95 protein-coding genes and 1 riboswitch (1 of these 96 cut by a window edge) are annotated in these 115343 nt (G+C 61.3%); of the genes, 73 read left to right on the top strand and 22 right to left on the bottom strand.

Translation table 11 applies throughout. The annotated features are described in order from the left end of the window. Positions 1-1170, bottom strand: the 5' portion of a protein-coding gene (locus BM235_RS25130; protein ID WP_090117002.1) for a beta-N-acetylhexosaminidase. It extends 759 nt beyond the left edge of the window; the window shows 1170 of its 1929 coding nt (coding positions 1-1170); the start codon lies at positions 1168-1170; its stop codon lies off the left edge, out of view. A 286-nt stretch (positions 1171-1456) separates the two neighbouring features. On the opposite strand from BM235_RS25130, the gene BM235_RS25125 reads away from it, so the two are divergent. The 8 genes from BM235_RS25125 (at position 1457) to BM235_RS25090 (ending at position 12187) form a co-directional block, all read left to right on the top strand. Further along, positions 1457-3469 (top strand): PAS domain-containing sensor histidine kinase, encoded by a 2013-nt coding sequence (locus BM235_RS25125; protein WP_158544090.1) that lies wholly within the window; start codon positions 1457-1459, stop codon positions 3467-3469. 27 nt (positions 3470-3496) lie between these two features. After that, positions 3497-4204: a response regulator gene (locus tag BM235_RS25120; protein WP_090117000.1), complete on the top strand. Its 708-nt coding sequence runs from the start codon at positions 3497-3499 to the stop codon at positions 4202-4204. Positions 4205-4327: 123 nt separating this feature from the next. Further along, complete coding sequence (locus BM235_RS25115; RefSeq protein ID WP_090116999.1) at positions 4328-5278, top strand: ring-cleaving dioxygenase; 951 nt, start codon at positions 4328-4330, stop codon at positions 5276-5278. A gap of 56 nt (positions 5279-5334) precedes the next feature. Continuing rightward, positions 5335-5946 (top strand): flavin reductase family protein, encoded by a 612-nt coding sequence (locus tag BM235_RS25110; protein WP_090116998.1) that lies wholly within the window; start codon positions 5335-5337, stop codon positions 5944-5946. Positions 5947-6047: 101 nt separating this feature from the next. After that, positions 6048-7061, top strand: a complete 1014-nt coding sequence (locus BM235_RS25105; RefSeq protein ID WP_090116997.1) for a DUF4917 family protein — start codon at positions 6048-6050, stop codon at positions 7059-7061. Between the two features lie 290 nt (positions 7062-7351). Then, positions 7352-8452 (top strand): 3-phosphoserine/phosphohydroxythreonine transaminase, encoded by a 1101-nt coding sequence (serC, locus tag BM235_RS25100; RefSeq protein WP_090116996.1) that lies wholly within the window; start codon positions 7352-7354, stop codon positions 8450-8452. An 18-nt stretch (positions 8453-8470) separates the two neighbouring features. Continuing rightward, positions 8471-9844: a serine--tRNA ligase gene (gene serS / locus BM235_RS25095; RefSeq protein ID WP_090116995.1), complete on the top strand. Its 1374-nt coding sequence runs from the start codon at positions 8471-8473 to the stop codon at positions 9842-9844. A gap of 612 nt (positions 9845-10456) precedes the next feature. Further along, a complete protein-coding gene (locus tag BM235_RS25090; protein ID WP_090116994.1) occupies positions 10457-12187 on the top strand; it encodes a proline--tRNA ligase in 1731 nt (576 codons plus the stop codon). 320 nt (positions 12188-12507) lie between these two features. Here the strand turns inward: BM235_RS25090 and BM235_RS25085 are convergent, their stop codons facing one another. Beyond that, a complete protein-coding gene (locus BM235_RS25085; protein WP_090116993.1) occupies positions 12508-13104 on the bottom strand; it encodes a TetR/AcrR family transcriptional regulator in 597 nt (198 codons plus the stop codon). Between the two features lie 90 nt (positions 13105-13194). On the opposite strand from BM235_RS25085, the gene BM235_RS25080 reads away from it, so the two are divergent. The 3 genes from BM235_RS25080 (at position 13195) to BM235_RS25070 (ending at position 15563) form a co-directional block, all read left to right on the top strand. Then, the gene (locus tag BM235_RS25080; RefSeq protein WP_090117115.1) at positions 13195-13734 is read left to right on the top strand and encodes a hypothetical protein; all 540 of its coding nucleotides are present in this window, start codon (positions 13195-13197) and stop codon (positions 13732-13734) included. A 117-nt stretch (positions 13735-13851) separates the two neighbouring features. Further along, a complete protein-coding gene (locus tag BM235_RS25075; RefSeq protein ID WP_090116992.1) occupies positions 13852-14946 on the top strand; it encodes a glycosyltransferase family 2 protein in 1095 nt (364 codons plus the stop codon). Further along, positions 14943-15563 carry a glycerol-3-phosphate acyltransferase gene (locus BM235_RS25070; protein ID WP_090116991.1) on the top strand — a complete coding sequence of 207 codons (621 nt, stop codon included), beginning with the start codon at positions 14943-14945 and terminating at the stop codon, positions 15561-15563. The genes BM235_RS25075 and BM235_RS25070 overlap by 4 nt, the downstream gene beginning before the upstream one ends. A gap of 105 nt (positions 15564-15668) precedes the next feature. Here the strand turns inward: BM235_RS25070 and BM235_RS25065 are convergent, their stop codons facing one another. Then, positions 15669-16931 carry an MFS transporter gene (locus BM235_RS25065; protein ID WP_090116990.1) on the bottom strand — a complete coding sequence of 421 codons (1263 nt, stop codon included), beginning with the start codon at positions 16929-16931 and terminating at the stop codon, positions 15669-15671. Between the two features lie 236 nt (positions 16932-17167). Between BM235_RS25065 and BM235_RS32875 the strand changes: the two genes are divergently transcribed. Continuing rightward, on the top strand, positions 17168-17992 hold the full coding sequence (locus BM235_RS32875; protein ID WP_090116989.1) for a methyl-accepting chemotaxis protein: 825 nt from the start codon (positions 17168-17170) through the stop codon (positions 17990-17992). Here BM235_RS32875 and BM235_RS25055 read toward each other — a convergent pair. Next, positions 17980-19116, bottom strand: a complete 1137-nt coding sequence (locus BM235_RS25055) for a lipocalin family protein (protein WP_090116988.1) — start codon at positions 19114-19116, stop codon at positions 17980-17982. The two genes, BM235_RS32875 and BM235_RS25055, sit on opposite strands and share 13 nt — an antisense overlap. Before the next feature lie 207 nt (positions 19117-19323). Between BM235_RS25055 and BM235_RS25050 the strand changes: the two genes are divergently transcribed. The 8 genes from BM235_RS25050 to gcvH all read left to right on the top strand — a co-directional run bounded on the left by BM235_RS25050 (position 19324) and on the right by gcvH (position 29041). After that, positions 19324-20127 carry a hypothetical protein gene (locus BM235_RS25050; protein ID WP_090116987.1) on the top strand — a complete coding sequence of 268 codons (804 nt, stop codon included), beginning with the start codon at positions 19324-19326 and terminating at the stop codon, positions 20125-20127. A gap of 135 nt (positions 20128-20262) precedes the next feature. After that, positions 20263-21141: an AraC family transcriptional regulator gene (locus BM235_RS25045; RefSeq protein ID WP_090116986.1), complete on the top strand. Its 879-nt coding sequence runs from the start codon at positions 20263-20265 to the stop codon at positions 21139-21141. A gap of 399 nt (positions 21142-21540) precedes the next feature. After that, positions 21541-22938 (top strand): extracellular solute-binding protein, encoded by a 1398-nt coding sequence (locus BM235_RS25040; protein ID WP_090116985.1) that lies wholly within the window; start codon positions 21541-21543, stop codon positions 22936-22938. A gap of 93 nt (positions 22939-23031) precedes the next feature. Next, positions 23032-23925, top strand: a complete 894-nt coding sequence (locus BM235_RS25035; protein ID WP_090116984.1) for a carbohydrate ABC transporter permease — start codon at positions 23032-23034, stop codon at positions 23923-23925. Positions 23926-23958: 33 nt separating this feature from the next. Beyond that, a complete protein-coding gene (locus BM235_RS25030; protein WP_090116983.1) occupies positions 23959-24840 on the top strand; it encodes a carbohydrate ABC transporter permease in 882 nt (293 codons plus the stop codon). Between the two features lie 9 nt (positions 24841-24849). Continuing rightward, a complete protein-coding gene (locus BM235_RS25025) occupies positions 24850-26661 on the top strand; it encodes a cache domain-containing sensor histidine kinase (protein ID WP_090116982.1) in 1812 nt (603 codons plus the stop codon). Continuing rightward, the gene (locus tag BM235_RS25020) at positions 26658-27899 is read left to right on the top strand and encodes a response regulator (protein ID WP_090116981.1); all 1242 of its coding nucleotides are present in this window, start codon (positions 26658-26660) and stop codon (positions 27897-27899) included. Before BM235_RS25025 ends, BM235_RS25020 begins: the two co-directional genes overlap by 4 nt. Before the next feature lie 460 nt (positions 27900-28359). Beyond that, positions 28360-28471: riboswitch (glycine riboswitch) on the top strand. 177 nt (positions 28472-28648) lie between these two features. Continuing rightward, positions 28649-29041 carry a glycine cleavage system protein GcvH gene (gcvH, locus tag BM235_RS25015; RefSeq protein WP_090116980.1) on the top strand — a complete coding sequence of 131 codons (393 nt, stop codon included), beginning with the start codon at positions 28649-28651 and terminating at the stop codon, positions 29039-29041. An 83-nt stretch (positions 29042-29124) separates the two neighbouring features. Here gcvH and BM235_RS25010 read toward each other — a convergent pair whose 3' ends face one another. Then, positions 29125-29514: a VOC family protein gene (locus BM235_RS25010; protein ID WP_177244284.1), complete on the bottom strand. Its 390-nt coding sequence runs from the start codon at positions 29512-29514 to the stop codon at positions 29125-29127. A gap of 172 nt (positions 29515-29686) precedes the next feature. Further along, on the bottom strand, positions 29687-30433 hold the full coding sequence (locus BM235_RS25005) for a hypothetical protein (RefSeq protein ID WP_090116979.1): 747 nt from the start codon (positions 30431-30433) through the stop codon (positions 29687-29689). 125 nt (positions 30434-30558) lie between these two features. Here BM235_RS25005 and BM235_RS25000 point away from each other — a divergent pair, with 125 nt between their 5' ends. The 4 genes from BM235_RS25000 to BM235_RS24985 all read left to right on the top strand — a co-directional run bounded on the left by BM235_RS25000 (position 30559) and on the right by BM235_RS24985 (position 35087). Then, a complete protein-coding gene (locus BM235_RS25000) occupies positions 30559-31335 on the top strand; it encodes a gluconate 2-dehydrogenase subunit 3 family protein (RefSeq protein WP_090116978.1) in 777 nt (258 codons plus the stop codon). Positions 31336-31357: 22 nt separating this feature from the next. Further along, positions 31358-33073 (top strand): GMC family oxidoreductase, encoded by a 1716-nt coding sequence (locus BM235_RS24995; protein WP_090116977.1) that lies wholly within the window; start codon positions 31358-31360, stop codon positions 33071-33073. Positions 33074-33244: 171 nt separating this feature from the next. Further along, complete coding sequence (locus BM235_RS24990; protein WP_090116976.1) at positions 33245-34369, top strand: glycoside hydrolase family 88 protein; 1125 nt, start codon at positions 33245-33247, stop codon at positions 34367-34369. Positions 34370-34382: 13 nt separating this feature from the next. Beyond that, the gene (locus BM235_RS24985) at positions 34383-35087 is read left to right on the top strand and encodes a GDSL-type esterase/lipase family protein (protein WP_090116975.1); all 705 of its coding nucleotides are present in this window, start codon (positions 34383-34385) and stop codon (positions 35085-35087) included. An 88-nt stretch (positions 35088-35175) separates the two neighbouring features. Here the strand turns inward: BM235_RS24985 and BM235_RS24980 are convergent, their stop codons facing one another. The 3 genes from BM235_RS24980 to BM235_RS24970 all read right to left on the bottom strand — a co-directional run bounded on the left by BM235_RS24980 (position 35176) and on the right by BM235_RS24970 (position 38390). Further along, positions 35176-36000: a carbohydrate ABC transporter permease gene (locus BM235_RS24980; protein ID WP_090116974.1), complete on the bottom strand. Its 825-nt coding sequence runs from the start codon at positions 35998-36000 to the stop codon at positions 35176-35178. Between the two features lie 13 nt (positions 36001-36013). Then, complete coding sequence (locus tag BM235_RS24975) at positions 36014-36904, bottom strand: carbohydrate ABC transporter permease (RefSeq protein ID WP_090116973.1); 891 nt, start codon at positions 36902-36904, stop codon at positions 36014-36016. Positions 36905-37004: 100 nt separating this feature from the next. Beyond that, a complete protein-coding gene (locus tag BM235_RS24970) occupies positions 37005-38390 on the bottom strand; it encodes an extracellular solute-binding protein (protein ID WP_090116972.1) in 1386 nt (461 codons plus the stop codon). Positions 38391-38551: 161 nt separating this feature from the next. Here BM235_RS24970 and BM235_RS24965 point away from each other — a divergent pair, with 161 nt between their 5' ends. From BM235_RS24965 to BM235_RS24955, 3 genes are read left to right on the top strand one after another with little or no spacing between them, the layout of a single operon-like run. Continuing rightward, a complete protein-coding gene (locus BM235_RS24965; RefSeq protein WP_143106730.1) occupies positions 38552-40402 on the top strand; it encodes a sensor histidine kinase in 1851 nt (616 codons plus the stop codon). Positions 40403-40407: 5 nt separating this feature from the next. After that, the gene (locus tag BM235_RS24960; protein ID WP_255374599.1) at positions 40408-41991 is read left to right on the top strand and encodes a response regulator; all 1584 of its coding nucleotides are present in this window, start codon (positions 40408-40410) and stop codon (positions 41989-41991) included. A 20-nt stretch (positions 41992-42011) separates the two neighbouring features. Beyond that, positions 42012-44015, top strand: coding sequence for a beta-galactosidase (locus BM235_RS24955; RefSeq protein WP_090116969.1), 2004 nt, complete (start codon positions 42012-42014; stop codon positions 44013-44015). A 91-nt stretch (positions 44016-44106) separates the two neighbouring features. On the opposite strand, the gene BM235_RS24950 is transcribed toward BM235_RS24955, so the two are convergent. Further along, a complete protein-coding gene (locus tag BM235_RS24950) occupies positions 44107-44307 on the bottom strand; it encodes a twin-arginine translocase TatA/TatE family subunit (protein WP_090116968.1) in 201 nt (66 codons plus the stop codon). Positions 44308-44393: 86 nt separating this feature from the next. Continuing rightward, the gene (tatC, locus tag BM235_RS24945) at positions 44394-45131 is read right to left on the bottom strand and encodes a twin-arginine translocase subunit TatC (protein ID WP_090117113.1); all 738 of its coding nucleotides are present in this window, start codon (positions 45129-45131) and stop codon (positions 44394-44396) included. Positions 45132-45289: 158 nt separating this feature from the next. On the opposite strand from tatC, the gene BM235_RS24940 reads away from it, so the two are divergent. Continuing rightward, a complete protein-coding gene (locus BM235_RS24940; RefSeq protein ID WP_090116967.1) occupies positions 45290-45664 on the top strand; it encodes a c-type cytochrome in 375 nt (124 codons plus the stop codon). A 103-nt stretch (positions 45665-45767) separates the two neighbouring features. Here BM235_RS24940 and BM235_RS24935 read toward each other — a convergent pair whose 3' ends face one another. Further along, positions 45768-46322, bottom strand: coding sequence for an NADPH-dependent FMN reductase (locus BM235_RS24935; RefSeq protein ID WP_090116966.1), 555 nt, complete (start codon positions 46320-46322; stop codon positions 45768-45770). A 157-nt stretch (positions 46323-46479) separates the two neighbouring features. On the opposite strand from BM235_RS24935, the gene BM235_RS24930 reads away from it, so the two are divergent. Continuing rightward, positions 46480-46947, top strand: coding sequence for a MarR family winged helix-turn-helix transcriptional regulator (locus tag BM235_RS24930; protein WP_090116965.1), 468 nt, complete (start codon positions 46480-46482; stop codon positions 46945-46947). Positions 46948-47028: 81 nt separating this feature from the next. Here BM235_RS24930 and BM235_RS24925 read toward each other — a convergent pair whose 3' ends face one another. Further along, entirely contained in the window at positions 47029-48051 is a 1023-nt protein-coding gene (locus BM235_RS24925) for an N-acetylglucosamine kinase (RefSeq protein WP_090116964.1), read from the bottom strand. 297 nt (positions 48052-48348) lie between these two features. After that, positions 48349-49629 (bottom strand): 6-phospho-beta-glucosidase, encoded by a 1281-nt coding sequence (locus BM235_RS24920; protein WP_090116963.1) that lies wholly within the window; start codon positions 49627-49629, stop codon positions 48349-48351. Positions 49630-49877: 248 nt separating this feature from the next. Here BM235_RS24920 and BM235_RS24915 point away from each other — a divergent pair, with 248 nt between their 5' ends. The 12 genes from BM235_RS24915 (at position 49878) to BM235_RS24865 (ending at position 62843) form a co-directional block, all read left to right on the top strand. Continuing rightward, positions 49878-50741, top strand: a complete 864-nt coding sequence (locus tag BM235_RS24915; protein WP_090116962.1) for a MurR/RpiR family transcriptional regulator — start codon at positions 49878-49880, stop codon at positions 50739-50741. 210 nt (positions 50742-50951) lie between these two features. Next, positions 50952-51866, top strand: coding sequence for an N-acetylmuramic acid 6-phosphate etherase (murQ, locus tag BM235_RS24910; protein WP_090116961.1), 915 nt, complete (start codon positions 50952-50954; stop codon positions 51864-51866). Positions 51867-51928: 62 nt separating this feature from the next. Next, complete coding sequence (locus tag BM235_RS24905) at positions 51929-53392, top strand: ABC transporter substrate-binding protein (protein ID WP_090116960.1); 1464 nt, start codon at positions 51929-51931, stop codon at positions 53390-53392. 88 nt (positions 53393-53480) lie between these two features. Beyond that, positions 53481-54383 (top strand): carbohydrate ABC transporter permease, encoded by a 903-nt coding sequence (locus BM235_RS24900; RefSeq protein ID WP_090116959.1) that lies wholly within the window; start codon positions 53481-53483, stop codon positions 54381-54383. A 19-nt stretch (positions 54384-54402) separates the two neighbouring features. Further along, a complete protein-coding gene (locus BM235_RS24895; protein WP_090116958.1) occupies positions 54403-55263 on the top strand; it encodes a carbohydrate ABC transporter permease in 861 nt (286 codons plus the stop codon). 1 nt (position 55264) lies between these two features. Next, positions 55265-56506: an anhydro-N-acetylmuramic acid kinase gene (locus tag BM235_RS24890; RefSeq protein ID WP_255374588.1), complete on the top strand. Its 1242-nt coding sequence runs from the start codon at positions 55265-55267 to the stop codon at positions 56504-56506. A gap of 505 nt (positions 56507-57011) precedes the next feature. Beyond that, positions 57012-57158, top strand: coding sequence for a hypothetical protein (locus tag BM235_RS32170; RefSeq protein WP_158544092.1), 147 nt, complete (start codon positions 57012-57014; stop codon positions 57156-57158). Between the two features lie 30 nt (positions 57159-57188). Next, entirely contained in the window at positions 57189-58175 is a 987-nt protein-coding gene (locus BM235_RS24885) for a GNAT family N-acetyltransferase (RefSeq protein ID WP_369803549.1), read from the top strand. Continuing rightward, the gene (locus tag BM235_RS24880) at positions 58172-58876 is read left to right on the top strand and encodes a PIG-L deacetylase family protein (protein WP_090116957.1); all 705 of its coding nucleotides are present in this window, start codon (positions 58172-58174) and stop codon (positions 58874-58876) included. Before BM235_RS24885 ends, BM235_RS24880 begins: the two co-directional genes overlap by 4 nt. Positions 58877-58882: 6 nt before the next feature. Next, positions 58883-60034 (top strand): exo-beta-N-acetylmuramidase NamZ family protein, encoded by a 1152-nt coding sequence (locus BM235_RS24875; RefSeq protein ID WP_090116956.1) that lies wholly within the window; start codon positions 58883-58885, stop codon positions 60032-60034. A 77-nt stretch (positions 60035-60111) separates the two neighbouring features. Continuing rightward, positions 60112-61704, top strand: coding sequence for a glycoside hydrolase family 3 protein (locus BM235_RS24870; protein WP_255374587.1), 1593 nt, complete (start codon positions 60112-60114; stop codon positions 61702-61704). A 224-nt stretch (positions 61705-61928) separates the two neighbouring features. Then, positions 61929-62843, top strand: coding sequence for an N-acetylglucosamine kinase (locus BM235_RS24865; protein ID WP_090116954.1), 915 nt, complete (start codon positions 61929-61931; stop codon positions 62841-62843). Positions 62844-63156: 313 nt separating this feature from the next. Here BM235_RS24865 and BM235_RS24860 read toward each other — a convergent pair whose 3' ends face one another. Further along, a complete protein-coding gene (locus BM235_RS24860) occupies positions 63157-63690 on the bottom strand; it encodes a phosphatase PAP2 family protein (RefSeq protein WP_090116953.1) in 534 nt (177 codons plus the stop codon). A 202-nt stretch (positions 63691-63892) separates the two neighbouring features. Here BM235_RS24860 and BM235_RS24855 point away from each other — a divergent pair, with 202 nt between their 5' ends. From BM235_RS24855 to BM235_RS24815, 9 genes are all read left to right on the top strand, one after another. Continuing rightward, positions 63893-65050 (top strand): glycosyltransferase family 4 protein, encoded by a 1158-nt coding sequence (locus tag BM235_RS24855; protein WP_090116952.1) that lies wholly within the window; start codon positions 63893-63895, stop codon positions 65048-65050. 272 nt (positions 65051-65322) lie between these two features. Further along, entirely contained in the window at positions 65323-66636 is a 1314-nt protein-coding gene (locus BM235_RS24850; protein WP_143106729.1) for an ABC transporter substrate-binding protein, read from the top strand. A 70-nt stretch (positions 66637-66706) separates the two neighbouring features. Continuing rightward, on the top strand, positions 66707-67591 hold the full coding sequence (locus tag BM235_RS24845) for a carbohydrate ABC transporter permease (protein ID WP_255374586.1): 885 nt from the start codon (positions 66707-66709) through the stop codon (positions 67589-67591). Further along, entirely contained in the window at positions 67588-68436 is an 849-nt protein-coding gene (locus tag BM235_RS24840; protein ID WP_255374585.1) for a carbohydrate ABC transporter permease, read from the top strand. Before BM235_RS24845 ends, BM235_RS24840 begins: the two co-directional genes overlap by 4 nt. 163 nt (positions 68437-68599) lie before the next feature. Beyond that, the gene (locus tag BM235_RS24835) at positions 68600-69403 is read left to right on the top strand and encodes a response regulator transcription factor (protein ID WP_090116950.1); all 804 of its coding nucleotides are present in this window, start codon (positions 68600-68602) and stop codon (positions 69401-69403) included. Further along, the gene (locus BM235_RS24830) at positions 69400-71112 is read left to right on the top strand and encodes a sensor histidine kinase (protein ID WP_090116949.1); all 1713 of its coding nucleotides are present in this window, start codon (positions 69400-69402) and stop codon (positions 71110-71112) included. The genes BM235_RS24835 and BM235_RS24830 overlap by 4 nt, the downstream gene beginning before the upstream one ends. A 165-nt stretch (positions 71113-71277) precedes the next feature. Then, positions 71278-71937 (top strand): glycosyltransferase family protein, encoded by a 660-nt coding sequence (locus tag BM235_RS24825; protein ID WP_090116948.1) that lies wholly within the window; start codon positions 71278-71280, stop codon positions 71935-71937. A 45-nt stretch (positions 71938-71982) separates the two neighbouring features. Beyond that, entirely contained in the window at positions 71983-73260 is a 1278-nt protein-coding gene (locus BM235_RS24820; protein WP_199408965.1) for a family 16 glycosylhydrolase, read from the top strand. 91 nt (positions 73261-73351) lie between these two features. Continuing rightward, positions 73352-74122: a MerR family transcriptional regulator gene (locus tag BM235_RS24815; RefSeq protein ID WP_090116947.1), complete on the top strand. Its 771-nt coding sequence runs from the start codon at positions 73352-73354 to the stop codon at positions 74120-74122. 159 nt (positions 74123-74281) lie between these two features. On the opposite strand, the gene udk is transcribed toward BM235_RS24815, so the two are convergent. Beyond that, a complete protein-coding gene (gene udk, locus BM235_RS24810) occupies positions 74282-74896 on the bottom strand; it encodes a uridine kinase (protein ID WP_090116946.1) in 615 nt (204 codons plus the stop codon). A gap of 299 nt (positions 74897-75195) precedes the next feature. On the opposite strand from udk, the gene BM235_RS24805 reads away from it, so the two are divergent. From BM235_RS24805 to BM235_RS24735, 15 genes are all read left to right on the top strand, one after another. Then, positions 75196-77088 (top strand): sensor histidine kinase, encoded by a 1893-nt coding sequence (locus BM235_RS24805; RefSeq protein ID WP_090116945.1) that lies wholly within the window; start codon positions 75196-75198, stop codon positions 77086-77088. A 115-nt stretch (positions 77089-77203) separates the two neighbouring features. After that, positions 77204-78625: a spore germination protein gene (locus BM235_RS24800; protein WP_158544094.1), complete on the top strand. Its 1422-nt coding sequence runs from the start codon at positions 77204-77206 to the stop codon at positions 78623-78625. Next, positions 78622-79716, top strand: coding sequence for a GerAB/ArcD/ProY family transporter (locus BM235_RS24795; protein WP_090116943.1), 1095 nt, complete (start codon positions 78622-78624; stop codon positions 79714-79716). Before BM235_RS24800 ends, BM235_RS24795 begins: the two co-directional genes overlap by 4 nt. Next, complete coding sequence (locus tag BM235_RS24790) at positions 79713-80822, top strand: Ger(x)C family spore germination protein (RefSeq protein WP_158544096.1); 1110 nt, start codon at positions 79713-79715, stop codon at positions 80820-80822. The genes BM235_RS24795 and BM235_RS24790 overlap by 4 nt, the downstream gene beginning before the upstream one ends. A gap of 104 nt (positions 80823-80926) precedes the next feature. Continuing rightward, positions 80927-81436 (top strand): SRPBCC family protein, encoded by a 510-nt coding sequence (locus BM235_RS24785; protein ID WP_090116941.1) that lies wholly within the window; start codon positions 80927-80929, stop codon positions 81434-81436. Positions 81437-81838: 402 nt separating this feature from the next. Then, a complete protein-coding gene (locus tag BM235_RS24780; RefSeq protein WP_090116940.1) occupies positions 81839-82702 on the top strand; it encodes a DUF72 domain-containing protein in 864 nt (287 codons plus the stop codon). 115 nt (positions 82703-82817) lie between these two features. Further along, positions 82818-83768, top strand: coding sequence for an ArsR/SmtB family transcription factor (locus tag BM235_RS24775; protein ID WP_090116939.1), 951 nt, complete (start codon positions 82818-82820; stop codon positions 83766-83768). A 177-nt stretch (positions 83769-83945) separates the two neighbouring features. Further along, positions 83946-85319, top strand: a complete 1374-nt coding sequence (locus BM235_RS24770) for an ABC transporter substrate-binding protein (protein WP_255374584.1) — start codon at positions 83946-83948, stop codon at positions 85317-85319. An 84-nt stretch (positions 85320-85403) separates the two neighbouring features. After that, on the top strand, positions 85404-86294 hold the full coding sequence (locus tag BM235_RS24765) for a carbohydrate ABC transporter permease (RefSeq protein WP_090116938.1): 891 nt from the start codon (positions 85404-85406) through the stop codon (positions 86292-86294). Next, positions 86294-87103: a carbohydrate ABC transporter permease gene (locus tag BM235_RS24760; protein WP_090116937.1), complete on the top strand. Its 810-nt coding sequence runs from the start codon at positions 86294-86296 to the stop codon at positions 87101-87103. Before BM235_RS24765 ends, BM235_RS24760 begins: the two co-directional genes overlap by 1 nt. Then, positions 87100-88188: an acyltransferase family protein gene (locus BM235_RS24755; protein ID WP_090116936.1), complete on the top strand. Its 1089-nt coding sequence runs from the start codon at positions 87100-87102 to the stop codon at positions 88186-88188. The genes BM235_RS24760 and BM235_RS24755 overlap by 4 nt, the downstream gene beginning before the upstream one ends. 19 nt (positions 88189-88207) lie before the next feature. After that, positions 88208-89959 (top strand): glycoside hydrolase family 2 protein, encoded by a 1752-nt coding sequence (locus tag BM235_RS24750; RefSeq protein ID WP_090116935.1) that lies wholly within the window; start codon positions 88208-88210, stop codon positions 89957-89959. Between the two features lie 76 nt (positions 89960-90035). After that, positions 90036-92489: a family 43 glycosylhydrolase gene (locus tag BM235_RS24745; protein WP_090116934.1), complete on the top strand. Its 2454-nt coding sequence runs from the start codon at positions 90036-90038 to the stop codon at positions 92487-92489. 45 nt (positions 92490-92534) lie between these two features. Beyond that, on the top strand, positions 92535-94313 hold the full coding sequence (locus BM235_RS24740) for a glycoside hydrolase family 2 protein (protein WP_090116933.1): 1779 nt from the start codon (positions 92535-92537) through the stop codon (positions 94311-94313). 104 nt (positions 94314-94417) lie between these two features. Then, the gene (locus BM235_RS24735; protein WP_090116932.1) at positions 94418-94825 is read left to right on the top strand and encodes a hypothetical protein; all 408 of its coding nucleotides are present in this window, start codon (positions 94418-94420) and stop codon (positions 94823-94825) included. A gap of 317 nt (positions 94826-95142) precedes the next feature. Here BM235_RS24735 and BM235_RS24730 read toward each other — a convergent pair whose 3' ends face one another. Further along, positions 95143-96201, bottom strand: coding sequence for a cation diffusion facilitator family transporter (locus tag BM235_RS24730; RefSeq protein ID WP_090116931.1), 1059 nt, complete (start codon positions 96199-96201; stop codon positions 95143-95145). Positions 96202-96414: 213 nt separating this feature from the next. On the opposite strand from BM235_RS24730, the gene BM235_RS24725 reads away from it, so the two are divergent. Beyond that, a complete protein-coding gene (locus tag BM235_RS24725) occupies positions 96415-96849 on the top strand; it encodes a GNAT family N-acetyltransferase (RefSeq protein WP_255374583.1) in 435 nt (144 codons plus the stop codon). Positions 96850-96906: 57 nt separating this feature from the next. Here BM235_RS24725 and BM235_RS24720 read toward each other — a convergent pair whose 3' ends face one another. Beyond that, positions 96907-97677 carry an AraC family transcriptional regulator gene (locus BM235_RS24720; RefSeq protein WP_090116930.1) on the bottom strand — a complete coding sequence of 257 codons (771 nt, stop codon included), beginning with the start codon at positions 97675-97677 and terminating at the stop codon, positions 96907-96909. A gap of 154 nt (positions 97678-97831) precedes the next feature. Between BM235_RS24720 and BM235_RS24715 the strand changes: the two genes are divergently transcribed. The 4 genes from BM235_RS24715 to BM235_RS24700 all read left to right on the top strand — a co-directional run bounded on the left by BM235_RS24715 (position 97832) and on the right by BM235_RS24700 (position 103993). Continuing rightward, complete coding sequence (locus BM235_RS24715; RefSeq protein ID WP_090116929.1) at positions 97832-98770, top strand: nucleoside hydrolase; 939 nt, start codon at positions 97832-97834, stop codon at positions 98768-98770. Positions 98771-99428: 658 nt separating this feature from the next. Beyond that, on the top strand, positions 99429-100487 hold the full coding sequence (locus BM235_RS24710) for a DnaJ domain-containing protein (RefSeq protein WP_090116928.1): 1059 nt from the start codon (positions 99429-99431) through the stop codon (positions 100485-100487). Positions 100488-100565: 78 nt separating this feature from the next. Further along, positions 100566-103229 carry an ATP-dependent chaperone ClpB gene (gene clpB, locus BM235_RS24705; protein ID WP_090116927.1) on the top strand — a complete coding sequence of 888 codons (2664 nt, stop codon included), beginning with the start codon at positions 100566-100568 and terminating at the stop codon, positions 103227-103229. Between the two features lie 452 nt (positions 103230-103681). After that, positions 103682-103993, top strand: a complete 312-nt coding sequence (locus tag BM235_RS24700; protein ID WP_143106728.1) for a hypothetical protein — start codon at positions 103682-103684, stop codon at positions 103991-103993. Between the two features lie 24 nt (positions 103994-104017). On the opposite strand, the gene BM235_RS24695 is transcribed toward BM235_RS24700, so the two are convergent. Together BM235_RS24695 and BM235_RS24690 are read right to left on the bottom strand one after the other, a co-directional pair. Further along, complete coding sequence (locus tag BM235_RS24695) at positions 104018-105001, bottom strand: SDR family oxidoreductase (protein WP_090116925.1); 984 nt, start codon at positions 104999-105001, stop codon at positions 104018-104020. Positions 105002-105175: 174 nt separating this feature from the next. After that, positions 105176-105595 carry a GNAT family N-acetyltransferase gene (locus BM235_RS24690; RefSeq protein ID WP_369803547.1) on the bottom strand — a complete coding sequence of 140 codons (420 nt, stop codon included), beginning with the start codon at positions 105593-105595 and terminating at the stop codon, positions 105176-105178. Between the two features lie 96 nt (positions 105596-105691). Here BM235_RS24690 and BM235_RS32165 point away from each other — a divergent pair, with 96 nt between their 5' ends. Beyond that, a complete protein-coding gene (locus BM235_RS32165; RefSeq protein WP_158544098.1) occupies positions 105692-105865 on the top strand; it encodes a hypothetical protein in 174 nt (57 codons plus the stop codon). 63 nt (positions 105866-105928) lie between these two features. Here BM235_RS32165 and BM235_RS24685 read toward each other — a convergent pair whose 3' ends face one another. Together BM235_RS24685 and BM235_RS24680 are read right to left on the bottom strand one after the other, a co-directional pair. Beyond that, positions 105929-109021 carry a DEAD/DEAH box helicase gene (locus BM235_RS24685; RefSeq protein WP_090116924.1) on the bottom strand — a complete coding sequence of 1031 codons (3093 nt, stop codon included), beginning with the start codon at positions 109019-109021 and terminating at the stop codon, positions 105929-105931. Further along, positions 109018-110631: an SWIM zinc finger family protein gene (locus BM235_RS24680; RefSeq protein ID WP_090116923.1), complete on the bottom strand. Its 1614-nt coding sequence runs from the start codon at positions 110629-110631 to the stop codon at positions 109018-109020. Before BM235_RS24680 ends, BM235_RS24685 begins: the two co-directional genes overlap by 4 nt. 183 nt (positions 110632-110814) lie before the next feature. Here BM235_RS24680 and BM235_RS24675 point away from each other — a divergent pair, with 183 nt between their 5' ends. Next, positions 110815-113952 carry a glycoside hydrolase family 44 protein gene (locus BM235_RS24675; protein ID WP_090116922.1) on the top strand — a complete coding sequence of 1046 codons (3138 nt, stop codon included), beginning with the start codon at positions 110815-110817 and terminating at the stop codon, positions 113950-113952. 174 nt (positions 113953-114126) lie between these two features. Next, positions 114127-115215, top strand: a complete 1089-nt coding sequence (locus BM235_RS24670) for a hypothetical protein (protein ID WP_090116921.1) — start codon at positions 114127-114129, stop codon at positions 115213-115215. The last annotated feature ends 128 nt before the right edge of the window (positions 115216-115343 follow it).

Raw genomic sequence — 115343 nt, 5'->3', positions numbered from 1 at the left:
CGGATTGCTCTCGTTGCCGTCGTCTCCCCACATCGTCGCGTAGATCTCGCCGACGTCCTCTTGCTTGCATACCGTGAGCGCGCTGTCGGTCGCCCGGAGCGACAGGCCGTAGTTGACGCCGAACGTATTGAAGATCCAGACCGCGCCGGCGAACGCCAGATTGCAGCCGAGCGGGCGATGCCTGTCGATGAGCTGCCGGTAATCGTCCTGTTCAAGGTGATTGTAGTCCCAATACACCATGTCGACGTCCTTGGGAACGAGCCGCGCCATCTCCTCGGGGATGCGGGTGTTTTTGTCGTAATAATCCTCGCCGCCGGCCGACGCCAGTTTGAGGAACATATCGCTCCACATCATCGTCTTGAGCCCTCTGCGGCGGGTGGCGGCGAGAACGCGCGCCAAGTGATCCGTCATGATGTGAAGCCGGTCCTTGTAGCCGTGCCGGTCCAAATACTTGCCCCGTCCGACCTCCTCGGCTTCGTCCATGCCGATATGAAGCTTGCGGCTGCGAAACGGCGCGGTAGCCGCGTCGATCATGCGCTCGACGAGGGCATCCACCCGTTCATCGTCTACGAGCAGCGCGCCCTTGGTGTCTTTATAAGCTTTGACCGGCTCCCACTTCAGGAACTCTTCCAAATGCGCGAGCGTCTGGATGCTGGGGAACGCCTCGATGCCGAACTGGTCGGCATAGTCGTCGATCTCCTTCAGCTCCGCCGCGGAGTAGCGGCCCCGCATATAGCCGAAGTACGGTTCGCCCGCGAGCTCGTAAGTATCCTCCATGTACAGCATGACCGTGTTCAGGCCCATGAGCGCCATCTTCCCGAGCATGGCGCGCCAGCCGTCCGCCGCGAGCACGGCGTTGCGCGACAGATCGAACATCGGTCCGACCGTCCGCAGCCGCTGGCGCTCTTCGATTCGAAACGCCTTGCCGGCGCGCCCATGCTGCGCGAGCAAGCCGAGTCCCCGAAAAAACTGGTGCTTGCGTCCGTATCGGATATACCCGCGCGAACCGTCGGGCCCTTCCTCGACCGCCACGGTCAACTCGTCTTCCTCCGGGGATCGCTCCGCCCGGACGGGCATGCCGTCCTCCGTTTCCGCGATGCCTAGCCCGGGAGCCAGCTCTCGAATGCCGGCCGCCAGCGCCGCCGGGTCCCCTTCCCAACGAATGTTCATCGATTCATCCCGCCCGTCTGTCAGAGGTTCAATTCTTCCGTCCATTATAGCCGCGCGCGTCCGCGGTCCGGGAGGGACATCCTTCGGGAAAGAGGGGGAGAAATCGTCGTTTTGCGAATTTAAGCAAATGTTCAGTGGTTCGGACTAAAATAATGATCCGAGGATATCGAAATATAAGGAATAGTGTCGAAATTTGCGACAGCGCCTTTTGGCTTGTATTACCAATGAGAAATTTACCATCTTGTTTTAGAATGTAGAAATATGGCGCGCGAGGAAGGGAATGCACTTGAAAAAATCGCCTATCATCTCTCAGCGAGCGTTGACTGCCACCCGGAACCAGTCCTACAAGAAATCGTCTACGGCTTCGCTTGACCTGGAACGAATCAAAATGCGCCGCATCATGGACTCGGTAGGCGTGGCGATGTGTTCGTACGAGGCAGAGACGGGGCGTTGCGATTATTTATCCGATTCCGTGCTGTCGATTACGGGATACGAGAAGGAACAGCTGCAAGATATGCGCGCATGGAGCCGGATCGTGCATCCGGACGATTACGGCGATTTTCTGGCGCAGGACATGACGGTGCCGGACGTCAGGGAGACCGAATTGGAGTGCCGCATCATCCGCGCGGACGGCGAACTGCGGTGGCTGCGCGTCCGCGTCGCTTTTCCGGCCGACGCATCCGGACGCATCTTCATCAACGCGATCATTCGCGACGCAACCGCGGAAAAGCTGGCCGTCCAACAAGCGGCGGCGGACGCGCCGCGGGTCGACGCTGAGATGGAGGCGGCGTTCGCCCTCGAAGGAATGGACCTTCGTTTGGTCGAGCAGAGCCCGGACGCGATCGTTTTTCACCAGGATTACCGGGTCGAATACGCCAACCCGGCGGCGAAGGCGCTGTTCGGCGCGGATAAGAAACTGACGGAAGCCAGAATCTTCGGGATGATCCACCCGAACGACTTGGACCGGGCGCTGTCGCGCTTGTCCAAGGTGTATCGCGACGCCAGCACGAGCGCCCCCGTCGAGCAGCGAATCGTGCGGATGGACGGCTCGTTCGTCGACGTGGAGGTCATCACGGGCCCCGTGCCTTATAAGGGAGGCGTCGCGGCAATCTCCGTCTTGCGCGACATTACCGAACGGAAGCAGGCGGAGCGTCACCGGCTGGAGACCGAGAGCCTGGTCCGGGAGACCGGAGAGTTGTACGTTCGCTTGCAAAATAGCCTGGACGTTTTCTCGAGCGCGCTGTTCGGCATGGTCAAGGTGTCCGAGATGGAGGATCGCCTTATCCAGGTCGTGCAAGAGGTGCTCCGGACCGACAAAGTCAGTCTGCTGGAGGTTCGGCCCGACCGCCGCAGCGTTTTGCGCGGGGGAGCGCGAATTCCGCGCTGGCTGACGATGGCGCCCCGGGAGTGGAGCGCCGACCTACCGCTATGCCGCGTCGTCGATAGGACGGAGGGCTATCTCATCCGGATCGGGGATATCCGCAGATCGGCCTACGTCCTGTGCGTGGGAGAACGCCCCGAGCCGCTTCGGCTCGAGCAGGTCCGCATTTGGCTCGAGACGATCTGCCGTTATGTCAGCGTGCTGTACGACAACTTCCTCGTGATCGAGGATCTGACCCGGGAGGTGGAGTCGGCATCGACGCAGGCCGCCGTGCCGTCCAGGCTGCTCCGGCTGCTGTTCAAGCTGAACGAGCACGAGCGCAAGCGGTTCGCCCAGGATCTGCACGACTCGGTGCTGCAGGAGCAGATCGTCTGGTACCGCAAGGCGGAGCAGATGATCGCCGATCCGACGCTGGATCCGGATACGCGGGGCAAGCTGCAGGCGATCGCGGAAGGAATGCTCGACGTTATGTACCAGATCCGGATGACGTGCATCGACCTGCGTCCGCCCATGCTGAAGGAAGCCGGGCTGGCGTCTTCGCTGGCGTCGCTATTCGAGCTGACCCAGCTGCGCGCCGATTATGCGATCGACTACCAGTTGGGCGATATCGGGCATACCTTGTGCGAGGACCAGATGCTCGGCATATACCGCGTCGTGCAGGAACTCCTGGCGAACGCGTCCAAGCATTCGCGGGCGACCCGGGTGAAGGTCTCGCTCGCGGCGTCCGCAGGCTTGATTCAATTGCACTACGAAGATAACGGCGTTGGCATGGACATCGAGAAAGCGGAGAGCGCATTCGCGAGCATGGGCGTATACGGCATGAAGGAGCGCGTGCATAGCATGAGCGGCCAGATCGTGTTCCGCTCGGCCCCGAACGACGGGCTCTCCATCAGCATCCGCATACCGGCTGCCGGCTAGACCGGGCTGCGACAGGAGGGAATTGAGATGATAGAAGTATTGACGGTAGACGACCATCCCTCGGTCATGGAAGGCACGAAGCTGCTGCTCGAGCAGGAGGGCGACATCCGGGTGCGCTTCGCGAATACGGCCGCGGCGGCGATCGAGCTGACGGAGCGGCTGCGGTTCGACGTGATCCTCGTCGATCTGCAGATGCCCGATATGAACGGGCTCGAGCTGTCGAAGCGCATGCTCGGCATACGGCCGGACGCGACGATTCTCATTTATACGGGCTTTGATTTCAAAAATCACTTTAACCTGATGGTGGAGTCGGGACTCTCCGGTTTTCTGCCCAAGACGGTGAACAGGGAGCAGCTCGTGACGGCGGTCCGGTGCGCGGCGCGCGGAGAGGCCGTCCTGCCGCTCGAGCTGCTCAAGCAGCTAAGACGTCCGAGCGAGCCGCGTCCCGATCCGCGCGTCGATCAAGCTTGCACGGCCGTGTCCGAGCGAGATCGGCAGATTCTCACGGAGATCGCCCGGGGCAAGAGCAACAAAGAAATCGCCCAAGCGCTGTTGATCAGCCAGCGGTCGCTCGAATACGCGCTGACGGATCTTTTTCACAAGCTGAAGGTCAAATCGAGGGTCGAGGCCGTCATCAAGGCAGGCCAGCTTGGCATCGTGGACGAGACGGAACACGGGGCGGAGCGCCGCGCCGACCTCTCGTTCGTCGGGCATCCCAGCCTGGATGCGATTTAAATATCGGCACGCGCCGAAATCCCCGCTTGCATTAGCGGGGATCTTGCTGTATATTTATCTTAAATTAAAGATAAATAACTTAAAGATAAAACGGATCGCCGACAGGCGAAGGAGACGATATCGATGACCCAGAAGACGGCCGGCATTCACCACATTACGGCATTCGTACGCAACGCGCAGCAAAACGTGGATTTTTACGCAGGCGTACTCGGGCTGAGGCTCGTGAAGAAGACGGTCAACTTCGACGGACCGGAGGTGTATCACCTCTACTTCGGCAATGAAAGCGGAAGCCCTGGTACGGCGATTACGTTTTTCCCGTTCGAGCACGGTCGCAAGGGACTGATCGGCGGCGGTCAGGTGGGCTGGTCGACGTTCGCGGTGCCGGTCGGCGCGCTCCCCTTCTGGGAGGGACGCCTGGCGAAGCTCGGGGTCGCCTACGAGCGGACGAACCGGTTCGGAGAGACCTTCCTGCGGTTCCGCGACCGCGACGAGCTGCAGCTTGAGCTGGTCGAGCGCGAGCAGGGCGAGCCGAGCAAGTGGTCGTTCGGCGGCGTGCCGGCGGACAAGGCGATCAAGGGCCTCGGCGGCGCCGTCCTCTTCAGCTTTGCGCCGGACAAGACGATGGAGACGCTGCAGGAACTGCTCGGGCTCGAGAGAGTAGGCTCGGAAGGCGGCCTCGTCCGGTTCCGCGCGTACGGCGAACTGGGCAATATCGTCGAGGTGCGGGAGGATGCCGCCCCGGGCGGTCATGGCGGCTCCGGCACGGTGCACCATATCGCATGGCGCGCGAAGAACGACGAGGATCACCGCGTTTGGCGCGAGCGGACGCTCGTGCACGGCTTCCAGCCGACGCCGTTTACCGACCGGCAGTACTTCAATGCCATCTACTTCCGCGAGACCGGGGGCATTCTATTCGAGATCGCGACGGACCCGCCCGGCTTCGCCCGCGACGAGCCGACCGAGGCGCTCGGCGAGCGGCTGATGCTGCCCGAATGGTTCGAACCGAGACGCGCCGAGCTCGAACGGGCGCTGCCTCCGATCGAGGTTCGCGTGCTGGACGCCGACCGGGCTTAATGAATGGATGCCGCGCAGGCCGCGCATGACGGCCCCGGCGAAGGGAGAGAGCAAGCATGATCGACATCGATCCGTCCGACCAGACCGAACGGGACAACTATAAGCTCATGATCGGGAGCATCGTGCCGCGTCCGATCGCGCTAATGACGACGCTGTCGCCGGAAGGGGTCGTGAACGCGGCGCCGTTCAGTTACTTCAATATCGTGACCGCCAATCCGCCGATGGTGTCGATCTCGGTCCAGCGCAAGGGCGGGGTTCAAAAGGACAGCGCGCGCAACGCCGTGGCGACAGGCAGCTTCGTCGTCCACGTCACCGACGAGTCGAACGTGGGCGCGGCGAACCTCGCGGCGGCGAATCTGCCGCCGGAGGAGAGCGAGCTCGGCTTTGCGGGCTTCACGGCCGTGCCGAGCAGCGCCGTGCCCGTGCCGGGTCTCGCCGAGGCGAAGATCCGGATGGAATGCGTGCTCGAACACGCCTATCCGCTGGGCGGAACTGCAGACGCGCCGGCGTGCGACCTGCTGATCGGACGCGTCGTCCGCTTCCACGTCGCCGAAGAGCTGCTTAGCGGCGGCAGAATCGACGCGCAGCTGCTGCAGCCGGTGAGCCGGCTCGCCGGCAACTTTTACGCGAAGCTGGGCGAAGCGTTTTCGCTCGATCGGCCGGAGTGAGAGGGCTTTAAAAAGCATGGCGCCTCCCTGTCTGGTATACTCGAATCTAAGCCCGGCGCCGCCGGGGAACGAGATTCGGAGGATGCCGGGGGAGGCGCCATATGTCTTTTCGCTACGAAATGTACGCTTATCGGGATATCAAGGAAGCGCATACAGATGCGTTGCTGGCGGGCAACGGGCTGTCGATCTCCTATTCGCCGAGGTTCAGCTACGGCTCGCTCTATCAAGCCGCGGCGCCGTTCATGGAAGAGACGGTGTCCGCGATCTTCCAGGCGCTTGGCACGACCAACTTCGAGCTGGCGCTGCGCGAGATCAACCAGGCGATCAGCCTGAATGGGCTCGTCGGCAATGCCAGCGGCATTCTGCCGGATCTCTACGCGGACATCCGTCATGCGCTCGTCCGGGTCGTGCAGCAGGTGCATCCCGAGAAGACCGATATCGACACCCCGGCCGACGCGCAGCCCTCGGAAGGCCGCAGACACGGCAGGCTTGCCGAGCTTGGCGTGCAGCTTGCCTGCTTCGATGCGATTTTCACCACCTCGTACGACCTGATTCCCTATTGGGCCATCATGACCTCGCCATCGTCCTTCAAGGATTACTTCTTCGACTGCATCTTCTCGCCCTTGGTGCCGGAGAAGTACGCGGAGCGCATTCCGCTTCATTTCCTGCACGGCGCGCTGCATCTGTACACCGAGGACAAGCTCACGCGCAAGATCGTGGCCGAGAGCCGCCAACTGACGCTGCCGCGCACGCTGGACCAACTGTACCGGAGCGGAGACGCGGTTCCGCTGTTCGTGTCCGAGGGACTGAGCCGGCATAAGATGTCGCGCATTTTGGAAAACGAGTACCTCTCGTTCTGTTACGACAGCCTGAAGCGCTTGTCGGGCGGGCTTACGGTGTTCGGCTTGTCGTTCGACGGGGACGAGCATATCGTCCAGGCCGTACGGGAGTCGGCGCTAAGCCGCATCGCGATCGGTATCTACGCGCCGGGGCTCAGCCCCGAAGCGATCATGCTCGAGCAGGCGAGGTACGCAAGCAAGTTCGGAAGCGACCGCGAGCTGGTGTTTTTCGATTCGGCTTCATTCGGCAAGGCAGGCGATGGATCAGCCTGTTGACAATCCCGCAGGGCCTCCGTTAGAATGATCAAACAATCGCAGATCGGAATCATGCCCGTGAAGAGCATCCAACTCGGAGGCGTTCCCGTCAAGATCGGCCCGGTATCGCGAGATACCGCCGTATCCTAAGTTTACCGGCCCCGCCCGTTACCGCGGAACCAAGAGGATGAGCCGCGCCCCGCGCGCCGGTTCATCAAGTTGGGTGGCACCGCGAGCTGACGCTCCTCGTCCCAATTCGGACGAGGGGCGTCTTTGCGTTTTCTAAACCACTTGGGAAAGAGGCGAAGGGCATGAATCGGACGTACAACTTCAATCCGGGGCCGGCGGCGCTGCCGCTCGAGGTGCTGGAGCAGGGACGGGACAGCTTTGTTGAATATGCGGGGCAGGGCATGTCGCTCATGGAAATGTCGCACCGCAGCAAGCCGGTGGAGCGCATGATCGCGGAGACGGAGGAGCTGCTGCTTGAGCTGATCGGTCTGCAAGGAGCGGGCTACCGCGTGCTGTTCATGTCGGGCGGGGCGAGCGCGCAGTTCGCGCTGTTGGCGATGAATTTCCTGGCGGCGGCCAAGACCGGACGTTACGTGCTGTCGGGAAGCTTTTCGGAAAAGGCGTACGAGGAGGCGCTGACGGTCGGAGCTGCGGAGGCGATCGCGAGCGGCAAGACGACTGGGTGGGCGAGGCTGCCTGGGATCGACGAAGGGCTCGCGCGCTTTTCGGTTGCCGACACCGCCTACGTCCATCTGACGACCAACAATACGATCGAGGGCTCGCAATTTAAGGAGATCCCGGATACGGGCGGCATCCCGTTAATCGGCGACATGACGAGCGACATCCTGAGCCGGCAAATCGAATGGCGCAGGTTCGCGATGTTCTATGCGGGCGCGCAGAAGAACCTGGGACCGGCGGGCGTCACGGCCGTCGTGATCCGCGAGGACCTGCTGGCGGCGTCGGCGGAGGCGAAGATTCCCGCGATTTTCCGCTATGCCACCTACGCGAGCAACAACTCGCTGTACAATACGCCGCCGGTGCACGGCATTTACATGATGAAGTTGATGCTGGAGTGGACGGCCCGGCAGGGCGGCGTCGCGGCGATGGAGGCGCGAAGCGCGGAGAAGGCGGCGCTGCTGTATGATGCGATCGACGCAAGCGGCGGCTTCTACGCCGGCATCGTGGAGCGTCCGTACCGGTCGGCGATGAATGCGACGTGGCGGCTGCCGGATGAGACGCTGGAGAAGGCGTTCGTACAGGAGGCGCAGGATGCGGGCTTCGCGGGCCTCGCCGGTCATCGGAGCGTCGGCGGCATCCGCGCTTCGATCTACAACGGCGTGCCGGTCGAGGCATGCAGCGCGCTGGCCGGATTCATGAACGATTTTCGCAAGCGGCGCGGGTGAGGAAGGAGGCTGGCAAATATGCTGGACATAGCGTATATCCGCGATCGCGCGGAGCTGCTGCAACTGACGGCGGACCGCAAAGGAATCGCGGTATCGATTCGCGAGCTGCTGGAACTGGACGCGCAGCGGAGGACGCTGCTGCAGGAAGTCGAGCGGCTGCGGGCCGAGCGGAACAGACGCACGGAGGAGATTGCGACGCTCGTCAAGGCGGCGAAGGCGCCGAACGAGGGAAATGGCGGGTATGAAAGAGCACAAGTGGCGAAGCTCGCAGCCGGGGCGTCGTTAACGGAGCCGCCTGGCACGGCATATGAGGCACGGATCGACGAGGCAAAAGGAAAAGTGCGGGAGGCAAACGCGAAGCTCGCGGTGCTGGAAGTGCAGCTGGCGGAAGTCTCGGCCGTGTGGCGGTCGCTGCTCGAGCTCGTGCCGAATCCGGTATCGGCGGACACGCCGGACGGGAAGTCGGACGCCGACAATGTCGAGCTGCGCCGGGTCGGGGAGGTGCCCGCGTTTGCCTTCGAGCCGCTGGACCATGTCCAGCTTGGCGAGCGGCTCGGCCTGCTCGACGTGGCGCGCGGGGTGAAGCTTGCAGGCACGCGCAGCTACGTGCTGAAGGGCATCGGAAGCCGCTTGCACCGCGCGGTGCAGCAGCTGGCGATGGACGTGCTGGAGCGTCGCGGCTTCACGCCGCTCGAGCTGCCGGCGATGATGCGCGGCGAGGCGTTCGAGCACACCGGATTTTTTCCGACGGGAAAGGATCAGACCTTCGCGATGGCCGAAGGCGACAAGTACCTGATCGGCACGTCGGAGGTCGGCCTGGTGTCGTATTACGCGGGCGAGACCCTGACGTTGGGGGAGCCGATCCGTCTTGCGGCCGCGACGCCATGCTTCCGAAGCGAGGTGGGCTCGGCCGGGCGCGACGTGCATGGGCTGTACCGGGTGCATCAGTTCGCGAAGGTCGAGCAGGTAGTAGTATGCCGCGGCGAGGCGGCGGTATCGGACGCGATGCTGGAGGAGATCACGGCGAACGCCGAGGAAATCTTGCGGCTGCTCGAGCTGCCGTACCGCGTCGTGGCGGTCTGCATCGGCGACATGTCGCAGAAGACGCACAAGCAGTACGACATCGAGACCTGGATGCCGAGCCGCGGCGCTTACGGGGAGACGCACTCGTCGTCGAACGTGCTGGATTTTCAGGCGCGCCGGGCGGGGATCCGCTACCGCGACGCGGACGGAACGTTGCGCTACGCCCATACGCTTAACAATACGGCGGTCGCGACGCCGCGCATCCTGATCCCGCTGCTCGAGAACCATCAACGGGAGGACGGCTCGGTCTACGTGCCGGCCGCGCTGCGCCCCTACTTGGGCGGGGCGGAAGAAATTCGGGCGGAGTGAGTCGGAGATGCGCCAGGCGATGATGCTAAACATCCGACCACACGACGCAGCGTTTGACCATTGCGTGCTTGTCGGCCGCATCGGACACAGGATCCGCTATTTTCGCATACGGTAGGCAGAAACGAAGTATCCGGACACAGGATCCGCTATTTATGCCTCCGGTGCTCATTTGCAGACTGTGAGCGCCGAATAACGGATTCTCTGTCCGCTAACTGGCGGATTTCCAGCCTATTTGCGTAAATAACGTCTGCTGTGTCCGTGTCACGTACCGGAGTCGGTTGTTGTTGCGAAGCTTGACATCCGGCCGCACATCGCGTAAATTATTTGACAATTCACATTTTTATCGTCACATCGGCCAAGACACAAGGAAACGACCGCCCACGATCGGCTGCGCAGAGAGGAAGCCCAAGGCTGTGAGGCTTCTCCGACCGAGTGGACGATTCCCGCCTTGCGAGCCGCAGCGAGGAAGTCGAGTATTCGCTGCCGGGGCCCTGCCCCGTTATCCGCGAAGGATCGATCGGCCTGCCGATTCGGTCGAATTAGGGTGGTACCGCGAACGCTTTCGTCCCTGACGGAGGCGTTCTTTTTTTATTTTTCGGGAGGTGTCAGCGTATGTATCAGTCCAGTTTGTTCGCCCCGACGATGCGGGAGGTTCCTTCGGACGCCGAAGCGGCCAGCCATCGCTTGATGCTGCGCGCCGGATTCATTCGTCCGGTGGCGTCGGGCGTCTATACCTTTCTTCCGCTCGGCTGGCGCGTGCTCCGCAAGATCTCGGCCATCGTGCGAGAGGAGTTGGATCGCGCCGGTGCCCAGGAGATGCTGATGTCCGCCTTGCAGCCTGCCGAGCTCTGGCGAACGTCAGGCCGGTACGGGGCGTACAGCCCCGAGCTGATTCGGTTCAAGGATCGCGGCGATCGGGATTTCGTATTGGGACCGACGCATGAGGAGGTCGTCACGGCGCTGATCGCGGACGAGGTGAATTCGTACCGGCAGCTCCCGATGACGCTATACCAGATTCAGACGAAATTCAGGGACGAGCGGCGTCCCCGGTTCGGACTGCTGCGGGGCAGGGAGTTTCTGATGATGGACGCCTATTCGTTCGGAGAGAATCAAGAAAGCCTGGACGCCGCATACCGCGCCATGTACGAAGCGTACGAGCGGATTTTCTCGCGCTGCGGATTGGAGGTGCGAGGCGTCGAGGCCGATTCGGGCACGATCGGCGGGGAAGGCGGTTCGCACGAGTTCATGGCGCTGGCAGACGTCGGCGAGGATACGATCGCTTTTTGCGCGCATTGCGGGTATTCGGCGAATCTGGAGAAAGCTGAGATCGGAAAGAGGGATGGCGAGCCGCGAACGGATTTGGCGAACGAAGGTGCGGGGAATTCGGCTGAGCTCGTCCATACGCCCGGCGCGCGAACGATCGAGCAGTTGACGAGGGCGATGGGCGTCACGGCCGACGAGACGATCAAGACGCTCTTCTTGGTCGCCGACGGGCAAGCGACGGCGGTCGCGATTCGCGGGGATCACGAGGCGAACGAGATCAAGATCAAGCGAGTGCTGGGCGCCGAAACGTTGGAGATGGCGGATGCCGATACGATCGCGGCGCTCGCCGCGGCTCCCGCAGGCTTTATCGGCCCGGTCGGACTAGACTTGCCGTTGTGGGTCGACTTCGCGGTGGCGGATATGGCAACGGGCATAACGGGCGCGAACAAAGGAGAATTCCACTTGCGCGGCGTCGTGCCCGGCCGCGATTTTTCGCTGGCGCGGGTAGGCGACCTACGCAATGCGGAGGCGGGCGATCCTTGTCCGCGATGCGCGGAAGGCCATCTCGACATGCGCAAAGGGATCGAGATCGGCCACGTATTCAAGCTGGGAACGAAGTACAGCCTTCCGTTTCATGCCGACTTTGCGGATGCGAAGGGGGCCTCGTCGCAGATCATTATGGGCTGCTACGGCATCGGCATCTCCCGCATGATGTCGGCCGTCGCGGAGCAGCATCACGACGAGGGGGGCTTTCGTTGGCCGACAGCGATCGCGCCTTTTCAGGCGCATATCGTGCCCGTATCCTGGAAGGATGCGACGCAAAGCGCGCTCGCGGAAGAATTGTACCGGACGCTGCAGGCATGCGGCGTCGAAACGCTGCTCGACGATCGCGATGAGCGTCTGGGCGTCAAACTTAAAGATGCCGACCTGTTCGGAATCCCGCTTCGCATCGTGGTCGGCAAGCGCGCGGGAGAGGGAGTCGTCGAGTATTCGGAACGCTCGCGCTCGGAAGCCGAAGCGGTCTCCGCGGCTGAGGCTGTCGAGCGATGCAGGCAGCGAACCGCGATGACGTTCCGATAGGCTAGGGGAAGCTGTCGCTCGCGTGAATTCAGCCTAGTCTGACTCAGGATCCGCTATTTCTACGAATCCGACCGCGAGCCGGCTTTAAAGGACAGAGGATCCGTTATTTCATAATTAAGCGCTGATTATGGGCCCTGAAGGGCCGAATAGCGGATCTTCTGTCCGCAGCGGGGAGCATTCCGGGCGATTTGCGCAAAATAGCGGATTCTGAGTCCGCTCAGACACGGAGTCCGACCAGCAGTTCGGTTCTTGTTCGAAGCCATCGCCTCCGTACCTGCGCTGGGCGTCTGAAGCGGGCGCCGGTCGGAGACTCCAGCCAACTAATCCGCCTTAAACAGCCCGTCCAGATGCGAGGAGACGATCCGCATCAGCCCTGCTGGCTCCAGATGTTCGGCGTAGGTCGTATAGTGAACGACCAGGCCGTCGACGAGCGCGTGCAGCAGGCGGGCTTCGAGCTCGGGATCGATGCCGGGCCGGGCGAGGCCTCGCTCGCACACGGCGACGATCATGCGCTTGAAGCCGTCGTACAGCGCCTCGTGCGCCTCCTGGCTGAGCGCGCGGATCGCGGGATCGGACACGGCCTTGCCTGCGAACGCTAGCCAGACTTCGGCTTCCGCGAGGCGCTCTTCGTCCAGCGGCGCGAGCTGCGCGACGATCAGCTCGATGTCCGTTCGCGCATGCCCCGTAAGCGGAAGCGCGTCGATCCGCGCGCCGACTCGCCCGATGAGCAGGCGCATCGCATAGGCGAGCAGGTCGTGCTGGGCGTCGAAGTAGTGCCGCAGCGCACCCAACGTCAGGCCCGCTTCCTCCGCGACCCGCCGTACGGACGCGCCGTCGATGCCTTCGCGCTGGACGAGGCGCCAGACGGCTTCGGCGATATGTTCTTTTCGTTTTTCGTGGTCGACGATTTTTGGCATGTCCTTATTATAATACGATTGTATTATTAAAAGAAAGTGGTATAATCGAAATTAATCAATACGACTGTGCGGTAAAAGGGAGTGATGGAGATGATCGGCGTCATCATCGGCTGCGAGATCGCGTTCTGGGCGCTCATTTTGGCGGGGCTGGCATGCCGGTATCTTCTGAAGTGGAAAAAGACCGGCTCCGCGCTGCTCCTGCTGACCCCGGTCGTCGACATCGTTCTGCTCGCGGTGACGGTCGTCCACTTGAGGCAAGGGGCCGAGGCTACGTTCGTGCACGGGCTCTCCGCTGTTTATATCGGCGTCTCGATCGCGTTCGGCCATGCGATGATCCGGTGGGCGGACGAACGCTTCGCCCATCGGTTTGCCGGGGGCGCAGCGCCGGCGCCCAAGGCGAAATATGGGCGCGAGCATGCGCGGCAAGAGCGCCTTGGCTGGTCCAAGCACCTGCTGGCTTGGGCTATCGGCTGCCTCTGCCTGGCAGGCATGATCTACCTGGTAGACGACGGCGGCAGCACGGAGCAGCTCGTCCGGGTCATCAGGCTATGGTCCGTCGTGCTCGGCATCGACTTTTTGATCAGCTTCAGCTACACCCTTTCTCCCAAAAAAGAGAAGCGTCAATCCTGACCCTGATTTTGACCATAACCTCCTCGCTTGACGGCCCCGAACATGTTTTTCCTCGCGCGCTAATAAGATGAGATAACGGCTTATGGGCCGATTCATCGAGCGAGGGGCGGGAGCGGCATGTGGTTATGGCTGGCGTTTATGGTTCCGGCGTGCGCCGCGGGCTTTGTCCTTTTTCGAAGGAATACGATCCCGCAAGCATCCTCGCAGCCTGCCGAGGCATCCAGACTGTCGGTCGTCATCCCGGCCAGAAACGAAGAGGCGAACCTGCCGCATCTGCTCTCGTCGCTCCGCGCGCAGCGCTATCGGCCTTACGAGATCATCGTCGTGGACGACGGTTCGACGGACCGGACAGGCCCGATCGCCAAGGAATTCGGAGCGATGCTCGTCGAAGGCCTACATCTGCCGGAAGGCTGGACGGGCAAGAACTGGGCGGTGTGGAACGGTTATCTGCGGTCGACGGGCGACTTGATCGCGTTTCTGGACGCGGACGTGCGGCTGGCGCCGGACGCGCTCGGCGCGTTGGTCGAAGCGAGGTCACGGACGGACGGGGCCGTATCCGTCGTTCCTTATCATTACACCGAAAAGCTGTACGAAAGGCTGGCGCTGGTCCCGAACCTGCTCGGCCTGTTCGCGTTTACCTCGCCGTTCGAGCGGACCAATCCGCAGAAGGGGCTGTACGGCTCCTGCATTCTGACGTCGCGCGAAGACTACGAGCGGGCGAAAGGGCATGAGGGCGTAAAGGCCGAGCTGCTGGACGACTTGACGCTGGGGGCGCGATTCGCCGAAGCCGGCGTGCCGGTCACGAACTTCATCGGACGCGGCCTGGTGTCGTTTCGCATGTATCCGGGCGGCATCCGCAGCGAAGTGGAGGGCTTCGGCAAAGGCGCGGTGCAGAGCACGGGCAAGCTCGCCAAGCCGACGGTTCTGCTCGTCGCTTTGTGGCTGGTGGGACTGATCTGCGCCGAGGCCGCGCCATTCGTCCTTCATACTGCCGGGGCGCCTGTTTGGGCAGCCGGCTATTTGCTGTACACGCTGCAGATCTACTATTTTTCCCGCCATACGGGGCGATTCGGGCTTTGGCTGCCGGCGGTTCATCCGCTCAGCACCGTATTTTTCCTCTATATCATGCTTTACTCGTCGTATCGCGTCCTGTTCGTCGGACATGTGTCGTGGAAAGGGAGAAAGATCCGTGTCGGGGGCGATCCCAAGTGACGATTCTTCTCTGGTCGGCGGCGCTGTTCCTGTGCGGTTCGCTCATGTTCTCCTACTGGCTGGGCCTTGCCGCCCGCAGCAATCTCCGCGAGATCGGCGACGGCAACCCGGGCGCCTTGAATCTGTGGCGAGCGGCGGGCTTCGCTTATGGCATCGCCGGCATCGCGCTCGACTTCGCCAAAGGCTTCGGGCCCGTCGCCTTCCTGCTCGCGTCGGGACGCGTGTCGGGCTATGCCGCTGCCGCCGCATCCTTGATGCCCGTGCTCGGGCATGCCTTCTCCCCGTTTCTGAGGGGGAGGGGCGGCAAAGCGATCGCGACGACGTTCGGCGTCTGGTGCGCGCTCTCGTTCGAGGGCGCGCTCGCCTATGCGGTCATCCTTGCGATGCTGCTCTTCGGCAGCCGCTTGGTCCGCGCCAAAAAGAAGGCGTCCGCCGAAGCGGACGCCTTCCAGGTCGTGCTGGGGATGCTGCTGTTGTTCGTCTACGCGCTTGCGCGTGCGTTCCCGGCGCCGGTCGCCGTCTTCGCGCTCGCCAACCTGCTGCTGCTCGCATTCACGCATCGACGCGAGCTGCGGCGGTTGGCTGCGCGCCGAAGCGAGAACCGGAAGCAGCGCTAGCGAACGGACGGTGAGACGCAGCGGCCAGACACCCCGCAGCAGCAGCCGCGGCAGCAGGCACCGCCGGAATCGAATCGCCGGCACCCGCATTGCGCCGCAAGCGTCTTAGGCGCTCGTCTGCGCCATGCCCTCGGCGGCGTGCACCGGCGGGCGCTGTCTGACGATCGCCAGCATCGCGAACGTCCCGATCAGGAACAGCGCGCCTGCCGCCGAGAAGATGATCTCGAGCGGGAAAGACTTCTTCAGCGCGCCGGCCGCGGACATCGAGATAACCATCATGCCGGTGAACATCGGGCTTAGCACGCCGTTGACGCGGCCGATAATGGTGGGCTTGGACCATTTAAGGATCATCGTGCTGATGCCGATGTGGATGCAAGGGAACACGAGACCGTTGACGAACTGGACGACCAGCGTCAGCGGCACGCTCGTGGAGTAGCCGACGATCACGGTGCATATCGCGCCGAAGAACATGCCCGTGGCGAGCAGCGCCTGCGGCGGCACCTTCTGCGCGAACGCGGCCACGAGTCCGCCGCCGATTAGCATCGCCCCGCCGCTGACCATGAGCATATACTGGAGGAAGTCCTCCGGCTTGCCGAGCCGCTCGGTGACGACGAACAGGTTAAGCGCCTGGGCGGTGCCGACGGCGAGCCCGGCGAGAAGGAAGGCCAGTCCGAGCATGCGAAGCACGGGGCTCTGCCAGACGTAGCTGAAGCCTTCGACGAATTCCTGGAGGAAATGGCTCTGGGCGGCATTGCGGTCCTGCGGCAGGTCGGCGGGCAACCGGACGAGCACGATCGCGGACAGCAGGAACGCGACGCCCATGACCGCGATCGAAGTCTCCAGCCCGAAGCTGCTGTAGGCGAACGTGCCGAGCATCGGGCCGAGTACCATGAAGATGGCCATCAGCGACTGGAAGATCGCCATGCCCTGCTGCATCTGGGCTTCAGGCACGTGCTGCTTGAACAGGCGCATGCCGGACGGCTGGGAGAACTGGGACAGGATGGCGGATATAAAGGTCACGAGATAGACGGCATGCCACGAGCCGAAGTGGATGCTGAGCAGCACGATAAATACCGAGACCGCGGACAGCAGGTCGCACCACACCATCGTGCGCTTCGGCTTCCAGCGGTCGGCGAAGGTGCCGCCGATGAACGAAAAGACGAAGATCGGAGCGAACTCGGCCACGCTGATCAGCGAGATGGCGTAAGGGTCGTTGTCCGTCTTGGCCGCGACGTACAGCAGGATCGCGAAGTTGCGGACCCAGATGCCGACTTGCAGCAGGACGTTGGACAACAGGATGGTTTGCAGGAAGCGGCTCGACAGCAGGCTGGGCGGCTTTCCCGTTGCGGCATGGGATGCCGAATTCATAGGTTCATACACTCCTTAATCTTGGCGGCATTCTTGGCGATAAGGCCGGTTTTCATAAGAGTAAACGCTTAACCGGATCGCTTTGTTGCTCGATTCTACCATAGCATACGAACGCTGCGGGCATTTCTTTTGGATTGCTCTATTTTTCGCGTATCGGCAGGCTGCGCTCACTTCATTTCCGGCTCCGGATTGACGACATACAGGTTATATTCCCTCACATAAGGAGCCATGCCCCGATGCCGACGATGCTGGAGCACGTACTAGCCGCCATCCCCGTTTACAAGCAAACCTACACCGACGAACCCGTCGTCATCGTGATCGATCGGACCCAGGTCGTTCATTTCGAAAAAGCTTCGTTCTATCCGTCCGGCATACCGGAAGGCACGCCGGTGTCGTCGCTTCAGGGGACGGTCATCGTCAAGGCGCTCGAGCTGGGCGAACGCATCGTGGAGGAGCGGGACGCTTCGCGGTTCGGTACCGCCTACCTGTCGGTGGCCAGTCCGATCCGGGAGAATGGCGAAGTCGTCGGGGCGATCGGCTTTATCGTTCCGAATACGCGGCTCGATTCGCTGCGCGCGGGCGCGTCCGACCTGTCGGGCGTGATCGAGGAGATGTCGGCGACGGGGCAAGAGATAACGGCGGCCGGCGCGCATATCGCGGAGCGGCTGCAGGAGCAGGCGTCGGAGTCGGCGCAGCTGCTCGAGCGGCTCAAGAAGGCGGGCTCCGTGCTCGCCTCGGTGAAGGAGATCGCGGAGCAGAGCCAGCTGCTCGGCCTGAACGCGGCGATCGAGGCGGCGAGGGCGGGCGAGCAGGGGCTCGGCTTCGGCGTCGTCGCGACGGAGATCCGCAAGCTCGGCGAATACAGCAAGGCGGCGGTGTCGCAGATTACCGAGCTGTTCCGATCGATGGAGGAGAGCATCCGCGCGATGGACCGCACGGTCGGAGAGATCGCGAAGGAGTCGAAGGGCGCTTCGGCGGGCATGGAGGAGTTCAGCAGAGCCTTCGCGCATATCGTGGAAGTCGCCGGGCAGCTGTCGGACGCCGCGAATTACGGCAAGTGACGAAAAGGCGCCGGCGCGGTCCGTGCGGACTGCGGATAGCCGACCAGCTCCATGAAGCCGTAACCCGCGATTCGCGCAGGCGCGCCGTCGCCGTCCCGTTCGTCGCCTTCGAAGGAGACGACGCCTTCCCAGATCGCCCGCAGCGGCCCGAGCACGGGCATCTCCTGCCGGTCCATGAGCGGCGAGACGCGAAGCGCCATCCCGTAGTCGGGCAGCGATACCGTCCAGGCTACGGGATAGTCGGCGCCCGTCTCCTTGCTTCGCCAATATCTTAAGGGGCGAAGAGAGACACGTGCCGACGGCGTCGCCGAACCGTCCAGCCCGATGAGTCTGGCCTCGGTGCGAGCTTCGGCGCCGTTTGCCATGCCCGAGCCGGCCGGCCGCAGCCGGCTGACGAGCAGCTCGCGGCCGTCGTCCAATTGCAGGCCGAACCAGTCCCATCCCTCGTCCGTCAGCAGCCCGTAGCTGCGCCCCCATTGATGATCGAACCAGCCTTCGCCGCGCAGCATTTCCGCGCGACCTTCTTCGTACAGCTCTCCGTGCACCCGGCTGCGCGTCTGGGAGTAATAGCGCAAGCCGTTGAGTCCGCCCGTCTCGTCGATGACGGATACGGGCTTGCTCGGCGCGAAGTTTAAACGCAGGCGAGCCGTATCGGTATCCAGCCGCAGTTCAAAGCCGGGCTTGCCGTCATCCGCGAACGTCATCCGGTTCTGGCCGTAGGCGAGCCTGGTCGGACGGGCTTTGGCGGACGAAGACGACATGTACCGATGCGGCGCCGGCAGGTCGTTTGTGAGCAGTCGGCGGTAGATGTCCCACGTATGGCCGTCGGCCGGATGCGCCAGCAAGTAGGCAGGCAGGTATACCCCGGCCATCTGGACCGCGAGCGACCGGTCGAGCTCCGAATGGCTCTCGAACCGCGCCCTGTCCAGGCGGACGAGCGAGTGGATAATATAATGCCCTTTGGGAGCCGCCCATTCTCCGACGCGGAAAAAGGAAGCCATGACGGCGTAGCGCCCGCCCCTGCTTCCGGTCAGCAAGGCGTAGCAGTACCACCACTCCACGTTGGACAAAGGATGGGCGCCCGCATCCTCGGGCAAGGCGATGAGGCCGGAGCGGCTGATCATGGATCGCACCCGCTTTGCTTTTTAACCAACGTATGTGGGCGCTTGGGCCGGGGTGAATAGCGTCGCGGCGGCCGATTGCGCTTCGTGGGGGGAATACGGCGGTGGTATTCTTTCGGCGGTACGATTTATAATCAAGCTATAGCGCTATACTTGGATACAGGATACGAGTCCGATCCGGGATTATTCATGGATAAAAGGCGGGATAAGATGGTTTACGCGTTTGTCATTGAGCCGGCGAGTTATATTGCGTTCGCGGACGAAGCGGAGCAGCTCGACAAGCTGAAGGAATGGGATTTGGTCTCCGAGAAGGCGACCAAGGCCAAGACGTTCTACTACAAGGGCAACGGACTGAAGGAAGTCTGCGGCATCGTCGGTTACGTCGACCATATGACCGCCGTCATCGAGCTCCCGAACAAGCAGAAGCACTGCATTCACCCCTCTTATCTGAAAGAAATGCAAGCGGCGAACTTCGGCCAGCGCTTTGCGAGCGCGGCGGATTCGGAAGAAGCGGGAGCCGAGCGCGAGGAGACGGGGGCCGATCCGGCAGCCGTCTCGGCGAGCCCAGCAACGGAGATTCGTCCAAGCGCGCCGGCATCGGCGGAGGACGATCGTCAGGCATCCGACGCGTTCGCTTCGTTCGTCGCTTCGGGAGACGCGGCCCCCGCGGTCGCCGCGGCGCCGGCTAAGGCGAAGGCGGGAGCGGCGCGGTCGAAGAAGGTACAGCTTCCCGAGGAAAAGGTCAAGCTGACGGCGACCGTCAAGGAATTCACGACGGTGCCCAACCATTTCGCGGACAACGACGACGAAGTCATCATCTACGAGTCGGTCACGATCGCAGACACGGAGACGGAGCTGGGCGAGGCATGGTCGAGCCACAGCGCCACGCTGAAGAAGCTCGAGCTCGAGGCGGGGGACAAGCTCACGTTCGAGGCCAAGGTCGTCGCCAAGAAGCTCGCGAAGCATCCGATTCCTTACAAGATCAACAATCCGGCCAAGATTGTAAAGGTATAGCCGGCCGTATCCTGGAGGCTCCTGTAATCCGGCGCTCTTTGCGTTGCATCGTCATCCGTCCGAACCTGCACCGGAAAAGTCGGACCTCGTCGCGCCGGTCTTGTTAATCTTGAAGGCGAAGGGAGGTCGTTCCGCATGAACGGACTTGATCGGTTGAACGACGGGCTGGCTTATCTTGAAGCGCATCTCGCGGACGAGGAAGCGCCCGATATCGCGGAAGCCGCGCGGCGGGCTTGCTGCGGCGAGCATCATTTTCGCCGTATGTTCGCTTCGCTCGCAGACGTGACGCTGACGGAGTACGTGAGGCGCAGACGCCTGACTTTGGCGGCCTTCGAGCTGATCGGCAGCGAAGCGAGGATCCTCGATATCGCCGTGAAGTACGGCTACGGCACGGCGGATTCGTTCGCCCGCGCCTTTCAGGCGATGCACGGCTTGGCGCCCTCCGAGGCGCGCCGGCTCGGCCGGCCGCTCAAGGCCTATCCGCGGATGACCTTCCGATTGACGATCGAGGGAGGCGACGAGATGAAGTATCGGTTAGTGGAAAAGGAAGCGTTTCGCATCGTCGGCGTCATGAAGCGGGTGCCATTGATTTACGAAGGGGTCAACCCGCATATCGCGGAGCTTTGGAGCCGTCTGACGGGGGAATTGATCGCGGAGCTGAAGGGGCTGTCCGACGTCGAGCCGGCCGGATTGATCAGCGCTTCGGCGAACTTCTCGGAGGGAAGGAAGGACGGCGGCGAGGTCGACCAGTACATCGGCGCGGCGACGACGCGGGAATGCCCGTCGCATCTGGCCGCGCTGGAGGTCGCCGCGTCGGAATGGGCCGTATTCGAGGCGGTCGGCGCGTTTCCGTCCGCGCTGCAATCCGTCTGGGGCCGGATTTACGCCGAGTGGTTTCCGTCCTCGAGCTACGAGCTGGCGCCGGGTCCCGAGCTGCTCTGGAACGAGGGCCAGGACACGAGCAAGCCGGACTACCGGAGCGAGATCTGGATCCCGGTGCGAAGAAGACAATAAAGGCTTTGGGTCAAGGAATCTCCCGAACCGTCGAATAGGCGGGCGGGAGATTTTTTGTGCTGCGCGGCGATGGAAGTGCGCGGGTAGCGGTAAGGCGAGGAGTGGGAGCTTGCTGTAAGGGAGAAAAGCAACGGTAGAGCGGCGACTGGGCGAGGTAAGGGTCCTGCAAGCGAGGAAAGCAACGTTACTGAGATGGCGGCCGGCTGCAAGCGCAAAAATTGCGGCTACAGCGGCGGTGTGCGGGTCGGCGGAGCCGTGGGCGCGTATGGTTTGCCGGCATATATTCGATATTCTGCAAGCCATATTAAGAAAACAAACATCGACTCCTAAGTATACGCATTGTATGCGATTACACCTCCGAGCATAATGAGGCTATACCAAGTCAAGGGGGATTTGAACATGATTACGACCGGCAAAAAAGTGGCTGGCACCGCGATGGCGGGCTTCCTCGCCGTCAGCCTTGCAGCCTGCGGTTCTTCCAATAACGGCAACGACGGCAGCGACGCGGCGGCCTCCCCATCGGCTTCGGCTTCCGCGACGGCCTCGGCTTCGGCCAGCGCGCCTGCCTCCTCCAGCGCCGCCAGCGGCGAAAAAGTCACGATCACGTTCCAGAACATTTATCCGGACCCGACCGATCCGAAGTACAACATGCTGCACAAGATCGTGAAGCAGTACGAGACCGATCACCCGAACGTCCATATCGAGCTCGACTCGCTGAACACCGACCAGCAGAAGCAGAAGCTGAAGACGCAGGCCGCTTCCAACGAGGTGCCGGACATCACGATCGTCAACCCGTCCGCGCAAATGAAGCCTTACGTCGATGCCGGCCTGTTCGCGCCGCTTAACGAGATGGTCGAAAAGAACGGCCTGAAGGACTCGTTCCAATCCGGCATTCTGGACTATTACACCTTCGACGGCAACCTGTACGCGCTGCCCGACGGCAACAACATCGGCCTGCTCTACTACAACAAGGCACTGTTCAAGCAAGCGGGCATCGACGCGCCGCCTGCGACGTTCGAGGATCTGATCGCGGACGTCAAGAAGCTGAAGGATAAAGGCATCCAGCCGATGGCGATCGGCGAGAAAGACACCTGGACCGGCTCGTTCCTGTTCATGAACGTCTTGCTTCGCACGAACGGCGGTCCGGGCTTCCTGCAGGACGTTGTCGACGGCAAGAAGACTTTCGAAGATCCGGCGTTCACGAGCGCGGTCGACGCGTTCGAGCAGCTCGTGCAGGCGGGCGCGTTCCAAGAAGGCGCCACGTCCTTCGACTACAACGCGGGCGAGAACCTGTTCAAGACAGGCAAAGCCGCCATGTACTACATGGGCAGCTGGGCGACCGGCGGCATCGAAGTGTCCGATGCGAACAAAGACGGCAACGTCGGCGTGTTCAAGTTCCCGACGGTCGGCGGCAAAGGCGACCCGAACCAGTTCATGCTGGCGCCGGGCAGCGGATTCGCGGTATCCAAGAACAGCAAGCATCTGCCGGAGACGCTCGACTTCCTGAACTACTTCATGACCAACTATCCGAAGGAAGCGTTCGCGGTCAAGGGAGCGGTAGGCGTCGCTCAGAAGGTGGACGGCGACTTCAAGGCTGCCGGATACTCCGACATGGCGATGGAAGTGCTCGCGATGTTCAAGGACGTCGCCGGCGGCGACATCTCCTTCGACAACACGATGAACCCGGCAACCTCCCAGGCGCATCTGTCCAGCATCCAGAACCTGTTCGTCTCCAAGAAGGACGCCGCTGCGGTCGGCAAGGAGCACCAGCAGGCTTACGAAGACAACAAAGAATAATCGGCCATGAACGTACGGTACGGAGGGGGACGCCAGGTTGGCGAGCCGCCCTCCGTATCCTTATCGCCACAGCCGCTTAAGGAGGCGTCCGCCTTGAATGTACTGAAGGTATCCCGCTGGACGATCGCGGCGTTCGTGCTGCCTTGTCTGCTGCTGTACGTCGGCCTCGTATTCGCGCCGATCATCGTATCTTTTTACAACGCCACCCTGAATTGGAACGGCATCGGCGTCGCCAAGCACGTCGGCCTCGACAATTTCCACCGCATGTTCACGAACGACTCGGTATTCTGGCCGTCCGTCAGGCGGACGTTCATGCTGGCCGGTTTCTCTATGCTGGTGCAGCTGCCGCTCGCTTTGTTCGTCGCGATCCTGATCAGCCGTTTTGTCCGCAGACCCAATTTTCTCGTATCAAGCTACTTTATGCCCGTTATTCTGTCCGTCGCCGTGATCGGGCAGCTGTGGAAGACCATCTACAACCCTGCGTCGCAGGGGGGCATGATCAATCAGATTCTCATCAAGCTCGGACTCGGTTCCTGGACGCATGCCTGGCTGTCGGAGCCGAAGGTGGCGATCTACGCCATCATTCTCATCGGGCTATGGCAGTATCTGGGCTACCACATCCTCATTCAGTTCACCGGGATACAGAACATTCCGGCCGATATCTACGAGGCCGCCAAGATCGACGGGGCCGAGGGCTTCAAGGCCGACCGATATATTACCCTGCCGATGATCGTGCCGATCTTCAAGATCTCCGTCGTGCTCTCGTTCATCGGATCGCTGCAGTCGTTCGACCTCATCATGGTCACGACGGCCGGCGGACCGGCGCACGCGACGGACGTCTTGGCCAGCCATATGTACAACATTTCGATCCTGTCCCAGAAGTACGGCTACGGCAGCGCCATCGCCTGCTTCCTCGTCGTGGTATGCCTGGCAGCGACTGTCGTCATCAATCTCCTCTTCAACCGCATCGAGAAGCGATACAACTAGTGCCGCGAAAATAGGAAAGGGGGCGCAAACCCCATGAGCTCATCCGCCAGCATCGCCGTCCGGGAGCCGGCCGTCCAGACCCGAAGGCGCGGGTTTTCCCTCAAAAAGACGATCGTATTCGGCTTCTTCGGCGTCCTGCTCGTCACGCAGCTCTACCCGCTGCTGTGGCTGCTCATCTACTCGGTCAAGACCAACGAGGAGATTCTTTCGGGCAGCTTTTTCGCCCTGCCGGCTTCCGTGCAATGGAGCAACTATTCGAACGCGCTTGCGGGCGGCCGCTACTGGCATTATCTGCTGAACAGCGTGATCGTGACCTCCGTCACGATGGCGTGCGTCATCCTGCTTGCGTCGCTGGCGGCGTTCGCGATCACGCGTTTCCGCTGGAAGTACGGCCACATCGTCATGCTGATCTTCCTGATGGGCTTGATGATCCCGCTGCAGAGCACGCTGCTGCCGCTCATGCTGATTTTCAAAAACATCCATGTCCTGAACACGCGCTGGGCGATGATCCTGCCCTATATCGCGTTCCAGATCCCGATCGCCGTCTTCATCATGAGCGGTTTTCTGCGCACGATTCCGCACGAGATCGAGGAGTCGGCCATCATGGACGGGGCGAACGTATTCCGCATTTTCCGCAGCATCATCCTGCCGGTATCGGTGCCGCCGATCATGACGGTATGCATCCTGACGTTCATCAACGTGTGGAACGAGTACATTCTCGCCGCCACGTTCATCTCCAAGGAGGCGCTCAAGACGCTGCCGTTCGGCGTGTACAGCTTCGTGAGCCAGTATTCGGTCAACTACGGCGCGATCGGCGCGTTCCTCGTGCTCGGGGCATTGCCCGTCATCCTCGTCTACTTCCTGCTTGCCGAGAAAATAACGAAGGGCATGGTAGCTGGCGCCGTTAAGGGTTAAGATGATGGGATGAGACGATTCCAATCCATCCACGGCCGCCTTTTCCTGATTTTCCTGTTCAGCATGCTCGGGCTCCTGCTCGTCGTCAGCCTCGTCTATTACCAGCGGGCGACCGAGCAGATCAGGAACAAGGTCGGCGTGATCGCGGAAAAAAACATATCGCAAACGGTCGGCCTGTTCGAGCTCATGCTCAAGGGCTATGACAGCGTCACCAAGTCGCTCAACAGCAACAACGAGCTGATGCAGCTGCTGCAGCAGAAGACGCCTGCGGGCTCTCCGGAGGTCAGCTCGGTCAACCGGGAACGTCAGATCACGGACATCCTTGGCGCCATCTTCTATTCGCGGAGCGATATCGTCGGCATCCACGTCATCTCGAGCCAGGGGAAGGTGTACAGCTTCGACCGCTCGATCGGCTCTTCGACGCGGGACTACAAGTCGACCGATTGGTATGCCGAGCTGCAGAAGTCCAAGGGGGACATGCGTTGGCTGGGCGTCTACCCGCAGGCGCCGATGAGCGGCGGGATCGACAGCCCCGTGTTCGCGTTCGGCCGCCAGCTTTTCGAGCTCAGCACGATGAAGTCGGTCGGCTACGTGCTGATCGAGACGGAGGAGGACCCGATCCTCTCCGCGCTCTCCAACGCCAGCATCGGCCCAGGGAGCAGCGTCGTCATTCGCGATTCGGCCGGAAATGCCATCGTCCGGACCAAGCCGGAGGTGGATGGTGCCGAGACGGAGGCATTGCCCTCGGACTGGCCGGGCACGCTGAAGAAGGGCGAGGTTGCCGTCCGCGACCGACAGGACGCGCTGCTCACGGCGGCCCGGATCGGCACGGCGGACTGGACGGTCATCGGCGTGACGCCGAAGCGCGACCTGAAGCTGGAGCTGAAGCAGACGCAGCGGTTTCTGCTCACGGTCGTCATCCTGCTCGTCGTCGCCGCGACGGCGCTCGCTACGCTCGTGTCGCGGTCGTTCTCCTCGCCGTTCAAGCGGCTGATCCAGCAGATGAAGCAGGTCGAGCTAGGGAACTTTCAGGGGCGGGTCCGCGTCCATTCGTATCAGGAGCTCAACGTGCTCGTCGGCTCGTTCAACCGGATGGTCCAGCAGATGGACAACCTGATCGAGCGGGAGAAGCTGTCGTCGATCAGCGAGAAAAACGCCCAGCTGCAGGCGCTGCAGTCTCAGGTTAATCCGCACTTTTTGTTCAACACGCTCGACATGATCTACTGGATGCTCGACGAGCGGGAGAACGACCGGCTCGGCCGCCTGATCCTGGCGCTATCTCGAATTTTCCGGTACAGCAGCGATTGGGAAGAGGCCTCGCGCGCGCCGCTTCGGCTCGAGCTCGAGCAGCTGCGCCACTATCTGACCATCATCGAGACGCGGCTCGGCGGCCGCGTGAATACGGAGATCGAGGTCGAGGATCGCTGGCTCGGCGCCCAGGTGCCGAAGATGATCCTGCAGCCGATCGTGGAGAACGCCGTGAAGTACGGGCTCGAGCCGCTAAGCCGCGAGGGAGCGCTCCGGATCCGCTCGGAGGAGACGGAGGACGCGCTCGTCATCGTTGTTGAAGACAACGGCGTCGGCATGGACGAGGAAACGCTGCTTCGCATTCGGCAGTCGCTGGAGGATGCGGCGGCCGTGGCGCCGGGCCGGCAGGAGGACCCCGCAGGACGCCGGGGCATCGGGCTCGCGAACGTGCACCGCCGCATTGCATTGATGTACGGGGAAGGGTTCGGACTTCGGATCGAGAGCGAACGCGAGCGCGGCACGAAGATTACGGTTTCGTTTCCGAAACCCGCAGAAGAGGGGGATTCCCGATGAATATTCTCGTCGTCGACGATGAGGAGGTCATCCGCAGCGGCATCGAGCGGACGATCTCCCGCGGGTTCCCCGAGCATCGCGTCCTGCTCGCCGGGAATCCGGAGGAAGCCGTGGAGGCGCTGCGGACGAGGCACGTCGATCTGGTGCTGACCGACGTGCTCATGCCCGGCATGACGGGGCTCGAGCTGATGGCGTTCTCCCGTCGCAAGCAGCCGCAGGTAAAATGGGTGGTCATCTCGGCGCACTCCGAGTTCGCGTACGCGCAGGAAGCGGTGCGGCTCGGCGCCCGCGACTATATGCTAAAGCCGATCGGCAAAGAATCGCTCATCCGCCTGATCGAAGAGCTCGCGCGCGAGATCGCGGAGGAGGGCGAGCGCAACAAGGAAGCCGACCTGATGAAGCGCAATTTGCGGTTTCTTCGGGAAGGCGTCTTCGCGCGTTGGGCGTCCGGGCTCGACCTGGGCGGCATCGACATCGCGCCGTTCACAGAGAGCCACCCGTATTTCAACCTGCTCATGGTACGTCTGGACAGCGACGCGGACACGAAGCTGGAGCATTTCATCGTGGAGAACGTGCTGACCGAGCTGATGGATTCCGCCGGCAAAGGCTTCGTCGCGAGCATCGACGCGCACAGTCTCCTCGGGCTCGTGACGCTTCGGGAAGAGGCCGGACTAAGCCTGCTCGTCGACAAGCTCCGCACGCATCTGAAGCGGTACTTGAAGACGCCGTTTCAAGTGCTGTACTCGGGACGCATCGACGATCTGGCGGACGTGCCCGGCGAGGTGCGCCGCATGCGGAGCGCGTCGGCCGCGCAGGTGTACGATCACTACGCGAGCGGCGGGGAAAAGGCGATCGAGGTCGCGGTACAGTACATCCATACGCATTTCGGCGAGGAGATCAACCTGGAGAAGGTGGCGTCGATCGTCTACCTGAACCCGGTCTACTTCAGCCAGCTATTCAAGCAGAAGGCGGGGACGGGCTTCAAAGAGTACGTCACCAACCTGCGCATCTCGCGCGCGATGGAGCTGCTGGGCGGCTCGGAGCTGAAGATCGGCGACATCGCGGAGCGGGTCGGCTATCCGGACGTGCGCCACTTCTCGCAGGTATTCCGCAAGAAGGCGGGCTGCACGCCGTCGGAGTACCGGCAGGAAGTCAAAGGGGGCGCCGCTTCCGATGCTGGCGATTCGTCGGATGCAAGCGAACGGGGAGAGCGGGAAGAAGGGGAGGCGCGGGATTAAGCGGCGTGTTATCGACGCCGCTGAAACCAGGGAGCCGCCAAATCCACCGGTACGCCCATGCCGCGAAGCTATCAAGCCAAGCCATCGTCACCGAAACCGAAACCGAAACCACGCAACTCCCGTTTACCATCTTCGCAGCGGACACAGCATCCGCTATTTCGTAGCAATGGGGGCGATAATGGGGTCTTGTGGACACCAGAACCGTTAATCATACCTTCGGCGCTATTTATTGCTTCCTTTCAAGCAAATAACGGATCGTGTGTCCGCACGGCCCCTCATGCAGGCGCATGTCCGCTACTTAGCGGAACGTGTGTCCGCTCCATTCGCCGGCGCATGTTTTCTACATAACGTCAAACATTTCGTCACCCCCGGATAGTCGAATTTTGTATGATTGCGTCAAATCGATTGACATCTATTCCCTGCGTGAATTAAGCTATCCGTGTCAAAGCGAATATCGCGGATGAAGATGGCAGGGAGAGACTGCGCCGACAGGCGCGGCACCGAAGGAGCAAGTCTTGACGGTCCGCCGGCCGCGAGATCAAACTCTCAGGTAAAAGTACCGTCATCCGACGCGCCTCTGGAGAGAGCGAACAGCCACCAAAGGGGTAAGGGCGGAGCGGAAGGCCTCGTCTAATCTCTCAGGTACCCGGGACAGAGCATACGGCAGCTTGCCGTTGCTATGTCCTTTTTTGCCGTTCGGCGTTAATTGGGCGGGCAGCGGTACCACCATAAACGAGAGGATGACGAAGATGAGCGAGATCAAGGCGGGACTGGGCTACACGGAGGAGCATGAGTGGGCGGAGGCGACGGCGACCGTCGTACGGGTCGGCATTACCGACTACGCGCAGAGTTTGCTGGGGGACATCGTTTTCGTTGAACTGCCGGGCTTAGGCGATGCGCTCGCGGCAAACCAGCCGATGGGGACGATCGAATCGGTCAAGACGGTGTCGGATCTGTTCAGCCCGGTGGACGGCAAAGTCGTGCGCGTGAACGAAGAGCTGCTAACCTCGCCGGAGAAAGTCAATGCCGATCCGTACGGAGAGGGCTGGATCGTCGAGGTCGAGGTGGAAGGCGACCCCGCGGAGGCGGTCGGCGGCCTGATGGACGCCGGGCAATACGAGGCGCTGATCGCGGGCAAATAAAGTTCGCAAAGGGCTCCTGCGCTCGCAACGATGCGAGCGCAGGAGCCTTCTTTATTCTTCGGACTGGTCGCTATGACGCTTTCTCAGCTTCGCTCATTCAGTTGAATGACTCCCCACATGTTTCCGTTAAGATCCATGAATTTAAGAACCCATCCGAAGCCTTCGTCCTTAAAAAAGGTAATTTCCACCTGCAAGGACTTCAATTTATCGTGCAATTGATGAATCTGTTTCGTGTTATAAAGCAATACCGGCATTTGTTGTCCTTTAAAAACAAAGTTTGCATTGGTCTCTTCCGCAGTCTCCCATAACATAAGCATGGGGCCTTCTTGCAAGGATAAAAACGCATGATGATGTTCGTCCGATTTGCCCGTTAATTGAAATCCTAGGTTTGTTACATACCAATTAACAGAGTCATTCAAATCTTTTACCGGAATTTGCATGTGTTCTAACTTTGAAAGGATCGGGTTATCCATCCTTATTCACTCCGTTCGAGTAAAGTGTACATATCAAATTTTTCCAAGTTATTGCCTTTCTAGTTAATTCGTCAATCCCGAAGATGTTCCTGCATGAAGAAAAGCGACGCCTGTCCCACAAAAGAGGGGGATGGGCGTCGCTTTTCTTCGTTTCGTCATTCATGATGCGGCATTAGCGGCCGCTCTTTGCCGCCGCAGCCAACCGCATCAGCTGCGCGATGTCCCGGTCGTAGCTGCCGGAGGTCCCGTCCGCGCCCTGCGCCCGCAGGCGATCGATCAGCGCGACGGCTTCCGGGCTCGCGACGGTGACGATGCGCTCGCCGGCGCCTCGGTCCTTCAGCCATCGCTCGGCTTGGGCGAGCTCGTCGGCCGCGTCGGACTTGGCGCCGTTGATGCCGACGCCGCCGTGCGGGCCGGGCTCGGGGCCTTTGCCGGACAGGCCGCCGGTATTGCTGAGCAGCTTGCGCTGCAGGTGATCCGTCGAGGAGGCGGACGGTCCGCGGTCCTTGGCCGCGAGGAACACGGTATCGTTCGCGACCAGCACGCGAACGCCTGCCAGCCCGGCGCCGGCAAGCTCGGCCTCGAGGTCGGAGGAGGCGCCGCGGCCGCGCAGGCCCGAGCTGCCGATCCGGCTCATCACGCCGTTGCCCATGCCTTGTCCCGTCGCGCCGTATTGGTTGGTCGTCCGCGTCTTGTCCCGATCGACGCTCGGGATGACCGCCGGATCGTGCAGGCCGGCGATCTGGGGCGGTTGAACGGACTTGAGCTTGAGACGATCGTCGACGATGCGCTGCGCATCTGCCGCTTGCCTCGCCGACTGCTCGCGCAGGCTGTGGCTCTGGCAAGCCGTCAGCGTCAGCACGCCTGCCGCGCAGGCGATCGCGAGCATCCGGCGCTTGGTTGCGATTGCGGTTGCCATAGCGAATCTCCACCTTATATTGGATTGGTTTAAAGTTAGCATGGCCAGCCGACGGGAATGCATAAGGACTTAATTTTGGAAAAAACTAATAGGGAAAATCCGGAACGAAAAGTGGAGGTGAAAGGATGGCTGACCCGAATCAAACGGGCGGCTCCGGCCGCGACAAGGTCGAGCAGCCTTCCCGGCGGAAGTTTCTCGTCCAGGCCGGCTATGCGGTCGGCGGCGTCATCGTGGGCGGAGCGCTCGGCAGCCTGATCCGGCCGTCGAAGAAGAATGAGACCGCTCCGCAAACGGGCGAAGGCACGGCGGCCGAGGTTAAAAATTACAATCGCGCGCCCATGTTCTTTAATCAGGAGCAGCTTGGCATCGTGTCCGCGGCTACGGAGCGGATCTTTCCGGCGGACGACGCCGGTCCCGGCGCGATCGCGCTCGGCGTTCCGTTTTTTATCGACCACCAGCTGGCCGGCGAATGGGGATTCAATTCCAGGGAGTATATGTCGCCGCCCTTTTATGCGGGGGAAAAGGTTCAGGGCTATCAAGGCCGGCTGAAGCGGCGGGAAATGTTCGAGATCGGGCTGCGCGAATTGGAAAACTACAGCCAGACGAAGTTCACCAAGGGCTTCGCGGCGCTCGCGCCCGAGCAGCAGGACGAGGTATTGAGGGCGTTCGAGTCCGACGAGGTGAAGCTGACGACGATCTCGGCGAGCGGATTTTTCAAAATGCTGCGGAGCAGCACGCTCGAGGGCGCGTACAGCGATCCGCTGTACGGCGGCAACGCGGACATGAACGGCTGGAAGATGCGAAGCTATCCCGGCAACCAGATGAGCTACGCGGACGTCATCGACAAGGACTTCTCGGTCATCGCGCCGAGCAGCCTGCAAGACCATCTAAGCGCCCACTAAGGCGGAGAGGACAGAAGCGATTATGGCCAAAACGCTGCCGAAAACGGACGTCGTCATCGTGGGCGTCGGCTGGGCGGGCGGCATCATCGCCGCCGAGCTGACGAAGAGCGGACTGAACGTCGTGGGCCTGGAGCGGGGCAAGGAGCGCAAGACGGAAGACTACTTTATGGTCCACGACGAGCTGCGCTACGGGCTGCGGTACGAGCTGATGCAGGATTTGTCGAAGGACACGGTCACTTTCCGAAGCACGGAGAAAATCCGCGCGCTGCCGATGCGTTCGTACGGCTCGTTCCTGCTGGGCGAAGGGCTCGGCGGAGCGGGCGTCCACTGGAACGGTCAAACCTACCGTTTCCTTCCGTACGACTTTGAGATCCGGACCAAGACGATCGAGCGATACGGCAAAAACAAAATTCCGGACGGCATGACCATTCAGGACTGGGGCCTCACCTACGACGAGATGGAGCCTTATTACGACAAGTTCGAAAAGCTTGCCGGCATCTCGGGGGAGCCCAACCCGCTCGGCGGCAAGCGCTCGGCCGACTACCCGACGCCGCCGATGAAGAAGTCGCCCGCGCTCAGCATGTTCAGCGACGCGGCGTCCAAGCTGAAGCTCCATCCGTATATGATGCCGTCCGCCAATCTGTCGGAGGCCTACACGAACCCGGACGGCATTTCCCGTGCCGCCTGCCAGTACTGCGCGTTCTGCGAGCGCTTCGGCTGCGAGTACGGCGCGAAGGCGGATCCGGTCGTCACCGTGCTCCCCGTGGCGCTGAAGACCGGCAAGTTCGAGATTCGCACGCACTCGCACGTGCGCCGCATCCTGCACCAAGGCGGCAAGGCGACCGGCGTCATGTACACGGACGTCACGACGGGCGAGGAGCTCGTGCAGCCGGCGGACATCGTCGTCGTCACCAGCTACGTGTTCAACAACGTCAAGCTGATGCTGATGTCGGGGCTCGGCAAGCCGTACGATCCCGCGAGCGGGACGGGCGTGATCGGCCGCAACTACGCGTACCAGGTGCTGAAGGGCAACGCGGCCGGATTTTTCGACGACAAGCAGTTCAACACGTACGCGGGCGCGGGTTCTCTCGGCGTTTCGCTGGACGATTACAACGGGGACAACTTCGACCACACCGACCTGAAGTTTATCCATGGGGGCTCGATCAGCCTCAGCCAGACCGGCATGCGACCGATCGCGAACAACCCCGTGCCCGGAGGGACCGCATCCTGGGGGGCGGAGTTCAAGGCCAACTCGGTCAAGTACGCCAATCGCTTCCTGTCCGTCGGCGGACAGGGATCGTGCATGCCGTTCCGCCACCACTTCCTTGACCTTGATCCTACATACAAGGATGCGTACGGGGATCCGCTCGTGCGGCTCACCTTCGACTTCGAGGAGCAGGATCGCCAGCTCGCGCTGTACCTGTCGGGCAAGTGCGCGGAGATCGTCAAGGAGATGGGCGCGAGCCATATCGACCAGCTCAAGGAGCTCGGCCCGTACGAGATCACGACGTACCAGTCGACGCACAATACCGGCGGCGTCGTGATGGGCGCCTCGCCCGATACGTCGGCGGTCAACACGTACCTGCAAATGTGGGACGCGGAAAACGTATTCGTCGTCGGTGCCAGCGCCTTCCCGCACAACTCGGGCTACAATCCGACCGATACGGTCGGCGCGCTCGCCTTCCGCGCGTCCGAGGGGATCCTCAAGTATCGGCAAAAGGGCGGCAGTTTGGTGTAAGTCAGGTACAGGAAGAGCCCCCGCTTCGAGCGAGCGGGGGCTCTTCGTTTTGCCCTGGCGAGAGGTTAATCCTGTTAACGAAAGTTCATAACCTTGAAATCCAATCATTCAATTCTCTTTTTTTCTTTGCCATAATGAACGAAGCATCCTTTGGCAGAAGGAGGGATTGAAATGAATACGCAGGCGAATTGGGCGGAAAAAGCGTGGCGGCAGGTCGTCGAAAAGATCGAAAAAACGAGCATCGACATTGGAGCGTCATTCCCGAACGGCTCCGTAAATGGCCGCTACAATAGGAGTCCTGCGCATGATTGGGTCGCAGGATTCTGGCCTGGACTGCTTTGGTTGGTCTATCAGGAAACCCAAAATGAACGATTAAAGGATTTGGCTGTCCAGTGCGAGCAGCAGATTAGCCGGACGCTGTGGGAGTTTGACGCGTTGCATCACGATGTCGGGTTTATGTTCGGATTAAGCAGCATTAATCAATATAAGCTCCTGCAGGATGAGGAAGCCAAGCGCCACGGATTGATGGCCGCCAGCCTGTTGGCGGGCAGATTTAATCCGGCCGGCGGGTTTATCCGGGCTTGGCCGAATTGGGGCGGGGAGGATCACAGCGGCTGGGCGATTATCGACTGCATGATGAATCTGCCGCTCCTATACTGGGCCTCGAAGGAAATCGACGATCCGCGTTACCGGCTCATCGCCGAGATTCATGCGGATACGGTGCTTCGGGAATTTTTGCGAGCGGACGGCTCCGTTCATCATATCGTCAGCTTCGATCCGGAGACGGGCGAGCGGAGGGGCGCGCTGGCCGGCCAAGGCTATGCCGCGGATTCCGCTTGGGCAAGAGGCGCGGCATGGGCATTGTACGGGTTTGCGCTCAGCCATACATACACGGGCAAGGAGAAGTACCTTGTTGCTGCCAAGCAGGTGGCGCGCTTTTTTCTGGATCATTTGCCGGCGGACTCGGTGCCTTATTGGGATTTTCGGTTGCCAGCGGATGCGGAAGAGATGCCAAGGGACTCCTCTGCGGCAGCGATCGCCGCTTCAGGACTTCTAGATTTGGCCTCCGCCGTATCCGAAGAGGAAGGGAGCGCGTATCGGCAAGCCGCCGAGCTTATCCTTCGTTCATTGCATGAAAACTACGGCGCATGGGACGAGGATGAGCAAGGGCTGCTGCTTCACGCGACCGGATATTTTGCTGCGGACATCGCCGTCGATGCGCCGCTCATCTATGGCGATTATTATTTTGCCGAAGCGCTGTTGAAGCTTAAGAACAACGGGTTAAGGCCCTGGTGAAAGGAAACCGAAAATGACGACGAATCGCGTGGAAATCGTGAAGCCGGGCTTTTTTGCAACGGCTGCAGCTGCGGATAGCCGCAGAGGCGAGTTTGATATCGGCAACGAGATTTTGATCGCGCACGAGGTGCCGGTTGACTTCGTATTTATCGGCGACTCGATCACGCATATGTGGGAACTCAACGCCTACTTTGGCCGCAGCGGTCGCTTTATCGTGAATCGGGGCATCGGCGGAGACATCAGCAGCCATGTGCTGCGAAGATTCGATGCCGACGTGATCCAATTAAAGCCGAAGCGCGTGGCGATCAAGATCGGCGTGAACAACTTCTGGGCGATGGACGGCTGGACGGCAGGCGACCGGAAAACGGCGGAGCAAATCGTTCCGGGTATTGTGAGCGATATCGAGGAAATGGTCAAGAAGGCGAAAGAGAACGATATTATACCGATCGTCTGTTCGATCCTTCCGACGGATATGCCGCAATCGGGACACAATGACGAGCGAAATGCAGGCATACGCGGCGCGAACGAGAATCTGCAGAAAGCAGCCGACGAACAAGGCGCTATCTATGTCGACTACCATTCGCGGATGACCAAGGAAGACGGCCTCCGGCTGCGCGAAGAGCTTGCGGACGACGGTCTTCACCCGCACGTACTGGGCTATGATATTATGGCCGATGCTTTGCGCGAAGCCTTGGCGCATAAGGGGATTCGCATTTAAGAGAGCCAAAAAAACGGGACAAAGCAGGGGAATCTGCTTTGCCCCGTTTTTGCTTTATGTTCTTGGTTTGTACCGTTTTTCGATCGTCTTAACCCTTTACCGCGCCGGCCGTAACGCCCTTGGTGATCTGCTCGTTGAACAGCGCGTAGATGACGATCGCCGGCACGCTGGTCAGCACCATGACGGCGAACTGTGAGCCGTAGTCGGACGAGTACTGGCCCGCGAAGTTCATGACCGAGAAGGGCAGCGTCTTGAGCGCGTCCTTGCTGAGGAACGTCGAAGCCATGATGAACTCGTTCCAGCAGTTCAGGAACGTCGTGACGACGACCGTCACGAGCGCAGGCGCCATGAGCGGCGCGATGATCTGGAAGACGATGCGGTAGATGCTGCAGCCGTCCATAACGGCCGATTCTTCGACCGCCTTTGGAATGCTCCGCAGGAAGCCCGTCAGCATGAACGTGCCGAGCGGGACGGAGACGGCCGTGTACGGCAAGATGAGGCCCAGGTACGAATCGGTCAGGCCAAGCTGCTTGAAGATGGCGAAGTTCGGCAGCAGCGTCGCATGGATCGGAATCATGATGCCGAGCAGGATGACGGAGAAAAAGAAGGAGCGCATCCGCCACTGCATTCGGGTGAACGCATACGACAGCGTCAGCGACAATACGACGGTGAGCACGATCGTGACGCCGGATACCAGGACGCTGTTTAGGAAGTACTTCAGGAACTTGCCGTCGATCCAGGCGTTCTTGTAGTTCTGCCATTGCGGATCGGTCGGCCACTTCAGGATGTGGTCGGAGTAGAAGTCCGCGCTGCTGTTAAAAGAGAAGTCGACCAGCCAGATCAGCGGGAACAGCTGCAGGAGGGCGACGATCAGAAAAAAGATCCAAATGCCTGTCTTGTATCGCGATCTCATGTTCGTCGCCTCCTTAGGCTTCCGCCGCGTCGCTGCGGATGAATTTGTTGCTCAGGTACGTCGCGACCAGACAGACGACGATGAACAGGATGGAGATGGCGTTGGCATAGCCGTACTGGCTGGCGGAGAACGCTTTGTTGTACAGGTAGACCGCGATGAACTGCGTCGAGTCGCCCGGTCCGCCGTTGGTCGTCAGGAAGACGAGCTCCATTTGCTTGAGCGCCGTGATCATGGCCAGCGTCACCTGAACGGCGATGACCGGCTTCAGCAGCGGCACGGTGATGCGAAGGTGCAGCTTCAGGCCCGACGCGCCGTCGAGGCTCGCGGCCTCGTACAGATCCTCGGGGATGCCCTTGACGCCGGCATAGTAGAACAGCAGGCCCCAGCCGAAGCCGGCCCAGATAAGGATGAACAGCATCGTGCCAAGCGCCGTGCTGCTCTCGCCGAGCCAGGCATGCTGCAGGGATTCCAGGCCGACGGCGGCCAGCAGCTTGTTCAGAATACCGAACGTCGGGTCGAGCAGCGACAGCCACATTTTCGAGATGACGACGACGGAGATTACGCAGGGAATGAAGAAGATCGTGCGGAAAATCTTCTCCGCCTTGCCGCCGATCCGGTCGAGCAGGACGGCGAAGAAAATGCTGAGCGGGTGCTGCAGCACGATGAAGCCGATGCCGAGCAGGACGGCATTGCGGAGCGCGATCCAGAATCTTGTATCGTGAAGGATCAGATCTGCGTAATTTTGCAGGCCGACCATATGGATTTTCGTACCCGGGGCTAGCGTGTCCGTGAGGGAGTAGTATCCGCTCAATATGATAGGGGCAAGAAAGGTAAGTATAAACAGCAGAAGACCGGGGAACACGAAGAGGAAAATCGCCGTCTTATTGCGTAGCACTTTGTGCATGGGATACCCGCTCCATCCTTGAGAATGCAGCGGGGACAGGAATGCTGCCCGTCCCCGCCGCTTCCTTTATCTGTGGCTCATGCGTCGCGTCGAATCGCGATTATTGGCTGTCTGCGGCCGCCTGAAGGGCGGCTACGAGTTCTTCTGGCTTCTGGCCGCCGGAGAAAAACTTGCCGAACGCGTTCTGCACGTCGTCCTTGAACTTCGGCGTGCCATAATCGATGAACGATGCGCCCGGGGTAGAAGTCGCTTGCACGAGCACGTCGGTCAGCTGCTTTTGGACTTCGCTTTCTTTGCCGGTCAGCTCGTACTTCTGTGCAGGAACGGCTGCGCCCGTATCCCAGGCGACCTTCGCCCATTGGTTTGCGTTGAACAGGTAATCGAAGAACTTCTTCGCTGCCTCAGGGTGCTTGGAGCTGTTCACCAGCGCATAGCCGCCGCCGTTCCAGGCGATGAGGTCGGTCGCTACGCCCTTGCCGTCCGCGGCGATCGGGAACTTGGCGACCTGCAGGTTGTTGCGGAATTCTTCGGGCAGGCTGGCGTTGGTCGCCATGCCGGCTTCCCAGGAGCCCATGTACCACATCGCGGCTTTGCCCTGCGTGAACAGGTTTTGCGACGCGCCGTAGTCGGCGGTCATGAACGCGTCCTGGAACAGCTTGCCGTCGCGCAGCTGCGCCATGTACTGGGCCGCCTTCAGGAAGCTTTCGTCCTCCGAAAACTTTTTCTTGCCTTCGACCGCGTCCAGAATAAGGTTCTGGTCGCCGCTGTAGCGCTGCACGATGTTCTGGTACAGCTCGCCGAAGCTCCACAGATCCTTGCCGTTGATCGACATCGGCGCGATCTTCTTGGCGCGGAACGCCTTGATAGCATCCGTCAGCTCTGTGAAGGTGGTCGGCACTTTAACGCCGTTGTCGTCGAACAGCTTCTTGTTGTAGTAGATGACCTCGTAGTCGCTGTTGCGCGGCAGGCCGTACAGCTTGCCGTCGAACGTGAACGACTTGTAGACGCCCGGCAGGAAGTTGAACTGTTCGCCTTCGTAGGCGGCCGGATCGATCTCTTTGACGTAATTGGCTTGCACCAGCGTGCTCAGCTCCGCGCCGCCGTGGACCATCGTGATGTCGACCGGTTCGTTGGAAGCCATGTACGCCTTCAGCTTGTTTTTGAACGGCTCCTCGGCGAGCGCTTCGACATCGATCTTCACGTTCGGATTTTCCTTCATATAGTTGTCGATGACCGTCTGCTCGGCCAGACCTTGACCGGACTTGCGGTCGGGCAGGTTGGAGAACAGGCGCAGCGTGACCTTCTCGTTGCTGGCCGCACCGCCGCTAGCCGCACCGCCGTTTGCGCTTGCACTTGCGCTGGAACTCGAGCTTGCGCTGCCCGCCGCGTTATTGTTGCCGTTGCTGCCGCAAGCGGAGAGGACGGTGACGGATGCGAGGACGGCTGCCGAGGCGGTGAGGCCGCTCCATTTTTTATGCTTAGCCATTCGGTATTCCCCCTGAACGATGGATTGTTGAGTGTTGCAACGTTTCTGATTGCATCATAGCGTACGGTCCGACTGTCGGTCAGTAGAGAAAAGAACGGGAAAGTTGAAGTTTATCGAAACCGAGCACCGATCCGTTGTGGAATGTCGTTCGGTTGGCTATCATGAGTACAAACCGAGCGAGAGCCTGGGGGGACGGCATGCTGCGCACCTACCTTAACATGAGTCTCACCTATAAGATCGTGATCTTTTTCTCGCTGCTGATGACTATATTTTCCATGCTGCTCGGTTACTATGCTTTCCGGACGTCGGAGAAGCAGATCGTCAGCAAGGTCAGCGCGACCAACCAGGGCGCCGTCAAGGCGATCGACAACAATGTCGCGTCTCTGCAGCGCGCGATGCAAAGCTGGGTGACGGTGTTCAGCATCGCGCCCGTCATTCAGACGATGCTGGCGAAGGAAGCGGAGTCGCAGGAGCCCCTCGATCCGCTCCTCTACAGCGACGCCAACTCTACGCTGATCGACCAGATGCTCGTCACAGGCAACTTCGACTATGTCGCGCTGTACGGCAGGACGGGCCAGCCGCTGTTCCAGCTGGCGACGGACGACAGCAGCGGGCCTTATTCGATCGAAGAGATCAGGAAGAGCGCCATCTACCGCAAGACGGTCGAGCTGAACGGCACTTCCTTTTGGTTCCCGCTCACGGAAGCGAACAATACGTTCATCCAGAACAACCGAAATGCCAAGATCGGCATGACCCGGGTCGTGCGCAACATAAAAAACGGGCGCAACATCGGCTTTATCTTTGTGGGCGTAAACGTGCAGACGGTGTTGAGCCGGTACTTGAACAATATGTACGACAAGGATCACGGCATCGTCATCCTCGACGCGGACGGCGTACCGCTGCTGTCCGCGGGGATGCCTTTCTACGACGGCTCGTCTGCGGACATGGCGCGCATTCACGCGCTGGCGAACGGAGACGGCTCCGGGGTCGTCTCGGTCGGCGGCGAGAAGCTGCTGCTGTCGTACAGCACCGGCGAGAACGGCTGGCAGATTCTTTACGCGGTTCCGCTCAGCAACCTGACGCGGGAGCTGAATTCGATCAAGCTGTTCGTCATCCTGACGATCGCCGGGTGGCTGCTGCTGTGCATCCCGATCCTGATGCTGCTGTCCTCCTTCCTCACGGCGCCGCTGAAGAAGCTGCTGCTATCGATGCGGCGGTTCCAGAACGGGCAGTTCGACGAGAAGATCGAGGTCAAGTACGGAGACGAGATCGGTCACCTCGGTCGGGGCTACAACAGCATGGTTGCCAATATCAAGACGCTTGTCGACGACGTGTACGTGCTCAGGCTGCGCGAGCAGGAGGCGGAGCTGAAGGCGCTGCAGTCGCAGATTAATCCCCACTTCCTGTACAACATGCTCGATACGATCTTCTGGGAGGCGGAGGCGGCGGGGCAGGACCGGATCAGCGAGATGATCATCAACCTGTCGCGGCTGTTCCGTCTTAGCCTGAACCGGGGCAAGAGCTTCACCAGCGTTGCAAAGGAACGGGAGCTGCTGGAGCTGTACCTTTCGCTGCAGCAGATGCGCTTCAAGGATCTGCTCGCTTACGAGATCGACATTCCCGACGAGATCGGCGGCTTCGTCATCTTGAAGCTGAGCCTTCAGCCGTTCGTGGAAAACGCGATCGTGCACGGCATCGAGCGCAAGCGCGGCGGCGGCCGTATTCGCGTATCGGGCGTCCGGGAAGGGGACCGCCTCCGATTCCGGATCGAGGACAACGGACCGGGCATGTCTGCCGAGATGCTGGAGCGGATCCGGGAGATTCGCAGCGACGGCGATATTTACACCGCGAAAGACACCGGCGGTTATGCCGTACAGAACGTACAAGAGCGGCTGCGGCATTTTTACAAGGACAACTATCGCATCGCTTATATCAGCGAGCCGGGGCAGGGCACTGTCGTGGAAATCGAGATCCCGGCGACGACCGAGATGGAAGGGGGGAAGGACGCTTGATTCAGATGCTGATCGTCGACGACGAGGAACGGGCGCGCAGCGGCATCCGGACGCTGATCGACTGGGCCCAGTACGATATCGCGATCGTCGCCGAGGCGAGGGACGGGGAAGAAGCGCTCGAGCGGATGGCTCAGGTGCATGTCGATATCGTGCTGACGGATATCCGGATGCCGGAGATGGACGGCCTTGAGCTGATCGAGCGGATCTCGAAGCAATATCCGGACGTCAAATGCGTCATCATGAGCGGCTACGACGAGTTTTCTTACGCCCAGAAGGCGATGTCGCTCGGGGCCAGCCACTACCTGCTTAAGCCGAGCCGCAGGCAGGAGATTCTGGATCTCGTGCTCCAGCTCCGGGCGGAGATCGACCGGGAACGGCAGCAGTCGAGCAGGCTCGAGGAGCTGAAGGCGGGCTTCCGCGACAGCTTCCCGCTGCTGCGGGACAAGATGCTGGGCAGGCTCGTGCTGACCGACAATCCGCCGTACGAGCGGCTGCTCGCCAGCCTGAAGACAAACGGCATCGTCTTCGGCCATCCGTTTTACGGCGCGCTCGTCGTGCAGATCGACAACTTCCATTCGTTCCAGCAGCGAGTAGGCGACGAGGACGTCGAGCTGTACAAGTACGGGCTCAAAAACATCGCCGAGGAGACGCTCGCCCCGCTGGGCATGTGCGCCGTCTTCGAGCACAACGACGATCTGATCGCGCTTCTGAACGCGGAGGAGATGCCGGACAGCGAGTCGATCGACCGCTATGCGCAGCGGATCCAGCAGAACGCGGAGACGTATCTCAAGTTCACGGTCAGTATCGGCATCGGCAGCGTCGGCGCGGAGATCGGCCATCTGCGCCTCTCCTATCAGGAGGCGGCGCGGGCGCTGGACGTGCGGTTCTACATGGGGGACCGCAAGATCGTCGATTACATGGAATCCGTCGACGGCGAGGCGGACCGCACTTCTTACCCGTTCGCTTTGGAAAAAGCCTTCATTCAGGCGGTCATGCACGGGGAGGAGGGAGCGATCCGCGAGCAGCTGCAAGCTTTTCTGCAGGCGCTGCGGCCGGAGAGCGCGTCGAAGGAGCCGGTGCTGAACTCGATTTTCTCCCTTTTCTTCGCGTTGTATCGGCTGTGCATCGAGAAAAACGTCAACGTGCAGGAGGTATTCGGCCGGGATCTGACGGGGATCACGCATATGGTGGCCCGCTCGAGCCTCGAAGGCATCGTGCAGGCGCTGGGCGAGACCGCGCGGCTCGTCGCCGCCCAGCTGAACGCGAAGAAAAACGGGAACAAGCTGTTCGACGCGGTCACCGCTTATATCCGCAACAACTTCAGCAAAGATATCAGCCGGGAGACGGTGGCGCGGGAGGTATTCATCACGCCGGGCTACGTGAGCCTGCTGTTCAAGCAGCAGCTGCAGACGAGCTTCCTGGATTATCTGCACCGGACCCGGATCGACGAGGCCTGCCGGCTGTTCGAGGACAGCGGCGCGCGGATCGCGGACGTGGCGCACGAGGTCGGGTATCAGGACGAGAAGTACTTCTTCCAGGTGTTCAAAAAGTATACGGGGATGACCCCGAATCAGTACCGCAATCAATGAGACGCAGGGAGTGGACGAACTTGGATAAACTGCTGTACGGCGTTGCCTACTACGATGAATATATGCCTTACGACCGGTTGGCCGAAGATATCCGCATGATGAAGGAAGCCGGCATCAATACGGTGCGGATCGCGGAATCGACCTGGAGCACGCACGAGCCGCAGAACGGCGTGTTCGACTTTTCCTCCGTCGACCGGGTGCTCGACGCGATGCACGAAGCGGGCATCCACGTGATAGTCGGCACGCCGACCTACGCGGTTCCGGCCTGGATGGTCAAGGAGGATCCCTCCGTGCTGGCGGAGACGGCGGCGGGACCCGGACGCTACGGCGCCCGCCAGATCATGGACATTACGAACAAGACGTATCTGTTCTATGCGGAGCGGATCATCCGCAAGCTTATCGGTCGCGTCAAGGACCATCCGGCCGTCATCGGCTATCAGACCGACAACGAGACCAAGCACTACGACACGGCCGGACCGAACGTACAACTGCGGTTCGTGAAGTACATGCGCGAGAAGTACGGCAGCCTGGACGTCGTCAACAGGAGGTTCGGCCTGGACTACTGGAGCAACCGCATCGACAGTTGGGAGGATTTTCCTTCGGCTGTAGGCACGATAAACGGCAGCCTGGGCGCCGAGTTCGCGAAGTTCCAGCGGGGCCTCGTGAACGAATTCCTGGCCTGGCAGGTCGGCCTCGTCCGCGAGTACGCGCGTCCCGAACAGTTCGTCACGCAAAACTTCGATTTCGAGTGGCGCGGGCATTCGTTCGGTGTGCAGCCGTCGGTCGACCACTTCGAGGCCGCGCGTCCGTTCGATATCGCGGGCGTCGACATCTATCATCCGTCGCAGGCCAAGCTGACCGGCGCCGAGATCTCGTTCGGCGGCGACATGACGCGGTCGCTCAAGGGGACGAATTATCTCGTGCTCGAGACGCAGGCGCAGGCGTTCCCGGACTGGACGCCGTATCCGGGCCAGCTGCGACAGCTCGCGTTCAGCCATCTGGCCTCGGGGGCCAATATGGTCGCATACTGGCACTGGCACTCGATTCACAACTCCTTCGAGACATACTGGAAGGGACTGCTCAGCCACGATCTCAAGCCGAATCCGGTCTACGACGAAGCGAAGACGGTCGGCAGAGACTTCGCGCGGCTCAGCGAGCAACTGGTCAACCTGAAAAAGAAAAGCGACGTCGCCGTGATGGTCAGCAACGAAGCGTTGACCGCGCTCGAATGGTTCAAGCTGCCGGGCGGCCTGAAGTATAACGACGCGGTAAGATGGATGTACGACGAGTTGTACAAGTTGAACGTACAATGCGACTTCATCCCCGCCTCGCACGAACGGCTGTCGGACTATCGCATGATCGTGGTGCCGGCGCTCTACGCGGCGCCGGACGACACGCTCGAGCGTCTGAACGACTATGTGAGGGACGGCGGGCACGTCGTCTACTCGTTCAAGTCCGGCTTCGCGGACGAGGTCGTCCAAGTGCGCGCCGCGCAGCAGCCCGGCATCATCCACGAAGCATGCGGGGTCGGCTACAGCGTATTCGTCGAGCCGGATGCGGTCGCTTTGCGGGACGGCGCACTGTCGTTCGATCCGGAGGCGCGCGAGGTGCGGACGTGGATGGAGCTGCTGACGCCGACGACGGCGGAGGCGCTCGCCTACTACGACCATCCGCACTGGGGAACTTACGCGGCCGTAACGCGCAACCGCTATGGAGCCGGCATGGCGACCTACGTGGGCTGCATGACGACGGCGGATGCCATGCGCCGCATTTTCAAGGGGGCTCTTCAGGAAGCGAATCTGCTCGGCGTCGACCAGGCGCTCGCGTTTCCGATCGTCGTCAAGACCGGCGTCAACGGGCAAGGGCGCGTCGTGCGCTACTATTTCAATTACTCGGATGCACCGGTTACCGTGGGATACCAGCACGGCGCCGGACGCGAGCTGCTTGAGGACTTGCCAGTCGAGACCGGCGACAGCCTGCAGCTTGGGGGCTGGGACGTCAAGATCGTCGTCGCAGAATCGTAGAAAAGAAAAATCCCTTCCCTGCCGACAGGTTGCCGTCGGAACGGGGGAGGGATTTTTCTTTGCGCTCTTTTCCGCTTTGCGCCATGCGGCTTCAGGTCGGATTCCGCTCCTTGATCAGCTCGGCGGCAGGCTCGTGCTTGTCGTCCTCGATGATGCCGCGCGTGGAGCTGCGGAATTCGCGCAGCGTCTCGCCGAAAGCTTTGCCGAGCTGGGGGAGCTTGGCCGGGCCGAAGACGATCAGCGCGATGGCGAATATGATCAGCAGTCCGGAGATGCCGATATTGTGGAACATCGTTGGTTCACCTCCTTTAAAGGAATTACCGTGCTGGGCCGATGCTTCGTCGCGTTAATATTTAGCCGGCTGTAGCATGAACGTCGTTAACCCGGGGCCGGTCCCGCTGCTCGGCGCAGCCTGAACTGCCGGTTCGCGACGAGCGCGCTGCACTCGAACAGCAGCAGGAGCGGTACGGTGACGGACAGGTGGGAGAACAGGTCGGGCGGCGAGATGCACGAGCCGACGACCGCGAGCCCCACATAGGCGTATTTACGGATGAACTTGATGCGCGCAGGGTCCAACAGGCCGAGCTTCGTCAGGAAAAGCATGACGAGCGGCATCTCGAAGGCGATCCCGAGCGGCATCAGCACGCCGAACATAAAAGCGAAGTAACGTTCGATCCCGTACATCTCCACGGCGCCCACGCTCTCGTTCATCGACTGCATGAACCGGAGCATCATCGGAAAGACGAGGAAGTACCCGAACGAGACGCCGCCGAGAAACAGCAGGAACGAAGCCGGGACGTAGCCTAGCGTCCCGCGGGCTTCCCTGCCGGTCAAACCCGGCCTCACGAACGCCCAAGCCTGATACATCGCGAGCGGAAACGTCAGCAGCGCGGCGAGCAGGAAGGCGCACCGGAGATAGACGAACAAGCCGTCGGTAAAGGAGAAAACGTGCCAATCGATCGGCGCGCCCGCCGCCGCCCGCGACTTGAGCATCAGCAGGATGGAGGGAGACAAGTATAAGCCGGCGCCCATCGAAGCGACGAACCAGACGCCAGTGACGATCAACCGCTTGCGCAGCTCGGACAGATGGCCGATCCATTCTTGATTCGCGTTCAAACGCATCACCGCCGTTGCCATAAATTGCATAGCTTCGTCCTTATCGTATCCAATATGCCCGGGGCTATTCCCAAGCCGCCAAGCAAGCCGTCGCGTGTATGCCGTTCAGGAAAATGGAGAAATCTAACCGCAAACGGTCAGAAGGAGGTCAAGCTCGCATGAGAAAATGGGCGGCAATCGCGGCGGCTGCCGCGCTGCTGGCAATGACGACGGCGGCGTGCGGCAAAAACAATAACAACAACGCGTCCACGACGCCGCCGTCGAGCGAAGCGCCGGCATCGCCAAGCGGCACGACGACGGCATCCGGCGAAGGCGCGGAGACGATCTACAAAGCGCAATGCATCGCCTGTCATGCCGCGGATCTGAGCGGCGGCGTCGGTCCGAATCTGACGGACGTCGGCGCGCGCCTATCCACGGACGAGATCTCGACGCGCATTCACAACGGCGGCGGCGGCATGCCCGCGTTCAAGGGAACGCTGACGGACGATCAGATCAACACGCTGGTCAATTGGTTAAGCACGAAGAAGGGCTGAGCTCGCCGGCAGCGGGAAAACCGCGGCAAAAAGCCCGCGAACGCGATTCCGATCAGGAATCCGCGTCGCGGGCTTTTGGCGTGCAGCTTGGGGTACAGATGGATTACTTGGCTCTGACCGGCTTCAAGGCCGCGCTCCAGGTAAGGAGCTGATTCAGCATTTCATTCACGATCGGAATGTGCAGCTCCGCCGGTTTGAACGTTTGACGATCCGCGAAGTCGGTATATACGGAGAGTACCGGGTTCGAGCGCACGTCCGCGACCAACAATTCGCCCAAAATGCCGCGCAAATGCTCGGCTGCGCGCGCGCCGCCGGCGGAGCCGTAGCTGACGATGCCCGCGGCTTTGTGGTTCCAAGCGTCGCGAGCCATATCGAGCGCGTTTTTCAGCACGCCCGTAATGCTATGGTTATACTCTTGGACGATAAAAATAAATCCGTCCAGGGACGCGAGCTTTTGATTCCAGGCGGCGATGCCGGGCTCCTGCATGGCGGTCGTTCCGAAAAACGGCAAATCGTATTCGGCGATATCCACGATTTCGTAATTGGCGTCCTGCCGCCGGTCGGCGATTTCCTTTACCCATGCGCCGACTTGGGGGCTGACCCGTCCTTCGCGGGTGCTGCCCAGGATAATGCCGATGTTCAAGTTCGCTTGCGTCATATGGATTCCTCCGTCTTCTTCATTTGCATCCGAGTAAGAAACATGTAAACTTAAACAAGAAGAGCGAAATGCTGTGGTGGGTGAAAGTGAGGGCCCTCACTAATTCGTTTTTAGCTTACCTTTCTACTATTCGTTTGTCAAGGAGCGATCCGATTCCATGACCGATTCCGATACGGGGGATTCGAAGGCGGCAGAGGTCGTTCAGCTGCTGCTGCGGGCTACCCACTATATACAGCAAGAATTCGAAGCGCGGTTATCTTCGTCGGACCTGCCCTTTCAACTGTCGGGCTCGCGGATCCGGCTCTTGCTCGCCGTCTGGGGCGCCGATACGATCCGTATGAACGAGCTGGCGGGCAAGCTGGGCGTAAAAGCAAGGACGGTCACGGAGCAAGTGGACGCGTTGGAGCGGGACGGGCTGATCAGGCGGATCGCGGATCCGAACGACCGCCGCGCGACGCTGCTGCAGCTCACGGACGAAGCGCGCTGCCAGGTTCACCGGATCAAAGCCCATCAAGCGCAAATTTCGGAGTCTTTGCTTCGAGGTTTTACGGCCAAGCAGCGTTCAGAGCTGAGCGAGCTGCTGTCCGCTTTATTGAATGGCAAAGAAACGGACTTCTCGTGCTGATTTTTCGTGCTGATTCGGAAACGACAAACGGACCCCTTCGCCTCTGCATAGAGAGCGATGGGGTCCGTTTGCGCATGGCGATTAGCATCGCGTTTGCACGCCGTGCAGCACCTTGCTTCGCATGTCGGCGCCGACCGGCTCGCCGTGGGCCAACTCCAGCGCCCACAGCACGGCGCCCGTCGCCGGCGGCACCGCGAGCGGGAGGAACCGGCAGCGGCGGCCGGTCAGCTCGCCGACGTCCTGCATGTACCGCTGCATCATCAGCGGACTCTCCGCCTTGATCCAGACGGAGCCGGACAGCACGATCTCGATCTCGTCGTCCGCGCCGAAGTCGAGATTGGCGATGCATCCGGCCGTGGACAGCGCCATCTGCCGGGCCGAGTGCGCAAGCAGCGCGACCGCCGCTTCGTCGCCCGCGTCCGCCGCGGCGAACAGCACGCGCATCAGCTCCGTGTTCGGGAGCGTACGCTTGTACGCGGCTTCGGCGGCGTACGCCATGAAGCGCTCGCGCGACGGCGCGCCGAGCAGCGCCATGACCGGCTCGGCCATCGCGGTCGGCGGGCCCAGCCGGTAGAAGCCGTCATAGACGGCGCGCACGACCTTGCGGCCCAAGTAATAGCCGCCGCCTTCGTCCCCGGCGAGCTCGCTGCCGATGCCGCCGACCTGCAGCCGCATGCCGCTGGGCGATATGCCGCCCGTGACGGCGCCCGAGCCGTTGACGGAGCAGATGCCGTAGCCCCGCAAAGTGCCCGCCTTGATGCCGAGGAACGAATCGTTGTCCACGGCATGCCGCCGCAGCCCGATCCGCTCGGCGATCCGGCTGAGCGCTTCCTGCTGCGTAGGCAGATCGCAGCCGGCAAGGCCGAACGCCGCGGCATCGACCTGCGAGAGCGCGACGCCGCAGGGCTCGAGCAGCTCGCGGATGCGCGCGTCCATCTCGCGGTAGGCGCCGGCGTATCCGTCGGCGAACCGCTCATGGCTGCAGGTGCCTGCGTTCACGTGATTGACGAAGCCGCCCTCGCGGTCGAACAAGAAATAATCGGTCTTGCTGTTGCCGCCGTCGACGCCGATGACGTAGCCGGTTCCCGGCTTGGCTCCGGACATGGGTTTCACGCTCGTTTCTCGTTCATGTATTGACTTGTCGCCCGCCCTGATCGCCACGGCTCGCATGCTATCATGCAAATGCGCGTGATTCGGTAGCGGAGCGCGTCGACGTGTGAGGCTATCGCGCAAAAATGCATCATACAGCGCGCTCTTTCTGCGGAGACGGCGATTTGCGGGGACGTATCCTGCAGATTTGCGCGATAGACACGGCATTGCAGTGGGATGCGATGGCTATCGTGTACTTTTGCGCGATGCGCGCGGCTGCGAGGCAGCCGCCGCCCCCCGTTCATGCAAGTCTCAGCCGAACTGCGGCAAATACGCCTTGTGCGCTTCCTTCAGCTCCCCGAAGCAGGCGAGCGCCGTATTGTAGTCGCCGACAAGCGGGTTCATCAGCAGCGCCCGCATCGCGGCGTCCTCGCTGCCGCTCACCGCGGCCGCCACCGTCTCGCGCTCGTACGCCTTCACCATCCGCATGTAATCGATGATATGGCGATTGGCGAAGCCCGGCACCGCGACCGGCACCGCGCCGTCCTTGCCGATGACCGCGGACACCTCGACCGCGTCGTCGTCCTTCATGAATGCCAGCGCGCCGCGATTCAGCAGGTTCACGACATGCACCTCGCGCTTGTCGTTCCAGATCGCGTCCACGAGGCTGATGGCCACCTCCGAGTAGTTGGCGCCGCCGCGCGAGGAGAGGAGCTCGGGCTTCACGTGCAGCTCGGCGTCCTCATAGATCCGCAGCAGGTCGGCCTCGATGCCGATGCACTTCTCGCCGCGCGTCTGCTCGCTCTCCATCAGCAGCTTCAGCTTTTTGTCCTTGAAGTAGTAATACTCGAGATAGGAGGAAGGGATGGCGCCGACCATGTTCACCAGCTCGCGGCTGAAGCCGCTCGACGGAATGTTCTTCATCGCCTCGCTGTTGAGCCCGAGCTCAAGCGCCGTTTTCAGATAGTCCTTGCCGTCATGCTCGATCGCGGTAATCCAGCTCAGGTGGTTGAGGCCGACATACGTCATCTTGGCGTCGGGCAGCGCGAGCGATTCGCGGATGCTCTTGTACATATTGTAGGGAACGTTGCACAGGCCGAGCATCTTAACGCCGGTATGCTTCAGCAGCGCCTCGGTAATGATGCCCGCGGGGTTGGAGAAGTTGATCAGCCATGCGTCCGGGCACAGCTCCTGCATACGCGCCGCGATCTGCAGCATGACCGGGATCGTGCGCATCGCCTTGAAGAAGCCGCCGATCCCGCACGTCTCCTGGCCGATGAGGCCGTACTTGAGCGGGATCTTCTCGTCGAGCACGCGGGCGGATAGCTTGCCGACGCGAATCTGCGCGAGCACGAAGTCGGCGTCCCGCAGCGCCTCGTCCAGGTCCTGGGTCAGCGTGACGCGGCAGGACAGATTCTCCGCTTCGATCATGCGCCGGCATAGGCTGCCGACGACGTTCAGCTTGCGCTCGTCGATGTCCATCAGCACGAGCTCGCTGACGGGCAGGACGCCCTTGCGCTTGATGATGCCTTCGATCAGCTCCGGCGTGTACGTGCTGCCGGAACCGATAATCGCGATTTTCAGCTTGCTCATGACGTTCCTCCTGCGGGCCTTTTTCGGTTCAGCATGTCCTCTAAGCTCGGGCCCTTCATTTGCGGCTATTATAGCATGGGGCCTTCCTGCCAACAATAAAATATAGAAATTTTATTTCAGTATGATATATTTGTTTCAAAATATTATTTCTAAGCCTTAGAAGGCGCATCCGCTCCGCCGTCCCTTGTCTTTTGGAAAAAATGGCCTTACTATTTACTAAAATACGACAGAATGCGCAGGTACCTACCATGGCGATCCAGAACAATATATTGCTCAAGATCCGCGACATGAAGGACAGCATGACGCCCGTCGAACGGATGGTGGCCGAGTACATCCTCGCCAATACGGAGGAGATTCCGCACCTCTCCATCAAGAGTCTCGCGCAGTTCAGCCGGACGAGCGACGCGTCGGTGCTGCGATTCTGCAAGACGCTCGGCTACAGCGGCTACCGCAGCTTCATCGTCAGCATCTCCGCGTCGGTCGGTTCGATGGACGAGGAGCAGAAGGACGAGTATACCGACATCCAGCCCGGAGACGATCTGAACGTCGTCGTCTCGAACATCTCGTACAACAACATGAAGTCGATCGAGGATACGCTCAGCATCATCGACCGGGGCGCCGTCGCGAAGGCGGTTCAGGCGCTGCGCGACACGAACCGGATCGTTTTCTTCGGCATCGGGGCTTCGGGACTCGTATGCATGGACGGCGAGCAGAAGTTTTCCCGCATCAACAAGATGTGCCACGCCTACACGGACGGGCACAGCCAGCTGACGGCGGCCACGCTGCTCGGCAAGGGCGACGTCGCCTTCTTCGTCTCGAACTCGGGCGATACGATCGAGATCCTGGAGGCGCTCGAGATCACGCAGCGCGCGGGCGCGACATCGATCGCCCTCACCAAGTTCAACAAGAGCGAGCTTGCGGACAAAGCCGACATCGTGCTGAGCATCTCGACGCCGGAGGTCACGATCCGCAGCGGCGCGATGGGGTCGCGCATCGCGATGCTGACCGTCATCGACATCTTGTTCGCCGGGGTAGCGAGCGCGGAATATCCGAATATTAAAAAGTATTTGTTGAAAACCCACAATATTTTGGCGGGCAAGCACCGCAGATAAACGTTTTCAGACATTGCCGGACGACGCGGCGGTGTCTTTTTTTGTTGTTTTTCTGAAAATAAAAATGCAATTAAAATTTTTACAATGAAATTTTATTTCAAAAAGTATTGACGCTTACAAAGCGAAGGCGATAAGATATACCCCAAGAGGGGGCATTAAAAGAGATCCATGAAAGGACGATCCTCACAAACAAAGGGTAGGAGAATGGCCATGAACGAATATCTCGCGGGTCTAACCACCGAGAAGATCAATCCGGCAACCCGGACGATCGACGAGTGCACAACGGAGCAGATGCTGCATCTTCTCAACCGGGAGGATGCCGCCGTTCCGGCCGCGGTGGCGGAAGAAATTCCGAACATCATGGAGGCTGTGGACGTTCTGCATGCCCGGCTCAAGAGCGGGGGCAGAATGTTCTACATTGGCGCCGGGTCATCCGGCAGAATCGGCGTACTGGACGCATCCGAGTGTCCGCCCACCTTCGGGGTCGACCCTGAGCTCGTGCAGGGGCATATAGCAGGCGGGGATACGGCGCTTCGGACAGCGGTGGAAGGATTCGAGGACAACGCGGAGGAGGGGATGGCGCTCATCGAGCGCATCGGCGTGACTGGCAAGGACGCGGTCGTCGGCATCTCCGCCAGCGGCAGCGCGGCCTTCGTCATCGCCGCGATCCGCCGGGCCGGCGAGATCGGCGCTGCCACGATCGGGGTCGTCAACAACAAAGGCTCGAAGCTCGGCGAAGTGTGCGACATCTGCATCGCGCCCGTCGTCGGACCGGAGGTCATCATGGGCTCCACGCGGCTGAAGGCCGGTTCGGCGCAGAAGCTGGTGCTCAACATGCTGACGACGGCGACGATGGTCAAGCTTGGGAAAACCTACAACAATCTGATGGTCGACCTCAAGGCGAGCAACAAGAAGCTGCTGGATCGTTCGATCCGCATCATCAGGGCCGCGACCGGCGTCGACGCCGAGACGGCGTCCGATTACCTGGCGCGGGCGTCGCAGAGCTGCAAGCTCGCCATTCTGATGATCGAGACGGGGCTCTCCGCTTCGGACGCGGCCGCATCGCTGGCCCGCTTCGACGGCAATCTCAAGGCGACGATCCGCGCGCACAAGCAAGTCGTTTAACCGGCAAGCGTTAGTCCTATCATTCACCCGTTAAGGGGCCATCCCAAGGAGGAAGCATTCGAATGATGAACAAAGGCAAAGCACTCTCGCTCATGCTCGCAGCGACGCTGTCCGTATCCGCGCTGACCGCGTGCGGCGGCAACAACAACAATAACGGCGCGGCCAGCCCGTCCTCTCCCGCATCCGGCTCGGCGGCCGCATCCGGTTCCGCGGATTCGGGCGCCAAGGACACGATCACGGCGCTGCTGCCGCCCGTATCGCCGACGTACCAGGACAACTTCGACCAGATGGAAAAGGACTTCAACGCGAAGTACCCGAACCTGACGCTCAAGATCGAGCCGGCCAGCTGGGAGGACATGACGCAGAAGCTCGATACGCAAGTCAACGCGGGCAGCCCGCCGGACATCGCGTTCATCGGCTCCGACGGCATCTCCAAGTACGTGCAGCAGGGCATGGCGCTCGACCTGACGGACGTCGCGACGCCGGAGATGACGGGCGACTACGACGCCACGCCGCTTGAGTACATGAAGAACGGATCCGGCCTGTACGGCTTCCCCGCCTATATGGAAGTCCACGCCCTCGGCGGCAATAAGCAGTTCCTCGAGGAAGCGGGCATCGACTGGAAAAAAGTGCAGAAGGACGGCTGGACCTACGACGAATTCCGCGACGCGATCAAAAAGGGCGTCGTGAAAAACGGCGACGCGACCTCCCGCTACGGCTTCGTCTTCGCCACGGCCGGCGTCGCTTCCAAGGATTACCTCGGCATCATGGCCAAGAGCGCGGGCATGCCTGCGGCATTCAACAAAGATCTGAAGTATGCTTATACGAGCAAGAACTACCTTGAGTTGCTGACGGATCTCCGCCAGATGATCGACGACGGCTCGATGCCGAAGGAGCTGAGCTCCGTCGACGCGGGCAAGCGCTGGAACATGTTCCTGACCGGCCAGACGATGATCACCGGGAAGGGCTTGGCGACGTTCGAGAACTCCGCGAAGAAAAACAACGCGAAGATCGACGCCAAGGACGGCAGCGCCGTCAAGGACAGCATCAAGGTCGACTACATCGTCCTGCCGGTACCGACCTTCGCAGGCGCGGAGCCGGTGTCCTCCACGGTCGTCGACGGCTACGTCGCGTTCCGCGGCAAGAAGGAGCCGACCGCCGAGCATAAGGCGAACATCGCCAAGGCCGCCTACTTCCTGTCGAGCGGCAAGGTCGCGGCCACGACGAACAACGACCTGTTCGCGGCCCACATCACGAAGAGCGGACGCGAAGCGGCGGCTTCGATGACGATCGACCGCAACCCGGACAACGTCGCGGCCGTCGAGACGATGCTCTCTCATGCCGCGCCTGCACGCCCCGACATTCCGGCCGATCTCGGCGCCAAGGCGATCAAGATCGAGAACGAAGTCATCGTACCGAAAATGCAGGCCTTGCTCGCAGGCGAGATCAAGCCGCAGGATATGTACGACGCGGTGAAGAAGGCCGCGATCGACGCCTTCGGACAGGACGGCATCGTCCAAGATTAATAACGCATTCGCGTACGGATAGCCGCGTGAGCACCCCGCATGCGGCTATCCTTCTTCATACGCGGACGCTAGGAGAGGAGTCCTGCACATGGCCCAGTCGGCACAACCGGTCAAAAAGCGCAAGATCAAAGGCGACGGCGCATGGGGCTACGCGTTTATCGCGGTCGCGCTCATCGTATACGCCCTGTTTACGGCATATCCGGTCATCAGCGCGTTCCTCATCAGCTTCCAGGAATACAAGCCGCTGGGTTCGACCTACATCGGCTTCGACAATTATACGGCGACCTTCAAGGACGACCTGTTCTGGAAATCGATCAAGAACACGCTCGTCTATACGGTGCTGACCGTCCCGGTCGCGCTGCTGCTGTCCTTTCTCGTCGCGATCATGATTCTCCCGCTGCGCAAGAAGCTGCAGACCGTGTTCAAGGCCGTGTATTACCTGCCCGTGGTCGCCTCGGGCGTCGCGCTCTCGCTCGTCTGGCTGTGGATCTTCGATCCGATGCCGGGCGGCATCTTCAACCAATTCATCGGCTGGTTCGGCGCGCACAACCAGAACTGGCTCGGCTCGAGCGCCACGGCGATGTTCTCGCTGGTCATCATGGCGTGGCTGTCCAGCCACGGCGCGAGCATCATCATCTACCTGGCCGCGCTGCTCGGCATCGACGACAGTTACTACGAAGCGGCGGACCTGGACGGCGCGTCCTTCCTGCAGAAGCTGTGGCATATCGTCATCCCCAGCCTGAAGCCGACGACGCTGTTCCTGCTCGTGACGGCGATCATCGGATCGTTCCAAGTGTTCCAGAACGCGTATCTGATGACCGGCGGCGGACCGGACCACGCGACGACGATGGTCGGCCTGCTCATTTTCGACAATGCCTTCAAGTACTTTGAATTCGGCAAAGCCGCGGCCCAATCTCTGATATTGGCGCTTATCATAGCCCTGGTCTCGCTGTTCCAGTTCAAGTTCCTGGGCAAAGACGTGGATTACTAGGGGAAGGAGGCAACCGCAGATGTCACTATACAATAACCATACCGGCAGCCGGGCGGGCAAGACCGCCCGCAATACCGTGATTGTCGTCCTTCTCTTGCTCTTCGCGCTGGCGACGCTGTTCCCCATCTACTTCATGGTCATCTCCTCGTTCGGAGACCCGGTCGAGGCAGGGGCCGTCAGCTATTCCATCTGGCCGGGGAAGTTCACGCTGGAGTCGTATTCCTTTTTCTTCAACTATAGCGAGTACTCGTACCGCTGGATTTTGAACTCGACGATCGTAGCGGGCGCCGTGACGATCACGAACGTCTTCTTCGCGACATTGGCGGGGTATGCGTTCTCCAAGCTGCGCTTCAGGGGCAGGGGCGTGCTCTTCTCCATCCTGCTGGCGGCGATGATGATCCCGTACCAGGTGACGCAGGTCCCGCTGTACATTCTGATCGTCAACACGTTCCATATCGAAAATACGTACAGTGCGCTCATCCTGCCGGGCCTCGTGACGGTGTACAACATTTTCCTCGCCAAGCAGTTCATGAGCAGCATCCCGACCGAGATCATGGAGTCCGCGAAAGTGGAAGGCTGCAGCCAGCTTCAGATTTTCTTCAGGATCATCATGCCTTTATCCAAGACGGTCATGGCCGTTATCGCGATCCTGACGTTCATGGAGAGCTGGAACACGTTTTTCTGGCCGTTCCTCGTCACGAACACGATGGATATGCAGACGATCCAGGTCGGTCTCAAAAACTTCCGCTTCGCGAACACGACGTACTTCTCCCCGATGATGGCGGGCGCGACGATCTCGGCGGTGCCGATGTTCATTCTGTTCTTCAGCCTGCAGAAGTACTTCCTCGAAGGCGTTACCGTCGGCGCGGTCAAGGGCTGATATGGCCGGGGAAAAGGAAGGGACTCGGCGCACGGCGATGCGGGAGAGCGGCGAAGCTGCGGAAGAGCGGGGCGGGACTAAGACGGGTAAACCATCGCGGCGCTACGCGGTCGGCCTGATGTCGGGGACTTCCGTCGACGGCATCGACGCCGCGGCTGTCGAGATCATAGGTGTGCCGGGCGACGCGCGCATCGAGGTGCGCCTGCTCGCCTTCGAGAACAAGCCGTACCCGGCGGACGTGCGTCGCGAGATCTTCGAGCTGTTCGACCCGGCGCAGGCGACCGTGGACCGGGTGGGCGGGATGAACGTCCGCCTTGGGCGGCTATACGCGGAAGCGGCGCTGTCCGTCATCCGCTTGGCAGGCCTCGCGCCGGCGGACGTGACGGTCGTAGGCTCGCACGGGCAGACGATCTACCATGCGCCGGAGGCCGGCTATACGGTGCAAATCGGCGAAGGCGCCGTTATTGCCGCGCGCACGGGCATTCCGTGCGTGTCGGACTTCCGCCCCGCGGACCTCGCGGTGGGCGGACAGGGCGCGCCGCTCGTCCCGTTCACTGAATATTTGCTCTACCGGGAGCCGGACCGGACGCTGCTGCTGCAGAACATCGGCGGTATCGGCAATGTCACCGTCATTCCGGCGGGCTGCGGCCCGGAGGACGTATTCGCCTTCGACACGGGTCCGGGCAACATGCTCATCGACGGCGTCGCGAGTCTCGTGACGGGCGGCGCGCTCGCGATGGATGCGGGCGGCGCGTTGGCGGCTCGGGGCAGCGTGAGCGAGACGCTGCTGGGCGAGCTTCGGCAGGACGCGTATTACGCGATGCCCGTGCCGAAGTCGACGGGCCGCGAGCGGTTCGGCGCGGACTACGTGGAGCGGATCGTGCGCCGCGGCCGCGAGCTCGGTCTGTCGGACGCGGATCTCGCGGCCACGGTCACGAGGCTGACCGCTTGGTCGATCGGCGACGCGTACGACCGGTTTATCGCGGGCAGGCATACCGCGAATCTCATGATCGTCGGCGGGGGCGGCAGCTATAACCCCGTGCTGATGCGGGATCTCGCCGCCGAGATGGCGGCGCGCGGCGTGGCGGTCGCGACGCAGGAGGAAGTCGGCGGCAGCAGCGACTCCAAGGAGGCGATCGCGTTCGCGCTGCTCGCGGACTACGCGATGGCGCGGCAGCCGGCCAACCTGCCGGCGGCGACGGGCGCGGCGCGGCCGGTGGTGCTGGGGAAGATCTCGTACTGAGCTAGTTGTGGCGTAGGAATAAGGGAGATGCGGTTGGATAGGGCGGGGGCGCGGGTAGGTTACGAGCCGAGGGTTTGACGCAAGCCGCGAGCAGAGCGCCACTCTCCGGACGATAACTGCATATGTGCAGCTATTATTCCCGATGCGCCTTCCTACTCGGTCATTAACTGCAAATGTGCAATTAATTCCGATGAAGTGTACCGAAACACGCGATCCCGGCGGAAATAACTGCATTTTTGCATTTCATTTCGTCCGAGCTTCGATTGGCTTGAAAATAACTGCAAAAATGCATTTGTGCGAAGCGGCGAGAAGGTGCGGCGGATGAACATCGGAAGTTCTCGATGCGCGAAGCGCGCAAAACGGACGAGTTGGTCGCGGGCGAAGTGTGGACGTAAATGAACACATGGAGTGGCGGCGAGACGATTGCGGGCAAAGTGTGGATGTACGTGCATACATGGAGCGGCGGCGAGACGGTTGCGGTCAGAGTGTGGACGTACGTGCATACATGGAGCGGCGGCGAGACGATTGCGGCAAAGTGTGGATGTACGTGCATACATGGAGCGGCGGCGAGATGGTCGCGGGCAAATTGTGGACGTACGTGCATACATGGAGCCTGCGTCCCGTCAGCCTCGAACGGGCTTGGCTACGATAACGGCTACTTAGTTGAAAGAAGGTGCGGCGGATGGGCCATCCGATGTTGGCGGCGTGGGAAGATCGATATGCGGACGCGGTCGTGGCGCTTTGGAACGGCGCGGCCGTCCGCGACGGCTACAAGGAGCTGACGCGAGACACGTTCGCCGAGATTTTCACGGCGAACCGGTACTTCGATCCGGCATGCGCGTTCGTGCTGTTGAACGACGGCGAGGCTCGGGGCTTCGCCTGCGGCTGTACAGGCGACGATCTGCCGCTGGGCGAAGTCGCAGGCTATGTCACTTGCATCGTGCTGGCCGATGGCTTTGACACGGACGCGAACCGGAAGGCGCTGCTCGAGGCGATAGAAGCGCGGTTCCGGGAGCTGGGCAAGCGCCAATCCGAGGTGCTTTTTTTCAACCCGATGCGCCTGCCTTGGTACATACCGGGTACGCCGGGACATGAGCATAACAACGCGCCCGGCGTAGCAGTGGACGCTGAGCTGTATCGCTTCCTCCTAAGCGAGGGTTATACGGACCGGGCGCGCCAATGCGCCATGTACAGACCGCTCGCGGACTTCGCGATCCCGGACGACATTCGGGCCAAGGAGGCGAAGGCCGCGGAGGACGGCTATGCGGTGGAGCTGTTCGATCCGCGCAGGCATACCGGCCTGGCCGAGATGCTGGCGGGTCTCGCCAATCCCGCCTGGGAGCGCGAGATCGCGGCCTGCGTCGCGGACGGAGTGCCCGTCGTGATCGCGGCGGCACCGGGCGGCCGAGCAGCCGGCTTCGCGGGACCGGTCGTGCGCCAGGACAACGGCCGGGGGTACTTCGCCGGCATCGGCGTTCACCCGGATCACGAGGGCCGCGGGCTCGGGAGCATTTTGTTCTTCAAGCTGTGCGAGGCGCTGCGCGATGTCGGCGCCGACTACATGTCGCTTTTCACGGGGAGCAGCAACCCTGCCATTCGAATCTACGAGAAAGCCGGCTTCAACACGGTACGTCAATTCGCGATCATGCGGAAGGAGCTAACACAATGAGCGACAAGCAGACGATCTTGGCTATCGGGGGCCATGTAGGGGATATGGAGTTGACGGCGGGCGGCGTGCTCGCGAGTCATTCGCTCAAGGGCGACCGCATCGTGACGCTGGCACTAACGCCGGGCGAACGCGGGGTGCCCGCGGGCCAGGACATGGCGGACTACCGGGCGCAGAAGATTCGGGAGGCGCATGCGTTCGCGGACCTGCTTGGCGGCGAAGCGATCGTGTTCGACGACATCCCCGACGGCGAGCTGCCGGACGACGCGGCGATCCGCTGGCGCGTGTGCGACGTGATCCGCAGGGTGCGGCCGAGCATCATCATCACGCATTTTAAGAATAGCATGCACAAGGATCATATGACGACGCACCGGATCGTGAACGACGCGCGCTTCTTCGCGGGCCTGCCGTCGATCGAGCGGGAGCTGCCGGCAGCCTTCGCGGGCAAGCTGTACTATGCGGAAAATTGGGAGGATGCCGTCGACTACCGCCCTTACGTCTACGTGGACTTCGACCAAGAGGCGTACGACCTGTGGATCAAGGCGTTGTCGACGCACTGGTTCGTCACCGGCAGCAGGTCGTTCCCTTATATGGAATACTACAAGCACCTGGCCCGTGTGCGCGGCATCGAGGCGCGCAAGACGTACGCGGAGACGTTCATGGTCCCCGAAGAGACGCTGCGCCTGCGTCAGTCGGAGCTGTAGTAGGAGATGGCGACGGTGCTGAACGGCGTCGACACGCTCGCGAGCGGCAAGTACGACGGTCTGCTTCAAGGCAAGCGGCTGGGGCTGATCACGGCACCGACCGGGCTGACGCTCGGCTTCGAATCCACGATCCAGCTGCTGCACGACCGGTACCATCTCGCCGCGCTTTTTTCGCCCGAACACGGGGTGCGCGGCGATCAGGCGGCCGGCGGCCTGGTGGACTCGTACATCGACGAGCGAACCGGCGTGCCGGTGTACAGCCTGTACCGCAAGGACTCGAAGCGGCTGACGCCGGACATGCTCGATCAAGTCGACGCGGTCGTATACGATATTCAGGACGTAGGCGTTCGCTATTATACTTTTATCTATACAATGCTCTATGCCCTGGAGGACTGCGCGAAGGCGGGCAAGCCGTTCGTCGTGCTGGATCGGATCAACCCGCTGGACGGCGTCACGGTCGAAGGCAATGTGCTGAAAGACGGCTATCGGTCGTTCGTGGGGGGCTATCCCCTGTGCGTGCGGTACGGATTGACGGCCGGCGAGGTGGCGACGATGGCGAACGCGCAGCAGGGCTGGGGCGCCGACCTGCATGTCGTCCGCTGCGAGGGCTGGGAGCGGGACATGCTGTTCCCCGATACGGGGCGGCTCTGGATCCATCCGTCGCTCGGCATACCGCGGTTCGAGACGGCGCTGCTGTATGGCGGTACCTGCCTTTTCGAGGGGACCAACCTGTCGGAGGGCAGAGGGACGACGTTCCCGTTCGAGATGATCGGGGCACCGTTTATCGACGCGGAACGGCTGTCGGACGAGATGAACGGGCTCGGCCTGCCGGGCGTCCGGTTCCGGCCGGCGCATTTCAAGCCGTCTTTCTCCAAGCATCGGGATGAGCTATGCCGTGGCGTGCAGCTGCATGTCACCGATGTCCGCGCGGTCCGGCCGCTCGAGACGGGGGTGACGCTCCTGCATACGATCAAGCGGAATTACGAGGCGTTCGCGTTTCTGCCGCCCTTGAGGGAAGGCTCCAGGCCGTTCATCGACCTGCTCGGCGGGGACAGCGTCTACCGTGACGAGGACCTCGAGCTGACTGAGCTGCTCGCTCGCTTTCGCGAAGAGAGCGCGGCGTTTGCGGCGATGAAGGCGGAATTTCATTTGTATTAGTACGGCTGCGGACAATCGGATCGCCGCGCAAGCGCGGTCGGCCGGTTGCCGCCTTTCTTTTTGAAGGAGGAATCCGGGTGGGTAACCAGGCAATGAATCGCCGGGAGCTGTCGCTGCGGGAAAAGATCGGCCAGCTGATCGTCACGGGCCTGCCGGGGCTGACGATCACGGAGGATCTGCGAGAGCTCGTGCGCGAGTGGAAGATCGGCAATATCATCTTGTTCGCCTACAACGCGGAGGACAAGTCGCAGTTGGCCGCGCTATGCGGCGATCTGCAGCGCCTCGCGCTTGAAGAGACGGGCTGCCCCGCCTTGATCTCGATCGACCAGGAGGGCGGGCGCGTGACGCGCTTGCCTCAGGACGCCGTCAACGTCCCGGGCGCAATGGCCGTTGCCGCGACGGGACAACCCGACTACGCGCTGGCGGCAGGGCGCATCACCGCGAAGGAGCTCAAGGCGCTGGGAATCAACTTTAATCTGGCGCCCGTACTCGATATCAACAACAATAAGCGCAATCCGGTCATCAACGTCCGCGCATACGGCGATACGGCCGAGACGGTGACGGCGTACGGCCTGCAAATGCTGCGAGGGCTGCAGGAAGAGGGCGTGCTGGCCGCGGTCAAGCATTTCCCGGGTCACGGCGATACGGCGGTCGATTCCCATCTGGGACTGCCTTCGGTGCCCAAGACATTGGAGGCGCTCGAGAAGCTGGAGCTGCGGCCCTTTCGCGCCGCGATCGCGGCGGGGGCCGAGGCGCTTACGATTGCGCATATGCTGTTTCCCGCCATCGAGCCGGAGCGGGTGCCCGCGACGATGTCGCGCTCGATCGTCACCGGCCTGCTGAAGCGGGAGCTCGGCTATGAAGGGCTGGTCATCTCGGACTGCCTGGAGATGGATGCGATCCAGAAGTATTACGGCACCGCTCAGGGCGCGCTGGGCGCGTTGAAGGCGGGCATTCATCTGCTGTTCGTCAGCCATACGCCCGCGCTCGTCCGGGAGACGGTACAGGTGATCGAACAGGCGGTTCTATCCGGCGACCTGCCGATGGAGACGATCGACGAAGCGGTGGACAAAGTGCTGTATTATAAAATGAAATATGCGTCGCCTTCGGAAGAGGCGCTCCCGCTGTCGCTCGTGGGTTGCGAGGCCCACCGGTCGCAGGCATCGGCGATCAGCGAGGCGGGCATCTGTTTGGTTGAAGGCGAGCTGTCGCCCATAGCGCTGGGCAGCGCCCGCACGCTGTTCGCGGGCAGTTATCCATACCGGACGGATCGGGCGTCGAGCCAGGTGCGGCCGGGACTCAGTTTCCCCGCGGCGATGGCGGAGAGGCTGGGTGGGGCGCAGCTGCTCACGGATATCGACCCGGACGAGGCGGAGCTGGGACGGTTGCTTCGGGAGGCAAAGGATTGTGACCGCGTGGTGTTCGGCCTGTACAACGCGGTCGACAACCTCGGCCAGCTTGAAGCCGTGCGCAGGCTTGTGTCTGCGGGCAAGCGAGTCACTGCGGTCGCGCTAGGCAAGCCGTACGATCTGGAGATGCTGGCGTGGATCGAATGCGGGCTCGCGGCATTTGAATATACGCCGCTGTCCTTGGCGTCAGTCGCCAGGGTGCTGGCCGGAGAGGTAAGGCCGGAAGGGCGGATCGAGTGCGTTTGGCAGCGCGGAAGCTGAGCCGACATGCGCCGCATCTCTCGCCCTCGCGCAGCTCCCGCGAATGCCGTCTGGGCGGATGCGTGATCAGGTTTGGGTAGAGAATGTGATCGGGAAGCCCGGATTCGGCCAACCAGGCATATAGCTGACGTTGCGGTTGCGGAGGTCGAGTAGGGGTTAGCGCAGGATATGCGATGCTTGTGAAATTGGGTCTGACGGCAATCGGGCAAAGGAGGAAATCGGCCATGAAATACGTGGCGGGCGTAGACGGCGGCGGAACGAAAACGGCGGTGACCGTCATGGACGAGACCGGGCGCACGCTAAAAACGTTTGCGTCCGGCGGGATTAATTATAACGGGCGGGATGAGTCGGAGGTCCGCCGCCATCTGGCGGACATCGTGACGATGCTGGACGAAGCGTGCGGCGGCTTGGCTTCCTGTACACAGCTCGTCGTCGGCGCGGCGGGCGTCAGCAATCCGACGGTGCCCGGCCGTCTGACCGCAGCGCTTCGCGAGTCCGGCTACGGCGGCGGCGTTCATATCGTCGGCGATCATGAGACGGCGTTATTCGGCGCGCTGGAACGCGAGCATGGCATGATTCTGATCGCCGGCACCGGATCCATCTGCTACGGGCGGAGCGAATCGGGCGACGTGCATCGCACCGGCGGCTTCGGCCACCTCATCGACGACGAGGGTAGCGGATACAGCATCGGACGCAGCGTGCTGTCCGCGGTCGTCCGGGCCCATGACGACCGCGCGCCGGCCACCGTGCTGACCGAGATGACGTATGCCAAGCTCGGCATCGGCTCGGTAGCGGAGATCGTCGGCTTCGTCTACGACCGGCGCACCGGCAAGCAGGACATCGCTTCGCTCGCGCCGCTGCTGTCGGAGGCTTGCGCGCTCTGCGACGATGCTGCGCTGGCCATTGCCGCACGCAGCGGCGCGGAACTGTGCGAACTTGTCCGGCCGGTGGCCGAGCGGCTATGGCCGGACGGCGGCGAGCTCGCGCTGGCGGGCAGCGTGCTGCACCGCAATGCGCATGTGCGCGAGGCGTTGCTGGCGCGGCTGCGGCAGGTATGCCCGTCCGTACAGGCGGTCGAAGCGCGCAGGGATGCATCCGAAGGCGCCGCGCTAATGGCGCTGCGGACGTTGAAAGCATGAGGACGGCCTCCTTTGTCATCGGAGATGACAGGGAGGCCTTTTTGCGTTTTTTTTGCGGGCTCTAACGGAGATACATCGCGGATAGCTGGGGCCGTCCATGCGAAAGTAGTCTCAGCCAGAGCTACTTCGTGGGTAACCGGGGCCGTCCATGCGAAAGTAGTCTCAGCCAGAGCTACTTCGTGGGTAACCGGGGCCGTCCATGCAAAAGTAGTCTCAACCAGAGTCGCATCGAAGGTAACCGGGGGCGCGCGTGCGCAAGTAGTCTCATCTAGAGCTACATCGCGGGTATCCGGGGCCACCAAGCAGCTTGCAGTCAGGCCACGTGAATCCACGCGCCGACGAGCAGCGCCGTCGAGCTGCCGAGCAGCATGCCCGCGATCGTGTCGCTTGGATAGTGCAATCCGAAGTAGACGCGGGACAGCGCGACGCCGGCGCCGATGGGGAGAAGAAGCGGGATCAGCGCAGGGGAGGCGGCCATCCAGGGCGTCAGCAGGGCGAAGGCCGCGGTCGTATGTCCGGAGGGGAAGGAGGGATCTTGAAGCGGGCGCGGTCCGGTCTTGGCTTGAGGAAGCACTTGATACGGACGGGAGCGGGGCGAGACGCGCTTGGCGAGGGCGACGGGCAGGTGACTGAGGACGACGGCAGCGAGTGCCTGCCAGCCGGCGATGCCCCAGATGCCGGGGGCAAGCAGGCCTGCGGCCAAGGAGACGGATAGCGAGAACGTCGCTCCGCCAATGATCGACAACAGCCAGAACAGCCGGTTCAGCGCCTCCCTGTTCCAACGGACGTTAATATGAAGGAACCAATCGCTCTCGAAGCGGCTGAGCATGCGGTAGAACTGAGCCATGGCCATCTCTCCTTTGCCGCCCGGAAGCGGCGCCTTTGCTTCTAAGTCTAGCCGCGAATTGTCAATCCGGTGTGAAGCGCGGCACGCCGGATTGTAAACGCAAAATCATCTCGCGAATTGACACTCCGCTGATTCGGCGGTGACGAAGCCGCTGTACGATGGGCCTGAATCGCATCGCATCGTCAGAGGAGGAGTTCGTCGCATGAGCGAGATCCGCCTGGCTTTGTTTACCGACACATACGCGCCTGAGATCAACGGCGTAGCCAAGACGCTGCAGAGATGGATCGCTTATCTGGAAAAGAGAGGCATCGCCTGCAAGGTGTACGCACCGGCTGGGCCGCGCCGGGCCGCCGGCTACGCGGAGACGGCGGAGCGTCTTGCCAGCCTGCCGTTTTTCCTCTATCCGGAATGCCGGCTGGCGACGCCCGTCTCGGCTTCGGCAGAGCGAAGCTTGCTGGCCTTCAAACCGACGGTGGTGCACGTGGCTACGCCGTTCGGCACCGGCCTCACGGGCCGCAGGCTGGCGCTGAAGCATGGCATTCCGCTCGCTGCCTCCCACCATACGCACTTCGCGCGCTATCTGCCTTACTACAATTTAAGCTGGGCGGGCACGCTGCTGCGGCGTTACTTGCACTGGTTCCACCGTCCCTGCAAGCGAATCTTCGTGCCGTCTCCATCCGTACTCGAAGAGTGCCGAAGGGACGGCTGGCTCGGCCTCGACCTGTGGACTCGCGGCATCGACGCCGCCGTCTTCCATCGGGAAGGCGACGGAGAGGGTTGGCTGCGCGAGCACGGTCTGCCTCCAGCGTGCTTCCCGATTCTATGCGCCGGACGGCTGGCGCCTGAGAAAGACACGCGCACGGCGCTCCTCGCCGTTCAGCGCTTCAGGGAGCAGACAGGCGCAGACGCGCGGCTCGTGCTGGCCGGGGACGGGCCGCAGGCGGCGGAGCTCCGCCAGCTCGCCGAGCGCCTCGGGATCGACGCGCTCTTCCTCGGCGCCTTGCCGCAGGCAGCGCTTCAGCGGTGGATGCAGGCCTCCGGCGCGCTTCTCTTCCCGTCGCCGACGGAGACCTTCGGCAACGTCGCGCTCGAAGCGATGGCCTGCGGCCTGCCCGTGATCGCGGCGGACGCCGGTGCGCTGCCCGATCTCGTGAAGGCCGGCGAGACAGGTTTGCTCTGCCGGCCTGGTGACGTCGATGACTTTGCGGCTGCGCTTGCGCGACTGCATGCCAACCCGGCGCTTCGCCGCGCGATCGCGGACCGGGCCCATGCCTTCGCCGCCACGCAGGACTGGAACGAGGTATTCGGGCGTTTGCTCGAGCAATTGACCTGCATCTGCGACGAAGCCGACGTAGTTTAAGGCACCCGTGCACAGTTTGCGCTATCCCTCGCCCCCCGCCGCTGGACGGCGATGCTTCGTTCCCGACCCTCGTCATCTAACGCCCCTTCCCCCGCCCGATAGACTGCTTCGCCCATCATCTCTTTGCGGATGACGGGCTTATTTCATAGAAAGCAAAATCTTCAGAGTCAACGTAAAAATTTCAGATTTCGACACCCAAATCCCCGGCCTTATAATGAACCACATGGGAGCTAGCGTTGCCTCCCGACCGACGACTTTAGGGGGATAACAGGTTGAGACAACTTAAAGCTATTTGGTTGGCATTGCCCGTGCTGGCGCTCGCCGTGACGGGCTGCGGATCGAACGGCAACAACGGCAATTCAAACGCCGCGGCATCGCCGGACACCTCTGCAAGCGCTTCGCCATCCGCGCCTTCGGGGGAGAAGGTCAAGATCCGCATGGCCTATTGGAACAAAGAGACGACGGTGCAGAGCCTGCTCGATCTGATCAAGCAGAAGCTGCCGAATATCGAGATCGAATATCAATTTATCGAGAACGCGCAGTACGACAATATCATCGGCACGCAGCTCGCCGCAGGCTCCGGCCCCGACATTATCTCGGTCGGTCCGCCCGCCGCGACGCAGTACAACAAGCTCGGATACTTGGCCGACCTGTCCAGCCTGGCCGACCGGTTCAGCGATGCGGGCACGAGCGTCTACTCGGTCGACGGCAAGCTTGTGGCGCTTCCCGGCATCAGTTGGTTCGAAGGCATCTATTACAACAAGGAGATCTTCGCCAAGTACGGGCTCAAGCCTCCGAAGACGTTCGAGGAAGAGCTGCAGCTGCACGAGGATCTGAAAAAGAACGGCGTCAAGCCGCAGGCGATGGGCGCCAAATCGTTCGAGCCGATGATGAAGTCGTCCATGGGTCTCATCATGAACGAGTTCCTCTCGCAGTCGGCGAACAAAGACTTCGACGCGAAGTACGGCAAGGGCGAGACGACGCTCGAAGGCAACTGGAACGCGGGACTGGAAAAGTGGAGCGAGCTGATCAAACGCGGCTACCTCACCAACGATATGCTCGGCATCGACTACGATCAAGCGCTGGACGAGTTCGCGACAGGCAAAGCGGCCATGTGGGAATCGGGTCCATGGGCGCTGGAGGCGATCAAGCAAAAAAATCCGAACATTCAGCTGGACATGTTCCCGTTCTACGGCTCGGCCGAAGGCCCGGGCTGGCTCATCGGCGGGCCCGGCGTAGGCTTCGCGGCGAACGCGCATTCCAAAAACGCCGACGCGGTCATGCAGGTGCTGGATCTGATCGCGACGCCGGAAGGGCAGAAGGCGTTCTGGGAAAACAATCAGGGCGGCAGCAGCTACCTGAAGGGCGTATCGTTCGACATGCCTGCCGAATTCGACGGCGTGAAGGAAACGTTCCAGGCGGGCAACGTGTACGCGCCGTGGAACAATTGGGGCGGCAGCGCCTCGTCGATCATCGAGGATTACGGCAAGGCGCTTCAGGAGCTGCTCGGCGGCAAGAGCGACGTCTCCTCCGTGCTTAAGACGACGGACAAAACGACGGCCAGACTGCTCCAATTGAACAAGTAATGTAAGCGGGCAGCCGCAGACGCGGGACATTCGCGGCTGCGGCAGCCGCATCGAAAGGTTGGTCGACCCCGTGAACCGGACAGCGAGGGAATTTCAATACGGGTTGTTCCTGATCCCGGCTTTTCTGTTTTATGTCTTGTTTTGCGTGTATCCGTTCGCGACGATGTTTTATTACAGCCTGACCGATTACTCGATCGCGAAGCAGACCGGCCTCCACTTTGTCGGCTTCCGCAATTTTAGCGAGATCGCGCATTACGACCTGCTTCTGGCAGGCATTAAAAATTCGCTTATCTACGCGGTTTTGATGACCGTGTTTCAGACGGCGCTCGGCATTTTGCTGGCGGTGGCGCTGGACAAAAAGCTCAAGACGCGAAATGTGCTGCGATCCGTCTTTTTCCTGCCCGCGGTTTTCAGTCCGCTCGTCATCGGATTTCTGTGGAACTATCTGCTCTCGACCTCCGACGCCGGCTTGATCAACCGCGCCTTGACCTCGATCGGCCTGGACAAGGTCAACTTCCTCGGCGACTCCGATCTGGCGCTGTACGCCGTCGTCTTCACGCAGCTGTGGCAGTGGACCGGATGGGCGATGGTCATCTTCCTGGCCAACCTGCAGAGCATCTCCAAAGATTACTATGAAGCGGCGGCGATCGACGGGGCGACTTCTTCGCAGCAATTCTGGAGAATCACGCTGCCGCTGCTCCAGCCGTCGGTCAGCGTCGTCAGCGTCACCGCGATGATCGGCGGACTCAAGGTGTTCGACATCGTCATGTCGCTGACGGGCGGCGGACCGGGCAACGCGACCCAGACGATCATGACGGCTTATATTAAAACTTCGTTCGACGAAGGCTTCTACAGCTTCGGCGCCGCCTACGGGGTCGTCTTCTTCGGGGCCGTGCTCGTCCTGACGATGCTGCTCATGCAACTGCTCAAAAAGTGGGGAGGGAGCAACCGGTGACAAGCCTCTCGCGCAAGGGCCGGACCCGCAAGGGAAATTGGCCGCTGGAAGCGGCCATGATCGTGCTGGCCGTCCTGTTTTTCATCCCGATCTACTACCTGATCGTGACGACCTTCAAGTCGCCCGAGCAGGCGACGCTTCATCCGCTGTCGTTTCCTTCAAGCTTCGGCTTCGCGCATTATCGCGATGCATGGCATGCGATGGACTACCCCAAGGTGCTGGGGAATACGGCGATCGTCGCCGTCAGCTCGGTCGTCGGCATCATTCTGTTCTCCTCCATGGCGGCCTACAGTCTGGCGAGAAGAGAGCATGCGGTCAATCGCGTCATTTTCTTCTTTTTCCTCGCGGGCATGATGGTTCCGTTCCAGATGGGGCTGGTAAGCCTGTTCAAGCTGATCAATTCGCTCGGCATCATGGACACGCTGCTGGCCGTCATCTGCGTGAATATCGGAGGCGGCGTCGTCCTTGCGATCTTCCTGTTCAAGAGCTTCATCGAGACGTCCGTGCCGCTCGAGCTGGAGGAGGCCGCCTTTATCGACGGCGCTTCCGTGCAGCGGACGTTCTGGCTGATCGCTTTCCCGCTGCTGACGCCGGTCACCGCCACGGTCGCGATATTGTCCACTTTGAATGTATGGAACGACTTTTTGAATCCGCTCCTGTTTCTGCAATCGAGGGACAACAGCTTGATTCTGCTTGAGGTGTACCGCAATATCGGACAGTTTTCCGTGGACTGGACCAGCCTGTTCCCGATGCTGCTGCTGGGCGTGGCGCCGTTGATGATTTTCTACCTCGTCATGCAGAAGTATATTATCAAAGGAGTCGCGGCGGGCGCATTGAAGGGCTAAAGCCCGGATAAGCGACGGTTGCAGGCATCGCTGTTCAGCCTTGCGTTTTTCCGCTGCATTACGCATCGTTGGCCTTCGGAACAGTCTTCCTCGCGGAGACTGTTTTTCCCTTACGGCCCGCGGCAGGGCATGGTACAATTTGCGCTACGGGGAGTGGTGGGACATGTATCGCCTATTGGTAGCGGACGACGACATGAACGAGCGGGAGGGCATTCAGTTCCTCATCCGAAAATTGCAGCTGCCGCTGAAGGTAGATACCGCCTCGAACGGCAAGCAAGCGCTGGAGCGCCTATCGGAGGCGCATTACGATATTTTGCTGACCGATATCAAAATGCCGTTCATGAACGGCTTGGATCTGGCGGAGCAGGCCAAAGCATTGAAGCCGGCCTTAAAAATCATCATTCTGAGCGGCCACGGCGAATTCGAGTATGCCAAACGAGCGATCCTGATCAATGTGGCCCAATATATGCTGAAGCCGATCGAGCCCGACGAGTTCGAGGCTTCGCTGAATCGGGTCATCAAGTCGTGCAGGGAGGACGAGCAGCGGGATCGGATGCTTCGCGGGCTTGCGCCCGCGCGGGATCGCGCGTCGGCCGAGGAGGAGGCGTCCGCGCCGCGCGAAGGCACGGGGGACACCGAACAGCGGCGTGCGGTCGAAGAAGTGATCCGTCTCATCGAGCGGGAGTACGACCAGGATTTGAGCCTTGAGTATTTAGCCCGGAAGGTGCATCTGTCCGGCAGCTATTTAAGCCATATTTTCAAGAAGGCGACCGGGACGAGCGTGGTCAAATATATCAACGGCTATCGGATGGAGAAGGCGAAGGCTTTTTTGTGCGAGGAAAACTACAAAATCGTAGACATTTACCGGATGGTCGGCTTTTCCGACGCCTCTTACTTCGGGATGGCTTTTAAAAATCACTTTGGCGTTACGCCCACCCAATTCCGGGCGATGGCAAGACCCGAATGAGCCGGGCAGTCTCCTTTTTCCGGAACTGGCGGCTGCGCAAGAAGCTCGTCGCCACGTATACGATCCTCATCATCATTCCGATCGTCGCCCTCGGCCTGTATTCGTATCGCACGGCCGAGAAGTACTTGCAGGAGCAGGCCAGAATCGGCCTGAGCAACACGGTCGAGCAGATGGCGCTGCACATCGACGAAAAGCTGTCTCAGCCCCGGAACTTCATGGAATTCATGGTCTACAACCCGACCGTCAAGAAGGTCATGGGCTACGAGTGGGGAGACGATATGCTCCGGTACACCAAGGAGCTCAACGACAATATCGAGCCGACGATCTGGTACTACATCAACATCAACCAGGAGATCAAGGATATCGCCTTTTATTCGGAGTATACGGGCACGCAGCTGGGCAACTTCGTCTATCCGAGCGAAGGCGTCAGGGACGAGCCTTGGTACCAAGAGGCGAAGGCCAGCAACAAAACGCTGTGGTATGCCGGCGGCGGCAAGCTGTTCGCGGCGCGCCAGATCTGGAATTACGACAATACCGCGGTCGTGGGCGTCGTGCATTTGACCTTCAATTACGACAAGCTGTTCCAGACGCTTCAGCCCGCCCGGGGTAGCGGGGAGCGGATCCTCATCGCGGACGACCGCGGGCAGTCTATATACTCGGCGCTCGGGGAGGAGGGGATCGGCGAAGCGGATCTGAACCGCATTCGAAGCACGCGCGACAGGCAGGTCGCCATGAACGGGGAGTCATATCTTCTAAGCAAAGCAAGCCTGCGCAATTCGGCATGGACGCTGTACGTGCTGACGCCGGTTCGAGGATTCGTGATGGATATGAGCAGCATCATCAAGGCAACCGTGACGATCGTGCTCGCCTGCCTGCTGATCCTCGTCCTTTTCATCTGGCTGTTCTCCAGGACGCTGGTCCGGCCGATCTATGCGCTCAAGCGGAAAATCAATATCGTTGAGGACGGCGACTTCGACGTCGCGATCGCCTCGTCCTCCAAGGATGAGATCGGCGAATTGACGGACAGCTTCGCCCGTATGGTCCAGCGGGTCAAACGGTTGATCCGGGAGCTGGATCATGCGAGAGAACTGGAGAAGGAAGCCGAGCTGAAGGCGCTGCAAGCGCAGATCACGCCGCATTTCCTGTACAATTCGCTCTCGACGATCAACTGGAAGGCGATCCAGATCGACTCTCCGGAGATCAGCAAGATCGCCAACTCCCTGTCCCGGTTCTATCGGACGAGTCTGAACAAAGGAAGGCGCATCACGTCGGTCGCCGAAGAGGTCGCCAATATCCGGGCCTATCTGGATATTCAGCTGATCATGCACAACAACGAATTCGACGCCTGGCTTGACATCGATGAGAGGGCGATGCCCTTTGCGACGCTTAACTTTATCCTGCAGCCGATCGTCGAGAACGCGATCATCCACGGCATCGACGAGAAGGAGTCCGGCCGCGGCGGCTTAAGAATCTCCGTCGCGCTGGAGGAAGGCGTCGTCCGCTTCACCGTTCAGGACAACGGAAAGGGAATGAGCGAAGAGGAAATTCGGCGGCTGTACGAGGAAGAAAGCGGCGGCTACGGGCTGCGCAACGTGCATGAGCGGATACGGCTGCACTACGGCCCGGCGTACGGCGTGCGCGTAGAGAGTGTGCCAAGCATGCATACGAAGGTGGATATCGTGATTCCGACGGAGCATCCTTCCGCTTGATGCAGGGCTGTCTGCAAGCCGATCCATTCGGTTTACGGGCAGCCTTGTTTAATTTGCGGAGAAAGCATCGATTTTTAAGACAAATCGAAAGAATGTCAGATTGGAACGGATAAAGCCTTCAACTAAGATTTTTGTGTAAGCGCTTTATGCGGAGGGGGTGATGTCATGCGAAAAGGGCTGTATCCGATCTGGATAGGCGGGGCGTTCCTTCTCTTGCTGCTCTTGGCGGCTGGCTGCAGAAACGGGACCGTCGTCCATGAAGCGGCATCGATCGAAGGCGGCATCAATCAAGCGGAGGAGGATGCGAAGCGGCAGGAACGGGACAGTCAGTCGCTATGGTTCGTCATCGACGATAAGGGGGCGAAAATACGTCTCTTATCGGACGGCGATCCCGAGGTGATGGCCGTGCACGAATTGATCGGCCTCCATTCGAAAGTCGTCGACAACTTTGATTACCGGACGTTGAAGGCCGAGGCCGAGTTCAGCTACTATGCGGACGGGTTCAAGCAGAAGCTCCGGGAGGAGGGCTACCCGGAAGCGCTGCGGCGGATGTATGCGGACAACGGCATCGTCATGAAGCTGGGGCAGTTGGCCTGGTACGAGATCGCGTTTCATGAGGACTTCAAGACGGCGCGGGTCAAGACGGAGAGCGAGCTCGTCATCGAGCAGTGTGCGCAGAGCTATCTGGACAAGTCCAAGCTGAAGCGGGGACAGACGTATGTTCAGCCGCGAATCGTAGACCTTGTGAAGGAGGGATCCGAATGGAAAATCGCGCGAATCGATAAAGGGCCTTTCGTCGAAAAACAGTCGGCGCCTGTAGGCTGAAAAATGAGGCGGGCGAATCACGTAAATTAAAGGAGGCGGATATTGATGAGACTCAAAAGGTCGCTGTTAAGCGCAATGTTTAGTTTAGGCATGGTGCTGCTGCCCGCGCTGCAAAGCGCCGCTGCAGCCGATTTTCCGGCGAATCCGACGGTCAAGAGCGGTTACACGCTCGACTTTCAGGAAGAGTTCAACGGCTCGACTCTGGAATCGGCGAAGTGGCTGGACTACTATCTGCCGCATTGGACGAGCACGCGCGAAAACGCAAAAGCGCGGTACACGATCGCAAACGGCGTGCTCACGGAGCGGCTGGATGCGGATACGCCTTCGTGGAACGCGCAATACGACAGCACGGTCAAGATCTCAAGCATCCAGACCTACGAGAAGGATTGGTGGCACCGCTTCAACTATTCGATGCCCAACGACCATCACGAGCCTGACTTTAACGGCTACAGCACGAAGTACGGATACTTCGAGATCAGAGCGAAGGAGTCGAACGTCGGCGGAGGCGGCCATCAAGCTTGGTGGATGGTCGGCACGGAAGATACGAGCAGCGGCTCGAACAATTCCGAGGTCGACATCATCGAGACCTTCTTCAGCAAGCCTCAGACCTGGCGAATCGCTGCGTACGGCTGGGGCGATCCCACCTTCCTAAGCGCTTGGACGCTTTACGAGGACCCGGTGCCAAGCGGCACGCCGTCGTCCGAATACCATATTTACGCGATGGACTGGACGCCGACCTCATTGAAGTTTTATTATGACAATCAACTGTACAAGACGATTAACGACGCGCCGAACATGAAGATGGGCATGATCCTCGGCATCTACACCGACGCGGGCTCGGGCGTTCACAACAACGTGTGGCCCAAGGCATGGAGCGTCGACTACGTCAGGGTATGGAAACTGAACGGAGGCTACACGGAGCCGCCGTCCAGCGGATACTATCGGATTAAAAACCGTCAAACGGGACAGTACATTCATATCGAAGATAAAACGGGCAAGGCCCAATACGGCAGCGTACCCGTAACGTACTGGAGCTCCCAGTGGAGCAAAGAAACGGCCCCGGACGGATATGTCCGCTACAAAAACCGGTGGAACGGACAGTACCTGCATACGGCGGACTTGAACGGAAACGTCCAATACGGCGACGTCCTGGCGACCGATCAGAGCAGTCAGTGGAGCGAGGAGAGCGTATCGGGCTATTTGCGGCTGGAAAACCGCAGCTCCGGTCAATATATGCATACGGAGCAGTTGACGGGATACGTCCAGTACGGCGCGGTTCCGAGCACCTATTGGACCAGCCAGTGGACGTTCGAGCCGGTGTAAGCGGCGACAAGCGCTCGGAAAGCTTTTAAAAAAAACAATTGACCTTCACGTTGCGTCAACGTTTACAGTAGAGTCGTCGGGAGGCGATCGCATGGAATACACGGTACAGAAGCTGGGCAGGCTGGCGGGCGTAAGCGGCCGAACGCTGCGGTTCTACGACGAGATCGGGATTCTGAAGCCGGCCAGAATCAGCTCGTCGGGATACCGTATCTACGGGGCCGCGGAGGTCGACAGGCTGCAGCAAATTCTGTTCTACCGGGAGCTCGGCGTCGGATTGGACCGGATCAAGGAGATCATGGGCGATCCGGATTATGATGGCGTGCGGGCGCTGCGGCTTCATCGCGAGGAGCTTCTCGAACGAAGGGAACGGCTGGATGCGCTGATCGCGAACGTCGAGCGCACCATCGACGCCCGTGAAGGAGGAAAAGACATGAGCGACGAAGAGAAGTTCGAAGGCTTCAAGGATAAGCTGATCGCGGACAACGAGGCCAAGTACGGCGCGGAGATCCGCGCCAAATACGGAAACGAGACGGTCGACGGGTCGAACGCGAAAATGCGCGGCATGAGCGAGGCGCAGTACGAGGAGATGAACAAACTGGCGGCCGAGGTGCTCGAGTCGTTGGCGGAGGCGTTCAAGGCCGGCGATCCCGAAGGGGAAGCCGCACGGCGGACGGCGGAGCTGCACAAGCGTTGGCTCTCTTACTCCTGGAGCAGCTACTCCAAGGAAGCCCACGCAGGGCTCGCGCAGATGTACGTCGATGACGAGCGATTCAAGGCTTATTATGAGAAAGAGCCTGGCATGACGGCGTTCTTGCGGGACGCGATCGTGGCATACGCGGGGCGAAGCGACATCGAGGCTTAACGCAGGCGCATAGCTCAAAAACGGGATGAAGCAGAGGCAAGCTCTGCTTCATCCCGTTTTGTGTTGTGCTTAAAGCTCGGCGAGCAAAAGTAACGCTGACGAAGACTACTTTCGCTGTTCCCGCCGTTGGGCGAGCAAAAAGCCCGATCCCAGCACCGGCTAGCCGTCCAAATACTTCTCCGTCAGCACCGTGAGCAGTTCGATGCCGACCTGGTTGTGCCCGCCTTCGGGCAGGATCAGGTCCGCGTACTTCTTCGACGGCTCGATGAACGCCTCGTGCATCGGCTTGACCGTCTCCATGTACTGGCGGTACACCGATTGGATCGTCCGCCCGCGCTCCTCGATGTCGCGCACGACGCGGCGCAGGATGCGCACGTCGGGATCCGTGTCGACGAATACCTTGATGTCGAGCAGCTCCCGCAGCTTTTCCTCGTACAGCACGTGGAGCCCTTCGAGGATGACGATCGGGTTGGGGAGCAGCGCCTCCCGCGCGTCGGCAGACCGGCCGTAGAAGCCGAAGTCGTACACCGGCGCGTATGCCGTCCGCCCCGCCTTCAGCATGCCCAGATGCTCGACGAGCAGGTCATTGTCGAACATGAGCGGATGATCGTAATTCATCCTGGCGCGCTCTTCTATGCTCAGATGCGGATAGTCCATGTAATAGCTGTCCTGCGAAATAAACGTGACCTTGCCGGCGCCCAGACGTTCGATGACGGAGCGCGCGACGGTCGTCTTGCCGGAGCCCGTGCCTCCGGCGATGCCGATGATCAGCATAAGTACGATCAACCTTCCCGCTTGCCCGGATTGAAGGGCTATTCTCGATTTCAGTATTGTAGCATAGGCCGACGGCTGATCGCAGCATGCTTTCCGACGCAAAGTAGGTCTTTTCGCAGGGGAGTATATTCCTGTATACTTAAAAAATGAATGTCGACCCAGGTCGGAAAAATAGGATTTGCCATTCCTTTTGAAAACGCTGTCGTATGATAGACTGAAACTAGCGATTTGCGGATCCATCCTAAGTTAATCTACCAAAAATGGGCCCATGACGCTGCACAGCCCGGGAAGGATCTCCGATGACAGAGCTCCATGGCACTTATTATACGCCGCTGGTTGTTTTATCGGTGCTTATTTCCGTATTATCCTCCTACTGCTCCTTGCTCGTCTATGAGCACGTGCTGAAGCTCCGGGGAAGCTACCGCAATTTGTGGCTGCTGCTAGGCTCGACGGCCATGGGGTTCGGCATATGGTCCATGCATTTTATCGGCATGCTGGCCTATCATCTTCCCGTTGATATCCGTTACCACCCGGGATGGCTCGCGATCTCCATCCTTTTACCCGTATTAGCCGTGTACGCGGCCTTCCGAATGATGGCCCGCAATCTGGCGAGCAATCTCTCCATGGCGATCGGCAGCTTCTGGCTCTGCGTCGCCATCGTCGGCATGCATTACAGCGGCATGGCCGCGATTCGCATGCCCTATGACCAGCGCTACGACTGGCTGCTGGTCGCTGCATCGATCGGCATCGCGTTCGCCGTGTCCTTCGCCGCGCTCAAGCTGTCCCACGCCAATCAGCAGAAGGGACAGGCCCCCAGCCAAGGCGCCAAGATGCTGCTCTCCCTCTTGCTTGGCGCGGCCATCGCAGGCATGCACTATACCGGAATGGCGGCCGTCTCGTTCGCGGGCACGGAAGCCGAAGCGGCGCATGTACGCGAGACGACGGAGCGGATGCAGGCGGGGAACGCCTTGCTGGCGGCCATCATCGGCGGTTCGATGCTCTTTATCTTCGTGCTGGTCGTGGCCAGCCAGATTCTGGACAAGCGGCTTGCGCTTCGGATCGCGGACTCCAGCCAACGAAGATACGATTCGATTTTCGAGCATCATCCCGATATGGTCTGCCTGTACGATCCGAGCGGACGTATCCTTAAGGCGAATCCCGCGGCGGAGCGGATCATGGGGTATGCGGCGTCCGAGCTGCCGAGCAGGTTCCACAAAGAGATGGTCAATCCCGAAGAGTTCGAGCAGCTCGAAGCTTGCTTCATGGCCGCGCTCCGGGGCGAATCGGGCACGGTGGAAGTGACGGTGCGTCACAAGGCCGGGCATCTGCTCCATCTGAGCTGCACGATGGTGCCTTGGGTGGAGGACGGGCGCGTGCAGGACATTTATACGATATCCAAAGATATCACCGGCAGTGTCGAGACGGAGCGCCAGCTGCTCGCCGCCAAGCGGGACGCGGAGGAGGCGCTGCGCGTCAAGAGCGACTTCCTGGCCGTGATGAGCCACGAGATCCGCACGCCGCTGAACGGCGTGATCGGCATGAGCTCGATCCTGCTCGAGACCGAACTCAGCGAGGAGCAGCAAGAGTTCGTGCAGGTTATCCAAGGCAGCGGCGCGCTGCTGCTGTCGACGATCAACGACGTGCTGGATTACTCCAAGCTCGAAGCCGGCAAGATGCAGTTGTCGATCGCGCCTTTCAGCTTGCACGGTCTCGTGCGGGATACGGCAATGCTTTTCCAGACCCAATGCAAGCAAAAGGGGCTGGAGCTCGCTTGCGCGGTCGAAGAAGGCATGACCGATGCGGTGCTCGGAGACGAGCAGCGGATCTGCCAGGTGCTGATCAACCTGGTCGGCAACGCGGTGAAGTTCACTGCCAAGGGCGGGATCGAGGTCGCGGTGCATCCTGCCGGGCACGGCGTGGAGGAGGCCGGACAGCGCGTTCGCTTCGAGGTCCGGGACACGGGCATCGGCATTCCGGGCGAGGAGCTGGAGCACTTGTTCCAGCCGTTCTACCAGGCGAAGAACGGCCGCGCAAAGCGACACGAGGGGACGGGCTTGGGCCTCGCGATTTGCAAGGATCTCGTGGACATGATGGGCGGGACGATCTCCGTGACGTCCGCTGTCGGAGAAGGGACGTGCTTCGTCTTCGAGCTGCCGCTGGAAGCGGCATCGTTCGAAGGTCCGAACGCTTAAAAGGCCGCTGCAGCGGCGAAACGTCAGGACGCTCGAACAAGCGGTATAATACGGCCCTCCTTCCGGAATAATGAAGGAAAACTTGCGGCGCGCGGACCGCAAGGGAGGGCTGAGAATGAGCGGTCACCGAAAGCAAACCCTATGGCACGCGCTGCAGCCCGTTCCCGGAGGGGATCTGCTTGCAGGCTTGCGCGGCTCGTTCGACGGCATGGCGGACTTCGAGGCGGTACGCCTCGGGGAGGCGGCGCCGGGCGAGCTCTATTTGTGCTACCTGTCTACGATGGTGGGATCGGAGCATCTCCTCTTCTCGCTGGACCCGGCCTTCGGGGAGGCGGACGCTTCTCTCGTGGAGCGGTACGTGGGCACCAAGTTCGCGGAAGGCGACTTGCCTGCTTGCGTGGAGGCGCTTTGCCGCGGCGGCACCGTCCTATGCACGCCGTCGTCGGCGTCCGGCATTATATTAGAAACCGCGAATTGGCAGCAGCGAAACGTCACCCAGCCGCTGACGGAAAACGTGATCCAAGGTCCGATGTACGCGTTTAACGAATCTTACCGCACCAACGTTGCTTTGATGCGACAGCGCATGCGGACGCCGAAGCTCAAGCTGTGGGAAACGACGATCGGCTGCGAGACCTCTACGCGGGCTGGCGTTTTTTATATGCAGGACCTCGCGGACCAGGGCTTGGTGGACCGCGTGAAGGAGCGATTCGCCCGGATCGAGACCGACGGCATTCAGGATACGGGCCAGCTGCTGCGCCTGCTCGGCGGCAAGTCGCTGCTGTTCCCGCTCGCCGTGACGACGGAGCGGCCGGACCGCGTCGCCGGCGCGCTCCTAGGCGGGAAGATCGCGATCGTGCTTGACGGTACGCCGCTGGCCATCGTAGCGCCAGGGGCCTTCACCGATTTTTGGGAAGCGGCCGAAGACCGGAATTTAATGCCGTTTATCGCCGTATTTTTGCGCACGCTTCGTTTTATTGCGTTAATGACCAATCTGTTTTTGCCGGGCTTCTACGTCGCGATCACGTCCGTCAATATCGACGTGAACCGGCTGGAGATCAGCCTGGCGGCCGCGGGAAGCCGGGAGGGGGTGCCCTATCCGGTGCTCGTGGAGACGCTGCTCATCCTCTTCCTGCTGGACTGCATCGTAGAAGCGGGCGTTCGCCTGCCGCGAACGATCGGCGCCACCGTCACGATGGTGGGCGGCGTCGTGCTGGGACAGGCGATCATCCAGGCGAACATCGTCAGCAACCTGCTCGTGATCGTCGCGGCGACGACGGCGCTGACGAACTTTATCGTCGTAGACTATCAGATGGGCCTCGTCCTGCGCGTGCTGAAGTACTTCGTACTGCTCGGAGCGGGCGTGCTCGGCATCCTCGGCCTCGTGCTCTGCTTTGCGATCATGGTCATTTTCCTTTCTCGTTTGGAATCGTTCGGGGTCTCCTATCTATCCCCGGCGGGGCCGCGCGCCCGCGTGTATAAGAACGAGTGGCTCACGCGGCTCAAAGGAACGAAGCGGTCGAAGGAACGGCCGGGATGAACGATTCGAAGCTCCGGCTGTCCGACGCCCAATACTTCATCTTGCAGCTGGCGGTTTTCGGCGCGACCTCTTATTTTCTGTACCCGTATCTGATCTTGCATACCGATGGGGGCAGTTATTGGATGCCGATCGCGACGGGATTGTTGGCGGGCATCCTCGGCGCCCGGCTGTTCTCCGGCATGATGGCGCAATATCCCGGGCTCGACGCGTTTGCCTCCGTGAAACGCGTGCTGGGCTGGCCGGGATTGCTGTTATTCGCGCTTCCGTACAGCTGGTACGCATGGCGCGCCATGACGATGATCGCCCGCGCGCATGCCGAAATCGTGTCGATGACCATTCTGCATACGACGCCGCTCTGGATCCTCCATTGTACCATTCCGATCGCGACGCTGCTGGCGGCGGGAGGGGTGGCGTCCATCGCGCGGGCCGCGGCCGTGTTCGTCATGGTCGGCATCCCCGTGACGGTGGGGATCACGCTGCTCGGGCTCAGCAATCTCGACTTTACGCTGCACGAGCCTTGGCGCGCGACCGACTTTTCATTCCTGGGCAGCAAGACGTTCTACACTTCCTCCTTCGTTTGGGTCGGCTTCCTGTACTTGTGCTCGTGCGGCCATCATGCGCGGAGCCCGGGCAAGCTTTGGCGGCCTTACGCCGTGGCGGCCCTTTGCTTTTTTCCGGCGCTCGCCGGCGCGATCTATTTGCCCGTGCTGACGTTCGGCGTCGGATTCGCCAAGGCGCTGACCTTTCCTTTCCTGTCCAAGCTGGACTCGATCAGCCATTACTGGCTGGTGGTCGAGAACCTGACGGCCGTCTTCGTCTCGGTCGTCATCCTGCTCGTCATCCTGACGCTCAGCCTGTTGTTGCACAGCTTGGTCTCCGCGCTTCGGGCGCTCCTGCCGTTTCTTCCCTCCCGCTTCTCGTACATCGCCGTCGGCGCAGGCACGTACGTCTCCGCGCAGCTCATTCCATCTTGGGAGTGGATCGAGAAAGGGATCTGGGCCGATACGCCGGTTCGGATCTATCTCGTTCTGTTTCCGTCGGTCGTATGGCTGTGGAGCCGACTGGCGAGCGGAAGGCGGCAGCGCGCATGAAGGGTCGCAAAAAGCTGATGCGTTGGCTGGCCGTCCTCGGGATGCTCGTTCCCCTGTCGCTTCTGCAAGGCTGCTGGGATATCCGGGATATCGACAACCGCATGCTAGTTGCCGTGCTTGGCATAGCGAGGGAAGACGATCAGGGCGTAAAGATTTGGGTGAGATTCCCGCTTCCGCATTCGCCGCTCGGAATCGGGAACGGCGACAAGGACTTTTTGACCGCCAGCCAGCGAGGCGATACGGCTTCCGACGCCTTGGACAAGCTGCGTGCCCGGATGCCCAAGTATCTGGATTTGTCGCAGACAAGAGGCATTTTCGTCGACAGAGGGCTGGCCGAGGAAAAGGGGGTCTACGATTGCCTGGACTTCGTCGTGCGCGACCGGATGCTGCCCATTAACGCGATACTCGCCTTGATCGAGGGCGACATGGGCCAGCTCTTTCAGCGGCCGAACCCGTCGGGAGAGCTATCGGGCGTGTATACGAGGCTTTTTTTCGAGAATTACGCCGGCGGCACGCCTCAGAAAAATAAAGTCGCGCTTTGGGAAGTATTTAGCCGGCATTACAACCCGCTCCAGCAGAGTCTGGTGCCGCTGCTCGTCAAGGACGAGTCCTTTCAGTTCAATCTGAAAGGCAACGCTTTTTTCGGCAACGACAAGATGGTCGGCTGGCTCACGCCGGAGGAGACGCTGATCTACGAGCTCGTCGCGGACCGGATGTCTCCGTTCGAGATCGAGACGGCCGGGGGCGCCAACGTCAAGGTCGAAGCGTCGAGAGCTCAGATACGCACGGGATGGGCGTCGGGCAAGCCGGACATCCGTATTCGCATTCGCGTCACGATGAAGCTCATGGATTCGTCCCACGCTTCGCCGATGTCGACCCGGACGATCGAAGAAGAAGTGAACAAGCTGCTCGAGGAGCGCGCGGTCCGCGTATTCGCCAAGACGCAAGCCAAAGGCTCGGACGTCTTCGGCTTCGGCAACCGTTACCGTTCGTCGCTGACTGCAGGACAATACAAGGAGTGGGCCGACTTGTACAAGCGGGCATCGATCACCTTGAAGGTGGAATCCAACATGCGCAACGTCGGCCTCAAGCTGCTGCGGGATTAAACGGCTTGCGCGATCGCGGGTGGCGGCGGTTATCCGCGACGGTCGGTCATCTTCGGCTAAAGTGGTTAAATATCAATGATATAAACCGTTAGCAGGAGGTGCGTATGAGCGATTCGATCTATCGGTTCGAGCATGCCTGGCGCGTGAATCGGGATAAAGAGAGGCTGTGGGCGTTGATCGGCGACTTCCGGTACGACGATTGGTGGCCGAACGTCAGGATCGAGCGGATCGCGACGGGCGCATCCGGCGACGGCTTGGGCAACGTCTATGCGTCCGAGTTTCGTCCGGGGCTGCTCTACGCGCTCAAGCTGCGGGTGTCCGTCGTCGAGAGCCGGCCGCCGACCGCGGTCGCGCTGCGCGTCGCGGGCGACTTGGAGGGGCGCGCCGTCGTTCGACTGCACGGCGTAGGACGCGCGACGGAGGTGCATGTTCTGATGGAGCTGGAGACCAGGCGCGGGTGGATGTCCGCGCTCGCCCCGCTCCTGCGTGACGTCTTCGTACGCAATCATCGGCGGATGATCGAAGATGGCATCGCGGGCCTGGCCGCCTACCTGGACGCCGATATCGTGCCGGGCAGCGTTCATGCGCCGTATCGCAGGCTTGCGCGAGGATGAGGTTTGTACGCCATGTATGGATGGTACGCATCGTACGCAAAACAAAGAGACCGTCCGAAGACGGTCTCTCGTACCCGAGCGGCGCTGCTTGATTGAACCGTATCCCGCGCCTCCAGCCGGATTAGAGACTGGACCGGGTAAGGGATACGTTCAACATATGGGAACTAATGTTGACGCACCTCCTTTCCTGTAACAGCATTCTATCACAGTTCCGCACCAAAAAGATAGTCTATTTAGAATAATCAGAAAATAAAAGAGTAAGCCGGTTCGGGCATTGATAGGATGCCATACGAGCCGGTTTATTTTGATGGCGCCAAGCGGCAGCCAAAATCGGTCGTTCATCCAACGCTCCGGCGTGTAAAATAGACGTAAGGATAAATTTGGGGCAAGGAGGCGGCGGCGATGATCCGAATCGGACTGACGGGCTTCGGCGATCACGAGGAGCTGTACGGCAAGCTGAAGTCCGGGGAGCGGCTTCGCGAGTACGGCAAGCACTTCGACGTGGTGGAGATCGACAGCTCGTTCTATGCGGTGCCGTCCGTGAAAAATACGACCAAGTGGACGGCGGACACGCCGGACGGCTTCAAGTTCGTCGTGAAGGCTTACCAGGGAATGACGGGACATCTGCGCGGCAAGAAAAACTACTTCGACGACGAAGAAACGATGTACAAAGCGTTCCATGAAGCGATCGCGCCCATGCGGGAGGCCGGCAAGCTGGCGGCCGCGCTGTTCCAGTACCCGCCCTGGTTCGATTGCACTCGCCAGAACGTGGACCTGCTGCGCAGGACGAAGGCATACATGGGCGACGTTCCCTGCGCGCTCGAGCTGCGCAACCGGAGCTGGTACTCTCCGGAATTCAAGGAGAAGACGATTGCTTTTATGAAAAAAGAAAACTGGATCCATACGATCGTCGACGAGCCGCAGGCGGGAGAGGGCTCGATCCCGATCGTGCCGGTCGCCACGACGGCCGACATGACTTACGTGCGGCTGCACGGGCGCAACGAAGGCGGCTGGCATGCGAGCGGGAATCCGGAATGGCGCAAGATGCGTTACCTGTACCGCTACGACGCGGAGGAGCTCGCCGAGTGGCGCGATCGGCTGCTCGCGCTGGACAAGGAGACGGACACGGTGTACGTCGTGTTCAACAACAATTCGGCCGGAGACGCAACGCCGAACGCCAAGGCGCTCATGGACATGCTGGCGGGCGCCGATCCCGAAGAAGCGGCTGCGCAAGCGGACGAACGCTATCCGGTATCGGTCAGTTAGAGGCATCGGAATCTATTTAAAACAAAAAAATAGTTTTAATACAAAATTATTGATTATATCCATGCCTTCATGTAGAATTTTTGTTGAAAAGAACATTTGCGAGGACGGGGAAGGCATGCTGGAGCTGAGCTTTAACGATCCGGACGGGCTGGTCAAGGTATCGCACGCGCTCTCCACGCGGTCTCGCGTCGATATCCTCAAGCTTCTGAGCACCAAGCATATGAACGTGGCGGAGCTTGCGGAGACATTGGGATTGCCGATGTCGACGGTCGCGAACAACGTCAAGATTCTCGAAGCGGCGAACCTGATCAATACCGAATTGCTGCCCGCTTCCCGCGGCGCCATGAAGGTGTGCAGCCGGAACTACGACGATATTCATATCGCCTTCAGCCTGGAGAAGACGATGCCGAAGAAGGCGATCGACCTGTACGAGGTCGAAGTGCCGATCGGCCACTATACCGACTGCGAGGTTCAGCCGACATGCGGCATGGCCAACGCGGAGGGCATGATCATACGGGAGGACGAGCCTGCCAGCTTCTATCATCCCAAGCATATCGGAGCCCAGATCATCTGGTTCCGCAAGGGCTACGTCGAGTACCTGCTGCCGCTCGAGCTGCCGCCCAAGGCACGCATCGAAGCGCTGGAGTTGTCGGCCGAGATTTGTTCGGAAGCGCCGAACTACGATAACAACTGGCCCTCCGACATTTCCTTCTGGATTAACGGCGTCGAGATCGGCGTATGGACCAGTCCCGGGGATTTCGGCGACCGCAGGGGCAAGCTGAATCCGCCGTGGTGGCTCGACTGGACGACGCAATACGGCTTGCTGAAAACCTGGAGGATCGACGGCGACCGGACTACGCTGGACATGGAGCGGATATCGGGCGTCAAGCTGGGCGACCTGAATCTGATGCAGCGCCCGAACATTCGGCTGCGCATCGGCGTGAAGCCGGACGCCGTACATGCCGGCGGGGTGAACTTGTTCGGCAAGCAGTTCGGCGACTATGAGCAGGATATCGTCATGAGAGTGCATTATTCGCTAGAAGATAGCTTAACGGGCGACCTTTAATTACAGATTTTCTGTAATTGAAGGTCTTTTTGTTTCTTTTTAATACAAAGAAATGGTTTGAAACCGTTGACATGGTATGTTTCAGAAGTTATTATAGGCACATAGATACAAAATACATGTAATAAAACAATATTGTTGTTTTGTATCTAATTACTTAAGGATTAAGGGGAGGCAAACATGAAGAAGAGCTATAGTTTGTCCGTAACGGCGTTACTCTCGGTATCCCTTATGTTGAGCGCCTGCGGGGGCAACAACAACAATGGCGGCAACGCATCTCCGGCCGATTCGTCGGCGCCCGCATCCTCGGCGCCGGCATCTTCGGCGGCGGCTTCTGAAAGCGCTGCACCCGCCGATAACGGCGGCAGCGGCGAAAAGGTCAATCTCAGCTTCTGGACGCTTTTCGACGGCGGCGACGGCGCGAACATGCAGGCGCTGGTCGACGAGTTCAACAAGACGCATCCGGACATTCAAGTGAAAAACACGAAGCTCGTATGGGGCGAGTACTACACCAAGCTCATTACGGCCGTCGGCAACGGAACCGGTCCGGACGTCGGCATCTCTCACACGTCCCGCTTGCCTGACCTGATCGACCAAGGCGTCGTGACGTCCTACGACGACGTCTCCCAAGACGCGGGCGTCGACTGGAGCACGTTTAACCAGAATCTCCTGAACGCGACGGTGGTCGACGGCGAGCACTACGCGGTGCCGATCGATACGCATCCGTTCATTATGTATTACAACAAGAAGCTGCTGAAGGACGCCGGGCTGCTGGGCGACGACGGCAAGCCGGCGATGGAGCAATCCGCGGACGGCTTCATCAAGTTCCTCGACGCGCTGAAGGCGAAGCTGCCGGCCAAGACGACACCGTTCGCGCTGTCCAACTCGAACGACGATCCGTACCGCCTCTGGTGGGCGCTGTATTCGCAGCTCGGCGGCAACGACGTCGTCGCCGACGATCTGAAGACGGCCGCCGTCGATGCCGACAAGGGCGCCAAAGCCGCCGATTATATTCAGAAGCTGTACACGAACGGCTATATCAAGAAAAACGATCCGGACTTCTACAAGAACTTCCAGAGCGGCACGGCCGCCATCATGATGACCGGCGTATGGGCGACGGGAACTTGGGAGTCGACGAAGGGTCTCGAATTCGGCGCTATGCCGATTCCGAAAATCTTCGACCAGCCGGCGACCTGGGGCGACTCGCACACGATCATCCTGCCGACGACCAAGGCGAACGATCCGGCCAAGCGCAAGGCCGCGGCGATCTTCGCGAACTGGATCGCGGACAACGGGCAGATCTGGGCGAAGGCGGGCCATATCCCTTCCAAGCCTTCCGTGCTCGAGAAGGAAGAGTTCAAGGCGCTGCCGTACCGGAGCGACTATGCTTCCGTCGCCGACACCGTCAAGTTCAGCAAGCCGTCCACCAAGGTCTGGCAGATTCGCGACAACAGCTCCTTCAAATTCCTGAACGAAGTGTGGGCGGGCAAGATGACCCCTGCGGACGCCATGGCCAAAATGCAGGAGGCCACGCAGAAGATTCTGAACGAGTAGAGCTTGCATAGCGGCGCCAGTCGAGCTTGCGGTTCCTTACGAGCCGCAAGCTCGCCCGGCGATCAGGGATGAGGTGAAGCGCGAATGAGAATGAACAAGATGAGAGCGGACGTGCTTGCCCTGCTGTTCCTGCTCCCGTTTTTGGCCGTATACGGCTTATTCACGATCTGGCCGATGGTCAAAGGCGTTCAGATGACCTTTTACAAATGGACCTTGATCAAGAAAATGAAATACGTCGGCTGGGACAACTACAGCAAAATGTTCCACGATCAGGAAGTATGGGCGGCCATCTGGCACTCCGCGATATTCGTCATCCTGACGACGCCGACGATGATCGTGCTCGCGATTCTGCTCGCGATGATCGCCAACCGCAAATCGCGGCTGCAGAAGCTGTACCGCAGCGTGTTCTTCCTGCCCAGCGTGCTGTCGGTAGCGGTCGCCTCCTATTTGGGCCTTTTTGTTTTTCAGCCGTACAACGGCTTCGTCAATACGCTGCTCCATCTGATCCGGCTGCTGCCAGAGAATCGCGAGATCTTCTGGCTGACGGAATTGAGCCTGTCCTGGATCGCCCTTACGCTCATCACGCTGTGGTGGACGGTCGGCTTCAACTTTATTCTCTACCTGTCGGCGATGCAGGACATTCCCGACGAGATCGTCGAAGCCGCGAAGCTGGACGGCGCGAGCGACTCCGTGATCTTCTGGAAGATCACACTTCCTTATCTGACGCCGATTACGAAGACGATCGCGATGCTGCAGATCATCAGCTCGTTCAAAGTCTTTTTGCAAATCTATATCATCACGGGCGGCGGTCCGCTGGACAAGACGAGACCGATCATCCAGCTCATCTACCAGACCGGCTTCCGCAAGAACGATCTGGGCTACGCGGCTACCATGTCCTACATGCTGTTCGTCATCCTGCTCGTACTGTCCGCCATCCAGTACTTCATCAACAACCGGAAAGGAGCGAATGCCTGATGTGGAAGTGGATCTATCGGATCGTATCCGTCTTGTTCGGCTTCCTGTTCATCGCTCCGATCGTCTGGATGCTGGTCGTCTCCATTAAAAAGGAAGGCATGAAAATCGTCACGCTCGTCGACTGGTTCACGCCGCCGTATTCGTTCGCCGTATACGACGATATTCTGAGCGGCACGAAGCTGTCCAACTGGATGTTCAACAGCTTCTTCGTCGCGATCTGCGTCACCCTATTCACGGTCGCGTTCGCGGCGATGGCCGGGTTCGTCATGTCGAAGCTGCCCTTCCGCTATAAATCGGCCATGTTCTTCCTGGTGCTGTCGGGGCTGCTCATTCCCGGCGAGGCGATCATTATCCCGCTGTACCAGGTCGCCAAGGATATGAGCCTCTTAAACTCTTATCAAGGCCTCATCATACCGGCGCTCGCGTCTCCGGTCGCCGTCATCGTCCTGAAAAGCTTTTTCGACGGCGTGCCGAACGACCTGCTCGAGAGCGTGCAGATCGACGGCGGCGGCACCTGGCGCATTTTCACCCAGATCATGCTGCCGCTGAATCGGCCCGCGCTCGCCTCGATGGCGATCCTGACGTTCATCGGCTCCTGGAACAACTTCCTGTGGCCGTTCCTGTCGGTCACGGACGACAATCTGTTCACGCTGCCGATGGGGATCCCGACGCTAATGAGCCAATACTCCGAGGATTACGTGAAGCCGATGGTCGTCAACACGATCTCCTCGATCCCGATCATTCTGCTGTTCATTATTTTCGAGCGTCAGATCATCAAAGGCGTCAGCCTGTCGGGAATCAAGGGATGAGCGCGCAGCAAGCGGTCAAGCGACGGGAGCGGGCCGTCGACCTGTTCAAGGGCCTGCTCGTCATCGGCATGGCGTACTGCCATACGCTTCAGTTTTTCAGCGACCAGCAGGTATACCCGAACGGCCAGCGGTTCATCGACGCGATCAACCTGATCACGTTCTCCGGCTTCGTGTTCGCCTTCGGCTATGTGTCGCAGCTCGCCTATTACGCGAAGACGTTCCGCAGGGCGGCGCCTCGCATGCTGGCCGCGGCGGCCAAGACGCTGGTCGCCTTCTACTTGTCCGGCACGGCCTACCGCGTGTTCATCGACGGACGCGGACTGACCTGGGCGAACATCAAGCCGATCCTGCTGCTGGACGACATGCCGGGCTGGTCGGAGTTTCTCGCTTCCTTCACGTACTTAACGATCGTTGGACTAACGCTTTTCGTGCCGCTGAAGAAGCTGGCGGAGCGCAAATGGCTCGGGTCCGCGGTCGCCGCGGCGCTGCTGATGACAACGTGGATGCCATACGGCTCCATTCATACGACGCAGCTCGGTCCGCTCATCGGGACGCGCGATTTCGCGTCGTTCCCGGTCCTGCAGTATTTTCCGTATTACATCGTCGGCATGCTGTTCGCCCGCCATCGCATGGCGTGGGATTGGAGAGTGCTGGCAGGCGCCGCCGCCTTGACCGGCGCGTTCCTGTGGAAGTGGCTCTCGGCCGAGGGCCAGGCGCTGCCCGGCAGATTCCCGCCGACCGTCTGGTGGATCGTCGGACCCGCGCTCATCCTCTACGGGTATTACCTGCTGTCGAAGCTGATGGAGCGCTATCCGGCCCCCTTCGCGCCGATCGAGGCGATGGGCCGCAACGTGCTGTGGTTTCTCGTGATGAGCAATATGCTCATCTTCGCGTTAAAGAGCAAGCAGCCAGACTGGATGATTAGCGCAGCGGACGGATGCTGGATGGCGCTCGCGCTGCTGACCGTCGTGTCCTTCAGCGTATGGATCGTCACGAAGCCGTCCGGAGGCCGACCTCCGGCGGGAAGAGAAAGCCGTCCCGCTGCGGACGGCACGACATCTACGAATATGTCATCATCGGCATAGATAAAGGAGCAGGAGAGAAATGACTGAACAATGGCGCAGCGAATATCCGCGTCCGCAGTTCGTCCGGGAGCAGTGGATGAGCCTGAACGGGGAATGGGAATTCGAATTCGACGACGCGCGCGTCGGGGACAAAGAAGGCTGGTACGAGCGCGGGACGTTCACCCGCGCCATCCGCGTGCCGTTCTGCTACCAGAGCGAGCTGAGCGGCATCGGCGACCCGTCGTTCCATGACGTTGTCTGGTACCGCCGGACGTTCGCGCTGCCGGATGCGTATGCGGGCAAACGGATATGGCTGCACTTCGGCGCGGTGGATTACGAGGCTTCGGTATGGGTGAACGGCAAGCTCGTCGCGACGCACGAGGGCGGGCATACGCCGTTCCGAGCCGACATTACCGACGCGCTGAAGGAGGGGGACAACGTCGTCGCCGTCAAGGCGGTCGATTACAGCCAGGATGTCACCCTGCCTCGCGGCAAGCAGTTCTGGGAGGAGAAGTCCGCAGGCATCTTCTATACACGGACAACGGGCATCTGGCAGAGCGTGTGGCTGGAGCCGGTATCGCAGACGCATATCTCCCGCGTCCGCATGACGCCGGACATCGATCGCGGCGAGCTCAAGCTGCAGACGTTCGTCGGCGGCTTCGCGCCGGAGCGCGACGTGACGCTGGAGGCGACCGTGTCGTTCGAAGGCCGATTCCTGTCCCGCGACGCGTTCACGATCGCGCGGGAGTCGGAGAGCCGGTCGATCGGCGTTCACGACTTCAACGATCACGGTCTCGGCCGCTGGTGGAGTCCGGAAAAGCCGAACCTGTACGATCTGAGGCTGCGCCTACTGGTCGACGGCGAAGAGGCGGACCGCGTCGACAGCTACTTCGGGATGCGCAAGATCTCGGTCGAAGACGGCGTCGTGCAGCTCAACAATCGCCCCTATACGATGCGGCTCGTGCTGGATCAAGGTTACTTCCCGGCGGGACTGCTGACCGCGCCGGGCGACGACGATCTGCGCCGGGACGTCGAGCTGACGAAGGAGATGGGCTTCAACGGGGCGCGCAAGCATCAGAAGATCGAGGATCCGCGCTACCTTTACTGGGCGGACCGGCTGGGCCTGCTCGTATGGGCGGAGATGGCCAATTCCTATCATTTCTCGGAAACGTACGTCGGCCGCGTGACGAGAGAGTGGCTGCAGGCGGTCGAACGGGATTACAACCACCCTTCGATCGTGGCGTGGGTGCCGATCAACGAGAGCTGGGGCGTCACCAACATCCTGGTCGACGGGCAGCAGCAGCAGCACGCGCTCGCCATGTACCACATGACCAAGTCGCTGGATCCGATGCGGCCCGTCATCTCCAACGACGGCTGGGAGCTCGTGCGGACCGATCTGGTCACGATCCACGACTACGAATGGCGCCGGGACGTGCTGGCCGACCGTTACTCCGCGCTGGACAAGGCGCTGTCGGCCCGGCCGGGCAACCGCTTCATCCTGGTGCCAGGCTACGAATATGAGGGTCAGCCGCTGCTGCTCACCGAATTCGGCGGCATCTCGTTCCGGAAGAGCGACTGGGAGGGCTGGGGCTACTCCGGCGCCGAGGACGACGAAGACTTCGTTCGCCGCCTGCGCGACGTGCTGGAGCCGGTCCGCGAAGCGCCGCTGATTCAAGGCTTCTGCTACACGCAGCTGACCGACGTCGAACAGGAGATCAACGGCCTGTTGACCTACGACCGTCAGCCGAAGGTGCCTCTGGAAGAGATCCGCAAGCTCGTGCAAGGCGACTGACCGAAGCGTTGACCGGCAATAAGCGACGAGGGGCATCTATACCGAAAGCCTTTCGTCCGAGGAAGGAGCGAACGCGATGAAGCGCGCGATCCGAACGGCGGGGCGCTGGCTGCTTGCCTTGACGCTCGCGGCGAGCGGCACGGGCTGCGCCAAGGGCAGGGATCCGGCGCCGGAGGTGCCCGCCCGCACGTACGCCAATCCGATCTCGCTGCCGGACGAATGGGGCGAATACGGGCTCGGCGATCCGTTCGTGTTCAAATACGACGGCTATTACTACCTTTATGTCAGCACGCGGGATACGGACGCCGGCATCAAGGTCTGGCGATCGGCGAACCTGGTCGATTGGCATTACGAGGGACTCTGTACCGAAGACCCCCTCACGACCGCGGCCTACGCGCCTGAAGTCCGCTATTGGAACGGCAAGTTCTACATGTATACTTCGCCCGCAGGCCAAGGCCACTACGCGCTCGTCGCGGACAGTCCGACCGGACCGTTCAAGATCGCGACCGGCAACTTCGGCCGGACGATCGACGGCACGACGTTCGTCGACGACGACGGCCGCTGGTACTTCTACTACGCGGGCACCGGCGGCATCCAGGCCGCGCCGATGACCGATCCGCTAACGGTCGCGCCGGAGGAAGACCAGACCGGCGCGTACATGGGCGGGTGGACCGAAGGACCGACCGTGTTCAAGCGCGGCGGCAAGTATTACATGACGTATACGGGCAACCACGTATTCAGCGCCGGCTATCGGGTGAACGCCGCGGTCAGCGACGATCCGCTGCAGGGGTTCGAGGGATTCGCGGGTAATCCGGTGCTGCTGCGTACGGACGGGGCGACGGTCGGCCTCGGGCATAACTCGTTGGTGCGCGGGCCGGACCTCGACAGCGTCTACATGATCTATCACAACCTCGAAGGACACGGCGTCGTCGGTCCCCTGCGGCATATGGACATCGACCGCGTCGTCTGGAACGGGGACCGGTTCGCGGTCTGGGGACCGACGTCCGAGGCGCAGCCGGCGCCGGAGCCGCCTGCGTTCGAGGACCGCTTCGAGCGCGGCGAGCTCGGCAAGGCATGGACGCGCAAGGGCGACGGCCGCTGGACGCTCAAGGCGGGCGAGGGATTGCGCGTGGACACGGACGGTGGGGACGCGAGCGCGCTGCTGATCGCAAAAAAGGCCGCGGCAAGCGACTTCACGGCGGAGTATCACGTGAAGCTGGGGGTTGCCGGGCGTGCGGGTGCGGTCTTCGCTTACGAAGACGGCAAAAACTACGGAACCGCGCTCATCGATGCGGGTGCTCGGACGCTTCGGGTGCAGGTGCTCCGTAAAGGCAAGGTCGCCGAACAATCCGAGGCGAAGCTGCCGGAGAACGTCGACCCGATGCAGCTGCACGAGCTTCGGCTGGAGAAGTCGGGCCTAGTGCTGCGGCTGTACGCCGACGAGATGAAGCTGGTCTCGCTGGAGCTGAAGACGCCGCTTGAGGCGGGCCGGATCGGCTACGCGTCCGAAGGCGCCGAAGCTTCGTTCGGATATGTCGCGTTCAGCGACAAGACGGACGGCAACGGCTCCCGGACGGCCTATGCGCCGATGCCGGGACGCGTGGACGCCGTGCATGCCGAAGAGGCCGGCGGGAAGGCGAAGCTGGCGGACGACGGCGCAGGCGGGTTCAATCTGGCGGGCCTGGCTCGCGGCCAAAAGCTGAGCTATCGCGTGAACGTCGCCAAAGAAGGTACCTATGGCATTCGGCTTCGCGCGAAGACCGGCGCGGGGGGCGCGAAGCTCCGGCTGACGACGGAGAGCGGCGGGACGGCGATCGAGCTGCAGCCGGCGAGCCCGGGCGGCGCAGCCGAAGCGGGCGCATGGACGATCGCCGGCGCAGACGGCGTCGAGCTCAAAGCGGGGGCTCAGACCTGGAAGCTGGAGATCGCGGAAGGAAAGGCCGACCTCGCCTGGCTGGAGGCTTGGGCCGATGTGCCGGTCGAGCCCGCGCAGGACGGCTTCGACGATCGCAACGACTTCGGCTGGTCGCGTTACGAAGGCGAATGGTCGGTGCGGCAGGGCCAGCTTCGCGCTTCATCGGTTCAGCCGGCCAAGTCGCTATGGGGTAATTACGGATATGCGGATTATGCGTTCGAAGCCGATATTACCGTTCCCGACGCCGGCGGGCAGAACGGAATGCTCGTCCGGGCGACGGATCCCGCGAACGGCATGGAGCTGAACCAGAATCGAACGGACTTCCTCAGAGGCTACTATGTCTACCTGGACGCGGCGGGCATACACCTGGTTAAGCAGGATTACGGCTCGACTCCGCTGGCGGACGCGGCCTACAAGCTCCCGAAGGCGGGCGAATGGCTTCATCTCAAAGTCGAGGCTATCGGCAATCGGATATCCCTGTACGCAGGGGGAGCCGGCGAGCCGGTCATCCGCTACGAAGACCGAAGCGATACGCCGCTGCTGCACGGCAAAGCGGGCTTCAAATCGATCGACTCGGCCTCGCGGTTCGATCAGGCGAGCCTCGCGCCGCTCTGACGTTCCCCGGCCGCATACTTTTAAAAAAAGGATTGGTGAAACGACATGGCGCTTAGCATGTATCGCGAAGAATACCCGAGACCGCAGTTCGTTCGCGAATTTTGGCTCGATTTGAACGGCGAATGGGACTTCGGCTTCGACGACGGCAATGAAGGAGAGTCGCGGCAGTGGTACCGGACGTTTCCGGGAGACCGCAAGATTCAAGTGCCGTTCGCCTACGAGACGAAGGCGAGCGGCATCGGCGAAGAGAAGTTCCACCCGTACGTCTGGTACCGCCGGACGTTCGAGGTGCCGGCCGAGCAGCGGGGCAAACGCGTTAACCTTCATTTCCAGGCCGTCGACTATGTCGCCAAGCTGTGGGTGAACGGCGAATACGTCGGCCTCCACGAAGGCGGGTATACCGCGTTCTCCTTCGATATCACGCGGTATCTGAACGACGGCGCCAACGCGATCGTCCTCAAGGCGGAAGACAGCGACAGCTGCACGCAGCCGCGGGGCAAGCAACGCTGGCGCGAAGCGAACTTCGGCTGCTGGTACGTGCAGACGACCGGCATCTGGCAGCCCGTGTGGCTGGAGTGCGTCGACGCGCGGCATGTGGAGTCCGTCAAGATCACGCCGGACGTCGACGCGAACACCGTGCGTTTCGACTACCGGGTGCAAGGCCGGACGGCCGGCGCCGCTCTGCGATTGACGACGCGCATCGCCATGGACGGCGCGCTGATCAAGGAGACGAGCATCGCCGTCGACCGCGACGCCTTGTCCGCGAGCGTCGACCTGATCAGCGAAGCGCGGGAATGGCGGGTCGAGCTCTGGAGTCCGCAAAATCCGAAGCTCTACGAGGTCGAGTTCGTGCTGACGGACGGAGATCGGGTCGCGGACCGCGTCAGCTCGTATTTCGGCATGCGCAAGGTGTCGATTCTGAAGAGCCAGATCCTTCTTAACAATCAGCCGATCTATCAGCGTCTCATTCTGGACCAGGGCTACTGGACCGATACCCATCTGACGCCGCCTTCGGTCGAAGCGCTCGTCAAGGATATTGACCTGATCATGGAAATGGGCTACAACGGCGTGCGCAAGCACCAGAAGATCGAGGATCCGCGCTTCCTGTACTGGTGCGACGTGAAGGGCTTGCTCGTCTGGTCGGAGGTTCCCGCGACGTACGAGTTCAACGACGAAGCCGTGTCGAGGTTCACGCGGGAGTGGCTGGACATCGTCCGGCAGCATTACAATCACCCGTCGATCATCACCTGGGTGCCGTTCAACGAGTCCTGGGGCATCGGCAACGTGTTCGCGGACCGCAAGCAGCAGCAGTTTACCGAATCGATCTATTACCTGACCAAGGCGATCGATCCGTACCGTCCGGTCGTCGTGAACGACGGCTGGGAGCATACGATCTCCGACATACTCACGCTTCACGACTATGAAGAGGACGGGGCGGCCTTCGCCGAACGCTACGCCGGCAAGGAAGCCATCACGTCGAACGAGATCGCTCACTGCAACCACAGGTATGCGCTGGCGCAAGGCTACGAATACCGCGGCCAGCCGATCGTGATCAGCGAATTCGGCGGCATCGCCTTCCGCACCGACAAGGGCTGGGGCTACGGCAACCAAGTCGATTCGGAGGAGGCGTTCCTCGAGCGGTTCCGGAGCATTACGCAGGCGATCAAGGATACCGATTACATTTGCGGGTACTGCTACACCCAAGTCTCCGACGTTCAGCAAGAGGTGAACGGGCTGCTCACGGAGGACCGGACGCCGAAGATCGCGCTGGACAAGATTCGTGATGTTAATCTGGCCAAGGGCCGGGGCGGTTTGCTCAGATAATCGGCGGTATGGCCTGGCGGCGCGCCGAATCTACTTCGCGATAGGCGGTCACCTGCGGCTGTGGTATTATGAATTAAACTACAGCTAGACAGGCGGGATGGCTTATGACTTCCGAATTGCGCGTGGATCATTGCCCGGGTTGCGGCAGAATCTATCAGATTAATCTCAGGCAGCTGTGCGCAGCCTGCACCGCCGCCGAGGACGCGCTGATGAATCGTATGGAAAAAGAGCTTCGCGCGAACCGCAAGCTGACCACGGAGGAGCTGGCGGAGCGGGTAGACGAGCGTCCCGAGCTGATTCGCGCGTGGATCCGCAAAGGGAAGCTGAAGGTATACGATTATCCGAACCTGACCGACGCTTGCGACCTGTGCGAGGCGCCGATCCGGAAGGGCAAGCTGTGCCAGAGCTGCTCGATGAGGATCCAGAGCGAGGTCGCGCATGTCTACGAGCAGGAGCGTCTGATGCAGGAGCGCAAGCGCAGGGAAAACATCTTCTTGAACAAGCGCAAATAAAAAAGGGAGGCCGCGTCGCAAAGGCGCGTGCTTCCCTTTTTTATTTAAGCGAGTTAAAAGGTTAATTCCATCCTGCAAAAGTACATCATCCACGGCCAGTATGGCGGGTTTTTGCGATCTATCGCGCAAAAGTGCGTGGTAGCTCGCCTCTTTGCGCGGGATCCAATGTGTTTCAGGTGAAATTCCTGCACTTTTGCGCGATAGACGCGACGACGAGCGGGTACTGATCTCTATCGTGTACTTTTGCTCGATAGATGGTCGGAGATGGGAGGCGGATCTGTGCGGATCCGAAAGATTCGAATCGTCGATCTAGCCGGCTAGACAGGAATCTCTTTGTGCCGGATGGCGCCGCTCTCGACCTGGATGGTCGCGTGGCTGATGCCGAAGCGGCCTTCGATGAGGGAGATCGCGCGCTGCAGCACGTCCTGGCACTGGACCCCTTCCTTGACGAGGATGTGGCAGCTGAAGGAGTCGAGGCCCGAGGTGATCGTCCAGATATGCAGGTCGTGCACGTCGCGGACGCCGTCGAGCGTGAGCAGCGCGGACTTCACTTCTTCGTGATCGATGCCGGCCGGCGTGCCTTCCATCAGCACGTGGACCGTCTGCGTGATGACGAGCCATGCGCTCCGCAGGATCAGGACGGATACGACGATCGAGATGATCGGATCGGCGATGTACCAGCCGAAGGCCATCATGAGAATGCCTGCCGCGATGGCGCCGACGGAGCCGAGCGCGTCGCCGAGCACGTGCAGGTACGCGCTGCGCATGTTGACGTTGTTCTCCACGTCGCCTTGGCGCGTGAGCGCCCAGGCGCTGGCCAGATTGGCGATGAGGCCGACGGCGGCGATCGCCATCATCGGTCCGCCGGATACTTCCGGCGGAGACGCCATCCGGCCGATGGCTTCGTAGACGATGAAGCCCGCGATGACGAACAGCGCGACGCCGTTGAACAGCGCGGCGAGAATCTCGAAGCGATGGAAGCCGTAGGTGCGCTTCGCCGAGGCCGGACGCGAGGCGAACCAGAGCGCGGCCAGGCTCAACGCCAGCGCGCTCGTGTCGCTCAGCATATGGCCGGAGTCGGACAACAGCGCGAGACTGTCGGTGAGCAGCCCGCCGACGAACTCCAGCAGCATGATGCCCGCGGTGATCGCGAGAGCGATCGTCAGTCCGCGGCGGTCGCCTTCGCGCCCGTGATGATGATGTCCGCCGATCCCGTGATGGTGACCGTGATGGCCGTGCCCGTGCGCGTGTCCGTCATCGCCGTGATCGTGCCCATGGGCGCAGGCGGCCGAATGCGCGTGATCGCCGCCTGAATTTTGTGCTTTCGCGTTGTCTGCGGTCTGGTCAGCCGTCAAACGTTCGTTTCGTTTATCCATTGCAGTCAGCCCTTCCGTCCTAGCGAGCATAAAAACATATGAATACTTGCTCATATTATAATGTATTTATCCCGATCGCACAATGACGAAACCGTGGCAGGCCCTTCCTTTTGCCTGAAACGCGGTAGCGTCGGACCCGCAGTTGAATAACCGCGAGCGAAGCGGGTATATAGTAGTATATGCCATAGCGGCTCAATAGAGGAGGCGAACGCCATGAGCAGTCCGATGGAGGGCATCAAAAAGGAAATGGACAGCATGAAAGGACATATCGATGGCATCAAGTCCGACGTTCAAGATACGATCGGCAGCGTGAAGGATACCGTGACCGAGGCGAAGGATACGTTCAGGGGCTGGAAGAAAAGAGACGAGGTCGGCGTCATTCATAAAGAGGGCAACGCCTTCGTCGTTCGCGAGAACGGCGAGCAGATCGGCGAGATCACGTTCATGCCGGACGGGGAGAACACCTGGCTGCTGAACCATACGTACGTATCTCCGGAATACCGGGGCGGCGACATTGCCCGGCGGATGCTGGACAAAGTCGTCGAGGAAGCCCGCGCGGATGGAAAAAAGATCGTGCCCTTGTGTTCCTACGCGCTCGTGCAATTCAAGCGCAACGCCGAATATGAGGACGTCTGGCGCAAAAGTTAATCGTGTCTGCGAAAGGAGCGCACGGGCTGGGGCCCTGCGCTCCTTTTTTTGGCGTGGTTATGCGTTGACCTTGCGATAGGCGCCGGGGCTCCATCCCGTTTCGCGTTTGAACAGGCTGCAAAACTGCGAGTCGCTCGCGAAGCCGCAGTCCGCCGCGATCTCGGATATGCTGCGCTTCGTCTCTCGCAGCAGCGTCCGGGCATGCGCGATTCGCCTGCCGAGCACATAGCGTCCGGGCGACGCGCCGGTCTCCGCCTTGAACAAATGGCGGTACCGATCGAGGCTGTACCCCGCCATGGCGGCGAGCGAGCCGAAGTCGATCCGCCGATGAAAATTTTCGTTCATATAATTAATGGCGTAACGGAACTTATCCTCCGCATACGTGGGCGAACCTCCGGTCAGCCTCCGCCGCCGAAGCGTCAGGACGAGCTGGGAGGTCAGCAGATCGAGCATGCCGGCGTAGTCCTCGTCTTTATTTTTCATTTCCTTGGCCATCCCGAGCAGCAGCGGCAGGAGGGGGTCGTGGGCGCCTTCGCCGTCTTTGGGCCTGCGATCGGAAAAGACGCCTTCGGGAAGCGCCGATTCCCGAAGCGGCGCAAAACCCAGACACAGCACCTCGGTCGGCGCGGCATGACGCTCGTCGTGAAACGTCCCCGGCCGGATCAGCGCATAATCGTCCTCGCGGTATTCGTAATCGCGATCGCCGATGCGCGTCCTTCCGCTTCCTTTCAAATAGTAAACCAGCTCATGGCAGCCGTGACGATGCAGCGTCACGTCGTTCCCGGGCTCGTGGGCGACGGGGAAAAGAAAGTCTAGCCGCGCCTCCATAGACGGTGCTCCTCTCCATGATCAGCCAGATCGTGATAGATATCGGCCGGAACAAGATACGTTTAAAGCGTTATCCTATATATAATTTAACTATCAGTCTAACATACGCGCCGTACGCATTCAGCCAAAAAGAATAAGAAGGGATGATTCAATCATGGTGAAGCCGTTCGTATCAACGACGGAGGATCGTCGCGTCAGCCGGCTGGCGCACCCCGGCAAAAAGGTGTCCATCGTGCTGGATACCGATACATACAATGAGATCGACGACCAGTTCGCCCTCATCTACGCGTTGTGCTCGCCGGAAGCCGTGGAGGTGGAGGCCGTTCATGCCGCTCCGTTTTACAACGAGCTATCGGATGGACCCGCGGACGGCATGGAGAAAAGCTATCGGGAAATATTGAAGATTCGTTCGCTCGCCGGCAGGGAGACGATGCCTGTATGCCGGGGATCGACGGCTTATTTGCCCGGTCCCGACGAGCCGGTGGAGAGCGAGGCCGCCCGGGATCTGATTCGCAGGGCGCTGGCGCGGGGGGAGGATGATCCCCTCTATGTCGTCGCCATCGGCGCGATCACCAACGTCGCCTCGGCGCTGCTGCTCGAGCCTGCCGTAGCGGACCGGATCGTGCTCGTCTGGCTAGGCGGCCACGCCTTCCACTGGCAGGATACGCGAGAGTTCAATCTCGCGCAGGATCTGCATGCGACGCGCGTCGTGCTGGACTCGGGCGTGCCGCTGATTCTGCTGCCCTGCATGGGCGTCGTGTCGCACCTGACGACGACGCTATCCGAGCTGCGGGACTACGTCAAGGACAAAGGTCCGCTCGGGCAATACCTATACGAGACGTACCGCAATTGCATGAACGATCACACAGGGCGCTCGCGCGTGATCTGGGATCTATCCGCGATCGCATGGCTGGTCAGGCCCGAGTGGTGTCCGAGCGTGCTCACGCCGAGTCCGCGCGTGACCGACGACTTCCGATGGGACGTGGCGGAGGCGGAGAGGCGCCATCCGATCCGCTACGTGACGCATGTCGACCGGGACGCGATCTTCAGGGATCTGTTCGCCAAGCTGGATCAAGCGAGCGGGGCGGAGTGACGCGCCGGCGCAATCGGCAAGGCGAAGCCGAGGCGCAGGGACAGGCGGGTTGGTTGGCAGAGGGCGGGCAGAAGGCTGCTAGACGGCTGGCAGTAGGGTGGAGGATTGCTCGCGGGAGGTTCGAAGTAGGCTGGCAGTAGGCGGGTGGATTGCTGACCGTTCCATGAGTGGTTTGGTATGCCGTACATTTTAACGCTATCCCCTTCGCGCAGGCGAAGGGGATATTGGCGTCGGATCGAACGGCAGCATCCGGCAAGTTGACGGACTGTAGGTCCGCTTTCGGCAGCTATTCGGAAGGATAGCCGCTTACTAGGACTATAGATCCGCTATTGCGGCTCGCAGCGGCGTCATCGCGTGCGATCAAGTAAAATAGTTGATTCTGTGTCCGGAAGCCACTGGTTTCGTTGTGTTTTTTGCGGAATAGCGGATCCTGAGTCCGTCGAATTGAACGAGGTCGGGCGGTGTCGGCAATTTCTAAATTGCTAGTAAAGGTCAGCAATGGTCAAAACAGGCCTTCCGAGTGAGATATATGGCGGTTATGGGTTTAAAATCGCCTCAAAACGCCTGAAACCGGCTTTGGCATATGCGCTTGATAGGTCTATAATGGCATTAAGGTCAAGAAAGGTCAAACGAGACTGCCCGGGGGAGGAGATGCGCAATGAAGATCGGCAATCCGTATGAAGCGCTCGGCGTCGGCAAGGACGCGACGAAGCAGGAGATCAAGAAGGCTTACCAGAAGCTGGCCAAGAAGTGGCATCCCGACGTGAATAAAGCCCCCGAGGCGGAGTCGAAGTTCAAGGAGATCGCGGAGGCTTACGACATTCTGAGCCATGACGATAAAAGGCAGGCATACGAAGAAGAGCAGCGCTATGACGCGATGCGGCGCGAGTATGCGGGACGGGCAGGCGGAGGCGGACCGGGCGGCTCGCGGAACGGCGGCGCATGGAGCTGGAGCGGCGGCGGTCAGGATGCGGCAGGATTGTCCGAGGAGGAGCTGTACGAGATGCTCTTCGGCAAAGGCGGGATCGGCAGCAGGGCGGGCTTCGGCGCCTACGAGGGCGCTTCCGGAGGAAGGAACGGCTTCGGCGGCTTCGAAGGTTTCGGCGCTTACGGCGACGATACGACCGGGTTCGGAGGCGGAGCCGCTTGGGGCGCGTCGGGGTTCGATCCGTTCGGCGCAAGCCAGCGAACGCAGCATGCCCGGCTGAACGTCAGCTTGGAGCAGGCTTGGCGGGGAGCCAAGGTCAACGTGAGGGTCGGGCCCAAGGATATCGCGCTGCGCGTGCCCGAACGGATGGCGGACGGCACCGTCATCCGGCTCAAGGGAGACGGCGCGAACGGCTTGCAGGAAGGCGACGAGCTGCTGATCGAGCTGTCCGTCGAGCCGAATGAATCGTATGCGCTCGGCGAGGACGGGGATTTGCGCGCGACGGTGGAAGCTGCGCCGTGGCAGGCCGTGCTTGGCGGAGAAGCCATCGTCCGGCTGCCGGACGGCGGCCAGGTCAAGCTGCGGATTCCGCCCGATTTTCCCGCGGGCAAGCAGCTGCGCATACCGGCCAAGGGGCTGCGGCGCAAGGACGGCGGATATGGCGACATTCTGTTCGACGTCGCGCTCGCCGTACAGCCCAATCCGAGTGAGGCGGAGCGGGAGCTGTATAGACAGCTCGCGGAGCGCAGCAGCTTCAAGGCGGGCATTAAGCCGCGTACAAAAAGCTGATGCTTCCGGGCGCACGCTTAATCGGCATGAATCGGCTGCAAGCGGGACACCATTTTAACCGATAAGGGAGAGACGCATATGGACTTCAACAAATATACGCAAAAACTGCAGGAAGCCGTCGCAGGCGCGCAATCGCTGGCCGGCGCGAGCGGACATCCGGAGATCGATTCGCTGCACTTGCTGGCGGCACTGCTGAAGCAGCAAGACGGTCTGCTGCCGAGACTGCTGCAGCGGGCTGACGTTGAGCCGGCCGAGATGGATCGGCAAGCGATGGGACGCTTGATGAAGCGCCCGCGCGTCGGCGGATCGGATTCGGTCAAGCGGTACGCATCGCCTGCGCTCGTGGCCGTGCTGGAACAGGCGGAGCGCGAAGCCGCGTCGATGACGGACGAATACGTCGCGGTCGAGCACGCGGCGCTCGCGATGGCTTCCGCGCCTAGGGACGGCAACCGCGACGTGCGCGAGCTATTCGACGGCTTCGGTCTGACGCGGGAGCGGCTGCTCGCCGTTCTCAAGGAGATTCGCGGCCATCAGCGCGTCACGAGCCGGGAGCCGGAAGCGACGTACGAGGTATTGGAAAAGTACGGACGCGATCTCGTCGCCGAAGTGCGGGCGGGCAAGGTCGATCCGGTCATCGGTCGGGATAGCGAGATTCGGCGAGTCATCCGCATTCTTTCCCGCAAGACGAAGAACAACCCGGTACTGATCGGCGAACCGGGCGTCGGCAAGACGGCAATCGTCGAAGGATTGGCCCAGCGGATCGTGCGCAAGGACGTGCCGGAGGGGCTGAAGGACAAGACCGTATTTTCGCTGGACATGAGCGCGCTCGTCGCCGGCGCGAAGTACCGCGGGGAGTTCGAGGAGCGGCTTCAAGCCGTGCTGAAGGAAGTGAAGGAGAGCGATGGCCGGATCATCCTGTTCATCGACGAGCTGCATACGATCGTCGGCGCCGGCAAGACCGAGGGCGCGATGGACGCCGGCAACATGCTTAAGCCGATGCTGGCGCGGGGCGAGCTTCACTGTATCGGCGCGACCACGCTCGACGAATACCGGACCTATATCGAAAAGGACCCGGCGCTCGAGCGCAGATTCCAGCAGGTGCTCGTCAGCGAGCCGAACGTCGAGGATACGATCTCCATTTTGCGCGGCTTGAAGGAACGTTTCGAGCTCCACCACGGGGTTAAAATCCACGACAGCGCGCTGGTGGCGGCAGGCACGCTCTCCAACCGCTATATCGCGGATCGCTTCCTGCCGGACAAGGCGATCGACCTGGTCGACGAAGCCTGCGCGATGATCCGCACGGAGATCGACTCGATGCCCGGCGAGATGGACGAGGTCATGCGGCGCATGATGCAGATGGAGATCGAAGAAGCCGCGCTCAAGAAGGAGTCCGACGATGCCAGCAAGCGCCGGCTGGAGTCGCTTCAGCGGGAGCTGGCGGATCTGAAGGAAAAGCATCTGGGCATGATGGCACGCTGGGAAAAGGAAAAAGCCGCGATCCAAGGCGTGCGCGAGCTGCAAAAGCGGCTTGAGCAAGCGCGCAAAGACTTGGCCGACGCGCAGGAAGAATACGACCTGAACCGTTCGGCGGAGCTGAGCTACGGCATCATCCCCGATCTGGAGCGCCAGCTCAAGGCGGCGGAGGAGGCGGCCGAGCAAGAAGGAGAGACCCGGCTGCTGCGGGAGTCCGTAACCGAGGAAGAGATCGCGGACATCGTCTCGCGCTGGACGGGAATCCCGGTCAAGCGTCTGGTCGAAGGCGAGCGCGACAAGCTGCTGCGACTGGAAGAAACGCTGCACGAGCGCGTCGTCGGCCAAGAAGAGGCCGTCGGTCTCGTCGCCGACGCCGTGCTGCGGGCGCGCGCGGGTATCCAGGATCCGAATCGGCCGATCGGATCGTTCCTGTTCCTGGGGCCGACCGGCGTCGGCAAGACGGAGCTGGCCAAGGCGCTCGCGGCGACGCTGTTCGACCGCGAAGACGGCATGATCCGGATCGACATGTCGGAGTATATGGAAAAGCACAGCGTGTCGCGTCTGGTCGGCGCGCCTCCCGGATACGTGGGCTACGAGGAGGGCGGGCAGCTCACCGAGGCCGTTCGCAGGCAGCCGTACACCGTCGTGCTGCTCGACGAAGTCGAGAAGGCGCATCCGGACGTATTCAACGTCCTGCTGCAGCTGCTCGACGACGGCCGTCTGACCGACTCGCAAGGGCGCGTCGTCGATTTTAAGAATACGATCGTCATCATGACGTCGAACATCGGCTCCCCGCATCTGCTGCAGGGTGTGGACGACAACGGCGATATCGCGCCGGCTGTGCGCGACCGCGTCATGAAAGAGCTGTCCGGACACTTCCGGCCGGAGTTCCTGAACCGCGTGGACGACATCGTCCTGTTCAAGCCGCTGTCGCGGGACGAGATCGAATCGATCGTTCGTAAGCTGGCGCGTGGCCTGGCCGAACGCCTGTCCGAGCGCGGCATCGCCCTGCGGTTGACGGACGAAGCCGTCCGGTTCATCGCGAAGGAAGGCTTCGATCCCGTATACGGCGCGCGTCCGCTGAAGCGGTTCATCCAGCGCCATCTCGAGACGCGGGTGGCGAGAGCGCTGATCGCAGGCTTGGCGCCGGAAGGCTCGACCATGACGGTGGAAGCGTCGGGAGGCGGCTTGTCGGTGGAGCTCCGGCAGGCCGGCGAGGGAGCGCCTGAAGCGGGCGAACCCGCCGCAGAGCAGCTGCAGAGCGTGTGACACCCAGCTTCATATACAGCCATCCGCTATTCCGGTTCGCGCCGGAGGAGTGGATGGCTTTTTCGCGCGATAAACGCCTTTTTTACGTTTGAACGGTATCCCTTTCGCTCAGGAGGGGTGGCAAGCTCTATGTGCCTCGTCTTCATTTGCCTCGTCTCTATTTGAACAGTATCCCTTTCCGTCAGGCGGGGATAGCAGTGGGGCTTCGGGAGGGGGTAGTAGCCTGTTCCTGACCGAAGGGGATATCGTTCAAACAAGTGAACCTTGCGCATCTTCCTGATCGAAAGGGATATCGTTAAAATGCAAAATAGCGGAACAAACGGGAACGCTCCGTTGTCTTTATGGCGTAGGGGAGGCGAGGCGCTTGGCGGACATCGAGGATCACGACCTCAAATATCGCAGGCTACGGCATCAGCTACGGCGAGCAGGGAGCGACCGGCGTTCGCACGCTGTTGAATTACATGACGATGCCGAACAAATATCCAGACGTGCCCGGTCCTTATCCGTTGGTGGTTGGGGAGCTGACCGATGCGTCCGTCACCGGCGTCATCCTGAAGACCAGTGGCGCGAAACCGGGCAAATACGCAGCGGATGTCGTTGAATATGAACCGGGCAAGAGACTTTGGTTCGTCCTGTTGCCCGGCTTCGCGTCGGTGCCTTATACGGTTCAGGCGCTGGATGCGGACGGGAACATCGCCGCGGAGAAGACGCTCAATGACCCGATCAACGACACGGGAGATATTAAAATAAGCGCGAATCGATAAGTCGGTGATGGAGCGGAATGCGCTTCAGCTATGCGTCGATTGGCCGCCGTCGACGTGGAGGACCTGCGCGGTGACGTAGCGGGAGTCGTCGGACGCGAGATAGACGTACGTCGGAGCGAGCTCGAACGGCTGCCCGGGACGGCCCAGCATCGTTCCTGCGCCGAAGACGGCCACCTGGTCCGGGGAGAAGCTGCTCGGGATGAGCGGCGTCCAGATCGGGCCGGGGGCGACCGCGTTGACGCGAATGCCCTTCGGAGCCAGGTTGCGCGCCAGCGCGCGCGTCCAGCCGACGATGGCGCCTTTGGTCGCGGTGTAGTCGAGGAGCGTCTTTTCGCCGACGTAAGCGACGACCGAAGCCGTGCCGATGATCGAGGCGCCGGGCTTCAGGTAAGGCAGCGCCGCGCGAGTCGTATGGAAGTGCGAGAAGAAGTTCACTTTGAACGTATTCTCGAACTGCTCGTCGGTGATATCCTCCAGCTCGTTCTGCTGAAACTGGATGCCGACGTTGTTGACGAGGACGTCCAGGCGTCCGAACGCTTTTGCGGTGTCGTGGACGATCGATTCGCTCACGGCTTTTTCGCGCACGTCGCCGGGCAGCAGGAGGCAGCTTCGGCCGTACGCCTCGATGCAGGTTTTGGTGCGCTCCGCGTCCTCGTGCTCGTCGAGGTAGGAGATGGCGACGTCGGCGCCTTCCTTGGCGAAAGCGATGGCGGCCGCAGCGCCGATGCCACTGTCGCCGCCGGTGATCAGCGCGGCTTTGCCCTCGAGCTTGGCGCTGCCTTTGTAATGCGGATTGTCGACGATAGGCTTCGGTACCATCAGATTCTCGATGCCGGGCTGACGGTATTGACGCTGCTCGGGCACGCTGATCGCGATGTCCTCGTAGCGCGTGACGGTACCATAGCTGGGATAGAGGGGATAAGGGGCGTCGATTTTCGCTTCTTCGAATTTGAGCTGCATGCTTCGTATTTGCGCCAACTCGTTCTCGTTATCGCGCTTGTCGGTCATGTAGGCCTCCCGTGAATCGGCGACTCGCGCTTCGGACCTGGAAGCTGCGGGTCTTCCTCGATATCGTTATTTCTCACCCTATGCCGAAGCGGCTAGACGGGTGCCTAGCCGCTTCGGGGCGGGACGATGAAGAGGGCTTTGCGACGAGAGGACGACGTTGGGAGAGGAAGGGGGTCAAAGCGTTTTGGTAAACGAGAAACCCGGTTTGCGATAACCCATTTTCGTCTCGTAAAACCGATGGGCATCCACGCGCGCTAACCCCGACTCCAAGGCCACCGTCCGGCATCCGTTATCTTTTGCATACTGATGGACGTACTCGAGCAGGGTCTCGCCGTGTCCTTTGGAGCGCTCGGAAGCTTTGGTGACCAGGTCATAGACGAACACATGCTTGCCGAAATAGAAATTCGTCAGCACAATGACGCCGGCCAACGCTACGATCCGGTCTTCGTCGTACAACGCGAGCATTTTGTAGCCTTCGGCATTCATCTCGCGCAATAAGCCGAGGTAAGCGTCTTGATCCAAATTCGTCCGCAGCTCGTTCATGACCGGATAAGCTTCGAGCCATTGCGTTTCTTCGGACAATTCTTTAATCAATTTCAGTGCCCCCTTTTGTTTTTGTTAGTCTATCACCGACTGACCCAATCCGACATAGGCTATGACGGCGAACAGCCCGATGGAGGGTGATCTATTGTGAAGGTGCCATACTCGTTCAGCAAGAAAGCGGACGCGCTGCTAATCAACGAATCGGACGCCATGGTTAAGGTCGCCTACGGAGATTTTTTTACGCTGAATCTGCCGTTGATCGGTCCGCGTCCGCCGTACTACGCGCATCCGCGCTACGAAGGACATTATCCGCTAATTTGAACCCGCCTGCCGGGTCCCTCGAACGCCAAGCAAAAACGCCTCTTTGCCGGAGGCGTTTTTGCGTCAGCCGTTCATTCCCCGCCGAAGCGTGATCAAGTCGCGCAGATCGTCGGTCGACAGCTCGGTGATCCAGCCCTCGGAGGAAGAGATGACGTTGTCGCTGAGCTGCTGCTTGCTCTCCAGCATCTCGTCGATGCGCTCCTCGAGAGTGCCGAGGGAGATGAACTTGTGCACCTGCACGTCCTTGGTCTGGCCCATCCGGTAGGCGCGGTCGGTCGCCTGGTTCTCGACGGCTGGATTCCACCAGCGGTCGAAGTGGAACACGTGGTTGGCCGCGGTAAGATTAAGGCCGACGCCTCCCGCCTTGAGCGAGAGGATGAACACGTTCGGCTGCTCGTCCTGCGGCAGCGTCTGCGACTGGAAGCGCTCGATCATCCGATCGCGCGCCGTCTTGGACGTGCTGCCGTTCAGGTAGAGCACGGGCTCGCCGAGCTCCTGCGACAGCACGAGGCGCAGCATCTCTCCCATGCCGACGTATTGGGTGAAAATGAGGCAGCGGTCGCCCTCGTCACGGAGCTCCTTTACCATGGCGAGCAGCCGCTCGAGCTTGGCCGAACGAGAGACCAGCTCGGCCAGCTCCGCCTCGGAAGGCGCCGGCGACTCGTCGGCCGACTTGCCTGGCGACTTGCCTGGCGACTTGCCTGGCGACTTGTCAGGCGACGCAGGCTCCGCCCCGCCAGCGGGCCCCTTTTTATCCTCCGAAGCGGCGGCGGCCGTCTTCTCTTGCACCTTGTTCAGCAACGCCGGATGATCGCACACCTGCTTGAGACGGGTGAGCGCCGCGAGGATCGCGCCTTTTCGCTCGATGCCTTCGAGCGCCTTCATCCGTTCCAGAAGCTCGTTTACGGTCTGCTCATAGAGCGCGCTTTGCTCGGGCGTTAGCGGGACGTAAGTCTTCATCTCGTTTTTGTCCGGCAGGTCGAGCTGGATGTTCGGATCCTTCTTCTTGCGCCGGAGCATAAAAGGTCCGACGAGGCGCTTGAGCTCGGCCGTCCTTCGCTCGTCATGGTTGCGCTCGATCGGCGTGGCGAACCGCTCCTGGAAGGCGCGCTGCGTCCCGAGGTAGCCCGGCGCGATGAAGTCGTAGATCGACCACAGCTCGGCCAGCCGGTTCTCGATCGGCGTGCCGGTGAGCGCGATGCGCTGTCCCGCGGACAAGCTGCGCACGGCGACGGACTGCTTGGTCTGCGCGTTTTTGATATTTTGCGCTTCGTCGAGGCAGATCGCCGCCCACACATAAGTCTGCAGCAGCTCCTGATCGAGCGACGCCGTGGCGAACGAGGTGAGCACGACTTCGGCGTTCGCCGCCTGGGCGCCGAAGGCCTCCGCGTCCGTGATCCGGCCGCCGCCGTAATGCAGGCTGACCGAAAGCGAAGGCGCGAAGCGCGCGATCTCCTTCTGCCAGTTGCCCAGCACCGAGGTGGGGCAGACGATCAGCGCGGCGCGGCGCCGCTCCGGCGGCGTATCGTGGCGCAGCTGCAGCAGATAGGCGATGAGCTGGACGGTCTTGCCGAGGCCCATGTCGTCCGCGAGCACCGCGCCGAGGCCGAAGCGCCGCAGCGAGGTGAGCCAGCCGAAGCCTTCGCGCTGGTACGTCCGAAGCGTCGCCTGCAGGTCCGCCGGCGGCTCGGGCAGCGGCCACTCCGAAGGCCGTCCGAGCTGCGCGAAGAACGAGGCGAGATGCTCGTTCAGCTCGACCTCCAGCCGCACGCGCGCGGCGGACGCCTCCGCCGACGCCTCCGTCTCGGCGTCGTCCTCATCCTCGCCCTCGCCAAGCAGGTGAAGCTGCAGCACATCTTGGAAGGAGAGGCCCGCGTGCTTGTCCATGCCCGTCATCATGCGCCGGATCTGCGTGAGCAGCGCCGGATCGAGCGCGATCCATTGGCCGCGGTGTCGGACGAGCCGCTGGTTGCGCGCGACGAGCGCGGCGAACTCCTCCTCGCTGAAGTCCGCGTCTCCGATGGCGACGCGCCAGTCGAAGTCGACGATCGCGTCCAGCCCGAACAGCGAGCTGCCCTTGCCGCCGGACTCGGGCGCGATCTTGGCGCGCAGCCGCGGCTTCTTGCGGGTGGCCGCCTCCCACCAGGCGGGCAGCAGCACCCGCCAGCCGGCCTCGAGCAGCCGATTGCTGTCGGCCGAGAGGAAGCGCCAGGCCGCTTCGTCGCCCAGCGGCGCGGCCAGCAAGTCCCGCGGTCCGCCGGCGAGACGCTCGGGCGGCAGCGCCGCGCGCAGCCGCTCCAGCCAGCCGGGGGCCCGCCCGCTAGCCTCTTCGTTCCAGGCTGCGGGCCAGCGCCCGGAGACCGAGCCGTCCGCGCCGAGCTTCGCGGGATGCACGATCGTCTCGTCCCGCTTGCTCTGCAGCGCGAGCTGCAGCCGCCAATCGTCCGGCGCGTTGCCCGCCGCATAAGGCTCGAGCAGTCGCAGGATCGGCCTGAACGGCGCCATGTCCGGCCGCCAGCCGATCGCCTCGAGCCAGGCGCGCTCGTCCATGCCGGCCGCGGACGCGGCGCTTTTGTCGAACAGCAGCGGGTACTCCCGCCGCAGGTCGGAATAACCCGTCTCCGTACCGTAGTGACGCTCCCGCACGGCCGCAGAGAAAGCGGCGCGCAGGCCTTCCACGAATGCATCGTCCGCCAATCCGCCGTCCGCCGCTTCTTCGTCGGCTTGCGGCAGCTCGCCTTCCCAGGTCCACTGCAGCAGGCCCCGGCGATAAGCGTCCAGATGGGGAATATACCGGCGTTCCTCGATCCATTCCGCGAGTCGGGGAGCCCGCTCGACGAGCAGGCGGCCTTCTCCCGCAATCCGCCACTCCACGTGCTTCAGCAGCCGCGGCTCCGCGAAGAAGGCCAGTACATGCTCGGCGGGCAGGATGACGATCTCCGCCTTGCCGTGAATCGGATCGACGCCCGCCGGCAGCTCGACCTGGCTCACGTCCAGATTCGTTCCGTAGAACGAAGCCTCGTGCCAGGCGAACAGCCTGTGCTTCAGAAGGAGCCCGGGCACGTAGCCGTAGCCTTCCAGTACGCCGTATATCAGCGCGTCGCCGTGCTCGCTCAGCCGCACGTCGACGCTGATCGTATCCCGCTGCGCGTTCATGACAGCTTTCCTTTCCGCAGCTCTTCCTGCAGCGCGCGCAACCTGCTGTGGCGCAGCTCGAACAGCTCGTAAAATTCGATCCAGCGCTCCTCGCGCTTCATTTTCTTGTACAGCTTGGCGAGCCGCTTCAGCAGCTTCACCGCCGATTTGTAGCTGGCTCGGTTTTTCATCGCCACATAACGTTCGACCGCCTGATGGTAAAAAGGGAGCAGCGCATGCGGCGCTTCCTTCTCCAGCGGCGCCAACTCGGTCGCCCGGTAGTCGAGCGGCTCGCGGCCGAACGACAGCTGGATGTCGATCCATTCTTCGTACCGTCCCGCGGCGAGCAGCCGACTCTCGTAGATGGACTGGGAGGACGGCAGCAGCGATTCCAGCGTCTCCCACATCCGGGGCTCCGCCTCGGGCAGCTTGGCGACGACGGCATCCCACAACCCGGCATACGTCTCGAGCTCCCGCAAGCGCCTGCCGCTCATCAAGGGACCCAGCTCGGTCAGCCATCGGAGCAGGCGTTGCCATTCTTCCCTCCGGGCGAGCTCGCCGAGCATCTCCGAGAGCTGCGCGACGTGGGCCGAGCCCAGACGGCCCGATTCGCCGGCAAGCAAGGCCAGCGCGCGATCGTCGTCGTTCAGGCCGAACAGCATTCGCAGCACGGCCGCGTTCCATGCGCCTTTGCTCTGGGGAGGCAGGCCGGGCTCGGCCGCCTCGAGCTTGCGGAGCTCCTCCGCGCAGAGGGCTTCGCTTCCGTACGGGGGCGCGAGCCACGTCTCCCACAGGCGGCCGTAATGCTTCAGCTCGTAGTCCTGCGTCGGGCCGGGCGCGAGCATCGCTGCCCGGAGGATGTCGACCGTCCCGAGCAGGCGGTCGCGCGCGAGCGGCTCGTCCGCAGCGGGCAGCGGGCGATCCAGGCAGCCCATCGCGGCTTCGTGAAGGTCCGTCACGGCCAGATGCGTGAAGTAGCCGAGATACGAATTCGGCCCAAGCGCCGGGTTGCTCTGGGTCTCGGCCGCATGGCGCATGAGGAACAGCAGCGCGCTCAGCTCGAACAGCCGCTCCGCGACGGGCGGGAGCGCCGGCTTGATCTTGTAAAAGAGGCCGAGCGCCTGCTTCACGTACTGGGTGTTGCGCACCTGGCCGGCGATAGGCGCGAGGCACCTGCCGAACAGATCCAGCCACTCGGGGACGCTCATCTCGGGAATGCGGACCGCGTCTCTCGCGAGCCGCTCGATCTCGGCGTTCTGCTGCCGACCGGCGGAGGCGGGACGCGGGCGCGACGCAAGGGTCTTGGCGTTGGCCAGCGTCGGGACGGGATAGCCGTGATAGCCGGCCCATTCCATGAGCACAGCTGTCATGTGCTTGCACGGGCGGCCGACAGGACAGCTGCATTTGCCGTCCTCCAAGGCTTCAAGGTCGACTCGCGTCCGATAGGTCGCCGTGCCCGTCACCTCGGCCTGCAGATGCCGCATGTCCTCGGGATCGGATATCTTGACGCGCCCTTGCTTGTAATATTGATAGCCGCGCTTAAGCGTCAGGTCGTCGAACGTTTCCGCGACGCGGCGCAGCAGGTCCTCCCACCGCGGGTCGTTTTCCGGCGGCGCATCTTCTATGAACATCGCTAGACCTCGCTTCGGTTTCCGGTTTGCTAGGAGCTCTTATTATAACATTTCTCGCACACATGTTCGCAAAACGGCGCGTTTTCGGCATGCAAATTTTCGATATTTTTGTAACGCCGGACACATAATCGCATTCGCCCGCTCTGTTAAGCTGACGTAGCAAGATACAGAGAGAGGGAGAGAATGATGAGATTCATCGGATTCAAAAACGGAATCAAAAACGGAATCGGAAAAAAAGCGATTGCGGCGATGGCCGCGGCGGCGCTGCTGCTGGGCAGTTTAGCGTCCGCCGGTGCGGATAGAGCGGTCTATGCCGCGGCAGAAGCGTACGCAACGTCGGCGACCGTGTCGCCGGGTACGGTGAAGGCAGGCGAAGAGTTGACGATCGACGTTCACGTGACGGCCGCGGAGGATGTCGCCGTGCTGCTCGACGCCGAAGTATTCGATCCGGCGCTCGCCAAGGTCGGCCAGACGTTCAAGGACAATGTGCAGCTGCAGGCGGGCGTGGAAAAGACGGTCGCATTCACCTGGCGCGTGCCGGCCGGCGCGGCGCCGGGCAAGTATACGATCAGCCTTGGCGTATTCGGCGCCGGCTGGAGCGCCTATCATAAGTGGCATGCCGGCGCGGCCTTCGTCAACGTGGAAGCGGCCTCCGGCAGCGGCGGACAGACGCCGGCGCCGACCGCGACGCCTACGGCAACGCCGACCGGCTCGCCGACGCCGACGCCGGTGCCGACCGCCACGCCTACGGCGTCCCCGACCGCCACGCCGACTGCGACGCCGCCGGCGGGTCCGGCGCTCGAGGTGCGCGTCAAGACGGGGAACAAGGCGGCCGCGCAGATGCCGACGCCGGAGCTTGAGATCTTCAATACCGGGGCGGCGCCGATCGACCTGGGCGGCGTGACGGCGCGCTACTACTTCACGATCGACGGCGAAAGGCCGCTGTCGATCGGCTTCTGGAGCACCGTGGCCAAGGAGAAGGTGACCGCGCGCTTCGTGAAGATGCCGATTCCCGCAGAGACGGCCGACTACTATCTGGAGCTCGACTTTGCGGCAGATGCGGGCAAGCTGAATCCTGGCGCGAAGGCCGGCGTCTACACATGGATCAACAAAGACAACTGGACCGACTTTACGCAAACCAACGATTACACCTATAAGGGCGCTACCGCATCGACTCCGAACGATAAGTCGACGGCGTATGTCGACGGACAGCTCGTTTGGGGCGCCGAACCGAAGCTGCTGGACATCCCGGCCGCGCCGGCCGCCATCGCGGGCGAGCCGACCGAGACGGAGATCCTGCTGTCCTGGGATGCGGTCGAAGGCGCGACGAGCTACGACGTAAGCGCGGACGGCACGATCGTCCAAGGCATTACGGAGACGTCTTACCTGGATCCATGGCTCAAGACGGGGACGAAGCATGCGTACAAGGTTCGTACGCGCAAGGGGGACAAGGTCGGCATCTGGAGCGGCGCCGTCGTCGTCCGTACATTGGGCGAGCAGGACCTGCCCGCGCCGGTCAATGTCCGGGGCAAGACGACGGAGAACAGCGTCGCGCTGACCTGGTCTCCGCTCGGAGAGGAAGTAACCGGCTACGAAGTCGAGGTCGACGGCGCCGTGACGGACGTCGGACTGCAAACTTCCTATACGCATGGCGCGCTGGCCGCAGGCACGAAGCACGTCTACCGGGTGCGGGCCAAGGACGGGGAGACGCGCGGCAAGTGGAGCGACAAGGTCGTGACCAACACGTTGCTGACCCCGACCGGAGACTTCGGCGTGCAATTCGAGATCGACCCGGATGCCGACCGGGCGCCGATCAGTCCTTACATTTACGGTACGAACGACGATCTGACCGGCACCGAGCATTGGGGCGCGCGCCGTACGGGCGGCAACCGCCTGACCACCTACAATTGGGAGACGAACGCCTCCAACGCCGGCGACGACTATGGCCACAGAAGCGACAACTACGTCCCTTGGTATTATGGCGGCGTGCCGTACGGCGGCAATATGGACGAGCCGGGCATCGGCATCGCCGGCTTCCATCAGAAGTCGCTGGCGATGGGATCGTACACGCTGGCCACGCTGCAGACCGGCGGCTACGTCGCCGCGGACAAGAACGGAGCGGTTCAATCCTGGGATACCGCGCCTTCGAACCGTTGGCTGCCGGTGTACGCCGCGAAGAACGCGCCGCTCAGCCTGACGCCCGATTTGAACGACAACGCCGTTTATATGGACGAATTCGTCAATTCCCTCGTCCACCGGTTCGGCAACGCGAGCACCGCGACCGGCATCAAGGGCTACTCGATCGACAACGAGCCGAGCCTATGGCAGAAGACGCATCCGTACATGCATCCGGACAAGCCGGGCGCTGCGGAAGTGACGAACAAGGGCATCGAGCTCGCCAAGGCGGTCAAAAACGTAGATCCTTATGCGGAAATGTACGGCCCCGCCTCTTACAGCTTCGACGAGTTGTACAGCATGCACGCAGCCGACGATTGGGAGTCGCTGAAGAGCGGCGGTTACAAGTGGTTCATGGACTACTACCTGGACAAGTTCCGCGCGGCCTCCGCCCAGCAAGGCAAGCGTCTGCTGGACGCGGTCGACTACCACTGGTACCCCGAGATTTCCGCGGGCGGCTTTCGCATTACGGATCTGGCCTCCTACGATAATCTCGAGGCGAACAAAGCCCGAATGCAGGCGCCGCGATCGCTGTGGGATCCGACTTATACGGAGAACAGCTGGATCGGCCAATGGTACAACGCGTTCCTGCCGATCCTGCCGCGGACGCAGCAGTCGATCGACGCCTACAATCCCGGCACGAAGATCGCGATTACCGAGTACAACTACGGCGGCGAAAACAACGTGTACGGCGGCATCGCTCAAGCGGACGTACTCGGCATTTTCGGCAAATACGGCGTTCACCTCGCGACCTTCTGGAAGATGGTGAACGGGCTGAAGGAGGCGCCGTATATCTCGGCCGCGGTCAAGCTGTTCACCAGCTACGACGGCCAAGGCGCTCACTTCGGCTCGATCAAGGTCAAGGCGGAGACGAACAACGTAGAGAACAGCTCGGTCTACGGCTCGGTTTCTGACGAGAGCGCCGGCGAGCTGCACCTGATCGCGCTGAATAAAAATAACGATTATGCGATGAACGCGACGATCCATATCGCCGGAGCGACGCAATACCGGCATGCGCGCGTCTTCGCCTTCGACGGCTCGAGCGCCGAGATCGTAGAGCTGCAGGGCGCGGCGGATATCGAGAACAATACTTTTACGTACAAGCTGCCGAAGCTGACGGCCGCGCATATCGTTTTGACGCAATAATGACTTGTTCTCCTGCGAGGCGCGCGGATTCGATCCGCGCGCCTCTTTTTTACGTGTACGGACGCATGCCGCTTAGTTTTCCGATGCAATATCTGCCAGGCGGGTAATACATACGTAACGGCAATCCGGCTTGATACGGCCAGACCGATTGCCGGTCGGAAGGAAGAGATCCGTATGCTTCACCACGCAGCCGTCGCCCCGCTGTATCCCTGGGCCGGCAAGCCGTCGGCCTACGATATGATCGTCCTGCGGACGGGTCAGGACGGCAAACTGAAGTCGCAGGCGCTGCCGGACGACGATGAATACGCGGACAAGCCCGAACGCCGGGAGGCGCTGCGCCAGCAGGGCTTGGAGGCCATCGGCCCGATCCGCGCCATCGAAGATGAAGGCGTCGCCAAGGAATTGACGCGCCTGCTCGCCAGGCTCAGTCGCGACCGCAATGTCCGCAACCGAAGAGCCGCCTATCTAGCGCTCATGCGCGAGGAGTCGCTGGATGCGATCAGTCCGGCGCTTCAGGCCTTACATAAGCTTCCGGGATTAAACGCCGGCAATCTGTACGAAGAGGCGTTGTGGATGGCTCGGCATAGCGTGCACCGCAATGTCGTGAAGTTCGGACTCGCCTTGCTGAGCCAATACGGCAGCGAGCGGCACAGGGAGCTGACGTTCACGCTAGGCAAGCACGAGGAGTTCACGCTATACGCGGCTTCTGCGCTCATGAGCATGGAGCAGTCCAATAAATCGCTCTGCGAGCTGGCGCGGTGCATCGACGGATGGGGCCGGATTTACCTCGTCGAACGCCTCGATCCGGAGACGCAGGAGATTCGGGACTGGCTGCTGCGCGAGGGATTCCGCAATCGGATCGGCGACGGCCTGCTGGCCTATACTTGCGCGCTCAAGGGCGATTTGGAGGAGGCGCTTCAAGCGGATGCGATCGATCCGTCGCTCTACGAGGGAGCCGGCGGGATCTTGGCTGCGCTGATCGCGGGCGGTCCGGCGGAGGATATCGACGACTATGAGCAGGCGATGCCCGTCATCGGCGAATATTTGCGTCACGCGGAGCGCATGTGCGCGGATGCCGCGCGCTTGGCTCCGGTTCGGGCGATCGAAGGCTTCCTCGAACAGGACGAACGGGTCTGGGAGAAAAGATACGCCAATGGCTGGACGCCCGAAGCGCGCATGGCTTACCTGGCGATGTGCCGCTCGATCGCAGGGGCGGCGGCGTCGGTCGGACGCGCGGCGGATGAGCGAACGATGCGTACATAAGTTTGGAAATGGCGGGCGGGTCGAGTCGAGCGCAATCGCCTATCGTAGAGTAGGCGATGTGCCCGATTACGAGACGCGCGACCGCCATCGCCTGCTGTAGAGAAGGCGATTGGCCTAATTGCGAGCGG

This window comes from Cohnella sp. OV330, from assembly GCF_900112065.1.
Classification (GTDB): domain Bacteria; phylum Bacillota; class Bacilli; order Paenibacillales; family Paenibacillaceae; genus Cohnella.
Note: the sequence above shows the minus strand (reverse complement) of the source record. Positions and strands in the feature narration are given on the sequence as shown.

Bases quoted from the DNA above. Each gene is read 5' to 3' on its own strand.
- BM235_RS25010 (WP_177244284.1), bottom strand. From the start codon at position 29,514: ATGGATAACCCGATCCTTTCAAAGTTAGAACACATGCAAATTCCGGTA.
- BM235_RS24820 (WP_199408965.1), top strand. From the start codon at position 71,983: ATGAGACTCAAAAGGTCGCTGTTAAGCGCAATGTTTAGTTTAGGCATG.
- BM235_RS24825 (WP_090116948.1), top strand. From the start codon at position 71,278: ATGCGAAAAGGGCTGTATCCGATCTGGATAGGCGGGGCGTTCCTTCTC.
- BM235_RS24985 (WP_090116975.1), top strand. From the start codon at position 34,383: ATGACGACGAATCGCGTGGAAATCGTGAAGCCGGGCTTTTTTGCAACG.
- BM235_RS25030 (WP_090116983.1), top strand. From the start codon at position 23,959: ATGAGCTCATCCGCCAGCATCGCCGTCCGGGAGCCGGCCGTCCAGACC.
- BM235_RS24680 (WP_090116923.1), bottom strand. From the start codon at position 110,631: ATGTTCATAGAAGATGCGCCGCCGGAAAACGACCCGCGGTGGGAGGAC.
- BM235_RS25120 (WP_090117000.1), top strand. From the start codon at position 3,497: ATGATAGAAGTATTGACGGTAGACGACCATCCCTCGGTCATGGAAGGC.
- BM235_RS32170 (WP_158544092.1), top strand. From the start codon at position 57,012: ATGGAGCGGCGGCGAGACGATTGCGGCAAAGTGTGGATGTACGTGCAT.
- BM235_RS24875 (WP_090116956.1), top strand. From the start codon at position 58,883: ATGGCGACGGTGCTGAACGGCGTCGACACGCTCGCGAGCGGCAAGTAC.
- BM235_RS24775 (WP_090116939.1), top strand. From the start codon at position 82,818: ATGCTGGAGCTGAGCTTTAACGATCCGGACGGGCTGGTCAAGGTATCG.
- BM235_RS25025 (WP_090116982.1), top strand. From the start codon at position 24,850: ATGAGACGATTCCAATCCATCCACGGCCGCCTTTTCCTGATTTTCCTG.
- serS (WP_090116995.1), top strand. From the start codon at position 8,471: ATGCTGGACATAGCGTATATCCGCGATCGCGCGGAGCTGCTGCAACTG.
- BM235_RS25020 (WP_090116981.1), top strand. From the start codon at position 26,658: ATGAATATTCTCGTCGTCGACGATGAGGAGGTCATCCGCAGCGGCATC.
- BM235_RS24950 (WP_090116968.1), bottom strand. From the start codon at position 44,307: ATGTTCCACAATATCGGCATCTCCGGACTGCTGATCATATTCGCCATC.
- BM235_RS25055 (WP_090116988.1), bottom strand. From the start codon at position 19,116: ATGATCAGCCGCTCCGGCCTCATCGCCTTGCCCGAGGATGCGGGCGCC.
- BM235_RS24890 (WP_255374588.1), top strand. From the start codon at position 55,265: ATGGCCGGGGAAAAGGAAGGGACTCGGCGCACGGCGATGCGGGAGAGC.
- BM235_RS24915 (WP_090116962.1), top strand. From the start codon at position 49,878: ATGGCGATCCAGAACAATATATTGCTCAAGATCCGCGACATGAAGGAC.
- BM235_RS24785 (WP_090116941.1), top strand. From the start codon at position 80,927: ATGAGCGATTCGATCTATCGGTTCGAGCATGCCTGGCGCGTGAATCGG.
- BM235_RS32875 (WP_090116989.1), top strand. From the start codon at position 17,168: ATGCCGACGATGCTGGAGCACGTACTAGCCGCCATCCCCGTTTACAAG.
- BM235_RS24925 (WP_090116964.1), bottom strand. From the start codon at position 48,051: ATGTCCGGAGCCAAGCCGGGAACCGGCTACGTCATCGGCGTCGACGGC.
- BM235_RS25115 (WP_090116999.1), top strand. From the start codon at position 4,328: ATGACCCAGAAGACGGCCGGCATTCACCACATTACGGCATTCGTACGC.
- BM235_RS24780 (WP_090116940.1), top strand. From the start codon at position 81,839: ATGATCCGAATCGGACTGACGGGCTTCGGCGATCACGAGGAGCTGTAC.
- BM235_RS25050 (WP_090116987.1), top strand. From the start codon at position 19,324: ATGGTTTACGCGTTTGTCATTGAGCCGGCGAGTTATATTGCGTTCGCG.
- BM235_RS24685 (WP_090116924.1), bottom strand. From the start codon at position 109,021: ATGAACGCGCAGCGGGATACGATCAGCGTCGACGTGCGGCTGAGCGAG.
- BM235_RS25000 (WP_090116978.1), top strand. From the start codon at position 30,559: ATGGCTGACCCGAATCAAACGGGCGGCTCCGGCCGCGACAAGGTCGAG.
- BM235_RS24980 (WP_090116974.1), bottom strand. From the start codon at position 36,000: ATGAGATCGCGATACAAGACAGGCATTTGGATCTTTTTTCTGATCGTC.
- BM235_RS24800 (WP_158544094.1), top strand. From the start codon at position 77,204: ATGAGCGGTCACCGAAAGCAAACCCTATGGCACGCGCTGCAGCCCGTT.
- BM235_RS25005 (WP_090116979.1), bottom strand. From the start codon at position 30,433: ATGGCAACCGCAATCGCAACCAAGCGCCGGATGCTCGCGATCGCCTGC.
- BM235_RS24935 (WP_090116966.1), bottom strand. From the start codon at position 46,322: ATGACGCAAGCGAACTTGAACATCGGCATTATCCTGGGCAGCACCCGC.
- BM235_RS25085 (WP_090116993.1), bottom strand. From the start codon at position 13,104: ATGCCAAAAATCGTCGACCACGAAAAACGAAAAGAACATATCGCCGAA.
- BM235_RS24990 (WP_090116976.1), top strand. From the start codon at position 33,245: ATGAATACGCAGGCGAATTGGGCGGAAAAAGCGTGGCGGCAGGTCGTC.
- BM235_RS24885 (WP_369803549.1), top strand. From the start codon at position 57,189: ATGGGCCATCCGATGTTGGCGGCGTGGGAAGATCGATATGCGGACGCG.
- BM235_RS24960 (WP_255374599.1), top strand. From the start codon at position 40,408: ATGCTGATCGTCGACGACGAGGAACGGGCGCGCAGCGGCATCCGGACG.
- BM235_RS24975 (WP_090116973.1), bottom strand. From the start codon at position 36,904: ATGCACAAAGTGCTACGCAATAAGACGGCGATTTTCCTCTTCGTGTTC.
- BM235_RS24735 (WP_090116932.1), top strand. From the start codon at position 94,418: ATGACTTCCGAATTGCGCGTGGATCATTGCCCGGGTTGCGGCAGAATC.
- BM235_RS24930 (WP_090116965.1), top strand. From the start codon at position 46,480: ATGACCGATTCCGATACGGGGGATTCGAAGGCGGCAGAGGTCGTTCAG.
- BM235_RS24745 (WP_090116934.1), top strand. From the start codon at position 90,036: ATGAAGCGCGCGATCCGAACGGCGGGGCGCTGGCTGCTTGCCTTGACG.
- BM235_RS24920 (WP_090116963.1), bottom strand. From the start codon at position 49,629: ATGAGCAAGCTGAAAATCGCGATTATCGGTTCCGGCAGCACGTACACG.
- BM235_RS24830 (WP_090116949.1), top strand. From the start codon at position 69,400: ATGAGCCGGGCAGTCTCCTTTTTCCGGAACTGGCGGCTGCGCAAGAAG.
- BM235_RS24815 (WP_090116947.1), top strand. From the start codon at position 73,352: ATGGAATACACGGTACAGAAGCTGGGCAGGCTGGCGGGCGTAAGCGGC.
- BM235_RS24865 (WP_090116954.1), top strand. From the start codon at position 61,929: ATGAAATACGTGGCGGGCGTAGACGGCGGCGGAACGAAAACGGCGGTG.
- BM235_RS24730 (WP_090116931.1), bottom strand. From the start codon at position 96,201: ATGGATAAACGAAACGAACGTTTGACGGCTGACCAGACCGCAGACAAC.
- gcvH (WP_090116980.1), top strand. From the start codon at position 28,649: ATGAGCGAGATCAAGGCGGGACTGGGCTACACGGAGGAGCATGAGTGG.
- BM235_RS25080 (WP_090117115.1), top strand. From the start codon at position 13,195: ATGATCGGCGTCATCATCGGCTGCGAGATCGCGTTCTGGGCGCTCATT.
- BM235_RS25090 (WP_090116994.1), top strand. From the start codon at position 10,457: ATGTATCAGTCCAGTTTGTTCGCCCCGACGATGCGGGAGGTTCCTTCG.
- BM235_RS24710 (WP_090116928.1), top strand. From the start codon at position 99,429: ATGAAGATCGGCAATCCGTATGAAGCGCTCGGCGTCGGCAAGGACGCG.
- BM235_RS24965 (WP_143106730.1), top strand. From the start codon at position 38,552: ATGAGTACAAACCGAGCGAGAGCCTGGGGGGACGGCATGCTGCGCACC.
- BM235_RS24900 (WP_090116959.1), top strand. From the start codon at position 53,481: ATGGCCCAGTCGGCACAACCGGTCAAAAAGCGCAAGATCAAAGGCGAC.
- BM235_RS25045 (WP_090116986.1), top strand. From the start codon at position 20,263: ATGAACGGACTTGATCGGTTGAACGACGGGCTGGCTTATCTTGAAGCG.
- BM235_RS24795 (WP_090116943.1), top strand. From the start codon at position 78,622: ATGAACGATTCGAAGCTCCGGCTGTCCGACGCCCAATACTTCATCTTG.
- BM235_RS25110 (WP_090116998.1), top strand. From the start codon at position 5,335: ATGATCGACATCGATCCGTCCGACCAGACCGAACGGGACAACTATAAG.
- BM235_RS24770 (WP_255374584.1), top strand. From the start codon at position 83,946: ATGAAGAAGAGCTATAGTTTGTCCGTAACGGCGTTACTCTCGGTATCC.
- BM235_RS24670 (WP_090116921.1), top strand. From the start codon at position 114,127: ATGCTTCACCACGCAGCCGTCGCCCCGCTGTATCCCTGGGCCGGCAAG.
- BM235_RS24895 (WP_090116958.1), top strand. From the start codon at position 54,403: ATGTCACTATACAATAACCATACCGGCAGCCGGGCGGGCAAGACCGCC.
- BM235_RS25065 (WP_090116990.1), bottom strand. From the start codon at position 16,931: ATGAATTCGGCATCCCATGCCGCAACGGGAAAGCCGCCCAGCCTGCTG.
- BM235_RS25075 (WP_090116992.1), top strand. From the start codon at position 13,852: ATGTGGTTATGGCTGGCGTTTATGGTTCCGGCGTGCGCCGCGGGCTTT.
- BM235_RS24765 (WP_090116938.1), top strand. From the start codon at position 85,404: ATGAGAATGAACAAGATGAGAGCGGACGTGCTTGCCCTGCTGTTCCTG.
- BM235_RS24695 (WP_090116925.1), bottom strand. From the start codon at position 105,001: ATGACCGACAAGCGCGATAACGAGAACGAGTTGGCGCAAATACGAAGC.
- serC (WP_090116996.1), top strand. From the start codon at position 7,352: ATGAATCGGACGTACAACTTCAATCCGGGGCCGGCGGCGCTGCCGCTC.
- BM235_RS24970 (WP_090116972.1), bottom strand. From the start codon at position 38,390: ATGGCTAAGCATAAAAAATGGAGCGGCCTCACCGCCTCGGCAGCCGTC.
- clpB (WP_090116927.1), top strand. From the start codon at position 100,566: ATGGACTTCAACAAATATACGCAAAAACTGCAGGAAGCCGTCGCAGGC.
- BM235_RS24675 (WP_090116922.1), top strand. From the start codon at position 110,815: ATGATGAGATTCATCGGATTCAAAAACGGAATCAAAAACGGAATCGGA.
- BM235_RS24835 (WP_090116950.1), top strand. From the start codon at position 68,600: ATGTATCGCCTATTGGTAGCGGACGACGACATGAACGAGCGGGAGGGC.
- BM235_RS25105 (WP_090116997.1), top strand. From the start codon at position 6,048: ATGTCTTTTCGCTACGAAATGTACGCTTATCGGGATATCAAGGAAGCG.
- BM235_RS24855 (WP_090116952.1), top strand. From the start codon at position 63,893: ATGAGCGAGATCCGCCTGGCTTTGTTTACCGACACATACGCGCCTGAG.
- BM235_RS25040 (WP_090116985.1), top strand. From the start codon at position 21,541: ATGATTACGACCGGCAAAAAAGTGGCTGGCACCGCGATGGCGGGCTTC.
- BM235_RS24740 (WP_090116933.1), top strand. From the start codon at position 92,535: ATGGCGCTTAGCATGTATCGCGAAGAATACCCGAGACCGCAGTTCGTT.
- BM235_RS24880 (WP_090116957.1), top strand. From the start codon at position 58,172: ATGAGCGACAAGCAGACGATCTTGGCTATCGGGGGCCATGTAGGGGAT.
- BM235_RS24720 (WP_090116930.1), bottom strand. From the start codon at position 97,677: ATGGAGGCGCGGCTAGACTTTCTTTTCCCCGTCGCCCACGAGCCCGGG.
- udk (WP_090116946.1), bottom strand. From the start codon at position 74,896: ATGCTGATCATCGGCATCGCCGGAGGCACGGGCTCCGGCAAGACGACC.
- BM235_RS24750 (WP_090116935.1), top strand. From the start codon at position 88,208: ATGACTGAACAATGGCGCAGCGAATATCCGCGTCCGCAGTTCGTCCGG.
- BM235_RS24805 (WP_090116945.1), top strand. From the start codon at position 75,196: ATGACAGAGCTCCATGGCACTTATTATACGCCGCTGGTTGTTTTATCG.
- BM235_RS24905 (WP_090116960.1), top strand. From the start codon at position 51,929: ATGATGAACAAAGGCAAAGCACTCTCGCTCATGCTCGCAGCGACGCTG.
- murQ (WP_090116961.1), top strand. From the start codon at position 50,952: ATGAACGAATATCTCGCGGGTCTAACCACCGAGAAGATCAATCCGGCA.
- BM235_RS24760 (WP_090116937.1), top strand. From the start codon at position 86,294: ATGTGGAAGTGGATCTATCGGATCGTATCCGTCTTGTTCGGCTTCCTG.
- BM235_RS24940 (WP_090116967.1), top strand. From the start codon at position 45,290: ATGAGAAAATGGGCGGCAATCGCGGCGGCTGCCGCGCTGCTGGCAATG.
- BM235_RS24860 (WP_090116953.1), bottom strand. From the start codon at position 63,690: ATGGCTCAGTTCTACCGCATGCTCAGCCGCTTCGAGAGCGATTGGTTC.
- BM235_RS24790 (WP_158544096.1), top strand. From the start codon at position 79,713: ATGAAGGGTCGCAAAAAGCTGATGCGTTGGCTGGCCGTCCTCGGGATG.
- BM235_RS24715 (WP_090116929.1), top strand. From the start codon at position 97,832: ATGGTGAAGCCGTTCGTATCAACGACGGAGGATCGTCGCGTCAGCCGG.
- BM235_RS24755 (WP_090116936.1), top strand. From the start codon at position 87,100: ATGAGCGCGCAGCAAGCGGTCAAGCGACGGGAGCGGGCCGTCGACCTG.
- BM235_RS24725 (WP_255374583.1), top strand. From the start codon at position 96,415: ATGAGCAGTCCGATGGAGGGCATCAAAAAGGAAATGGACAGCATGAAA.
- BM235_RS24995 (WP_090116977.1), top strand. From the start codon at position 31,358: ATGGCCAAAACGCTGCCGAAAACGGACGTCGTCATCGTGGGCGTCGGC.